Genomic DNA, 101064 nt, shown 5'->3' with positions numbered 1-101064 from the left:
ACCATATTGGCACGGTCCTGTTTATCAGATGTTGCTCCCAGTGCAGCGCCAAATGCTTCCTCTGCCGGCTTGCCCTCTTTCAGCATTTTGTTAAATACCTGCTGCGCTTTGCTTCCTTTTCCAAGGATGCCAGACCATTCCTCACTGGTCAGGCTGGCCTGGCTGACAGCATCAGACAGTGTTCCAACCACTTTTGATGAATTTACAGTTTTTGTAATACTTTCTGCAAGGTCATCCAGAGGAAGCGAATCCCCATAAGCCGTCCAGGTTGCAATGGCTCCTTCTATTACTCCGTCAAGGGTTTCGGTATTTACCTTCATACCCATCAGGTTTGTGATGGCATTGGCCGCCATCTGATCATCGCCCACATACTTATAAAATTCCTTAAACCGGTCTTTGGCCTCATCTACAGAATATCCAAATGCTTCTGCGCTGCCGGATATCTTGGACATCATCTGCCGGTACTCTTCTGTTGCTTCTGAAAGCTCAAAAATAGATGATACAAAATCTCCAACTCTGGTAATGGCATTCGTTAATATATTTTTTACAAAAGAAGATATCGCATCTCCAAAAACTGAAAATCCTCCTTTTGCTTTTTCTGATACTTCTCCTGCCGCATCCAGCGTCTGATCAAATTTATCCGCTGCTGTCTTAGCCTCACCCATTCTTGTTTTATTTTCTTTTAGCCCGCCGGAAAGCTTCTGTATTTCCTGCCCCAGTTTCTTTGCCTTTTCTGAGGTTTCTCCCTGTTCCAGTATAAGATCCTGATATTTTATTTTTAACCTGCCCACACCTGTCTCCTGCTGGCTGATCGTACCATTCAAGCGGGCAAATGATGTTTTTATTTTTTCTGTTTCACTGGCAATGCCATCAAAAAGTTTCTTAACCTCTTTCTGGCCTTCACTTATAAACTTTGCTCCGGCTCCAGACATTTCCTCTATGGCTTTCCTCATATGCTTCTCCATAGCCGTTCCTGAGGATTTTGTCTGCTTTTCCGCCATCTTTAAGCCTGTCTTTATTCCGCTGTCATCTACTTCAATTCCTATTTTTATGGTTCCATCATTTTCTGCCAAATATCTCACCGCCTTTTTCCTGCTCCCGGAAACGCCGCTCCACATAAGCGAGCATATCAGCATTCCTTCTGGCCAGTTTTACATTGCCAGCTGCAGTGCTTTCTGTCTCCTGAATGGCATACACCTTTTTCATCTTCCGGATAAAAGACGCCTCCTTTTTAGACATTCCTTTTGTATCCGCAAGACGCCAGTACATCACCTGTCTTATTTTCAGGCTGTCATCCAGACTTTCAAACATAGCCGCAAACTCCCACCAGTGCAGCTGTTCATTTCCCATTTGATTCAAATTGATATGATACTGCGTCCAGAAAGCTGCATAAATCAGAAAAGCATCCTGTTCAAAGCAATAACTTCGTTTCCCTTTATTTAAAATACTTTCCGACTTCCCTTTTCTGACACCGCAATTATAAAACCAGCTCATTTTCTCAATCGCCGCTGCTACATTCTCTGGGATAGCCCCACAGTAAAAAATGTTCAGCGCCTTCCTGATTTTTTCTTCATCAGAAAGGCCACTGAACATTACCATTTCCAGCAATATGCAGGCCCGGTATCCCCAATTAACAGGCACCTGTATTCGATCAATTTCTACTGTTTGCGGCAGCTGGTCTATCAGGATGTTAACGGATCCGTTCAGGATCAAATGGGGACAATAAGCTTTCATTCTGCCGGGCTACTTCCCGTAAAAACTGATATAAAACTTCTTTTGCCATCAACGCATCATGGCAGCCTTTTAACACATCCTGCCCGGTAAAATCCCAAAGCACTTCCCGGCAGATCTTAATAATTTCCCGCATGATTTCATCCAGCGTATACTCCTGTCCGGATTTTTTGAGTTCTTTTTCTTTTTTCTTCAGCTTTATAAGTGTTTCTTCATACCGTTTGGCATCCCTTGGATCAGTAATATTAAAACGCACTTCTTTCCCGTTCAATTTCATTTACAGTATCCTCCTGTTTTGGCTGTTTTTCTATAAAGCTAATCAAATACCTTCTTCTGCAGAATATGTATATTCCTCTGGCTCTGCACCAATTTTTGAAAGCTGAATATCAACACTGGAAGATTCGCCGGCATTTCCGCCGCCGTCGGAATTTACAATTACAGATACCTGTCCTTTTTCTCCAACTCCATTCAGGAAGCAAAAATAAACATAATTTACAACCACACCATTTCCTGTTCCATACTTAATCGAATGGGAAAGCATATAATCCTGTGCCGGATCTCCCACATATCGGTCACCGGTTACAGCAAAAGAGCGCGCTGCCCCTGTTTTCTGTGTAGACTGACCGGCACGGATATAGGTCTTTTCTGATGTTACCGGATTTAACTGTGCATCCAATCCTTCTACCCCCATCTGCACCACTTCATAATCAGATACTTTTGTTTCAGTATCTCCTCTGGCAGCAGTATCAATTGCCAGTACCCAGTCATCGGCTGTCACCCATCCTTCGTAATCCGCACTCGGTGTCTTTCCCGCCATTAATTCACTTAATTTCATGTTTTTACCTCTCTTTCTCAAAATAAACAACCCGGCACTGTAACATGTACCGGGCAAGTCCTTCTTTTGCATTGATGCCGGCCAGATTCGGCATGTTCTGCAAGTTCTCTATTTTTTTAATCTGGCAGTTATCCGGAAATTCCGGATAGCTTTTTATCTTATCCTGACTATCCAGCCAATCCATAAATGCCTGAGCAAAGTTCATGGCTTTCAGATTCAAATCATCTGTAAAAGTAGAATATTCTCTGGTAATAATAATAGAAAAACCATATTCTTTCTCTGAACCAACTCGAATATTTTTTCTCAACACTTTATCACTGTAATTTGTAACAAATGCAATACTGTCAGGAGATTCCGGGGAAAAATTAAAAGTCAGAAGATCACCGGCCAATTCTAGAACCTTCGGCTCAAAGTATGCTTTCATTGCATCATGTTTTGTCATCAGCTGCGTCCTTTCAAATAGATTTCATATACTTTCAACAAGTCTTCTTTTCGGGCTGTCAGCATGGCCTTATCCCAGCCGGAAGTGGCGAGTGGCTGGCTAAATATACTGTCCTGCAAGGCTGATATTTTAGATACCGGGAACTTCCATTCAGGCAGTTTGCTTTCATCCTCAGTTTCATAACCCAAAGGAATATCTTCACCTTTGTACTGATTACGGATATTGGGCCCAGAATAAGTAATTTTACCGCTTTTCTCAGCTACATCTATCTGAACCTCTGGCACTCCCCCTGAGTCTAGTGATGTCATGTAAGGCTTCATCAGCAGAACCGCTTCATTTGCAAGAAACAGCATCCCATCTTTACCCCCATTTTTTTTTCTGATAATAGATTCCTTAGATCTATCCCATTTTAAATTCACTTTTAAAGGCATTTTACCCTCCTGCCCGATAATGCTTTCCAAGCAGAAATTCTGTATTATCTGAAAAAGCAGTCACTTTAAAAGCATTTGGTTTATTTTGTTTTAATATCTGTGCTGCAGTATGACCATTTTCTCCAGTGATTTCTTCCAGGCATTCTCCCAAAATAATGAGATCTCCGTTAGATATTGTAAACCCCTGCATGGATTCATTCCATTCGGCATAAGACCTGTAATCTGGATTTATCGGGATACGGACTATATATGTATTATTAGGGGCTGCCTGAGACCCTAACTGTGTAACTGCCGTCTCAGATTTCCAAAAACAATTACGTAGTATTGTTCTTTTCCAATGTTCTTTTTTATCCGGACTATCTGCCGCCCTTTGACAACTATATAACGTAATTGTAAATATATAATTTGGATTCATGTTATTCCTCCATCTCATACAGTCCCTGATACAACAGTCCCGTACTTCCCAGATAACGATAAATAATTTTTCTTATTTTTTGTTCTTTCCCTGCCCCAGTATAGTCTGAATAACTCAAATCAAAAGAAGCTGATTCTCCATCATTACTATAAGATGATATTATACCCGCAGCTCCATATTCAAAGGACTGTTGAATTATAATATTAGATTGATATAATAGTTCTGAAATTTCACAAACACAATCTTTTACCCTGTTGGATATAAACTTGCTGTTCCTTACAAGAGAATCAAAAGTAATTTTATTCACTTCCGTGCATGCCTGCTGTTCCCAGTAACAGAATTCCGACTCTGGTATTAAGGGATATCTCCCCTTCAAATACCCGGATATATAATAATTGTAATCGACATAAGACATAACATCACCTCTTATCTTCTGCAGATAAGCCCATAGAAATTCTTAACGTGGCGGTCTCGCTATCTATATAATTTCCAATGCCACCCGTAGGAGCAATCGGATTATTAATTGGTTCATCTGCCCCAAACAAATATGCATTTTCCTGCCAGCAGTTCTCTATCGCAGTTTGAATATCCATAGCCCTATCCTTACTTTTCCTCAAACTATCAATATCTAAAAGTGCTTGAATCGCCTTCATATTGCGGCCACCCACTGTTTCTATTGCTGATTTAAGTTCATAATCAAACTCCATATCTTCGATTCGTTTTTCGTAATCTTCCTTCTGAGTATCAAGACTCGTTGTAAGCATATCAATTTTTGCTACTAACGCTTTTACTTCTGTACCCTCAAAACTTTTTAGCATATCTTTTGCAGATTGTAATTGACTTTTTAACTTACCATTTTCTTCCTTTAAAGTTCTAAGTTCTGACTGATTCATATAACCAGCAGAACCTGCATTTACAATACGGATTGGTCTTGACTGATTTTCCGGTTTTTCGTTCCATATTCTGACAGCCTCCTCAAAACCAGTATATTCATTACCTAATACTTCTCTTAAAAACTCCATAGTGCCCCTTTCCTGCTGTTTTTTATGTTAGCCATATAAGGACCATTACAAACTCAGCTTCTCAAAGATCCCTTTTAATTTTTTATTTCCGGTATCTGTTCCTAATTTTCTATCTATATTTACCAGGATTTTTATATCAATAATTTTACTGCTTTGTCATCTGCATAGCTGCTGCACAGCTGCCTTTGCCTGTTCTTCCGTTTCTCCATACCATTTCATTCTATATTCCCATAACAGCATCGCCCCCATAGATACATCCGACCGGTCCTGCTGGCGTTCTGTCTCTTCGTCCACAAGAATGCTGTCTTTAAAGGTACAAAGGAACTCATAGCCGCTCTTTGTCATGGCGTTATAAAAGGCCAGCGCATACACAAGGTCTTCCAGACACTCCTTTAAATTCATCTGCATTGCCTGAACCATGTTATACTTACGCTTCCTGGCAATTCTTGCTTCTGTTGCCGTCTTATCCACATCTGATACATCAGACAAATCTCCATAGCTTAATGAAACATTAAATTCAACCTGGCGCAGATAGGTATTCAATCCATTCACAATACTGACATCCCGAAATTCCGGGCTCCACTCCTGATACAGCTCCTTATCTGTTCCTGCTTCCAGATTCAATCCCCGGTATAGGCGCTCATTCAATTTCGGCAGTACAAGTCTTGTTTTCCCATTAGATATCTCTGGAACTGCCCTTAACGCAGCTGCATCCACATTGATCGCCCGCTCTCCTGATTCAAATTCCCAGTCCAGTCTGGCTCCCTGGATGTCCGCATGCTTCAGCTGTTCAATGGCACTGTCAAAAACAGAAACACCACAGGGACTTCCATCCACTTCATTTTTTATGGGATTCCTGTAATATCCAAAGTCTGGCTTTTCCAGCCCGTGATACTCTACGGCTTCTGGAAGTGCCGCCCACTCTTCTACCTCTGTCAGGGGGATTTCACGTCCGATTACAGTTTCTGAATGACTGTGAAACGCACGATTTGTTATTTTTAAAACCCCCTCTTTAAATGCATGCCTCTCCAGACGATAATAAAAGCCGTTTTCCTGAAGTCTCTTGATCTGTACAAAAACTACATCAACAAGGCGCCTCCGGGCATCATATTCGATGGGCACAAACTGGCCGGCAGTTACATATTCCACCTTGTCCCCTCCAAGGGGCTTAATAATAAAAGAGCCAAGTGCAATTCCAGACTGCAGATGCTCATTTAAGTCACGGATAGACGCCTGATATATGTTGTCCAGTGCTTCCACTGATACCCTGCTCTCCATCTCATTTAAGCATACATTGGAAAACTCTCTGCAGATACCCTGTTCTTTACGCAAAGACTTTACCGGCCCCCTGCACCACGGCGCTCTTCCCTGATACATGCAGGACCACAATTCAAGTTTCTGCTGCATAGTCTCGGACATACAAGTCTCCACCTGCAGCGCCTGTTTTATATTTTTCGCTGGGAACATATTCCTTATCACTCCCTTCACGAAGGATACTATTTGTCCAAACATTACCTGCCCCTCCGTTTCCAAATACTGTTTGTTGCATACCGGACTGCATCAATGCAATGATCGTTCCCATCCGGATAGCCACTGATTACATTTCCTTCTTTGTCTCTCTCATACTCATATTCCAGAAATTCCCGGGCTGATACCGGACATCTCACTTGGTCTATCACAATCTCTGCCAGGGACTGCAGCCATTTAAACGAATACTCACGGCTCCCCGGTCCTTTTTCCGCCGGACGTACAAAAAGTCCATAGGATTTATAATCTCCCACAGACTTCTTTTCAGCACTGTCACAAGTAATCAGGTCATTTCCGCCAATTCCAAGCTCCATCAATGCATCTGCCGTTTGCCGGTTGCTCTGCTTGTTGCAGGTAAATTCCTGCCAGATATACAGCCGCAGCCGTGCCGGATCATAATGTACCCGCACAAAGGCGAAAGGATCTGGATACCAGCCCCAGTCAATCCCGTTAAGTACATGATCAAACTCTGCGATCTCCTCATCTGTGATCTCCCGGATGGTAACATGATCAAATACGCTTCCGCCGCTCCCGTTAGCAACCCCCAGATACTCATTTTCATAAGCTTCCGGATTGATTTCTTTCAAAAATCCTGCCTCCTCCAGGAACGGTTTACCCAGCCACTTTTTGGGCACATCCAGATAGGTGCTTTCCGTAATCAGACGGTTTGCCTTAGGGACCCTGATATATTTGTTCGCCCAGTTGCTGGAACTTTTCGGTGGATTAAATGACTTAAATATATATGCGGTGTCACCGCCACGGATCACAGACTGTTCAATCTTCCTGACGGATTCCGGTCCTGCAAACTGATCCAGCTCCTCCAGCCAGAGAATCCCGATATATCCAAACGGAACCTTGATTGACTTGACCTTTCCTGGATCATCTGCTCCCCTGAAATAAATTTTCTGGCCAGTATTTTTCCGAGTAATTTCCATAGGACTGACTGTGCAGTGGAATTCATCGGTTAAATCAAGCACTTCAATAGCCCACAAAATCTGCTGGTACACAGATCCCCGCAGAGTATCAGCCACCTGACGCATAACTACAGCATGCATCTGATCATTTTCCATCAGCAGATCTATGACCTGCAGCGAAACAAACGAAGACTTTGTAGAACCACGGCCGCCAGGGAAAATATATTCCGTATGCCTGTGCTCCTGGATATCAAATACAACTGGCGCATATATTGGTGTCAACATATCCACAGGAATGCCTGCATATTTAAACAACTGATCATTCCTGCTATCCGGCATTATTATCTTTGTCTGTATTTGCATATGCTCAATTTTTGCCTGCTGCTCCTTCTCATCTGCCTCTGTCTTCTTACTCTGCCCAGCATATTCCGCAACAAAATACGCGGCCTTTACATTTCCTTCAATAGCTTTTTTGATCTGTGCCATCAGCATAGCACTTTCTAACGTTGGATCCAGCCCTAGTTCTCTAAGTGCCAGCTCCCATTTATCATTTTCTATTTTCGATGTCAGGAGCTGATTCAACGTTTTTCGAAAATTAGCTTTTTTTCTCCGTGCTTCTCCAGAAGCTTTTCCCCCCATTACAGCAATAGCCCTCTGTTCTTCTGCTGTTCGTTCATGGAATCCATATCCTTTTAAGTTTTCTACATTTGGCATTTCACCACCTTCTAATCTTCGAAAAGCCCCTCATAAGCAGCTCTTTTAATTCATAAATTAACCTTAGATCTAATGTACCATTTAGAACCACATACTCTTTGTCCTCCAAACCATTACCTAATGAAAAACACCCTGTATTCCTACAAGGTGTTCATTTATAAGTAAGAAGAAAAAACAATACATCTCATTAATATTAAAATAACATAATCATTCAGGAAATATGTGACATAAAAGTCCAATCTTTAATTTCCATTCATATATCTTTGATATTCTTTTTTTATGCTATCCTCTGTTGCACCATTTCCAATTTTTTCAGCCACCAGCTTCCAAGGTAGTCTCTGAATACACCTAAACCGAATAATTCTTTGTATGCGCACCGGTGCACAGTTAATTAATTGCTGGGCCTGCATTTTAATTTGTTCTGCGTACTCCTTACGCTGAATCAAAAGTTTCTCTTCCTCCCGGATTTTGGCATCGTCCTGGTAAGTATATTCCGTTCCTTCGATGTGGAAGCTCTGCGAAGCATACGAAAAATCCTGCATAGGCCCCTTAACAGAATCAGAAACAGCCCACCCTCTTTTTTTCTTCAACTTTGCAATATCCTCCTCAGTCTCTTTTACCAGCTCACAAGCATCCACATAATTTCTCAAAACCTGCTTGTTATCCAATAATCTCACTCCTTATCATAATATTCTATCTAGTCAATATATTTTAATTCAAAGTAAATTTACCACACTTATATTCACCGGTTACCAAGTTACCGCTGCTTTTGCCTATTATATAATTTTTCTCTTAAACATACATCTTTTTATAATATCTATATCATATTATTTCAGTTGGTAACCCGGTAACCCAAGCAGCTTTTATCTAAAGGGTATTTCCATCTGCATGATATCCACATGTTCAAATCCCTCACTATCCACTTCTGGACTTAGTTTAATGAACACACATCTCACCGAGTTCCCAGCAAACTTTTTTACTTTGTTATATCTCCCCCCCTGTGTCTGAATAACCCCCTTTTTATCCGCCCAGGACAAAAAGGATTTCTTTGAAAATCCTCCTTCTTTACAAATCTGATCAAATGCAGAATTATAAAAGATCGCATATCCATGTTCTAAAATCCCCCATTTCTCACAGCCAGATATCATATCAAATCTCTGAGGATTCATTGCAATCTTATCAAGAATAAACCGATAACAGCGCTCATTGTCCGAAAGTTCATTCCGGTCAATCAAAATTCTTTTTGCTTCCTCTAAAGCAAGATACTGTCCATCCTGAAACAGATGCTCTGTGGCAATTTTATCCGCCGTCAATACAATGGATAGAGAGATGCTCTGCTTTTGCATTTTATCTGTCTGAAACAGAGCTTTTTGTATCTCCATCTGCATTTCACGAATCCGGTCTGCCCCAAGCTCACGGATGATTTCTACAAATCGTTTTCCCGCCCATCCATAATTCCCCTTTACAATTTCTACTGTTTTCTGCGGATCCTGATATACCCTCTCCCCGCACTCTATTTCCAGAATCCGGTTTATAGCTCCGCCCTGACTGACATAGCTGCTGAGCGGACGCTCCCCATTGCAGATCATAACATTTTTCCAGCGATTTTCCCGGTTAATTCCAAGCTCTTTGTTAGAGCGGCTTTTTCCCTTTCCGGAGCACAAATCATATACAATCCCTTCAAAATTATCCCGGATCCGGGCCGAGGTTTTACTGGTATCATCCAGTAACAGCGGCAGGTGATTCAGCATATCCGCCTTTGCTTCCAGCGCCACATCCGTAGTCTTAAAATCTCCGATATATCTGCTCTCATCCGGATTAGCCCAGACAGAAGCCGCCACCATCAAAGACACTGTCTTTCCCCCTTCTGTCTCACCCCAGAGATCTACAAAAAACGGCAGACCATCAAGGACCTGCACCAGGGCACTAGCAAAGGATGCCGCCAGCAGAAATTTTACTTCCATCCGCCCGGATGTACGCAGCTGACGCATTTGTTCAAGCCAGACTTTTAGGCTCCCCCGCGGAGAAACACTCTCAAAGGTCTGCTTAAACCGGCTGTCCCCGTCAAATACAATCTCGGTATCATAGGGAATAAATTCCGTTCCATGCCATCCAAGTTTACTGGTAGAATACTGCACATCTATATAATCATCGTTGAAGTTTTCCACATCAGCCAGATATTTTACAAGCAGCTTGGCATTTTCCGAAGTTACTGCAATCCCCCGGCCGGACAGCGCCACAATCCTATTTGCAGATGTCACCATGATTTTAGGCACCACAATCTCACTCCAGCGCCCGTTTCTTTTATAAGCAATCTTTATCTGCTCCTCTCCGGTTTCCATATTTTTCAACCGTTCCACCGGAAGAATAGGATGATAACAAGCGGTAGCATCCAGTCCTCCTGAATTTTGTGCAAAAACCCCGCTATCATCGGCCACCCAGGCTCCGCAAAACATCCGGTCATAAGGGCCTGTAAAATTTGTATAATTATCAATGGTACACAAAGACCTTTTTTTCCGTTCCTGTTTTTGTATTTCCCGCTCTGCCTGACTGTACCCTCTCATCATTTCATCAAAATCCGCTTTTACTCCCAGAGCCTTAGCACGCCGTCCTAACTGAACTTTCCACCGGGAGCGCTCAATAGGATCCTCCAGCTCAAACAGTTCCAGAAATACAGTGTCCTCCAGGATTGAATCCCCATCAAATTCTCCCAAAGGCCTCACATGCCATCACCTCTTTTCATTTAATTCTTCCTGCACATACAGCTGATACTGCAGGGCATTACAGCAATCACACCATACATCACTGAAGGGTTCTGCTTTCTGCATGTAATCCCGGTAAATATCAATCAACTGACTGTTCAGCGCTTTCTTTTCCAGTACCCTTTCTTCCTGACGCTTACGCTCCCTGATCTTTTTCCCTTGCCGGTACTCCGTCAGCCGGGAAGAAAACGTCGGCTTTTTATAAGTTCCCCCAAGGGAATAAAAAGCAGTTTTAAAATCGCACTGCTCCATACGCTGCACAAAAGAAAACACATCCCCGCCGGCTCCGCAGCCAAAACAGTAATAACTATCCGGATAGATCTTCATGGACGCATGACGATCTCCTTGATGAAAGGGGCAGGATATAAATCCCGCCCGGTTTATCTGATACCCGTACCGCTGCGCTATCTCTCTCATGGAATACCTGTTTTTGATTTCATCTTTTGTCATATCCGCCACCCAGCAGCTCTAAAATCCGCTTTCCTGTATCCTTCTTTTCACAGAACTCAAACAAAACATGATACCGGTTTTTTATAGTTTCCAGCGCCCGGTACAGCTGGCAGCCATCAATTGCCTTTTCCGAAGCTGCATATGCTTCTCTTCTTCCCTTTACCACCCGCCACCGGATCTCATGCTTTCTGGGATTCTTCCAGAAATACACATCTTCCAGACACTGTATCTCCGGTCCATGTTCCACCAAAATCACCAGCTGTATTCCCGCCTGCTCTGCCCTGAGCAGCTCCCGCCGGAACCGTTCATGCTGCTGGCAGATGTTTCCGCACAGCTCCTGCAGGTTCTGCTTTCTGTCAATGATCAGCCGGGGATGATCTAAGGACATATAATCCCCCACCAGCAGCTTGCTGGTAAAATAATGAACCCCCTGTTCCTCAAAGGTTTGAGTAATCTTGCGGATAGCCCTGGCTTTCTCCCGGCTGTCAATCTGTATATCCACGTTTTTTTCTCCTTTTAAAACGGCAGTTCTTCCTGGCATCCCTCCGGCACACTGATAAAGCCATCCTTATCCTCCGGCAGACGGCTCCTGCTTCCATTGGCCAGCAGCTTCTCCTCCGGAACCGGCGCTTCCAAAACGCCTTCTGTGCTTCTAAACCAGCGTAGCTTTCTGTTTTTATGTACTTTATCGTTATATTCTTCTTCCACAATTCCAAATACACCGCCGGTCAGCTTATTTTGGAACCCTCTGGTAAATCCCTCTCCCCAGTCCACACGAAAACCGGGATTTGATTTTTCCACGGAAGTAATAAAGGTCTTAAACTGGCGGCTGCAGTTTCCATCCACATCTTCTGTTAGCAGATAGGTTGTCCCAGCCGCCGGCCATTTTTTATCCGGCCGTACATCATCCCGGAATACATTGGAAAAATAGGCCGGCTGTGCATCCCCAGACGCAAAGTCAAAGAATACTTTTATCATGTCTTTTCCTGTCCGTGACTGCATTTCCGCTACTTCTTTGATGATCAGAAGATGGCCGCCCAGCGCTACAGGGACATAGTCCCCACTGGCTGGTGTTGCTTCATAATTATTGGGTTTCTTCATTTTAATCTCCATTCCTCCTGGTATTACTATGCAGAAACTTGTTAAAATTCCTGCAGTGCTTCAATTACTTTTACGATGTCATTATCAATTACTTTTTCTTCTAAAACGCCAAGAGGGCTCTTGGCTGTACTGAAATTGGCCTGGGTTTCAAAAACATATTTCCCGTCTACACACTTTGCTAACAGCACTGTTGAAAATTTACTTTCCAGAGTGATCTTGTCCAGCTTCCGGCCGGATGTTTTGATTCTGGTAAACAGATATCCGTTATCGTCATGTTCTGTCTGGGTATGGGCTGTAAACACTATGGTCAGCCCATCACGCATCGTAAGAGAATAGTCTATCAGCTCATAGATACTCTGGGCCAGATCCTGCCATTTGTCATATCCTTTTTCTCTGCTTCTTCGCATTTCATCTGCAATCATAAGACCGTTGATCGTATCTACTACCACTACCGTAATATGGCGAAACATTTCTTCTTCGTTTACCTTCCGCAATAACTGCAGTGCCACCTGAGGGTAATCGGTTTTCACATAATTCTTATATTCCGGATGATACTGTCCCTTCCAGCCTTTCCATGAAAGTCCCTTTTTGTCACAGTCCACATACATAGTCTTTTTAGGATCCAGATGCCGCATACTGGTTGTTTTTCCGGCTCCGGACTCCCCCATAATACATATAATATCTGCCATTTTTATCCTCCCTGTTATTATCACAATCATTTCATCTTGCTTCTCTCCTGCATTTTTGCGCCCAGTCATTGACGCAATCATAATGGATTACACCTTCCGGTACCTCCAGATAATATTCGCCGTCATAATTTTTTGTCTCCCCATAGATAGGTCTGCCGCAGTGTATACAGATGCTAAAGATATGCCCAGATTCAATCATCTGTCTCACTCCTTGTCATTGCCTTTATGGCCGCCACCTTTGATTTGTCATCCAGGCTGTAATCCCCGATGATTTTTACAATAGATTCAAAAATGCCCTTTGTCTGGTACAATTCTGCCAGATCTAAAAGCTTTGCTTTATCTTTCATTCGATATTCTCCTTTTATCTGTGTTACAATTAGTTTGTAAAATATTCGCTATAAAACATTTCTCTGCCGTCCGGCAGTATGATGTTTTCTTCTTTGTTATCATAAATACTGCCCCTGCTCCTAGCAGCAGCCACGGAATCCAGATCCACTCTGATTCTGCACTGGCGGCTCCAAACAAGATAAGTAATCCCCCCATATTTTTCATTGCTTTAGTTCCTCTTTATTCTCTATCGGATAAGTTTCAATGAACCGCTCAAGATCTGTCCCTCTTATTTTTCTTGAGCCCAGCAGCAAGTACGGTAACTTTCCCTGATTCATCAAATTGTAAACGGTTCCCGGATTAACCTGCAGAACTTTAGATACCTCTTTTGCGGTATAAATCGGCTTATAGTTTTCAACCATTTTTCTCTCCTTTTCAGTTTTAATGTGCAGCACAGCCGACAGAATACAGAGGTATGTATGGAAAATGACAAGGGATTTTTGTATCTAAGCAAAAGTAAATAGTTTTCTTCTGCCGGCTGTGCTGCACATTATTTCTATTTTTGTAGCTTATAAAGTTACTCTTTGGCAAAAAAAATAGATGCCGGATCTTCTATATGTAACTCATCAATCATTATCTGTATTTCATTACTCCCAAATACTCCGCTTTTCATCTTTTCATAAAAGGTTTTTGGCGTAATACCGATCTTTTTTGCTACATCAGACTGAGACAAACCATTCTTAGCTATAACCCCTCTTAATTCATCTGTTTTTATCAATTATCTTTCTCCTTTCTGTAACTTTTTGAGTTACTCTCATCTTATCACATTTTAGTAACTTGTCAAGATATTTTTGTTGATTGTATTTCTTTTTTGTGGTATCATTAAGTTACTCAAATAAAAGGATGTGAAAATATGACAGTTGGAGAACGTCTGAAGGAAATACGGGAAAAAAACGGAATGAGTCAGGTGGAATTTGCTGATAAAATAAATGTATCGAAACAGACATTGTATAAATACGAAAATAATCTTATTACAAATATTCCATCTGATAAAATTGAAGCTGCTGCGAAACTTGGAAATGTCTCCCCCTCTTATATTATGGGCTGGGAAGTATCATCTGTTGCAAACTCAAATACGATAGCAGCTCACCTAGATAGTGATGATCTGACTGAGGCTGAATTAAAAGATGTTGCAGACTATATCGCCTTTATAAAAAGCAAAAGGAAATAGTCCGTTTTATAGGACAGTAAATTTTGTATGATTTCTATGGAGGTGATTACTATCAACTATGAAAAGCTCTTATCTGAGGCCGATGATCACTGCATTTCCGTAGACGAAAATATCCCCTTTCAAAGCAATTTGAAGGGGCTTTACATATCCGGAAATATAGCATTATCAAATAGATTAGAAACGACATCCGAAAGATCCTGTATTTTAGCGGAAGAACTTGGCCATCACTACACATCCACCGGCAATATATTAGACCAGTCCGTAACAGAAAACAGAAAGCAGGAATACCGTGCACGATTATGGGCCTATAATAAACTGATTGGACTAACAGGTATTATTACCGCATACGAACACTGCTGCCGCTCCTTTCATGAAATGGCTGATTACCTGAATGTTACAGAGAAATTTTTATTAGACACCATAAACTGCTATAAAAATAAATACGGTTTATATACGATAGTGGACAACTATATTATCTACTTTGAACCGGCGCTGTCTGTTGGAAAACTGACATCTGATTAAACTGCTGTGGAGTTTTAATAAAATACAGCGCAGATGCAGCTGCATACATCCAGTGTTTCCAGAATGGTACGGGATGTGATACCAGCCTTTTAGAAGAAAATTCTAAATTCACTGAAAATAGTGCTAAAAGCGTACAACCTGGCGCCAGCATAGATGTATATGAAGTATTTGTTTTACAGGATGAAAACGAAATTACTATAGAATCCTCAGACTGTGTTTCTTTTAGTGATGATAAGGATGTACAAAAAATCACTTTAAAATAATCACGCTCCCCTGCCCTTCACCGGGCAGGGAAAACTTTAAAACTTAATATATTTACCCGGACAGCTGGGGGACGGCTTCACCTGTTCCGAGTCTTGCGGAAGGGGTGGTAATATGGTTACATATAGTGATTTATTTACATTTATTATCATGTTATGTGCAGTTATTACACTTGCTATGAAATTAAAAAAGAAATAGCCGTCCTGCTCCCTGAGAAAGAATAGGACGACTATCTCTAGTCAAATATTTACTCTACCGGGATGGGTGGTTGCGCACCTTCCGGCTGTCTTGTTAAGTATATTATAGCAAATATACTTGGAAAGTCAAATATCTGTCTCTCCATAGATAGAGCAACTGAATATATTTACCCAGAGAGCCGATGGGGCGATATGCCAGCCGCTAGAATCCATAAAATAAAAGGGGGCTGATGCGTATGGTTACATTTTCAGATTTAATCCAATTTGTAATAATGCTTTGCGCTGTGATAACTCTTGTTGTTTACATATTACGCAAAAAGTAGCGCCCTCGGTCTGGTAAACTAAGGCGCTACTTTTGTAAAACCATTTTACCGGCGGCTAGGCTTCATCTAGTCATCGGTTCTCTTGTTAAGTATATTATAGCAAATATATCTAAAAAGTCAAACACCGCCCTCTGCTGCAAACAGAGGACGGCAACATGCAGCTCCGAAGAGATACACCTCAAAAGCAAAAATATTGTATCATCTTCCGGAGCACCCAGTCAATCAGAACAGCTGTTTTCTGATTGGGTGTTATTTTATACTCATTTTTTTTAAAGGAGGATGATCACATGGGAGAATTACGTACACGAAAACGTGGAAAGAACTGGGAATGGTCCTTTGAAGCGGCCAGAACTAATGGAAAGAGAAATTCTATTTCAAAAGGCGGATACCGGACCAAGGCAGAGGCCATTGAAGCCGGCACCAAAGCAAAAGCCGAGTACACTGGTACCGGTTATGTATTTGAACCGTCACAGATATCAGTGGCAGATTATTTTGCCTACTGGCAGGAAAATTATGTGAAAGCAGAATGCAAACCCAACACACAGCACGCATATGCAAATATGATCCGGATACATATTTTACCATATCTTGGAACATATCCGCTGTCTGCTGTTACCCCGGCTCTGCTGCAGCAGCATATTAACCGGTTGTATGCCAACAACCTCTCCTCTTCCTATCTCAAAGGGATTACCGGCGTTTTATCCAATGCCTTCACTTATGCAGTACATCCGGCAGCTTTCCTGAAAGAAAATCCCATGGCTTACGTCCGCTATCCCAGGGCGCAAAGCCAAAAATATGATACCAACCGCCGGATTATAACTCCGGAAGAGTTCTCAGCTATCTTAAACTATTTTACACCGGGAAACCATTTTCGGATCCTCTTTTTGATCTGCTATTACACCGGTCTTAGAATCGCAGAATGCACCGGTCTTACCTGGGACAGAGTAGATCTGGATGCAGGAACAATCACGGTTGACCGCATTATGGTAAAACATCCGGAAAAATACTGGTACCTTGGAACACCCAAAACAATCTCCAGCACCCGGACAATTCCTATCGGTGCCACACTGCTGCAGGAACTAAAAAAGCATAAAAAGTGGCAGTTAGAAAAGCAGATGTTTTACGGAGAATATTATAAACACTGCCTGTTAAAACTGAATACGAGACTCTGCATCTGTGACCATACAAACACATCCCTGTTATCAGAACCCAAACTTTCCTTTGTATGCACACAGGAAAACGGAACCCCTGTTACACCGGATCACGCAAGATATGCAAGCCGCATCGTCAACTACAAGCTTGGAATCACATTTAACTTCCATTCTTTGAGGCACACCCACGCCACCATATTGATCGAAAACGGCGCAAACATTAAAGATGTGCAGGAACGTCTGGGACATGCGAAAATCTCCACCACCATGGATACCTATGTCCACAATACAGATACCATGAAGCATCAAAGCGTGGAAATATTTGAACTGGCAGCCGCATTGTCAACCTCATAAAAGAAGGTTGACAAACGGTTGACAAAATCATTGTTGTCCACCAAAAAAAGCTGATATATCCGCTTATTTCCTGCAAAGAAGACAGACAGTCTCAACGTGAGTACCAAATCAAAACATATCCCCACAAAATCACGAAAATATGGACAATGTTTATACAGTACTAATACTGCTCGTACATCCCTTTTCCCACAAATACACAACAAATATAAATTCTACATCACTCTGATTCAGAATTTAATCTTCGTTCATGTCATCAATATCTTCTTCTGACTTACCAGCTTCCAATGCACAATTGCCAATTACTCTGTATTGTTTTCTTCTCTACTATTCTAACATTTCTGATAATTTTAATTGTTTTAAAAATCTATCAGCAATATAATATTGAATATCTAACTTTTCTACTGGCCGTTTTTTAGCTCTAATAGATATTTTAAGTTTTCCAGCAGACACACTCATCAAACCTATGTTTAAATCTCTAAATTGTTGCCTATCAACTTTCTGCACATATTCAGAACTTAATGCAACATATACTTCATTTGCATATTGTTTATATCTAACGGCTTGCTCTAATCCAGCTTTCCAGTCAGAAATTTTCGCTTCTACAGCAATAAAATTCTTAGTAACAGCGTCAATTTTTTTTACAGAAGTAATGTAATTACCACTAATTTTAATATAACCAAGATTTTCTAACTCACGAAGAAAATGATAAAATTTCCTGTTCACCCTTTCATCTGAAATTTTCATTTCATCTAGACTTACTTTTTTGTGATTATAAATTCCGTTAAAATAGTAATATGCATTAAAATACTCATCAAATACAATATTGCTTCTATTTATGTCCGTTGTATAAACAATATCTGCAATATTATTTCCTCCTCGTAGTTCTCTGACAATATATTGAGTCCCAAATCTTTCTTGTAAATCAAGAACCAATTTTTCCACCAATTCTTTTTCGTTTACAAACATAATTCCACCTACTCAACTTAATTAAACTATCCTTTTTAAATTCTTTAACAGCTTATAATAATCCGTATTCTTTTGGCTTCCCATAATTTCCTTTGGTATAGAATCCAAATTTTTTAGTGCGACATCAATACGTTCTCTTAAATAAGCAATACGTTCTTCTCCCTCATACTGATTAAAGTTATCCACTTCTTCTATCATCATTTGCCAGTGATGCAACTGTACTCCTTTATCTCCAGTACCTATTTCAATAGCCGTTTTACCATTACACCACTTACAGTTACATCCACCAAAATAATTATATATTTGTTCAAATGCAAACGTATCCTTTTTCGGATAAGTCAAAAAAGATAATACTTGTGGAAAATAGAATTTTGAGTATAAATTGAATGAATCTTTTTCTTCCTTTATATATTGCTCATCAAAATAATCTATACTTGCCAATCCAAGTGAAAAACCATGTATCCCCTTAGCAATCAATGTTAATCCTAAGGGTATTGGAACTTTCAAAGCAATAACAGGTTTACTTGTATATTTCTGTAAATTAACCATAAATTCAAGATAACTCCCTAATGATTGCTCATTTAACTGTTTCATATCCGAAACTTGCACAATAAAGCCATCTACTTTCGCATGAACAAAGTATGATAATATCTTATCGGCTTGAAAAACCAAATGCCCAAGCCCAATTGATATCATTGCATATTTTTCTTTTCCTTCCTCGACTACCCGTGCGCTTTCATCAATCAATTGAATATTCATTCTAATCCAATCATCAACTTTTTCTACAGGATAATCAGTATTACTTATATAATGATACGGTAAAATTAATTTCTGTCCTATCGAAACCGTCGCATACCAGTTATCAATATACTCTTTTCGTTTCTGAGGATTATGTAAGTATTCCAAGGAAATTACGCCTTTTTCTGGCGCATAGGGCAATTCTACAAGCCCTTTTGTATTGCCAAACGCAACATAAGACAATCTTTGAGTTGATGGATCAATAATTACATTCTCAAAATTGTTATTAGCAAAATGTAAATGCAGTTTTTTCATCCAATTTTGAACATGAATAGGATAAATAATATCTGCTTTATTAACTTTCTCAAATTGTTCTGTAACATCTTTTTCTCGATATACCCACGCATAATATTTTCCTACAGTTACTAATTCTTCTTGAATATTCTTTTTATCAAATGCATCTATAAATTCATCAACTGTCTGAAAGCGCACAAATGATTCCTTTGCCGTTGCCTTAAATATAATATTTTCTAACCCATCACTTATAGTTGGATTGTACTGTTTGGGCGGTATGATAGGATCATTCAGAATTTTCATCAATAACTCGGGTAATGTTGAAGCTTTATAGGGAACATTTTTAGTCAGCATTTCATATAAAATTATTCCCAAAGCATATATATCTGCTCTACAGTCAATATGTTTGCTATCCTTCAATTGTTCTGGAGACATGTATAGCGGTGAACCAATTTGAGTTCCTGTTGATGTTATCGAGGAAAAATCTATAATTTTACTCAAACCATAATCAATTATTTTTACATTTAGATTGTCATCAATCATTATATTGTCTGGTTTTAAATCTCTATGAATAATACCCGCATTTTCAATAATAGTATTATGCAAATCCCTTACGCCATACAATACGCTTACAAATATGCGAATCAACGTTTCCAGTTCAACATCGTTTCTCAAAAAACTTCTTAAAGTCTTTCCATGAAAATACTCCATTACTATGACATACTCCATTATGCCAAACTCATTTTTAAAATAAAAATCTTCCTGATATTTAATCAGATTTTCTCCTTTTACATTCTTTAAAACATCTATTTCTCTTGTGATTCGATTTTGTTCGTTCTTAAATTCATCTAAAATATAGGTTTCTGATAAAACTTTTGCAGCATATACATTATTTTCTTTTGATACTCTATATACAGCACCAAAACTCCCACTTCCAAGCGCTTCTTCAAATAAATATCCGTTAATCACTTGTCCAACAATATTCATTCACAAGACCTCCCTAATCCCTTCTCTTCCTTTAATTTAAGTAATACTTCTCTTTCAATGATTTTTATTCATTGTATCACATTGCTTCTAATTTTTCTATTGTACCACTATTTCTAATGATACACTCGTGAGTTTAGATGACTTCAAAATGCTTCAAAGCATCTTTGATTGCTTCCACCTTCTCTGCCGTCGGATGTTTCAATTCTTCCGCCGCATTGGAAGCGTCATACATCGGCAAGCCTAAATCTCTCTTTACCTCTGCGATATATGCGGTATGTACTTTGAAGCCGTATTTAGCTTCTGTGTACTCTTTTATCATTTTGTAGGTCACTCGCTCTTTGGGCTTGTACTCTTCGACTCTTTTAGCGATATTATCAAGCGGAACTTTTCCCTCACCTTCGCCAAACTCAACTTTTACGTTGATATGTCCGTCTGGCTTTTTGTGGGAAAGCAATACTACAGTCTCCACATGGCTCGTATGACAGAACTGATCCACCGGCCGCACCCGCCTTAATTCATAATCTCTGTTGCACAAAATTTTTAAATCTCTGGCCAGTGTAGCTGAATCACAGCTTACATATACAATTCGTTCTGGCTTCATAAGCAGTATCGTATCCAAAAGTGCCTTGTCGCAGCCCTTTCTGGGAGGATCTACAACAATGACATCTGCATAGGCCTGCCGGCCCCTTCTGCGCTCTTTTTCATAAAATTCCGGCAGAATCTCCTCAGCTTTTCCCGTAAAAAATTCTGCATTCTGTATGTGATTAATTTCTGCATTCCGCCTGGCATCTTCAATAGCCTGGGGAACAATCTCCACTCCAAATACCCGTTTTGCCTTCCCGGCTAAAAACAGTGAAATAGTTCCAATTCCGCAATACAGATCCCAGACAGTTTCATGCCCTTTTAAATCTGCATACTCAAGGGCCAGTCCGTACAGTTTCTCTGTCTGTACAGGATTTACCTGATAAAAGGAAAGAGGTGAAATCTGATACTTGATATCTCCAATATAATCTGTAATATATGGCAGTCCCCATAGCACTTCTATATGACTGCCCAAGATCACATTTGTATTTTTCTGATTCATATTAATAGATATGGAAGTCATGCCTTCAAGTTTACATAACTCAGAAACAAATACATCTGCATAAGGCAGTGTCTTTCCGTTGATAATCAGACATACCATAATTTCTTTTGTTGCAAATCCATAGCGGATCAGAACATGGCGCATCAGACCCTTTCCGCTTTTTTCATCATAGGCTGTCACATTATATTTCTCCATGACGCCAATTACAATATCCAGAATTTTACGGTTAACCCAAACACCAAGAGCACATTCCCGATTTGCTATAATCTGATGGGTCCTGCCGGCATAAAATCCGGTGATAATCCTTCCATTTTTATCTGTTCCTATGGGAAACTGCGCTTTATTCCGATAATAATAGGGCACCTCCATTCCCACCACCGATTCCATGGGAGGGTTTAAAAAACCACCAATGTGCTGCAAATTACTAAGGACTTTTTTTTGTTTAAACTCCAGTTGTTTTTCATAATCAAGAGCCTGAATCTGGCAGCCTCCGCACTGACGGTGAAAGGAACATTTCGCTTCTGTCCTCCAGGGAGACGGTTCTAAAATCTCCATCAGCCTGCCATAGCCATAACTTTTTTTCAGTTTTACTATTTTGGCACGTATCCTGTCGCCAATGAGAGCATCCTTTACAAACAGCGTCATTCCACCGGTTTTCCCAATTCCCTCACCAGCAGTTCCCATATCCTCTATTACCAATTCAACTTCATCATTTTTCTGCATAATGGTCCTCATATCGAAACAGCTGTCAGAAGCTTTCTTCCCACTCTGACAGCTGTTGTTGTATTATTTACTGGTTCTTCGAATGTTGGTTTCCAGCAGACGGTTATACCCCTGCCACTCCGCACTGCCTTCCGGCGCATTGGACAGTGCTTCTTTCATCGTCTCCATTTTCGCATCCGTATTATCCGCAAAACTTAAGGCAAGTGCCTCAACAAGTGCCGGTTTTTTGGGAGAGCCATATTCCAATTCTCCGTGATGCGCAAGAATACAATGTTTTAATTCAGCGGCAAGTTTTACCGGAAACCCTTCTATGGTACGGATCCGGTCACTTACCATCTCCGTTCCAATCATGATATGTCCAAGCAGCTGGCCGTCATCTGTGTAATCATTTGCCGGAAAAGTAGAAAGTTCTACCAGCTTCCCAATATCATGAAACATAGCTGCACACAACAACAGATCACGGTTTAAAATAGGATACTGGCTGCTGTAAAAATCACAAAGCTGAGTCACGCTTAGCGTATGCTCCAGCAGTCCCCCAACATACCCGTGATGAACACTTTTCGCAGCTGAATGAAACTGAAAGCGTTTTGCAAAAACAGGATCCGCAAAAAAAGATTCCGCTAGTTTTTTCAAATATGGATTTTTAAGACTCTGAACGATACCCATCAGTTCCCCATACATTTTAGGTATATCTTTTTCACTCACCGGCAGATAATCCGCTGGTTCATACTCTCCCTCTGCCATTTTCCGGACCCGCTTTACGTTCAGCTGCAAAGTCCCCTGAAAACTGGTCACATCCCCTACTACATAGATATAATCCAGAGTATCAAAATCTTCAATTCCAGAAGACCCAACATCCCATATTTTTCCATCCAGCGTTCCTGTTTTATCCTGTAAAATCAGGTTATCATACGGCTTTCCGGCTTTTGTCAATGCCGTCTGTTTATGCTTGCAAAGATAAACCTCCCCTATACGTTCACCTTCTCGTAATGTTTCAATATATCTCATCTCAATCTCCTTAATTGTAATATCTCTATCTGAAAGTCTTGCCAGATCACTATTTCATCCTGCCAATAACAGCTTCACAGGAAACACTCTGATAGGCATTTCCGCTTCCAAGCCGTTTTACTATAAGCTTAACCTCCTGATCTTCCTTTGTTTCCCACAGCGCTTTTGTAAATGCGCTCTCTGTCAAAATTTCCTGACCATTCATCTCCACCAGAATATCCCCTGCCTGCAGCCCAGCTGTCATAGCGGGAGAATCCAGATCAACAGATTTTATATAAATTCCCTCCGGCAGATCATAATCTCCTGAAATCTGCTGTGTCACCTCGCTAAAACGAATCCCAAGATAAGGGATGCTTTTCCCGTTGGAAAGTTTCTCCACCAGCTCTGTAATCTCAGAAAAAGGCAGTGCCATAAGCTGTGTTCTGCTCTCTCCCGGATTATACAAATGAGTAATCAGTCCAATCAGCTCTCCTTTTGTATTAAGCAGCACACCGCCTGCTGTAGATGGAATCTCCATATCGGTAGTCAGCACTTTAAAGTTAATATCCGATGTAGAAATCCGCTTGTTCACAGAAGTAATCCTGCCAGTCAGAACAGAACCTGCATCTCCCTGAGGACTTCCAACTGCCACAGCCAGATCTCCGGATACAAGTGCTGAGGAACTGCCGATTTTTAATGCTGTTATCTGCTTTAAAGTATCCGACTCAAGTTCCCGCTTATCTACACTTAAAACGGCAATCCCTGTATTGGCGTCAAATGCCTTTATTCTGGCAGATGCCACATGATCTCCATAAAATTGAACCTGAAGCTTTTTTGCTTCAGAAACAAGATTGCGTTCCGTTAAAATCAGATATTCATTGGCGGTATCCGCAACAATGATTCCGGCTCCCTGTCCGGAGGACTCATAATCACTGTCAAACCAGTCCTTTTCGCTGGTAACACTTACAATCTCAACCACTGACTTTCTGGCATCTTTCCCGACACTGTAAAGCTGATTTTCCAGCTGCTCATAATCTTCCAGTGTCATTTCTTTATTTTCCTGTATTACAATCTGCTCCGGCTCTTCCTCCGCTTCCTGGGACGAATCATCCAGACTAATATTATGTTTCATAATCCTGCCTTCCACCGCAGGCTTAAGAAGACTGAATACCAGGCATGCAACAGCTCCGAATACAGCGGCAAAAAAAACAACAATGCCCAGCTTTGTCCCAAACTGCTTCCAGTTGGGAGGTATCTTTTTGGTTGTTTCGTTTACAAAACGATAATCATTTGTTTTTTTATCATCCATTGAAGCGCACCTCTTTCATAATTATACGGTTTCTGTAAAACAGTTGCAATAACTAATTCCTGTTCCGGTCCCGCATAAAGTAAGTATTCCGGCTAAATTTTACTTTTCAGTCTGGAAAATTTAGAGTAAAATAAAGTGGGTTGTTTTATTCTGATGAAACATTACTTTTAAAATAATAGATAATAAAGTTTTACTTAACAGAAACATTAAAGAGGTATCCATGAATCCTAAATCATTAAAAATATTAGAATTTGATAAAATTATTCAGCAGCTTGCACAGCAGGCTACTTCTGTCTCCGGCCGGGAACTGTGTCTTCAGTTAAAACCTCTGACAGACATCCACGCAATCCGCACTGCCCAGAAAGAAACGAAAGATGCACTCTCCCGTATTTATCAGAAAGGCTCCCTTTCATTTTCAGGTCTCTTTAATCCGGAAGCATCCATGAAACGTTTAGAAATCGGAGCTGCCTTAAGCATTACAGAGCTGCTTTCCATCTGCAGACTTTTAGAGACTGCCAAACGGGCAAAATCCTACTCAAGAGAAGTGCGTACAGATCTGCCCCCAGATTCTCTAAACCAGCGTTTTTCAGCCATCGAACCGCTGACTCCCCTCCTCGAGGAAATACGGCACTGTATTGTAGATGAGGATGAAATCAGCGACGATGCAAGTCCCGCACTCCATAATATCCGCCGGATGATTCGAAATATTAATACAAAAATCCACAATGCTATGAACTCCCTGTTAAACAGTTCATCCACAAGAACTTACCTGCAGGAAGCGGTCATTACTATGCGCAATGACCGCTACTGTCTGCCTGTAAAAGCAGAATATAAAAACCAGGTTCCGGGCATGATTCATGACCAGTCATCTACAGGCTCCACGCTTTTTATCGAACCTATGTCTGTGGTCAAACTAAATAATGAATTAAAGGAGCAATTCTTAAAAGAAAAAGAAGAAATTGACATTATACTGGCTAATTTAAGCAACCTCACCGCCGATTATATTCCATATATCCGGGATAATTACCGGATACTGACAGAACTTGATTTTATCTTTGCTAAGGCTCAGCTTGCCAGAATCCATAACGGTATGGCCCCGGAATTTAATACCAGAGGGCTCATCAAGATCCGTCAGGGACGGCATCCTCTGCTGGATAAACATAAAGTCGTTCCCATAGATGTAAGGCTGGGAGATGAATTTCATCTGCTGATTGTTACCGGTCCCAACACCGGAGGAAAAACGGTATCTTTAAAAACAGTAGGACTTTTCACTCTGATGGGGCAGTCTGGGCTGCATATACCAGCCGGTGACCGATCAGAACTGGCTGTTTTCCGGGAAGTATATGCCGATATCGGAGATGAGCAGAGCATCGAACAGAGCTTAAGCACCTTTTCCTCACATATGACAAACATTGTATCCATCTTAGAACATGCAGGTTCAGACTCCCTTGTACTCTTTGATGAACTCTGTGCCGGTACAGATCCCACAGAAGGCGCTGCCCTTGCAATCTCTATACTAGACACCCTTCGTCAAAAACAGATCCGCACTATGGCCACTACCCATTACAGTGAGATTAAAATCTATGCATTGTCTACAGACGGCGTGGAAAACGCCTGCTGTGAATTTAATGTAGACACATTAAGCCCTACTTACCGGCTGCTGATTGGTATCCCCGGAAAAAGCAATGCCTTTGCCATCTCATCAAAACTTGGCCTTTCCTCTGATATTATTCAGCAGGCCCGTGAACAGATTGATAAAGAAGAGGCATCCTTTGAGGATATTATTTCTGATCTTGAGGAAAGCAGACTGACCATTGAGCAGGAGCGCCGGGAAATTAACCGTTACAAAAACGAAGCCCAGCAGCTGAAAAAAAGGCTGGAGGCAAGACAGCAAAAGCTTGACAGCAGCAGAGATAAGATTCTCCTGAAAGCAAACGAAGAAGCAGCAGCAATTTTACAGGATGCTAAAAATGTAGCAGATGAAACCATCCGGAATTTTCATAAATACGGCAAGGGTATTGTTGATATTCAGGCCATGGAAAAAGAACGTGAGAAAGTCCGTCAGAAAATGGACAAAGCCAGAAAAAAATCTGCCGGGAAAAAAGAAAACGTCGTCAATACCAACATTCCCAAAAAACTCCGTCTGGGGGATTCTGTAAAAGTGCTTAGTATGAATCTAAAAGGAACCGTTCACACTCTCCCGGATGCAAAAGGCAATCTTTTTGTACAAATGGGAATTCTTCGCTCCCAGGTTAATATCAAAGACCTTATTTTGCTGGAAGAGGAAAACCCGCTGAAAAGTGCACATCCAAAAACCGGAACAGGAAAACTGAAGATGTCAAAATCAGCTTCTATTTCACCGGAAATTAATCTGATTGGCAAAACAGTAGACGAGGCAATTTCCATCCTGGACAAATATCTGGACGATGCTTATCTGGCACATCTGCATACGGTACGGATTGTCCACGGTAAAGGCACCGGTGCCCTGAGAAAAGCTGTACACAATCATCTGAAAAGGCAGAAAATTATAAAAGATTTTCATCTGGGCGAATTTGGAGAGGGCGATGCAGGAGTAACCATCGCTGAATTTCAATAGGAGGTAACCATGGCCGGCAAGCAGAAAATACTAATTGTAGATGATGATAATAATATTGCAGAATTGATCTCACTCTATCTGCTGAAAGAATGTTTTGATACAAAAATTGTAAACGACGGGGAATCCGCCCTGAAGGAGTTTAAAAATTACCAGCCCAATTTGATTCTTCTGGATCTGATGCTTCCTGGTATAGACGGCTACCAGGTATGCCGGGAAATCCGCACAGGTTCTAATGTTCCTATTATCATGCTTTCCGCAAAAGGGGAAGTATTTGATAAAGTTCTGGGGCTTGAACTGGGCGCCGATGACTATATTATGAAACCCTTTGACTCTAAGGAACTAGTTGCCAGAGTAAAAGCAGTTCTCAGGCGCTATCAGCCGGTAAAACAGGAAACCGCGCCTGGAATTAAATGCGTAGAATACCCGGATCTTATTATCAACCAGACCAACTACTCGGTTATTTATCTGGGGCAGAATATCGAAATGCCGCCAAAGGAACTGGAGCTTTTATATTTTCTTGCTTCTTCTCCAAACCAGGTTTTCACAAGAGAACAGCTGTTAGATCACATCTGGGGATATGAATATATCGGAGATACCAGAACGGTAGATGTACACGTCAAGCGGCTCAGAGAAAAAATACGTGATAACGACCACTGGGGAATCTCAACGGTCTGGGGAATCGGCTATAAGTTTGAACTGAAATAACGGGGAGCCCTGGCAAATGAAAAAGAAACTTTTACTGCGTCTGATTATCGGTTATATTATTTTTGGAATCCTTGGTTTCACTGCTGTAGCCATTTTCACCGCTCAATATAACGAGAATTATGTGAGAGAAAACACTGCTGCTTCTCTGCACAGAGAAGCCAGTCTTATTGCTTCTAGCTATGCGTCAGGAAACTTTTCATCTCAGCTGACACTGAATGAATTTCAGCGTCAGCTGTCTGCAATCAGCACGTATCTGGATGCCGATATTTATGTGGTAGACAATACAGGAACTATTCTTGTAAGCTCTCTGGAAACTTCTTATCTGAATAACCAGAAAAAAATTTCTGATTTTGATATCCTGGATTTCAGCAGCGGCTACTATACACTGAGCGATTTTTATAACAATTATTCTGAATCTATGCTTTGCGTATACTCCCCCATCACCTACAATTACCGGGCCAGCAGCTATGTTCTGCTGTGTATGCCTGACGCTCATATTATGGAAATGAAAAGCGGACTGTTAGACGGAGCTTATCTGACACTGTTGATTGTATATGCTTTGTCACTTTTAATTTTACTGATCTGCTTTTTATCTGTTCATCTTCCCGTAAAAAAACTGATACGGGCAGCCATGCACTATAACCACGGAGATTATGATTATCCCCTTGCAATTCACCAGAACGATGAGCTGGGATACATTGCCGCATCTTTTAATTACATGCGGCATGAGCTTGGCACGCTAGAAGAAGACCAGAGAAAGTTTGTATCCAATGTATCCCATGACTTCCGTTCCCCGCTGACTTCTATTAAAGGCTACGCCCAGGCAATGGCAGACGGAACCATTCCGCCCCAAATGCAGGAGCGCTACCTTCAGGTTATTATTTTTGAAACGGAACGATTAGAAAAACTGACTCAGGAGCTTTTAGAGCTGAACCAATATGGTTCTAGAGGATATTTACTGGATATCACCTCTTTTGATCTGAATCAAACCATAAAAATGACGGTTCAAACCTTTGAGCAGATCAGTCTGGAAAAACAAATACGATTTGATCTGATTCTCACAGGTAATGAATTATATGTTGATGCAGATATATCCAAAATCCAGCTGGTTTTACAGAATCTGATTGATAATGCCATTAAATTCAGCCACACCAGTTCCGCAATTAAAATAGAAACCACCGTAAAAAACGATAAAGTATTTATTTCTGTAAAGGACCATGGCATTGGTATTCCCAAGGAATCTATTGGAAAGATTTGGGAACGTTTTTACAAAACAGATATTTCCCGGGGAAAAGATAAAAAAGGTACCGGCCTGGGACTTGCAATTGTAAAAGAAATTCTCAATGCCCATCATGAAAATATTAACGTCATCAGTACAATAGAGGTAGGTACAGAATTTATTTTTACGCTTCCATTGTCAAAAAGCAGGTAAGTTTTACGCAATCTGTATAGCTATTCTAATAAAAATATTGCAGACAGGGACGTAATACATTTTTAGTTTACATAATATATAATCAGGTGTTTATACATGAATAAAACAGAAACGTTAGAATTATTACAACAAATAAAAGATGGGTCCGTTTCTCCTGAAGAGGCATTAAACCGGCTGACCCTGGCTCCTTTTACTCAGGTAGGAGATTATGCCACCCTTGATATGCACAGAGAACTGCGTCAGGGACAAAAAGAAGTGATTTATGGAGAGGGTAAAACAAAGGAACAGATTCTTGGGATTGTAAAAGCCATGAGAAAAGAAGGCTGGCAGAATATATTAATTACAAGATTAAGCCCCCAAAAAGCAGATTACCTCAAACAGTACACTGCTCTGTTTTACGACGATTTATCACGCATCGGAATAGCCGCCAAAACAGAGCTTCCTCAAGTGGGAAATATCACCATTGTAACAGCAGGGACCAGTGATCTTCCGGCCGCTAAAGAAGCTTACTATACCGCTTGTGCCCTTGGAAACCGCACAACTCTTATCAGCGATGTTGGAGTTGCCGGTATTCACAGGCTTTTAAATCATCTGCCCAAGCTGCAAAAAGCCAATGTTATCATTGCTGCAGCAGGTATGGAAGGCGCCCTGGCCAGCGCTGTTGGAGGACTTGTGGACTGCCCGGTTATTGCACTTCCTACCAGTGTCGGATACGGGGCCAGCTTCCAGGGCCTGGCTGCTTTACTGGCAATGTTAAATTCCTGTGCCAGCGGTGTCAGTGTCGTAAATATTGACAACGGCTTTGGCGCAGGCTATCTTGCCGGAATGATCAACCAGGCAATTGAAAAAGGACATCCTGCAGACTAAAATAGCTTTTTATCCTTCTGTACCTCCTGTATTACCTCGTGGTATGCCGCACCTGTGCTTTTTGCGGCTCTCACTACATCTTCATACTCCGGTTTCATTTTCCGAATGCCATATCCGGAGCTGATTTTAAGGCGGATATCCCCATACCTGGTATTCACCGTTTCAAACTCCGTTTTCAGCTTTTTTCGATTCCACTTTTGAAACCGGATTCCCTGTGTAGTGGTATGTTTTAGCAAAAATAGCTGCAGCGTTTCCGCATCCTGAAGCCTACACAATACGCAAAACATCCACCCGCTCCTGCTTTTTTTCATGCCCAGAGGAATTGTATACACATCCAAAGCCCCCAGTTCAAACAGCGGTTCATACAAGGCTCCCATTGCTTCCGGCGTCATATCATCCAGATTACAGCATATTTCTAAAACCTCATCCTCATATTCCGTATCTGAAGACTGGCCCAGCAGCATCCTGACACAGTTAGCCATCTCATATTCCCGGCTTCCAAGTCCATAGCCTGTCTTTTCAATAATAAACTGCGGGCATTCACCAAATGCATCTGCAAAATGTTTCAGCAGCGCCGCACCGGTAGGCGTCAGCAGCTCTCCGTCAAAGCTGCTAAAATACATTGGCATCCCTTTTAAAATTTCTGCCGTGGCAGGGGCCGGAACCGGCAGAATACCATGGGCGCATCTGACATGACCGTTTCCCACACAGACAGGAGAAACTATCACCTTATCCACATTTAACATATCCATCAAAATACAGCAGCCGGCTACATCGGCCAAAGCATCCAAAGTTCCAACCTCATGAAAATGAATATGAAAAAGATCTGACTTGTGTACCTTACTCTCCGCTTCTCCGATCAGCCGATACACCGCTTCCATATCCTGCTTTACAGAATCTTTCAATGGAAGGTCCCTGATTTTACCCAGAACTTCACCATAGCTGTTATGCATATGATGAGTCCCGTTATGATGATGTTCATGGCCCACACCATGATGGTGCTCATGTTCCGCACCATGGTGATGCTCTTCCTCTCCACCATGGTGATGGTGATGCTCATGATCTGCACCGTGGTGATGTTCTTCCTCTCCACCATGGACCAGTACCCTCATTTTCTTTCCGGATATCCCGCACACTTTTTTATCTTCTGCCCGGACACAGATACCCGGAAGCTTCAGATTATTAATTATTTCCAGAAAATGTAATTGATCCGCCGGGGGCAGCAGGTCATACAGGGCTCCCATCAGCATGTCTCCGGCAGCTCCCATTTTACATTCTATATATAAAATTCTCATTTCAATCGCTCTCCTTCCTGGGCTTTAAATCCAGCCATACTTCCTGAAAATACATGGAAAACTGTTCTGTAATTTTATCATAATACCGAAACATTTCTTCCATCTGTTCCTGCCGTATCTGGATTTTAGCCGCAAGTCCATCTGCAGCCTCCACAATCCGGACACGCAGATCGAAAAATCCGAACTGTTCCAAAATCTTTTCACACTGCTCCACTCTCTGAAGCAGAGGATATGTAATCTCCATTTCCACAGGAACCCTTGTAGCAAGACAGGAATTTGAAGGCTTGTCAGCAGTAAACAGTCCCAGTTTTTTTGACTCTCTCCGTATCTCTTCCTTGGTCAGTCCGCATTCTCGCAGCGGGGATAAAATTCCAAGCTCCTGCAATGCCCGGTACCCCGGTCTTCCCTCTGGCTGATCCGACGCATTGGTTCCCTCCAGGACAATCTCATATCCGGCGGCATATGCCTCCTGTTTTAAACGTTTAAACATATAATATTTACAGTAATAACACCTCTGCAGGTCATTCCTTACCACCTCCGGATACCGGAGTATATTTTCTTTTATAATGTGAAGTCTGATTCCCAGCTGGCTGCACAGTTTTTTTGTATCCTCGCTCTCACTTAACATTTGAAACGGCGTCATAAAATACCAGGCAGAAACCTCTTTCGCATATTTTTTCGCCATATATAAAAGAAAAGCCGAATCTGTTCCACCAGATACCGCTACAGCCGCCCTGGGGCAGCCTTCAAAAAAACTTTTCAGTTCCATTTGATTCTCCTTTTCATACTCTTTCATTTACTAAAACCCCAAAAATCAGATGTTCACAAATGGTGCTTTTCGTGTATATTATATCAGCTTTCTAAAAAAACAAAAACCCCGGGACGGGGTATTTGTTTTTTGTTCAGCTCAGCATATGGCCTAAACACGTTATTATATTTTACGGAAAAATCCAGGCATTCTCAATCACCTTCATCAATATACCCGTCACCCTTACAAAGCTTACAGCGCCTCTGCCCCGCCACACAGGACGGGCAGACTCTTCTAGTGTAATATGTACTTCCTGTCGAGCCTCCATCATAGTACTCCGAATGCCCCAGCGTTCCTGTTCCGTTGCAGCTAAAACAATCACCGTACAAGCCGCTTCCATGACACCTGTGGCACATTTTGCTTTTAGAAGTTCTGGTTGATGAACTGCCATCTGAATCCTTTGATGACGAAGATTGAGTTGGGGGATAGAAACAATTTTTGCATATAATTCCATCTCCTCCACAGCGTTTACAAGTACCGTTATCCCCGCTTCCAAAGCAATATCCGCAGGAAATATTCAGCTGTTCATAGCCACAGTCCGGGCATATATTTTCAGCTGTCCCATCATCCGACTGCGTATCATAACTGTCAGTCTCTATTCCTTCTGTGCTGTCCCCTCCAGATGCTTCAGGATCTTGTGTCACCACTTTTTTCTTTTCCTCTTCTGCCGCTTGAATTTCCTGCTGCTCTTCTTTTGCCGCCTGAATTTTCTTCTGCGCATCTGCCTGCTGCTCTTCTATCAGACGCTTCTCTTCTTCAGCACTTAAACGAGCCTTCTCCTCTTCTGACAGTGCCGCCTGAGAATGATGATCTTCTCCGCTGTCATTACACCCCGTCAGCCCTATACACATAAAAACACATATCAATACCGCAATCTTCTTTTTCATTCTGTCACCCCGTTTTAACTAATTCTGTATGATAGTTCCCTTGCTATATTGCTATCCTTTTAAATGGTAATCAAATGTTCTCCGTTTTTAATAATTTCTGTCAGAGGCGGTCCCCATTTTCTAAGTGTTATGCCAAGGGCCTCTGTTTCCTCAACTAGGTCTAATTCCTGAGCACAGGCAATACATCCTTCAAATTCTACACCCATCTTTCTGCATTCCTCAAACTCAGCCCGGATCTCTTCATCCTCTGCCAGAAGCTTCACTGTAGCTCCCCAGACAATAACAGTCACTTCTTTCCACCAGCCATTTTTCAGAGAATTTTTCGCATACATCATTACCATTAATTTTGCAGTAACAGGATCTGCGTTTGTCCATAAAATATAAAGTTTATCCTGATTCATCTTCCACTCCTCCTTTTTGCACTGCTGATCTGGGCTTTGAATAAATCTTAGCTCCTGTCTTTCTGCTGACAGTATACCATACTCTGTTTTGATTTAGAACAATATAACCAATATCAGGAAAAAATTGTAATAAAAATCAGTGTTCGCATAGAAATCTTTCACGGCAGATGTTAGACTATACACAGAATGTGATTCAATATGCTTATAAAAAGGAGATTTTGCTATGTCTATTTCCAGACAGGAACTATTAAAATTACAAAATGGAAGCGATATCCGCGGCATTGCCTGTGAGGGAATTGCAGACGAACATGTAAACCTGACACAGGAAGCTGCCTATATCATCGGTCAGGCTTTTGCCATCTGGCTTATGGAAAAGAAAGGAATAGATGCCGGACAATGTATTATTGGCGTGGGAACGGATTCTAGAATCACCGGGCCCTCCCTGAAAAAGCAGCTGATTCAGGGCATGTTATCCCAAAAAGTCTTTGTTTCAGACTGCGGTATGGCATCCACACCAGCTATGTTTATGTCCATCGTTTACCCGGAAACCCGGTATGACGGAGCGGTTATGATTACCGCCAGCCACCTTCCTTTTAACCGAAACGGTTTTAAATTCTTTGATCAGGACGGAGGCCTCGAACATGATGATATAACCAGAATACTGGAAATTGCAGCTGACCGTGCCAAGGCTGTGACAGCAGATGAAATCAACCGTACAGAAATAGAGAACCCAAATCTGGTCTGCGAGTTTGATATTATCTCTCTGTACAGCGCCAAACTCTGTATGAAAATCTGCGAAGCAGTCAATGCTCCTGATTACGAAGAACCCTTAAAAGGACTTAAGATTGTTGTGGATGCCGGCAATGGAGCTGGAGGCTTTTTCGCCGCTCAGGTTTTAGAGCCGCTGGGCGCTGATATAACAGGAAGCGCATTTTTAAACCCGGACGGAAGCTTTCCAAATCATGTGCCAAACCCCGAAAACAAAGAAGCCATGGCCGCTATTTGTCATGCCACTGTAGAAAACAATGCGGACCTTGGATTAATTTTCGACACAGATGTTGACCGAATGTCGGCAGTTTTATCAGATGGCACCCCCATCAACCGTGATTCTATTATTGCAATGATTTCTGCCATCCTCGCCCCTGACTATCCCGGAAGTACCATTATCACAGATTCCGTAACCTCAGACCGGCTTACAGACTTTCTGGAAAATGAACTGGGATTAAAGCATTTGTGCTATATGCGCGGTTATAAAAATGTCATAAACAAATGTAAAGAACTAAATGCTGACGGTACTGTCAGCCCACTGGCTATGGAAACCTCCGGCCATGGATGTCTGAAGGAAAACTATTATCTGGATGACGGAGCCTTTCTGGCAGTGAAACTGGTGATTGCCGTGGCAAATGCAGCAAAAAAAGGTCATACCATTAACCGTCTCATTGAAAAATTATCCCTGAAATATACTGCCCGGGAAGTCCGGTTTAAAATTCTTGCCGATGACTTTAAAGAATATGGACAGACCGTACTGTCAACGTTTAAAAAACGCGCACAGAAAGCCGGATATACGCTTCCCCCTTCTTTTGAAGGTATCCGAATCCGTTTTTCTGATATCTGCACAGGGTGGATGCTCCTGCGGGCCTCTCTCCACGATCCGGTTATGGTACTAAATCTTGAGGGAGAAACACAGCGGGACCTTGACCTGATTACAGGCATTGCTGAAAGCTTACTGGAAGGAGCAGATCAGCTTGACACTTCTAATCTTTAAGTTATGCTGAAATGAGAGCAGCCGTCTGCATCAAATATTTTGAATTCATACAGTAAAAATCCGGAAGAATCCTTTGATAACAGGACTTCTTCCGGATTTTTCCGTAATTCAATATTTTTATCTAAGAACAACGATATTTCTTCTAACAGGTTGCTCCTCCTTTTAAATGCTTTTGGGCGGCAAGATTTTCATCTTTGTGCAAAAGGAGCTCATCTGATAAAATAATTTCCTGGGCTTTCTCAAACCCAATCCTTGCAATGGTATCCGCAAACCGTTCACCGGTAATACCCTGATCTCTGAAAAACAGGATACATTTTTCCACTGTCTCCATAACCTCTTCACGATCCGTAAATATTTTATCAAGGGTTCTGCCATGAGCCGTCTTTTTGCCCCAGCGGCCGCCAATATAAATTTTATAACCATTCTCCTCCATGGCAACTGCATCAAACGGACATTTTTCAAGACAGCGCCCGCAATGATTGCACTGATCTGTTTGGATAGCTATTTTCCCTTCTGACATTTCCGCCACCTTAATAGGACAGGATTCCACAACATGACAAACTGCACAGTTTCTGCACTTATCTTTATCTACCGCCGGAACACGCTGACCGATAATGCCAAGATCATTCAAATCAGGTTTTACGCAGTTATTGGGACACCCGCCCACTGCTATTTTAAATTTGTGGGGCAGCTTCACCTGACTGTATCCATGATAAAAACGTTCATGAATTTCTTCTGACAGAGAAAAAGTATCAATCAGGCCATACTGACAGGTTGTTCCTTTACAGGAAACTACCGGGCGCACCTTTGAACCAGTCCCTCCGGTCTCAAGCCCAGAATCTTCCAGAAATGCCCTCAAAGGCTCAATATTTTCATATGGAACAGACTGGATTTCAATGGTCAGTCTGGAGGTCATTGCAATTTCACCGCTTCCAAAACGTTCTGCCGCCTCTGCGATAATCTTGCTTTCCTCTGCTGTAATCTTTCCGTTTCTTGTAATAACACGTCCATTAAAGCAATTGGCAGTTTGTTTGTCCTGCAAAAATCCAAGGGCTTTTACCCGTGTGATATCCTCAGGTGATACCGTAAATTTAATGCCTTCCACCTTTACCTCATTAAAAAATCTCGCGCCTTCCAGCACAACTGTATTAGTGTAACCATAATGTTTCAGACGGTTTTGCAGAAAATAACTCCGTTTTCCCTTCAGACAGACAAGAAGTATCTTATCATCTTTTCCAAGCCCCTCCACAGGTCCGTTCACTTTTGCTAAATCCACATAAAGTGCTCCGGGAATGCCCGGTTCAGGACTCACATCTACAATCTTATAGCCTTTCGCTCTGCCTGCGGCATATTCTGCCGGAGTCATACTTACCATATCCTGATTCAATTTATTCAGAAGCATATATACGGTCTGCACAAATGGATGAATAGCAGTAGAAAACGGCGGAGCATATGCCAGATCCAGGTTCTCTAGATCTTCCAGCTTCGCATTCATAGCAATGGACACAGCTGCAATATCCGTCATCTTATCCACCGCTCCGGCTCCAATCACCTGAACCCCCAAAAGCTTATGTGAATCTCGATCAGCTATCATTTTTACAGCAAAAGCATCTGCATCCGGATAATAGTGGGCCTTATCATCTGTAACTCCAAGAACTGTCTCCACCTGATATCCCTGTTCTTTTGCCTGTATCTCCGTCAGTCCGGTTCGTCCGCAGTTTAAGTCTGGCAGCTTTACCACCCCGGTTCCCAAAACACCGGGATAACTTTTCGAACTTCCTCCTATGATCTGCGCCAGTGTTCTTCCTTCATAATTCGCCGAGGAACCCATAGCCGACCATTGCGGTTTTCCTGTGATTCTGTTTCTTACCATAACACAGTCTCCCGCCGCATAAACATCATTGAGGCTGGTGCGCATCTGCTCGTCCACAACAATGGTTCCCTTTACCATCTCAATACCGCTGTCAGCTAAAAATCCTGTATTTGGCCGGATACCTACAGACATCACAACAAGATCCGCCGGGATTATTCCATTATCAGTCTGTACTCCTTCTGCCCGCTCTGTTCCCACTACAGCTTCCAGCTTTGTGCTGGTTAAAATGCGAACCCCCATTTTCTGAAGACGGCGTTTTATATATGCCGCCATTTCCGGATCAAATACATTTGGAAGAATCTGTGATGCCAGATCCACAACCGTTACCTTGATTCCCTGCTTCATAAGGTTTTCAGCAATTTCCAGGCCGATAAAACCGCCGCCGGCCACTACCGCGCGTTTTACCTGCTGCTCGTTAATATACGCCCGCATAGTTACCGCATCATTAGGCGTACGCATTTTAAATACCCCCGGAAGTCCTGCCCCCAAAAGCTTCGGAATCACGGCCGACGCCCCCACAGAAATAACACAGATATCATAATCCAATACTTCTTCCTGATTGTCAGAAAGATTTCTCACAGTTACTTTTTTTGCCTGTCCATCCAGCGCTGCGGCCTCCACACCGGTTCTGACAGCCACACCTGTCAGCGCTGCAAATTTCTCCGGCGTATTTACAATCAGCTGTTCTTTCTCCTTGATATCTCCGCCAACGTAATAAGGAAGACCGCAGCCAGCATACGAAATTTCACTGTCCTTTGTGATAATCATAATATCCGCATCACGATTCACTCGTTTTAATTTTGCAGCTGCCTTGGTACCTGCCGCAACCCCGCCAATAATCAATACTTTCATATTTTTTCCACCCTCCCATTTTATATTTTAAATATAGAATCCAGATACCTTGAGAATCTGAATCTTTTTATATCACTTCCTGGTTCATTATATCAGCCATTCCTGTGTATTTTCTATAGAATTTATTGCCAAAATATATTATTATAGTTAGATAAATAAAAATAATGGAGGAATCAAAATGAAAGCAGAATTTACAGATAATCTCATTACCGGCAACGAAATGATTGACAGCCAGCATAAAGAACTGATTGATAAAATCAACCAGCTTTTAAAAAGCATTGAAACAAGCGGTGAGAAGCTTGCTGCCGTAAAAATGCTGAATTATTTAAGCGATTATGTGGACTATCATTTTTCCGCAGAAGAAAAGCTCCAGGAGGAAATTAACTATCCGGGCATTGCCGATCACAAAAAGCAGCATGAAATTTTGAAAAATACAGTTACAGATCTTTTCCATATGCTGGAGGAAGAGGAAGGTCCATCCCCTGCATTTGTGGAACAGTTAAACAACAAAGTAATCGAATGGCTGTATACTCATATCCAGGGCTTTGACCGCTCTGTAGCCGAGTATCGTTTTATTGTAGATAATCCTTCCAGACTATAAATGCAAAGGGACAGCCGGCGCTAAACCAGTTGTCCCCTTTTTGTTTTATTCCTCTCTGTTTAAAATCACCTGTCTTTTTATTCTCCGTTTCATATCCATAATAAAAAGCGATAATGACAATCTTTTCATTCAGAAGCTTTCTTAATGCCCAACGGCTTTCCCGGAAATAATCCAGGGTGCAGGCTGATGAACAAATGAATTTTTACTGTTCAGTTTTGAGACCGCGATCTGAATTACCTCCACATCTTTTATTCCATATCCTTCAAATATTTTCGACAGATTTGCCGCAACCTGAAAATCCAGAGTATATACCACAATTTCAATTTGAGGATTCAGTCTCATCAGACACTCAATCTCCTGCTCCATACTGGCTGACGCCACCAAAAATGCAAGAGACGGCACCGGATGTCCTTTTACAGTCTCATCATCCACATGATCTACAATAGAAATATTCTGAAGCCCGAAATGTTCTATATTCCCCTCCAGTGTGTTGCGGTCATCCTGGCGGTACTCCACTGCAACAATACTGCCCTCACTGGCAATAATAGCAGCTTCTATCGCAATACTTTCTCCTCCAATGACCCATATATCATCCTGAAGCCCTACATGCATTTTATTTAAAATTACAGCACGTATCTCACTGCCCACATACTGGATGGAACCACGGGTAAAATTATGATTGTCCATACCGATTTTATATGTATTGCGGGCCTGGGGATTTATAATCAGCATTCCCGCCGAGGCGTTAATGCCGTGATTAATCATATCGGATACTTTATCATGCTTCATCTCCCCTTCCGGCTCTGAGCCTTCATTGTACCAGACTTCACATTCACCAAGCCCCGCATTCCACATACGGTAAAAAATATCCGGCACACCGGCCTCTGTAAATACCAGTACTGTTTTATGAGACTCTACCGTTGGAATCAAATTCTTATTCTTGCGGGTAATATCAAGAATTTTCACCTTTTCAAGGTCAATAGCCGTATGTTTCGCAAAATACTGAAGCCAGGATAAAATATGTTCATTGGTAAAAATCTGCTGTTCCATAAAAAACCTCCCGTCATTGTTTATATGTCTTATTATAACCAACGTCCGGATATCCTGCCATAAAAATTTTTACTTTCCGGGCAGTCATGTTTCTGCCTGCTCATCCGTATTTTCTATTCTCCCACAATGCAATTTTTCCACCAAGTACTTTTATCTGCCAGAAAAACCAGAGGAGTTTCCTGGCAAATAAAAAAGAATCCTGTCAGCAGGATTCTTGGCGCGCCAGCGTTGCGTGAAACGCTAAATTCCTCTCCGCGAACTGCGCATCATCACACGAAGTTTGTTTTTATAAATTCACCGGTATGTGCTTTTCTCTTAGGAAATATCATCTTCTAGGATCCTGGGAAGGTGTATCGTCACCATTGCTCCGCCTGTCTTATCCGAATTTTGCAGTGTCAGGTATCCGCCATGATAGATAACAATATGATTGGCAATATACATCCCCATTCCGTAATGGGCTGTACCAAAATATTCTCTTTCCTCTGTAAAAAACTTTTCAACAGCCGATTTCAGTGCTTTCTCAGAAAATCCTCTGCCGCTGTCAGTAATACAGATTTCCAACTCTTCTCCCCGGCTTTTAGCTGAGATAAATAGCTTTCCATGGACCGGCGTATAATCCGCACCATTTGAAACTATATTCATACAGGCCCGCAGAAGCCTCTCCATATCACAATCCACATATCCAAGCTCATGCTCTGTCTCAAAGACCAGCTCTAACTCTTTTGCCATACAAAGTCCCTGGGCATCTTCTCTTAGCTGATCCAAAAAGTCTTCTGCTTCCAGGATCTCTTTCTGAAGTGTATACTGATTCTGAGATTTGGAAACATCAATCAGCTGACGGATATAATCTCCAATCTGTTCTGTACACTTTTCAATAAACTGCACATGCTGAATCTGATCTTCATTTAACGGGGTGTCCTCTAGTAATTCCGCATTACCGCCAACTACTGTCAGCGGTGTCTTAATATCATGGGCCAGCGCTGATATCTGCTCTCTTCTAGCCTGCTCAATCTCCCACTGCTGCTGCTTTGAATGCTTTATTATATCGCACATTCTGCCTGCCGCATTCATAACAGAATCTATCTCACGGATCTGACTATGTTCCAGATGAACATTCAGATCTTCACCCGCCGCCTGCTCCAGCACCCCTGCTAAAACTCTCAGCTTTCGCGACAATACTTTTGAAAGTTTTAAGATCAGTGTAAAAGCCAGCCCGCCAAAAGCAGCTGAACCGGCAATAATAAGCGCATGATTAGGATTGAACTCTGTCCATTCCCGATTTTCCAATTGAAAATCGGATACAGATTGATAACGAAGTACGCAGATCTCTTCATTTTTTCTCTGAATCGTAATATAGTGGTAATCTCCTTCTTTATGCAGATTACCTAATACCGCGTTCCAGGCCACAGAAATTTCACTATCCGGAATATTGCCGTCCACGGTTTTGCCATTTCGGTCAAACACCACATATTGACAAGCATCAGGAATAACAGAACCATTCACATCATCGGCTTCCTGTATAGCTTCATACTGCCTTTCAATCTGCTGCGTATGGTAAGCAGCAGTACCAATCATTTCTGATTTCCCCATAACACTAAATAATGTAAAGCAGAACCCAACAATAATTACCGCCCCCAGCACAAGATAAAAGTAATATCTTATAAACAGCAGACGGATTGTTTTTTCTTTCCCTCTCATTTTAAAATTCCCTTCTACAACTTTCCTTTGTGCTGCTTTCACCCGTAACATATCATTTATTTTGCAAAAAATTGACCTTATTACCGTTAAAGTGCCTTAAAAACCCTCCTCTCCTTTAGCTTTTACCGGCTCAAGCGTAAGATGACAATAGAATACCTTTTTCGTGTCAAGATTGCACAAATTCCTACCATAATAATAGAATAAGAATGATTTGTTTGTCGGTTTTTGTAGATAAAACCCACATATATAACCTTATATCTACATATGCCTTCCTTTTTCAGGAATAATAATACTGATTACCGCACATATAAAAAGTGCAAAAATATAATATAAATGCGGAATGACATCAAAAGCCGTAACTCCAAAGCCCGATACCAGTCCTATGGCAATCAGCATCTGTGCCCCATAGGGAATAATTCCCTGCCAGATACAGGTAAAAATATCTAATAAAGACGCCGTTTTCTGAGGTGTAATCCCGTATTCCAGACTAATTTCTTTTGCTATAGGTGCTGCCATAACAATGGCCACCGTATTATTGCCGGTTGCAACATCCATAGCTGATGACAGCACAGCAATCCCAGCCTGTCCGCCGCTTTTCCCTCGGAAACGCCGCTTTATCACAGCCAGAACATAGGCAAAACCTCCGTTTTCTTTTATCAATGCTCCCAAAGCCGCTACTAAGACAGCTACTATGATTGTTTCAAACATTCCTTTGGTTCCTTCACCCATACTGGTAAAAATCAGTGGAATATCAAATCCCGGCTGAGTAATCAGACCAATCAGAGAAAACAAAATAATGCCTATTCCTAGAACCAGCAGAACATTCATACCGATTAAAGCCATAACCAATACTACAAAATAAGGTATTGCCTGCAGAATCTGAAACTCATGCTGCTGTACTGTACCTGCACCACCACTTAAAAATAGCAGAATCGCACCTGTAACTACTGCGGCCGGAAACGCAATTTTAAAATTTGCCCGGAACTTATCTTTCATTTCACAGCCCTGCGTTTTGGTAGCCGCAATGGTGGTATCTGAAATAAAAGACATATTGTCCCCAAACATCGCGCCTCCGATAATTGTCCCCAATACCAGTGGAAGATTCAAATCCGCCGCTCCTGCCGCCGCCACTGCAATGGGAACAAGAACCGTTATCGTTCCGGTTGACGTCCCCATTGCCATAGACAAAATACAAGAAATCAGAAAAAAACCAAATACCATCTGTTTTGCCGGAATAAAACTTAACAACAAATAAGCGATACTTTCAGAACCTCCTGCCGCTGTAGCAATGCTGCTGAAAGCTCCTGCCAGAAGAAAGATCAATATCATAATCATAATATTTTCATCTCCCATTCCTCTCGCCATAATCTTTAGTTTTGCATCAAAATCCTTTCCCGGATTCTGTATTAGAGCAACAATAATGGCTATAGTAAATGCTACCACCACCGACATTACATAAAATCCCTGATCCTGACCTTTTACATATTGAAAATAAATGCCGCTGCCAACATACAGAACAAGAAATACAATAATAGGTATTAATGCAAAACCGTTTGCCCTCTCCTTTTCCAAAATATACCCCTCCTTTTATCATTCCTCTAATCTGTAAAATAAGTAATCTGTTCTGTTGGTTTCTTATGATTTTCTCTTTTCTTAACCACATCCTTTGGATATCCAATATTGCAGGCATCAAACGCATAATGTTCTTGAGAATCCAGTCCCAATAGTTTCTGCAGAGAAACTTTATCCTTTATATCACTGACAATAGAACAGGGTTTAAAGGCAATTTGAAGCTCAGTTGCCTTCAGCCACATGTTTTCCATAACATACCCAAGGCAAACCTCTTCTCTGGCCGGATAAGCCCCTCTCTCCGCTATTACAATCAGCCAGGGACTGGAAAAAACATCTCCTGCCCCTCCATCCTTGAAATGTTCAGCCATAAAAGCTGCCGGCTGATATTTTTGATCCAGTCCTTCTTCATAAATACGTTTTGACTCTAAAATTCTTTGTCTGCTGCAAAGCTGCTCTAGTTCTCTGGCGGTCCGGCTTCCTCTTTTTATAACAAAAAAATGCCTGAAAGTATCCGTATTTTTCTGAGCCAGACCCGCATAGGGAGCTAGACGGCCTGCTTCAATAACCGTCTCCAGCTTTTCTCGTTCCAATGGTTTATCAGAAATTACGGCAATTTTCTGTCTCTGCATCAATAAACTATCCAAATATGTCATAACATGCTCCTCTTCCTCCCATTTCTATCTACAAGCCATGCAGGTCCAAACCTTCGGTTTCTCCCTGAAGGCTGGCGCCTTATGATAAAACAGAAGCCGGAAATCAATTCAGCTAGTAAAAACTTTCTGCTTGATTTCCTCTTCCCTCCTTTTCCACCTACAAGCCATGCAGGTCCAAACCTTCGGTTTCTCCCTGAGGGCTGGCGCCTTATGATAAAACAGAAGCCGGAAATCAACTCAGCTAGTAAAAACTTTCTGCTTGATTTCCTCTTCCCTCCTTTTCCACCTACAAGCCATGCAGGTCCAAACCTTCGGTTTCTCCCTGAGGGCTGGCGCCTTATGATAAAACAGAAGCCGGAAATCAACTCAGCTAGTAAAAACTTTCTGCTTGATTTCCTCTTCCTCCCATTTCTATCTACAAGCCATGCAGGTCGAAACCTTCGGTTTCTCCCTGAAGGCTGGCGCCTTATGATAAAACAGAAGCCGGAAATCAACTCAGCTAGTAAAAACTTTCTGCTTGATTTCCGGCTTCTGTTTTATCGCATGGCTTGTAGATTATACAAGTTCTAATACTACTTCCATTGCTCCGTCACCTTTACGAGGTCCGATTTTAACGATTCTTGTGTAACCGCCGTTACGGTCAACGTATTTCGGTGCAACTTCTGTAAATAATTTATTTACCAGATCTACTTCTTTTGTGTTTTTCTTTCTTCCTGCATTTTTAGCCGGAACTTCTTTTACAGGGTAAAGAACTTTCAGCATTTCTCTTCTTGCATGAAGACGGGATGGCATGTCTTTCTGAATAGTTTTGTCAACTTCATCATAAACAGTAACTTTTTTACCGTCTACAACTTCTTTCACTCTTTTGCCATCTTTATCTTTACGGGCAACTTTTGCTTTTACTGTTACTTCTTCGAAATTATCTTTTTCTTTTACTGCAGATGCAATTAATTTCTCAGCAACTTTACGAACTTCTTTTGCTCTTGCTTCTGTTGTGATAATTCTTCCGTTGTACAGTAATGCTGTTACCTGACTTCTGATTAAAGCTTTTCTCTGATCAGATGTTCTTCCTAATTTACGATATTTAGCCATTTTAATTTCCTCCATTTTGTGGAACATCCGGCATCGCTTCTTTGGACTTATATACCGAATGCCATTTATTGTTTCATCCACTCATGAGCTGACTAGAACATGCACTTTGGACTTACTCTTCCGGCCATCTGTATGAGTTATGTTAAAAAAATCAAAACCACTGCCCCCTACCAAGGTGAAGAATCCTATTCTTCACCCAATACGGGTCTCTTCTTAAATCTGTGATTTAAGAAGTATCACCAAGGTGAAGAACTTTATTCTTCACCTTGGTTCAGCTGCAGTCCTAATTCTTTTAATTTTCCTAAAACTTCTTCTAAAGACTTACGTCCAAGATTACGAACTTTCATCATATCATCCGGTGTTCTGTTTGTTAACTCTTCTACTGTATTAATTCCAGCTCTCTTTAAGCAGTTATAAGAACGGACGGATAATTCAAGTTCATCAATGTTCATTTCCAGAACTTTTTCTTTTGCATTATCTTCTTTTTCGATCATGACTTCTGCTGTTTTTGCATTTTCAGAAAGATCAATGAACAGATTCAAATGCTCGCTCAGCACTTTTGCTGCCAGACTTACTGCCTCGTCCGGTTCTAAAGTTCCATTGGTATAAACATCTAATGTAAGTTTATCAAAATCAGTAATCTGGCCTACACGTGTATTCTCAATTGTCAGATTAACACGTTCTACAGGTGTGTAGATTGAATCAATTGCAATGACGCCGATAGGCACATCTTCACTCTTATTCTTATCCGCACTTACGTAACCTCTGCCTTTTGTGATGGTCAGTTCCATATATAATTTGGAATCAACTCCACCATTTAAAGTAGCGATCACCAAATCCGGATTCAGAATCTGAATATCTGGATCTACCTGGATATCAGCTGCTGTTACAACACCCTCACCTTCAAACTCAATGTAAGCAACTTTGGACTCATTTGTTGGACTGGTATTCTTTAACGCCAAATTTTTGATGTTCATAATAATTTCAGTTACATCCTCTTTTACACCAGGGATAGAACTGAACTCATGCAGTACACCATCAATTTTGACCTGACTAACTGCTGCGCCCGGTAAGGAAGAAAGCATAATTCTTCTTAAGGAATTGCCAAGAGTTGTGCCGTATCCTCTTTCCAGCGGTTCTACGACAAATCTTCCGTACTTTTTGTCTTCTGAAATTTCAGCAATCTCAATTTTCGGTTTTTCAAAATCGAACACTACAAAGTCCCTCCTTAATTTATTCTGCAATACCCTCATAAACAATGTGTTTTTGAGCCCCCGGACATTTTCCGGGGAAAAGTATTAGAAACAAAAACACATGCGGATACACATGATTATTTTTGTTTCTAAACTTCCGGCATCGCTCATCGCTTACATGATTATTTTGAATATAACTCGACGATAAGCATTTCATCTACAGGAACATCAATTACTTCTCTTGTAGGAAGCTCTTTTACTTCGCCTTTCAGATTTTCCTGATCTGCGTCCAGCCATTCCGGTACTAAACGTCCGGCTGTTACTTCAAGAATATCTTTGTATCTCTGAGAACCTTTGCATTTTTCTTTGATTTCGATTGTGTCACCAGCTTTAACTAAATAAGAAGGAATATTAACCTGTTTTCCGTTTACTAAAACGTGTTTATGGTCAACAATCTGTCTTGCTTCTTTTCTTGTTCTGGCTAAACCTAATCTGAATACAACATTATCAAGTCTGCTTTCCAGAATTGTCATCAGGTTCGCACCTGTCATACCTTTCATTCTGTCAGCTTTATTGTAATAGTTATGGAATGGTTTTTCTAACACACCATAAATAAATTTAGCTTTCTGTTTTTCTCTTAACTGAAGACCATACTCTGAAATCTTCTTATTGCCTCTTTTAGACTGTCTGTTTGATTTTTTATCTATTCCTAAATAAACTGGATCTAAGCCAAGTGATCTACATCTTTTAAGAACAGGAACTCTATTTACTGCCATCTTAGACTATACCTCCTGATTAGACTCTTCTGCGTTTTGGTGGACGACATCCATTATGAGGTACCGGAGTAACATCTGTAATACTGATTACTTCAAGACCACATGCTGAAAGCGCACGGATTGCTGCTTCTCTTCCTGAACCCGGTCCCTTTACAAAAACGTCTACTGTTTTTAAACCATGAATAAGAGCTGCTTTTGTAGCAGTCTCTGCTGCCATCTGAGCTGCATAAGGAGTAGATTTTCTTGAACCTCTGAAGCCAAGACCACCAGCACTTGCCCATGATAATGCATTTCCTTCAGCATCTGTAAGTGTTACAATTGTATTATTGAAAGATGACTGAATATGTGCCTGTCCGCGTTCAACGTTTTTCTTAACACGCTTTTTTGTCACTTTTTTTGTAACTTTTTTAGCCATATCTAAACTAACCTACTTTCTTCTTTTCCGAATTATTTCTTCTTATTAGCTACTGTTCTCTTAGGACCTTTTCTTGTTCTTGCGTTTGTTTTTGTTTTCTGTCCGCGAACCGGAAGTCCTTTTCTGTGGCGAATACCACGGTAGCATCCAATTTCCTGTAATCTCTTGATATTAAGTGCGATCTCTCTTCTTAAATCACCTTCTACCAGCTGAGATTCGTCGATAACTGCACTGATCTTTTTGATCTCTTCGTCTGTTAAATCTTTTACACGAGTATTTGGATCAACGTCTGCTTCTGCTAAGATACGGTTTGAGCTAACTCTGCCAATACCATAAATATATGTTAATCCGATTTCAACACGTTTTTCTCTTGGTAAATCTACACCTGCGATACGAGCCATGTGTGTTTACACCTCCATAATTATTTCCGGACCCAGTTGGTCCTCTTCTAGTCACATCAGAAACCTGCATTATACAGCTCCGGTTTCCCGGCCTGAAATGTGTGTACAATCTCAGTTCCTTCTAATAATAGGTGTTTTCTCTTTCCTCGGTATCAAGAAGTCGAAAACCTGTAATGTTTTATCTTCTATCATGAACAGCAAAATTACAGGAATTTTGCTGCAGCCGCACATGATAAAGATCCCGGCTACATTACAAAGCCCCTTTTGATTCAAACAGATCCTGTTCCAATGTTGGTGTTCTGTGGCAGAACCTTCCAGTGAGGAACGGAATTAGCAGTCAAAGCATTGTCTCCAACCTGCCTTCATCATCTATATACTAAATGATATTATCCCTGTCTCTGTTTGTGTTTTGGATTTTCACAGATAATTCTGATGGATCCTTTTCTTTTAATTACTTTGCATTTCTCGCAAATAGGTTTAACTGATGATCTTACCTTCACAGCAAATCCTCCTTTCCTACCTATGCTCCACGGGGAAATAAGCATAATATCCCCTTGGGTATTTCCAAAAACGTCCATTTGACATTCTATCATATATACTGAATGAATGCAAGCCGTTTTTTCTCTATTTATCTCTCCAGATAATTCTTCCTTTTGTCAAATCATATGGAGACAATTCAATGGTTACTTTGTCACCCGGAAGGATACGAATAAAATTCATACGCAGCTTTCCGCTGATATGCGCCAGGACCTGATGTCCGTTTTCTAGTTCTACCTGAAACATTGCGTTTGGTAATTTCTCCACAACCGTTCCTTCTACTTCAATTACATCTGCTTTTGACATTAATTTTCCTCCTGCTTTTTCATATACAGTTTAATCGCTCTTTTTATATTCAAATCTGAGAACTTTGTTCCCTCTAAAAGCTGTATAACCTCATTGGGAAGCCGTTTTATAATTTGAATATGTTTTTTATTTTTTTTCTTTGGATGCTCCACCAGTTTTATTTTACCATCTGACAGATAAACCAGATCATGTTCTTCTTTCACGATCACATAAATCCGTCCTCTGTCATGGCCGGAGGTGGATACGGCTAATTTTCCTGTCATAAATACCTCCTTAACAGAGTTCTTTTTCTTCTTCTGTTAATGTAAGTATTTCCGGCTCGCCATCTGTAATCAGCACAGTATTTTCATAGTGGGCGGAAAGACTTCCATCCTGGGTTACAACGGTCCAGTCGTCGTCCATCCATTCTACGTCATATCTTCCTGCGTTCACCATAGGCTCAATTGCCAGCGTCATACCCGGGCGAAGCTTAATGCCTCTGCTTTTCTGTCTGAAATTCGGAATCTGCGGATCCTCATGGAGGCTAGCACCAACTCCATGACCTACCAAATCCCTGACTACTCCATAACCAAAACTTTCACAGTAATCACTAATTGCATTTGAAATCTCATGGAGATGATTTCCTGCCTTTGCATATTTCATGCCTTCAAAAAAACTCTGCCGCGTACGTTCAATTAGCAACTGCGCTTCTTTTGAAATCTCACCGATGCCATGAGTTCTTGCCGCATCTGAATGATACCCTTTATAGATACATCCCATATCCAGACTTACAATATCACCCTCCTGGATCACTCTTGTCTGACTTGGAATACCATGCACTACTTCCTCATTGACAGACACGCATACAGAGGCAGGAAATCCTCCATAACCTTTAAAATTCGGAATACATCCGCAGCTTCTGATCATTTCTTCCGCAAGTCTGTCTACATCTAGTGTTGTCATCCCCGGTTTTAATTCTTTCCCAAGATCCTGGTGTATTTTTGCAATAATCCTGCAAGCTTCCCGCATCAGTTCAATTTCACGGGCAGATTTTATTGTTACTGACATAATTTTATGCTCCTAATATGTTTACGATTACCTGAAATACCGTATCCATTGGCTGAGTGCCATCTATAGATTTCAGGATATTCTGGTTCTTGTAATAATCAATTAATGGTTTTGTCTGTGCATGATAAACTTCCAGTCTCTTCTTAACAGTCTCCGGTTTATCATCATCCCTTAATACAATTTCATGTCCGCATCTGTCACAGATTCCTTCTTCTTTTGGAGGAATATTCACAACATGATACGTAGCACCGCAGTTTACGCATGCTCTTCTTCCAGACATTCTATCAATAATATTTTCATCCGGAACATCAATATCCAGTGCAAAGTCGATATTACTGCCGATTTTCTCCAGGGCAGCAGTCAAAGCTTCCGCCTGTGGAATGGTTCTTGGAAATCCATCTAACACAAATCCATCTTTGCAGTCATCATGCTGAATTCTGTCTACTACAAGTTCGCAAACAAGTTCATCCGGAACAAGAAGTCCCTGGTCCATGAAAGTTTTTGCTTTTTTACCTAATTCAGTACCTTCTTTGATGTTTGCTCTGAAAATATCTCCGGTAGAAATATGAGGAATCCCATATTTATCCGCGATCTGCTTTGCCTGTGTCCCTTTTCCCGCTCCGGGTGCCCCTAACATAATAATCTTCATTATTTTCCCTCCGTATATAAATCTGTATAAACAAATTTAATGCACGATTGGAGATACCTGTTTTCAGATATCTCCAATAATACAGCACTATATATTCAAAAATCCTTTGTAATTTCTCTCAAGCATCTTAGATTCCACCTGTTTAATGGTTTCAATTACAACACCTACCACGATAATGAGAGAGGTTCCTCCAAATGATACATTTGCATTGAATACACCATTAAAGAAAATCGGGATTACAGCAATAATAATCAATCCTACCGCTCCCATAAAAATTACATAGCTTAGAATTTTTGTAAGATATTCGCTGGTTGGCTTTCCAGGTCTGATACCCGGAATAAAACCGCCCTGCTTTTTCATATTATCCGCAATCTCAAGAGGGTTAAAGGTAATAGTTGTATAAAAATATGCAAACGCAATTACCAACGCCATATAAACAGCCAAACCAATGCTGTATACAGGCTGTGACGGGTCACACCAATTGGACTGAGATAACATTTTCAAAATCTTTGCTCCGATACCGTCGCCGCTTCCTAGATCAAAGAAGGTAGCTATCATAATCGGAATCTGCATCAAAGACTGGGCAAAGATAATTGGAATAACACCTGCAGTATTAATTTTCAGTGGTATATGAGTCATCTGACCGCCTACCTGTTTTCTCCCCTGTACCTTCCGAGAATACTGAACAGGTATCTTGCGGATTCCTCCCTGAAGCAATACTACTAATATGATGACTACAACAATAATCGCAATAATAATTGCAGCATTCAATACCTGATTCGCAATTTCTTTGCCAAAAACAAACTGCTCAAACAATGATGATAAGTCTGACGGGATTCTGGATATGATATTAATTGTAAGTACAATCGAAATACCATTTCCAATTCCTTTTTCTGTAATCCGTTCACCAATCCACATAAGAACTGCAGAACCGGCTACTAAAGCAGCAACTACCATAATAGCATTTAACGCATTAAATTCTACCAGATATCCCTGTCTGCCAAATCCGATTACCATGGCAATTGACTGTACAAGAGCCAGCACAATCGTTAAATAACGAGTGATCTTTGTAATCTTCTTTCTTCCCTCTTCACCATCTTTATGCATCTCCTCCAATTTCGGAATTGCAATTGTAAGAAGCTGCATAATGATGGATGAGGTAATGTACGGAGTAATATTCAGTGCAAATACTGACATGTTCTCGAAAGAACCGCCAGTAATTGCGCTGAAAAATCCCAGTGAGTCACCCACATTGTTTTCCAGCCAGTTAGAAAAGAATTCGCCATTTACGCCCGGAACCGGAAGCTCAGTACCTATTCGTATGACAACGAGCATCAATAAAGTAAAAATGATTCGGTCTCTGATTTCCTTCACTTTAAACGCGTTACGGACTGTCTTTAGCATTAGATCACCTCTGCTTTTCCGCCAATAGCTTCAATCTTTTCTTTAGCAGATGCACTGAACGCATTTGCCTGAACTGTAAGTTTCTTTGTTAATTCACCGTTTCCAAGGATTTTAACACCATCTCTTGGGTTTTTAACAATACCTGCTTCGATTAAAGTTTCAACAGAAACAACGGCTTCGTTGTCAAATGCTTCCAGTACGGAAAGATTAATTGCAACAATGTCTTTGGAATTTCTGTTTGTGAATCCTCTTTTTGGGATTCGTCTGTATAATGGCATCTGGCCACCTTCAAAGCCTGGTCTTGGAGCTCCGGAACGAGCTTTCTGTCCTTTATGGCCTTTACCTGCTGTCTTACCATTTCCTGAACCGTGTCCACGGCCTCTTCTGAAATTATCACTCTGTTTTGAGCCTTCTGCTGGTCTTAAGTTCGATAAGTCCATCATGACACCTCCTTATCCTAAATGATTAGATTTCTTCCACTTTTACTAAATGTCTAACCTGCTGAACCATTCCTCTTGTTGCTGCATTATCCGGCAGTTCAACAGTTTTGTTCAGTTTTCTTAAACCTAATGCTTCTACTGTTTTTACATGTTTTGGAACAGCACCAATTGTTGATTTCACAAGTGTGATTTTTAATTTATCTGCCATTGATCTTACCTCCTTAACCAAGGATCTCTTCTACAGATTTACCACGGAGTTTTGCTACTTCTTCCGGAGATTTTAACTGTCCTAAAGCATTGATTGTAGCAAGAACAACGTTCTGTTTGTTATTAGATCCCAGAGATTTTGTACGGATGTTTTTAATACCTGCCAGCTCGCACACACTACGTGCAGGACCGCCGGCGATTACACCGGTACCTTCCGGAGCTCTTTTTAACAGTACAGAAGCGCCTGTATGTTTTCCTGTAGTATCATGTGTAATACTGTTGTTTGGATCTAACTTAACTTCAATAAGTTTTTTCATTGCATCTTCTTTTCCTTTGCGGATTGCCTCCGGAATTTCAGTTGCTTTTCCAAGACCTGCTCCCACATGTCCATTGCCGTCGCCAACAACAACTAAAGCTGTAAAACGGAAGTTACGACCACCTTTAACAACTTTTGTTACACGTTTAATTGATACTACTTTTTCATTTAATTCTAACTGACCAGCATCAATAATTGTACGTTTCATGAATTCGTTTCCTCCTTGTTAAAAGTCTAATCCAGCTTCTCTTGCTGCATCGGCTAACGCCTGAACTTTACCCTGATAAATAAATCCGCCTCTGTCAAAGACAACAGTTGTAATACCTTTTTCTAACGCTTTTTTTGCGATTGCAGTACCTACTAATGCTGCTGCTGCTACGTTATTAGTCTTTTCGCATGCTTCTTTTACTTCTTTGTCTAAAGTAGAAGCTGCCGCTAATGTATTTCCAACTGTATCGTCAATAATCTGAGCGTACATATGATTATTACTTCTGAATACTGCTAAACGTGGTCTAGCTGCAGTACCTGATAAATGATTACGAACTCTTCTGTGTTTTTTTACACGAGTTTCTGTTCTAGATTTTTTATTAACCATTCCTGTCACACTCCTTTAATTATTTCTTACCAGTCTTACCAACTTTACGTCTAATAACTTCATCAGCATATTTGATACCTTTTCCTTTGTAAGGTTCAGGTCTTCTCTTATCTCTGATTTCAGCTGCGTACTGGCCTACTTTTTCTTTATCAATACCTTTTACAACGATTTTATTTCCATCAACAACTGCTTCTAGACCTTCCGGATCAGTCATTTCTACCGGATGAGAATATCCCAGGTTTAATGTTAATTTTTTACCGGATTTGGATGCTCTGTAACCAACACCGTTTACTTCCAGTGTTTTTTCATAACCAGCTGTTACACCGATTACCATGTTGTTGATTAATGTTCTTGTTAAACCATGTAAAGATTTCATTTTCTTTAAATCATTTGGTCTGCTAACGATGATCTCAGAACCCTCAACTTTGATATCCATCTCTGTTGGAAGCACTCTTTCTAGTGTTCCTTTAGGACCTTTTACAGTCACCTGATTATTTTCTGCGATTGTTACGGTTACTCCGTCTGGAATCGCGATTGGCATTCTTCCTATACGTGACATGCCCGTACCTCCTGTTTTTTTGTATTGGTCAGCTTCTGCTGACGTGCATCTGGTTACTATTTGTATGTTCCACCTTACAGTGGAGTTATACTCTTCGATAATTCATATTTCTTCGCCCTACAGCATCGTCTGTAACGCGACCTTCGATTCTACTGATAAGAATCAAGGAAATAATTCAATATTTTAATATGAATAAATTTTCAATCTGCGCCTTCGGCTTGATTTCATTAAGTTGCACACGGGTTGGTTCTCTCAACTATGCTCAACTTCGTTTCGCTAAGGTTCGAGAACGGCCTCGCACTAAATTCAATCTGCGCCTTCGGCTTGATTTCATTAAGTTGCACACGGGTTGGTTCTCTCAACTATGCTCAACTTCGTTTCGCTAAGGTTCGAGAACGGCCTCGCACTAAATTCAATCTGCGTCTTCGACTTGATTTCATTAAGTTGCTTTCGGCCTACCAAACGAATGCTAATACTTCTCCGCCTACCTGAAGTCTTCTTGCATCTTTATCTGTTACGATGCCCTGGTTTGTGGAAAGGATTGCAATTCCTAAACCGCCAAGTACTTTTGGAATTTCATTTTTGCCTGCATATACACGAAGACCTGGTTTTGAAATTCTTTTCAGACCTGTAATAATTTTTTCGTTTTTATCAGCGCCGTATTTTAATGTAACACGGATTGTGTTAAAGCTTCCTTCTTCAATGATATCGTATTTTTCGATATAGCCTTCTTTGAAAAGAATTTCAGCAATTGCGTTTTTCATTTTAGAAGCAGGAATATCTACTGTATCATGTTTAGCAGTATTTGCATTACGGATTCTTGTAAGCATATCTGCGATTGGATCACTCATTGTCATAGTGTGTTTCCTCCTTTACAAATTGTATGTGTCAAGTAAATTCAACTAATTTCAAACTTCGCTTTCTGCTCGTTTTCGGTAAGTTGCCTGGGGGGTGGTTCCCTCAACTAAATTCGTGCTCTGCACTCATTAAGGTTCGCGAACGGCCTCGCACTAACCTCAAACTTCGCTTTCTGCTCGTTTTCGGTAAGTTGCCTGGGGGATGGTTCCCTCAACTAAATTCGTGCTCCGCACTCATTAAGGTTCGCAAACGGCCTCGCACTAACCTCAAACTTCGCTTTCTGCTCGTTTTCGGTAAGTTGCTTTCGGCCTACCAGCTGGATTTCTTAACGCCTGGGATTTCACCTTTATATGCTAATTCACGGAAACATACTCTGCAGATTCCGTATTTTCTAAGGTATGCATGTGGACGGCCACAAATTCTGCAACGATTATACTCTCTTGAGGAGAATTTCTGTTTACGCTGCTGTTTTACCTTCATAGATGTCTTTGCCATTAAAGTTCCCTCCTGTTCTTATTTAGCGAATGGCATGTTGAATAAAGTTAATAACTCACGTGCTTCTTCATCAGTTTTAGCTGTTGTTACGAAGATAACATCCATACCTCTAACTTTATCCACTTTATCATACTCGATTTCAGGGAAAATTAACTGTTCTTTAATACCAAGTGCATAGTTACCTCTTCCGTCAAATGCATTAGGGTTTACACCTCTGAAGTCACGTACACGAGGTAAAGCCAGATTGATGAGACGATCTACGAATTCGTACATTTTCTCACCTCTTAATGTTACTTTACAACCGATAGGCATACCTTCTCTGATTTTAAAGTTAGCCACAGAATTTTTTGCTTTCGTTGTAACAGCTTTCTGTCCTGCAATTGCTTCCATGTCTTTCATTGCTGATTCCAGAATTTTAGCATTTTCTTTTGCTTCGCCAACGCCCATGTTGATAACAACTTTATCAATCTTTGGCACCTGCATCACATTTTTATATCCAAATTTTTTGATCATAGCATCTACGATCTCATTCTGATAAATTTCTCTCAGTCTACTCAACTTGATGGACCTCCTCTCCTAATTAATCAATTACGTCGCCTGTTGATTTTGCGTAACGTACTTTTTTGTCTCCATCCATTTTGAAACCAACTCTTGTAGCAGTTCCTTTATGAACGTACATTACGTTAGACATATCAATTGGTCCTTCCTGCTGAACAATACCACCATTCTGATTTGCCATACTTGGTTTCGTATGCTTTGTAATCATGTTGATACCCTCAACAAGTACAGTACTTTTCTTCGCATTTACAGCGATTACTTTACCTTCTTTACCTTTATCTTTACCGGCAATGACTTTAACTGTATCACCTTTTTTAATTTTTAACATCGTCAGGTTCCTCCTATAATACTTCCGGAGCCAGAGAAACGATTTTCATGAACTGTTTCTCACGAAGCTCTCTTGCTACTGGTCCAAAAATACGGGTTCCTCTTGGAGTTTTATCATCTCTAATAATTACAGCAGCGTTTTCATCGAATTTGATATAAGAACCATCTTTACGACGAGCGCCTTTTTTAGTACGAACAACTACAGCTTTTACGACATCGCCTTTTTTAACAACACCGCCTGGTGTTGCATCTTTAACTGTAGCAACAATTACATCACCAATGCTTGCATATCTTCTTGTAGAACCACCCATAACACGAATGCACAGTAATTCTTTTGCACCTGTGTTATCAGCAACTCTAAGTCTGCTTTCCTGTTGTATCATGCTGGCAGCCTCCTTTTATCTTGCTTTCTCCATAATTTCAACAAGTCTCCATCTTTTATCTTTAGATAAAGGTCTTGTTTCCATAACTCTGACTTTATCGCCAACGCCGCATTCGTTGTTTTCGTCATGAGCTTTTAATTTATAAGTTCTTTTAACGATTTTGTTGTAAAGCGGATGTCTTACGTTGTCTTCTACTGCAACAACGATTGTTTTATCCATCTTGTCACTTACAACTTTACCTACACGTGTTTTTCTAAGATTTCTTTCTTCCACGATTGGATCTCCTTTCCGTCAGGATTGATTATGCATTTGCCTTTTCAGTGATAACGGTCTGAATTCTGGCAATATTTTTTCTTACTTCTTTGATTCTTCCAGTGTTGTCTAACTGATTTGTAGCATTCTGGAATCTTAAATTAAAAAGTTCTTTTTTCGCAGCAACTAACTGATTGTTCAGTTCCTCTGCGCTCTGTGTTCTTAATTCTTCTAAATATTTACTAGATTTCATTTTATTCACCGCCTTCTAAGTCTGCACGTGAAACGATTTTGCATTTGCATGGCAATTTGTGTGTAGCCAGACGTAATGCTTCACGGGCGATTTCTTCGGACACACCAGAGATTTCGAATAATACGCGACCTGGTTTAACAACTGCTACCCAGTATTCCAATGCACCTTTACCGGAACCCATACGAGTTTCAGCAGGCTTAGCTGTAACCGGTTTATCCGGGAAAATTTTGATCCAGACTTTACCACCACGTTTGATATAACGGGTCATAGCAACACGGGCTGCCTCGATCTGGTTTGATTTGATCCAACATGGTTCTGTAGCAACAATACCATATTCACCATTTGTGATTTTATTTCCTCTTAACGCCTTACCAGCCATAGAACCACGGAACTGTTTACGACGTTTCACTCTTTTTGGCATTAACATTATTTATCGCTCCCTTCCGCTGCTTTTTTTGGAAGAACTTCGCCTTTGTAAATCCAAACCTTAACACCTACTTTACCGTAAGTTGTGTCTGCTTCTGCAAAGCCGTAGTCAATGTCAGCTCTCAAAGTCTGAAGTGGAATAGTTCCTTCGCTGTAAAATTCTGTACGAGCCATATCAGCACCGCCAAGACGGCCGGAAACAGAAGTCTTGATACCAAGTACTCCGGCTTTCATACTTCTGCTCATGCAGGATTTCATTGCACGACGGAAGGATACACGGTTTTCAAGCTGTGCTGCAATGTTTTCAGCAACAAGCTGTGCATCTTTGTCCGGTCTTTTTACTTCTTTGATATCTACAATTAATTTTTTATCTGTATATTTCTGAAGTTCAGCTTTTACTTTTTCGATTTCAGCGCCGCCTTTACCGATAACAACACCCGGTTTTGCTGTATAAATGATAACTTTTACACGATCAGATGCTCTTTCGATTTCAATTTTAGCGATACCAGCACTGTATAATTTCTTTTTAAGGAATTTTCTGATGTTGTAATCTTCTACTAACAGATCTGCAAAATCAGCTTCCGCATACCATTTGGAGTCCCAGTCTTTAATAACACCGACTCTTAAGCCATGAGGATTTACTTTCTGTCCCATTTTTTACCTCCTATTTTTCATCGAGCACGATTGTAATGTGGCTCATTCTCTTTTCGATTCTATAAGCTCTACCCTGTGCTCTTGGTCTGATTCGTTTCATTGTCGGTCCTTTGTTTGCATAACATTCTGCAATATAAAGGTCTTCCACTTTCATACCATTGTTGTTTTCAGCGTTTGCGATAGCTGATTTTAATAATTTTTCAATTACGCCGGAAGCGTATCTTGGATTGTAAGCAACGATTGCTAAAGCTGTTGTAACGTCTTTTCCACGGATTGCGTCTAAAACGAAGCAGGCTTTCTGTACTGACATTCTAGCAAAAGATAATTTTGCTGAAGGTCTGGTATCTTTCTGAGCGTTTCTTTCTCTTTTAATTTGGGATCTATGTCCTTTTGCCATGGATAAAACCTCCTTTCAAAACTATCTTACTTTGGATTTCTTTTCGTCTTTTCCATGTCCTCTGTATGTTCTTGTAGCAACAAACTCACCGAGCTTGTGTCCTACCATATCTTCTGTCACATATACAGGAACATGTTTTCTTCCATCATGAACTGCAATTGTATGTCCAACCATCTGCGGGAAGATTGTAGAACGGCGGGACCAGGTTTTGATTACCTGTTTGTCGCCAGCAGCGTTCATAGCGTCTACTTTTTTCAGTAAGCTTTCATCTGCAAATGGTCCTTTTTTTAATGAACGAGCCATATTTTACCTCCTGATTTTCACCCGTGCGGCGGGCTGTTAAAAGCCTGCCGGGTGTCCTTATTTAATTGCTTTACCGTCTCTTCTTCTTACGATAAGTTTGTTAGACTGTTTGTGTTTCTTTCTTGTCTTCAGGCCGAGAGCAGGTTTACCCCAGGGAGTACATGGACCTGGACGTCCGATACCTGTCTTACCTTCACCACCGCCGTGTGGATGATCATTGGGGTTCATAACCGAACCACGTACTGTGGGGCGGATACCCATATGACGTTTACGGCCGGCTTTACCAATATTGATCAGGCTGTGATCTCCGTTTCCAACAACACCAACAGTCGCTCTGCAATTAAGAGGTACCATTCTCATTTCTCCAGATGGTAATCTTAATGTTGCATATTTTCCTTCTTTCGCCATCAGCTGCGCGCTCATGCCTGCGGAACGAACTAACTGTCCGCCTTTTCCGGCATACAGCTCAATGTTGTGTACCTGTGTACCTACCGGGATATTTACCAGCGGGAGACAGTTTCCAACACGAACTTCTGCTTCCGGTCCATTCATAACTTTCATTCCGTCTTTCAGGCCTTCCGGAGCAATGATATATGCTTTTTCACCATCTGCATAACAGATCAACGCAATATTTGCGGTTCTGTTCGGATCATATTCAATGCCTACTACTGTAGCAGGAATACCATCTTTTCTTCTTTTGAAGTCGATGATTCTGTATTTCTTTCTTGCACCGCCGCCGCGATGTCTAACTGTAATTTTACCCTGATTATTTCTTCCAGAATGTTTCTCCAGTGATACCACCAGTGATTTTTCAGGAGTTTTCTTTGTGATTTCAGAGAAATCAGAACCTGTCATATTTCTTCTGGAAGGTGTATATGGGTTATATGTCTTGATTCCCATAATGAATCTCCTTTCGTCTCTAATAAGGAAGTTCTTTTCGCTAAGCTCAAGCCTCGCTTTTGCAAATCTCAAAGAACGGCTTCGCACTAAATTCAAACTTCGTTTTCATTAAGTTGCTCTCAGCCCGCACTTTACTGTGCCTAGTTCCAGCGTGGATTATAATCCTGCAAAGATTTCAATCTCTGCGCTTTCTTCTGTCAGCTGAACGATTGCTTTTTTTGTTTTAGCAGTTTTTCCAACTGTCATTCCACGTCTTTTTTTCTTGCCTTCGCAGTTCATCGTTTTCACATCTGCAACTTTTACGCCGTCAAACATTTTCTCAACTGCTTCTTTAATCATTGTTTTATTTGCTTCCGGATGAACAAGAAATGTATATTTCTTTTCTGCCATGATATTCATGCTTTTTTCTGTAACAACCGGTTTGAGGATTACATCATAATACTGAACGTTTGCCATTATGCATACACCTCCTGGATAGATTCAACAGCAGCCTTTGTTGTAACCACTGTGTCATATTTCATAATATCATACACATTTAATGTGTTTGTTACTGTAGTTTTGATACCAGGAACGTTTGATGCAGATTTTACTACATTCACGTCATTGTCATTCATAACTACTAAAGCTTTGGATACGTTTAAGTTGTTCATAACTTTTACGAAATCCTTTGTTTTGATTGCATCGAATTTCAGTTCATCTAATACGATAAATTTGTTATCTGCAACTCTGGATGTTAAAGCAGATCTTAATGCTGCTCTTTTTTCTTTTTTATTGATCTTAAAAGAATAATCTCTTGGTGTCGGAGCAAATACAACTCCGCCGCCTGTCCACTGAGGAGCTCTTGTTGAACCCTGTCTTGCATGACCGGTTCCTTTCTGTCTCCAAGGTTTTCTTCCGCCGCCGCGAACTTCAGAACGTGTTTTTGCCTTCTGTGTTCCCTGACGATTATTTGCAAGCTGCTGAACTACTGCCATGTGTACTAAATGCTCATTTACTTCTACGCCGAAGACTGCGTCATTCAGTTCCATGCTGCCAACTTCATTGCCTTCCATATTATAAACAGATACGTTAGCCATCTGTGTGTCCTCCTTTCCTAATCAAGAATCCTATGCTTTTACAGTTTCCTTGATTGTCACTAAAGATTTCTTAGGTCCTGGTACAGCACCTTTGATTAAAAGTAAATTGTTCTCAGCATCAACGCGAACTACTTCTAAGTTCTGAACAGTGATTTTTTTGCTTCCCATATGTCCAGGCATTCCTTTGCCCTTAAATACTTTACTCGGGGAAGAGCAGGCACCGTTTGAACCCTGATGACGATGGAATTTAGAACCATGAGCCATAGGTCCTCTGTGCTGACCAAATCTCTTAATGGCACCCTGGAAACCTTTTCCTTTGGAAATAGCAGTTGCATCAATTTTATCGCCTGCAGCGAAAATATCTGCTTTGATTTCATCAGCCAGTTTATAATCAGCTGCATTCTCGAATTTGAATTCGCGAACGTATCTCTTACCGGATACACCAGCCTTGTCAAAGTGGCCTTTTTCTGCTTTGTTCACACCATGTCTGTTTCTTACTTCTTTTTTTCCTGTTGCATCTTTGCTGACAACTTTTTCTTTTTTGTCAACAAAACCAACCTGTACTGCGCTGTAACCGTCGTTTTCAACTGTTTTGATCTGTGTTACATAGCAAGGTCCTGCCTGCAATACAGTTACCGGAATTAAAACTCCGTCCTCGTTGAAGATCTGAGTCATTCCGACTTTTGTCGCTAAAATAGCTTTCTTCATTCTTATTTACCTCCTGTTTTCTCTACAGCGGAACGCATATGCGTTCATCCTAGAACAGTCGTATATAAGTGGAACACTATAAATTCTTTCGAACATGTTGATTCCTTCAAGAATGTGTTGCTTCTATATATAACCCTTCAGGATTTTACCTTATTTGATGTTTGCCTGTCGGCTTGCCAATCGCTAAGTGTTTTTCGGCTTGCCAATCGCTAAGTGTTCTATTTCATCTTGATGTCGATGTAAACACCAGCCGGCATTTCTAATCTTGACAGTGCATCAACTGTTTTCTGAGTTGGTGCTACAATGTCGATGAGTCTCTTATGAGTTCTCTGTTCGAACTGTTCTCTGGAATCTTTATATTTGTGAACAGCTCTTAAGATGGTTACTACTTCTTTCTTTGTAGGAAGTGGTACCGGTCCGCTCACCTGTGATCCATTTTTCTTTACAGTTTCGATGATTTTCTTTGCAGATGCATCAACTAATACGTGATCATATGCTTTCAATGTGATTCTCATTTTTTGACTTGCCATAAAAAAAGTCGCCTCCTTTTCGCACTTTTAAATTCAGTACGACAAGCGGTGACTGTACACTCTCCCGTGTGTATCCTAATGGTTCTCACACGTCGTTTCTGCTTTACACAGACGATATTTACGAAGTACAGTGACTTGCCGTCAGTTTCCTAACTTGACATTCGCTCCACAGAAAAACCTGCCCCATGGGCAGCAACCTCATGCTTCATCGCTATCATGCCACAGCAAAATCTAGTATAATAGATATATCTTTCCATTTCAAGCATTTTTTTACCAATTCCAAAAATAAAATTGTATTTTTTTTAATACAATTTATTTTTAGCATTTTATACGAATCTGACTTGTGTTTTTTAGATGGTATGCTGATTTTTAGTTGACGCTCCATCCGTTCCCCAATATAATAAAAAAGTCAGAATGGCATCCTGCTATTTTGTACAATCATTTTTCGATTATATTCGTTTTATTTTTACTACTATATTATATAGAAGAAACACATCTCAGGAAGGAAATAAAAAAATGTGGATTGCAGACCAATGGAATGATTATGAAGTAATAGACTGTTCAAAAGGCGAAAAGCTGGAACGCTGGGGCAGCTATCTGCTTGTCCGCCCGGATCCCCAGGTTATCTGGGATACTCCCAAAACACAGAAAGGCTGGAAGAAAATGAATGCCCATTATCACCGAAGCAAAAAGGGCGGGGGAGAATGGGAGTTTTTTGACCTGCCAGAGCAATGGGCGATCCATTACAAGCATCTGACCTTTCAACTAAAACCCTTTAGCTTTAAGCACACAGGGCTGTTTCCGGAACAGGCGGCAAACTGGGACTGGTGTTCTAATCTGATCCAAAATGCAGGACGCCCTATAAAAGTATTGAACCTATTTGCCTACACAGGAGGCGCAACATTAGCTGCGGCAGCTGCAGGAGCCAGCGTTACCCATGTGGATGCTTCCAAGGGTATGGTTGCCTGGGCAAAAGAAAATGCTGCTGCATCCGGTCTTTCCGATGCCCCCATCCGCTGGCTGGTAGACGACTGTGTGAAATTTGTAGAACGTGAAATCCGCCGGGGAAATCATTACGATGCTATTATTATGGATCCTCCTTCTTATGGAAGAGGGCCTAAAGGTGAAATCTGGAAAATTGAAGACGCTATTCATCCACTGGTAAAATTATGTACCCAGATCTTATCTGATCATCCGCTGTTTTTCCTAATTAATTCCTATACAACAGGACTTCAGCCTGCCGTTCTTGCCTATATGCTTGGAACAGAAATGAAGCGGTTTTGCGGAACAGTAGATGCACAGGAAGTGGGACTTCCCGTCTCCTCTAACGGTCTTGTACTCCCCTGCGGTGCCTCCGGACGCTGGCAGTCAGATACAACCGTTCATAATTAAAACAGCTGCATTTTTCTTCCAAAACCGGATATCTATAGTTGAAACCCGAATCTGCACCCCATACAGCCAGTCAACGAATCATTGATTAGTTGGCCGGCTTTTTTTATCCCCGTATTCTCCACAGTATATCTGCAGCTGATATTTCCACTGTAAAATTCCATTGATCATTACCATCTGCAGGACATATTCAGGCTTTTTCCCGGTTTGCATTTCCACCTTTTCCAGCATTTTTTCTAATACCTGCTCCCGGTCTGCTTCTGTACATTCCCCACACAGATATGTCCCCGCCGGCAGTTCCTGCAGCCTTGCATCCTCAGGATACTGGCTGCACACCGCAAACATTCTTGTTTTTCCTTTTGCCAGAAAGATTCCCGCCAGATCTTCAAACTGATACGGTTTTCTATCCTGCTCCGGTATCTGTCCATAGAAATGCCGGAGGTAACTCCACAACACATCCAGACTTGGATATTTAAGTGTATCGGATATCATAATGATTCTCTTTTCAAACTGCTGCAGAAAATATGCGTTTACCGGCCCTTCGTTATGTTCTGCCGCCTGCTCATATTGTTGTCTTGCAAGATGTATTTTTTCTTTTGCATGCAAAAGTTTTTCCATTTTTTTATCCGCCTGGGCCTCGGCCTGCTTTAAAAATGCACTTACCTGTTTAAGATTGTCATATTCCAAACAGGTTTTGATTTCTTTTAGAGATAAATCCATACACCTAAGAGCCTGAATGGTATTCAGACGGATAATATCATCCTTCGAATAATACCGATATCCGGTCCAGGGATCCTTCTTAGCTGGTTTCACCAGCAAAATCCGGTCATAATGTCTCAAGGTTTCAATAGTCAATCCCGTTTTTGCAGACGCCTCTCCTATAGAATAATAATTCTCCATACAATACCTCTTGACTCTTGTGTTACACAAGACTTTATAGTTACTATCGTAAATCATTTGAAAATAAATTTCAATTTAAAGGAGGAAGACCCCATGAAAAAATTACCACTGCTTTTTGCAGGTTCCTTATTCTGTCTGATTTTACTTGCCGGATGCAGCCCCCAGCAGTCAGACTTTAAAGAAAAAACATACTCTGCAGACACAGCCGGGATTTCTGCGGTAAACATTGATGTCAAAGACCGAAAGATAAATATTTCGCCATCTTCGGATGATCAGATTCATATCACATATCATGAAAACGAAAAAGAATTTTACGATATCACAACAAAAGACAGCACGTTATCCATGCAGACAGAGACTGATAAAGAAGCCAAAGATTTCTTCGGCAAAAATGCATCTTTAGAAGATCGCACTATAGATCTGTCCATTCCCGACAGCCTGATCTCTTCTCTAAAGATAAGTACAACAAACGAAAATATAAATCTTCCATCCCTCTCCATCACTGATTCGGTCTCAGCCTATGCTAACAATGGCAGTATTACGTTTGAATCCTTAGCGGTGGGCAAAAGCATTCAGCTGGAGACAAAAAACGGCTCCATCTCAGGCACTGTCGTTGGGGGATATGATGATTTTCTTATTACAAGCAATATCAAAAAAGGGGAAAGCACCCTCCCAGAACAGGCCGGAAATGGTACGAAAACATTAAACGTCAAAGTCAATAACGGAGATATTCAAATTGATTTTCAAAAATCAAGATAAAACCGGCACCTTTATATTTTTTATTATCCTTACCGTTATACCTGGTAAGACCACAGATTCCGCACCTGCCCCATAATCCTTTGTAAATCCCAGGTTTTCCCGCTCCGGATTTTACTGTTAGGATCATTTACGTTTACCGTTCCGTCATTATTTATACCCGTTAATACAATAAAATGCCCCGAACTTGTAAAGTCCCCAGGCCCCAGAACACAAATAATAGGGTGACCTGCATGTAACTCTCTGCGGATAACGCTCTCATCCAGCGAAATTTCATTTGCAGTCAATCCAAGTTTTTGCGCTCCCTCTGACATCAGACTCCAGCTAGAACCGCTCCCTTCCACATAGAATCCTTTCTGTTCTGCAAATTGGGCAGCTTTCAGCGGACTAAAGGACGCATCCTGTGTCAGCCCGGCCACAACCATGGAAAGGCATGTGGGACCGCAGCCATCCACTGCAATCATGTCGTTCCCGTAATATTCATAGCCCCAGCGCTGGTCCCACTGCAGAAACAGAGGAATTTCTCCTTGTTTTACTTCCTTAGTAAGATCTATCTTATGATGTTTTCCGGCTTCGTTTCCATAATTTTTCACAAAGTCCGCTGTTTCCGGATTATTTTCCAGCAAAGTTTCCAGGGATTTGGGATAATCTGAATGTTTTCTTAATTCCTGTCTTGCCTGGGCAACGTTTCTGCCGCTCCCAAAGCTTCCGCCTTCCTGATATTTTAAGGCAGTAGTAAAAAGAACCGCCGCCGCAATGGCTGCTATCACCAGACCCATTCTTCTTTTTTTACGTTTTCTATATCTTCTTCCCATCTTATTGTACCTCCAACTGTTTTGTGTATGCCGGCTGCATATCAACCGTATGTTAAAATTATTATTACACAAAAAAATCTTAAAAGTATATAGAAAACCTTAAGGCTTCGTGAAGCTGCACTTAAACCCCCAGGGAATTTCTTCCATTCTCATAAGTAATTCATCTTACGGCTCCTGAAACAGTGGTGTAGAATAATACCGGTCACCACTGTCCGGCAAAATAACAACTACCGTTTTTCCCTGATTCTCCGGCCGTCTTGCCACCTGGACAGCTGCATACACAGCGGCCCCAGATGAAATGCCTGCCACAATCCCTTCCTTTTGAGCCAGTTCTCTGCCCATGCAAAAACAGCTTTCATTATCAACCGGAAATACTTCATCATAAGCTTCCGTGTTCAACAGCTCCGGGACAAACCCGGCCCCGATTCCCTGTATTACATGTTTTCCTGCAGCCTTGCCGGACAATACTGCTGATGTTTCAGGTTCCACTGCCACAATATGAACGTCAGGAAACATAGATTTTAAATATTCTCCTACTCCCGTTATGGTTCCTCCGGTTCCTACTCCGCCCACAAAAATATCCATGCGGCCGTCTGTATCCATCCACACCTCCGGCCCGGTAGTTTTCAGATGTATAGCTGCATTGGCCGGGTTTTCGAACTGGGACGGCATAAAGCTTCCCTTTGTTTCCTTCACCAGTTCTTTTGCTTTTTCAATAGCTCCGGACATCCCCTGATCTCCCGGAGTTAATACAATCTCTGCTCCATATATTTTCAACAGATTGCGGCGCTCTTCACTCATAGTCTCAGGCATAGTCAGAATTAAATGATATCCTTTAATAGCCGAAACAAGAGCCAGACCAATCCCTGTATTCCCGGAAGTTGGTTCTATAATCGTTGCTCCCGGTTTCAGCAGACCTTTTCGCTCCGCATCTTCAATCATAGCTTTTGCGGTCCGGTCTTTAATACTCCCCGCCGGATTCATGTACTCAAGCTTAGCCAGCAGCCGCCCCTCAATCTGATAATCCTTTTCTATTTTTGAAAGCTCTACTAAAGGTGTTTTTCCAATGAGTTCCATAACATTTTTGTGTATTTTAACCATTTTTATTACTCCATTTCTATTAACTATATCCCAAATAGTTTCTGCAGGCATATCATATGATACAGGCCATTTTTAGTGTTTCTTATTAATATAACCAAAAATGCATTCATTTTCCACACCATTTCAGGATTTCTGTTTAAAATACACTATTTCTTTTTATAATATACTATAATAGTATGTAAACCCAAATGACAAACAGCATTTACTATACTATAAAGGAGATATACAATGCACAGAATATTAATTGTAGAGGACGACCTTGTGATCGCCCGGGCAATCAGCGATCATCTGGCGGTCTGGAATCACGAAGTCCGTCTGGTAACTGATTTTCAGAAGGTACTAACTGACTTCGTTTCTTTTGATCCCCATCTTGTTCTGCTTGATATTTCTCTTCCTTTTTTTAATGGCTATTACTGGTGCGAAGAGATCCGTAAGCTTTCCAAAATTCCTGTTATTTTTATCTCTTCGGCGTCAGATAATATGAATATTGTCATGGCCATCAATATGGGGGGAGACGATTTTATTTCCAAACCCTTTGATTTAGACGTGCTGACCGCCAAAGTCCTGGCGCTGCTGCGCAGGGCCTATGATTTCGGACAGCACACCTCTTTTCTGGAACACCGGGGCGCCATCCTGAATATGAGTGATACCACTTTAACTTATCAGGATCAAAAAATTTCCCTGACAAAAAATGATTATAAAATCCTCCAGACACTTATGGAAAACAAGGGGAAAATTGTCAGCAGAGACACTCTGATGACAAAACTGTGGGAAACAGATTGTTACGTTGATGAAAACACGCTCACCATCAACATCTCCCGTCTCAGAAAGAAACTAGAGCAGGCGGGTTTATCCGATTTTATTACTACAAAAAAGGGACTTGGTTACATAATTGAAGAATCAAGTCCGGGCAGTGGAGATTTTTAAGCTATGAAAGAAGAACATAAACTTAAGATTTTTTTATCATACCTTGCACAGCATAAATTTACATGGAGCTTTTTTCTGCTGTGCGTCGGACTGTTCCTCTGTGTTTTTTCTCTGTACAGTCTGGAGCTTGAGGCTGTGCTTTATGCTGCCGTACTTTGTCTGATTCTTGGTATCATACTGGCACTGCTGCGCTTTCCCGGCTGGTACAAGCTCCACAGACAGCTTCAGATTGCCAGGAACAGTATTATTCTGATGACAAACCAGCTGCCACAGCCCGGATCCCTGATTGAAAAGGATTATCAAACCCTGGTCCATTCCCTGAACCGCCTTTATTCACAAAAAATTACAGCGGAACAGATGCAGAAAAATAACCTGATTGAATATTACACAACCTGGTGTCATCAAATTAAGACTCCCATTGCCGCAATGAGCCTTTTACTTCAGGAAGAAGATACTCAAAAAAACCGTCAGCTGAAATCCGAACTGTTCCGCATAGAACAATATGTGGAAATGGTTCTGTGCTATTTCAGAATTGACAGTCCCTCATCTGACTTTATTTTAAAGCCTTGTGACTTAGATACGGTGATCCGCATGGCTGTCCGCAAATATGCTGGACAGTTTGTTCAAAAAAAGCTCCGCCTGATCTATGAACCGACACATCAAAGTGTACTCACCGATGAAAAATGGCTGTCCTTTATTCTTGAGCAGCTGCTGTCTAACGCAGTAAAATACACAAAGGAGGGCAGCATCACCATTGCAGTAGATCAAAATCAGGTTCTTTCCGTTTCCGACACCGGCATTGGAATTGCAAAGGAAGATCTTCCCAGAATTTTTGAAAACAGCTTCACCGGCTATAACGGACGCACAGATAGAAAGTCCACCGGTCTGGGGCTGTATCTGTGTCAGCAGATTGCCCGGAAGCTGTCTCATACATTGTCTGTTAAATCCCAGATCGGATGCGGTACTACTTTCTATCTGGACTTAAAAACCCGCCCCCTTAAGGTGGAATAACGCACCTTTCATTTTTGCAAGGTTTTTCCCTGAATTGTTAGATACAGTTATGGCAGCAGATTTCTCCTCTTTGCTATACTAAACCCAGCAAAACAAAAGGAGGTCATACAAATGGCAATATTAGAAGTTCACAGCCTGAAAAAAATATACACTACTCGATTTGCCGGCAATCAGATTCAGGCATTGTCGGATGTTTCTTTTTCCGTAAAGCAGGGAGAATATATCGCAATTATGGGCGAGTCCGGTTCCGGTAAAACTACACTGCTGAATATCCTGGCAGCTCTGGATAAACCCACAAGCGGTATGGTTCTCTTAAACGGAAAAGACATCACAGGCATTCCCGACCGGGAAATGTCAGCATTCCGCCGGGATAACCTTGGCTTTGTCTTTCAGGACTTTAATCTTCTGGACACTTTTAATCTCATGGACAATATTCTGCTGCCTTTAGTTCTTTCAGGAACTCCTTATCAGGAAATGCGTACCCGGCTTTTGCCCATCGCCGCAAAACTTGGGATTAACGATCTTTTAAACAAATTCCCATACGAAGTTTCCGGCGGGCAGAAACAAAGAGCAGCCGTGGCAAGAGCCCTGATCACAAAACCTCAGCTGATCCTGGCAGATGAGCCTACCGGCGCACTGGATTCCCGTTCTACAGATGAACTGCTTTCCCTGTTTAATGAAATTAACCAAGGGGGACAGACAATTCTGATGGTGACACATTCCACCAAAGCCGCCAGTCATGCCGGGCGCGTTCTCTTTATCAAGGACGGAACCGTCTTTCATCAGTTATATAAGGGCGAAAGTACAACAGAAGAAATGTACCAGAAAATCTCAAATGCCCTGACGATACTTACCACAGGCGGTGCAAAAAAATGAAAAAAGGTTTTTATCGCAAATTCGCTGTAGACTGTATCCGAAAAAACAGGAAAATGTACATTCCTTACCTTTTGACCTGTATCATAATGGTTACTCTGTTTTATATCATCCAGTCTCTTTCCACAAATACAGGGCTTGATGATGTATATGGCGCTACCGGTATTATTTATATGTTAAATCTCGGCACCCGGCTGCTTGTCATATTTTCCGCAATCTTTCTGTTTTATACAAATAATTTTCTTACCAAACAGCGCCGGCATGAATTTGGTATCTATAATGTGCTGGGACTGGAAAAACGGCACATTGCAAAAATTATTTTCCACGAGACAGTGATCATTGCAGGAGGCAGTATCATATGCGGTATTCTGGCGGGTATACTTTTATATAAACTGGCCTTCGCCGGGCTGATGAAACTTTTAAATACAGCAGTTCCTCTTGGATTTGAAATATCCGCTGATGCGGTAATCCACACTGTTATATTATTTGCAGTAATCCACCTGATCCTGTTTTTAAATGCTTTCCGTCAAATCCGATTCTCCAATACCATTGCTCTCCTTGGCAGCAGCAATATAGGCGAAAAAGAACCGAAAAGCAAATGGCTGCTGGCTGTTATCGGCGTTATTTCCCTGGTACTTGGCTATGGAATCTCCATCCGCATGACAAACCCTCTTGGAGCATTTTCTTTATTTTTCCTGGCAGTGCTTCTGGTGATAATCGGTACTTACTGTCTGTTCACAGCAGGAAGCATTATCTGGCTGAAGTCCATGCGGAAAAAGAAAAGCTTCTATTACAGAGCTGACCATTTTATTTCCATATCAGGTATGATCTATCGGATGAAGCAGAATGCCGCCAGCCTTGCCAGTATCTGTATTTTATCCACCATGGTAATCGTAGCCATTTCCACTACCTTATCCATGTACTCCGGATGTGATAATATTTTAAAGGCAATGTATCCCCGGGAAGTAAATACCAGCGTTACCTATAACAGTGACAATTATTCAGATCGCTATTTTACCAGTACCCGTACTATACTGCAGGATATTATTGATCAGGAACAAATCTCTGTGTCCGATACGTTCTATATTACTTATCTGGGACTTGGAGCCCTGCAGGAGCAGGACAGTTTTCTGACAAACAGCAGATCTCAGGTATCCTTCAATGATCTGTGCGTTCTGGATTTTATTACCCTGGACGATTATAACCGGATTACCGGGGAGCAGCAGACACTTGACAAAAATGAAATCCTGCTTTACCAGGAATCCGACGCAGGTTATCCTTATGACACCTTAAAAATTATGGACAGAACTTATAAGGTAAAGCAGCAGCTGGATCATTTCCCTGACACAGATGTATTAGCCTCAAATAATGCTGCGGTAGAAACTTATTATATTGTTACAGACAGCCAGAATACTCTGCTGGATTTATACTATAAAAATCGTGAAATATACGGGGAAAATGCTTCTGATCTGGATTTCTATTATGGTTTTGATCTGCAGGATGATTCTAAGGCACAGCAGATAGCGGATAAGTTTAATCAGGCATTCCAGGCAGAAAAACAGGCATTTCTTGCAGAGCACAAAACTGCCCAGGATACAGATAATTCTGATCTGTTTGCAAGACTTACGATTAGAGACCAGCAGCGAGGCAGCTTTTACTCCCTGTACGGCGGCATGTTTTTCATCGGAATTTTCTTAAGTATGATTTTCCTAATCGCTACCATTTTGATTATCTATTATAAGCAGATATCCGAAGGGCTTGAGGATGCCCGGAGATTTGAAATTATGCAGAAGGTTGGCCTTACCAAAGCAGAAATCAAAAAGAGTATACGCTCTCAGGTTTTGATGGTATTTTTCCTTCCTCTTGTTATGGCCGGTATCCATTCCGCTTTCGCATTTCCCATTATTTCAAGAATGCTGAGAGTTCTTGCCATGACAAATGTTACTTCCTTTATTTTCTGTCTCATAGGTACCTTTGCAATCTTTGCTGTTATTTATATCATAATTTATATGATAACCGCCAAAAGCTACTATAAAATCGTAAGCAAATAAGACAGTAAGAGGGACTAAAAAACACCCGTTGTTTTTTAGTCCCTCTTTTTTTAACAATATTGATATTTTTTTCGTTTCCATACAAGAAATAAAAATGTCACAATAATTCCACAGGCCTCTGCAGCCGGCACGGACAGCCAGACACCGTTTTCACCCAGAAGATTTGGCAGCAATAAAATAGCTCCCACCAGAAATACAAAGGTTCTGGCAAATGAAATTACCGCTGAACTAAAACCGTCTGAAAGTGCAGTAAACAGCGCCGAAGCAAAAATACTGATTCCCATTAACAAAAATCCAATGGAGAATACAGAAATCCCGCCCAGTGTCAGCTGATAAACCGGACTTTGTTCCGGGGTAAAAACTTTAATTACAAGCCCCGACAGTATCCTGGAAAATATAAAGGCCAAAACTGACCCGCAGGAGACAATCCATACACTGTTTTTGAATACCTGTTTTAGCTGGCCGGTATCCCCCTGTCCATATTTAAAGCTGATTACAGGGGCAATCCCATTGGAGTATCCAAAATAAAGCGCTGTAAAAATATATTGAAAATATAAAATAATTGTAATGGAAGCTACTCCGTTTTCCCCAAAAAACTTCATAAATGTATAGTTAAATAAAAAAGTTGTAACCGCGTTTGATAAATTTGTAACCATCTCCGAAGAGCCATTGGCACAGGTTTTCAGCAATACCCTCCCGTCAAATTCAGGTTTTACAAAATACAGCGTCTTTCCGCCTTTTCGCAAAAAGAACAAAATTCCCGAAAGAGCCGGTATACAGGTACCAATACCGGTTCCCAATGCCGCTCCTAAAATACCCATCTGAAGAGGTACAATGAAAACATAATCCAGAACAATATTAGTAATACCTGCCACCACTACTACAGACAAGCCTATGGTCGGCTTTCCCGCAGTTACGAAAAATGTTTCGAATCCTGTCTGAAGTGCAAAGCAGGGAGCAAACAAAAAAATAATCCTTGCGTACACCCGGCACATTTCAAACTGGGCGGCGCTAGCTCCAAGCAGTGTAACAATCTGATCTAAAAACAAATTTCCGAAAATCATTACCAAAATTCCGAAACAAATTTCCACCAGCACAAGAAATGACAGGTTTGTCCTGGCTTCCTGTTCTTTTCCTTCTCCCATCCGCCGGGCAATAATAGCACTTCCACCAGTGGCAATCATAATAGCCACAGCAAGAATAATACTCAGCGCCGGAAAGACCATATTTACAGCGGAAAGCGCTGTTGTTCCCACAAATCTCGAAATAAAGATACCGTCCACAATCACATACATGGACAAAAAAACCATCATTATGGTATTCGGCAGTGCAAATTTTATCAAAGAAAATAAATCAAATTTTTTTGCTAATGTATTACTCATGTTCCACCTCATATTTGAATGCATTCATAAATGCAAAACTTAACTCCACATAGCGCCCGCAGGCCTCCGCTCCAAGCCGCCTCATAGCCCGTTCCTCCGCATTGCGCAGCCCCTCCAGCAAAGCACCCGCATATGTTTCTCCGGCCTCTGTAAAGGCGAGAATTTTTTCTTTCCGATTCATTTTCGCTGGTGTTACCGTTACATATCCTTTTTCTTTTAAATCATTTAGTATACTGTTTACCGTCTGCTTTGGAATCAGCCACAAATCACTGATTTTTTTCTGGGTACAGTCTTTTACTTCATCAATGGAATAAAGCACCATCAAAGAGTTATAATTAAGCCCTTTTTGTTTTGCCCACAGCCCGTATAGTGCATTTGTTTTCCCCACTGCCTCATTCAGCTTCACAATCTGCTCCCGAATCATCCGGTTCATCAGACCACCTCCAAATTTACTAGTCCGTAATCGGACTACATGAGATTTTAGTACGATATCAGACTATTGTCAAGTACTTTTTCCCTAGTTTCGTTTCGTTGACAATCCTGTTCTCAAAATGATACTATTCTAACGTAAAATATTAACTGATTGCAAAGGAGATTCCTATGGATGAAATTCTGAAAATTAGTAACTTTTCAAAAATATATGCCGGAGGCAAAAAAGCAGCCAATCATATCAACCTTACTGTTCTGGCAGGTGAAATCCACGGTTTTATCGGACACAACGGCGCCGGAAAGACAACTACAATCCGGGCAGTTGCCGGTGTTATGGACTTTGAAGAAGGCGAAATCCTCATTGACGGCCGCTCCGTGAAAAAGGAACCTGTGGCCTGCAAAAAAAAGCTGGCCTATATCCCTGATAACCCCGATCTTTATGATTACATTACCGGATTTCAATATTTAAACTATATGGCCGATATGTTCGAGGTTTCTGCCCATGACCGGTCTGAGCGCATCCACAGGTACGCACAGCTTTTTGAAATCAGTGACAGTCTGGGGAATCTGATCAGCTCTTATTCCCACGGGATGAAGCAGAAGACAGCATTAATCGGTGCTCTTTTGCACGAACCAAAACTTCTGATTCTGGATGAACCATTTGTAGGCCTTGATCCGGAAGCCTCCTTCCACTTAAAAAAAATTATGAGGGAACTTTGCCAAAGGGGCAGCGCCATCTTTTTTTCCACTCACGTGCTGGATGTCGCCGAAAAATTATGTGATAAAATTTCTATCATCAAAAACGGCGAATTAATTTCCAGCGGAACTATGGAAGAGGTAAAGGGTTCCAGCAGCCTAGAAGACGTCTTCATGGAGGTAGTAGAGCATGAACAGTAAATATTTTATTTTACTTAGAATACAGATGTACGGACTGTTTAGCTTAAACCGCGCCCGCTTCTCAAAGGACCCAAAAGAAAAACGACGCAGCCAGGGAGCTGTTGCCGTAGGCTGTCTTCTTGCGTTTCTGCTGTTTTTTTACAGCGGACTCTACAGTGCGGGCATGGCCAGCCTGGGCCTTGCTGCAAGCCTTCCGGTGACAGCTGTATTAATCTGTTCTGTTATTATTTTAATTTTAACCTTCCTGAAAAGCTCCGGCGTCCTGATCGGACTGAAGGATTATGATATGGTGATGTCCCTTCCGGTGAAAAACTCAGATGTCATTCTAAGCCGTCTGACTGTAGTTTACCTTCTAAACCTGGGCATCTGTCTGCTTGTGTCGCTTCCTCCTGCCATTACATATGCCCTCAGCGTTCCCGGGGGTAAGGCAGGGGCAGTTATTTTTATTTTATGTACGCTGTTTATCCCGGTAATCCCTATGATTATTTCCCTTACTCTGGGCGTTTTGATCAGCGCAGTTACTTCCCGCTCCAGGAAAAAAAATATTTTTTCACTGTTTCTCAGCACAGCAGTTATTGTATTAATTGTTGTTGGAAGTATGCAGCTCCAAAATATTTCCGCAGACCAATTTAAAAATTTCGGAACCTGGCTTTCAGATATTGCCAGCCGCTTTTATCCTCCTGCAAACCTGGCCGCCCTTGCAGTAACCGGCACCAGCCCGGGATATTTCCTCTTATATGCCCTGCTCTCTGTTCTGATTACATTTTTGTTTGTAATAGTTGTATCCCGCTTTTACAGACGTATGAATACTTCATTTTTATCAACCCGTACCGGACGCGCAAAAAATATCCGGCTGAAAAGCTCCTCCCAGGCTATTGCCATGTACAAACGGGAAATCAGCCGTTATTTTTCCTGCACCGTTTATGCGCTGAATTCCTCCATTGGTATGGTTTTGCTGCTGGTGCTGGCTATCGCTTTGATCTTCGTCTCTCCTGACTCTCTGGAAAACCAGACAGGCATCCCCGGTTTTCAGCTTATGCTAAAACACGCTCTGCCCATGATTGCCTCCGTTTTAGTCAGCTTAAGCTCCACAACTTCCGCTGCCTTATCCATAGAAGGCAGACACCGCTGGATGATGTATATGCTTCCGGTAAGAGCCATAGATATTTTCCGGGCAAAAATAGCCATGAACCTCACCGTCATCCTTCCTCTGCTGATCATCAGTATTATTCTTTTAGGCATCCGGATGGATGTAACCACTGTGGGAGCAGTATTTTTAATTATTGTACCAGTTATTTATGCACTGTATATCTCGGTACTGGGCATGTACCTTAACACAGCCTTCCCAAAATATGACTGGAAAAATGAGCAGGAGGCGGTAAAAAATTCTGCCGCTGTGCTTATAACCATTGTTTTAGGAGGACTCAGCAGCGTTATTCCATGTATTCTCTGCTTTATCATTCCCAAAAGCAGTTATATAATTATGAGCATTGCCACCGGAATCGTACTGATTATTACGTTTCTGCTCTATAAAAAGTTATATTCCGTAAAACTATTGGACAAATAAAAAAGAATCCTGCCACGACAGGAATTTCCTGGAATCAAAAAAGATCATTGCCGCCTTCACAGCAATGGTCTTTTTTACATCATTTTTTTCTTCTTCATAACTATCAGCGCCACAATACATATAATCAGAATAATTCCGCAGATAATGGCAAATCCATTGGGGGCATTGGCCAGAGGCATCCCCTTACTGTTTACATTCATACCGTAAATACCGGAAATAATTGTAGGAATAGCCATTACAAGAGTGATGCAGGTCAGATACTTCATAACATTATTCAGTCTGTTGTCAATCACAGAAGACATCAGCTCTCTAGTACCCTTTATAATGTCTCGATAAATAGCCGTCATCTCTATCGCCTGCTGATTCTCAACGATGACATCCCCCAGAAGCTCTTTATCCTCCGGATACTGTTCTAAACGTTTGTATCGGGACAGGCGCTCTAGCACCACACCATTTGCCCGCAGGGAAGTGGCGAAATAAACCAGTGTCGACTCCAGCTCATGGAGTTCAATTAAATCTACATCCTCTGTATTATCACCCACACGTTCCTCAATCTCTGTTCTCTTTTTATCTATAATTCTCAGGTTACTCTGATACAGCGCCGCTGTGCGGAAAAGTATCTGATATACAAAACGCATCTTTTTCTTTGTGCTGAATTCCCTTACCCTCCGCTGAATGAAATGCTGAAGAATGGGAGTCTCCTCTGTACATACTGTAATCAAATTTTCAGGTGTCAGAATAATACCCAGAGGAATTGTTGTATATGTCTTTGACTCATGTCTGATTTCTGTTGTGGGAATATCCACAAGAATCAGTGTATAGCCGTCTTCCAGATCAATACGGGAGCTTTCTTCCTCATCCAGGGCAGCCCGTATATCTGTAATATCAATGTCAAACGCCTCTGCAACTTCCTGGCTCTCTTCCATTGTAGGGTTTACCAGACTGACCCATGCTCCCTCCTGAAACTCTTCCATTTCATGAATCACACAATCATCTGTTCTGTAAATTGCCAGCATACACGCCACACCTGCCTTTCTTAACATTCGATTCCGGAAATTTTTCTCCAGAATACATATCAGTTTTTATTATAACAAGAATTTCTGTATTTTTATAGTTATTTTGTAAGCAAATTCAAAAAGATTACAACAAAGAAAAAGGGACTGCTTGATGATTCTTACAGTCCCCTGTTACATTTAGGTTATACCAGATTATTCATTTATATGCAGCTGAGATAAGTGCACGGTACAATGGTGCTCAATGGGCTTCCACTCAACCTTTTTAGCCAGCGCTACAAAAGCAATGGGCGCGAATGTGAACATAAATGCCGGAAAAGTAATAATAGAAAGCATCTTTTTTCCTGCTCCGGCCCGGATACGTTTCCACTCGGTAAATACGGTGTATGCCCCTAAAAGAGCCATAAGTCCATAGGTTTTCAGGAAATTCAGTCCGGCATTATACAGCACAAAGGAAATATCCTGATCGGCCAGTATTCCAATTATAATCAATGCAAGACTTGCCGCAATGGTAAATGCAGTTACAAAGAATGCCGGCCAGATGGACATGGTCATATCAAAACAGGAAAAATTCTTTTCTTTAAAAATTCCTTTTGCAATCTGTTTTCCATATTTCTGAAACACCTGCTGATAGCCTTTCACCCAGCGCTCCCGCTGATGCCAGGACTGTACAAATTTCTCAGGCTGTTCATCATAAAATACTGCATTTTTATTGTAACCAATCTTTTCTCCCTGCAAGATCTGAGAAACAGTAAACTCAATATCTTCTGTTAACAGATAGCAGTTCCATTCTCCCATCCGCTCAAGGATTTCTCTGGAGAAAAAGAAACCGGTTCCGGATACCGCACAGCTGCTCCCGCAAAGCATTCTGGCACGGTTCAGCCACTGCGCTTCATGCAGAAACCATAAGCCGTATCCTGAAGTCAGCCAGTTAGAACCAAAGTTTTTTGTATTTCTGTAACTTGTAATCACTCGATAACCGTCACAAAACGTTTGATTCATCTCCTTAATGTAATTCTTTTCAAGCAGATTATCAGCATCAAAAACAAAATAACCGTCGTAATCATTCAGACCATCTTCTTCCATATTGTTAAGCAGATAGTTAAGAGCATATCCTTTCCCAACCTTCACTTTGTTAAACCGTTCATAAACAACGGCCCCTTTTGACCTCGCAACCTCAGCTGTACTATCGTCACAGTTATCCGCCACTATATATGTATCAATCAGTTCTGCCGGATACTTCTGCATTTTAATGCTTTCAATCAGCTGGCCAATCACTGCCTCCTCATTTCTTGCCGCTATTAAAACAGCAAAGCGATGTTCCTTTACTTCTTTATGAGGTTTATCTTTCTTTATATAAAGAAAGAGCCAGTATATTGCCTGATACGCAAAGCATATCACCAAAACTCCTAATATAATCCAGTTTGTTATCTGCGTAGCTAATGTCATAAACAAATCCCCCGCTATTCTTAAGTATCTTTTTTCATCTTGACACCAAGTATAGCAGGGGTTTCTTATCATTTTCTTATTCTGTTTATTAAGAATTTATTATGATGGTCTTATGGAATTTAAAAGTATATTACTTTCCGTATTTCTCATCACGGGCACGCTGGATTTCTTTAATTTCTTCCTGACGCTCATTCCAGAGTTTATCTGCTGTTGGCTTCCAGTTCTCAGCATACGGAATGGTTTTTGCAATCAGATCATCTACTGGTTCCGGCACCTGCATATCTGTAGATTTTGCACCGGAAGCTTCCACCATCTTCTTAATCATTTCCGGATTCTCAAGCATCGGGCATGGACGCAGCTGATTGTCATTAAACGGCATATTGTCGTGATACTGCATAAACAATGGCTGCTGTAAACATTCAAGCAGAGAATGCTCTTTAATATTAACGTTAGAGTAATGAATAAATACGCATGGCTCTACATCACCGTTTGGATTAATGTGCAAGTAGTTCTTACCGCCTGCGATACATCCTCCAACAAATTCTGCATCATTCTGGAAATCCAGAGTAAATAATTTAATGGGGCATTTTCTGCTTCTGACAAAACGAACACGTTTTACCATATACTCTCTTTGTTCCGGAGAAAGCAAAAGATCTGTAGATGCGTCTTTTCCTACCGGCATGTAATGGAAGAACCATGCAAGAATCGCACCTTTGTCAACCAGCATCTGTAAAAACTCATCAGATGTTACTACCTGATAGTTTTTGCTTGTATAGCAGATAGAAACGCCGTATAACAGACCGTACTCTTTCATAAGCTCCAGTGCATTCATAACTTTCTGATATACACCAGGACCACGTCTGTCATCATTTGTCTCCTCATATCCTTCTACAGACACTGCAAAGGAAAGATTTCCAAGTCTTTGTACCTCTTTACAGAATGGTTCATCAATAAGTGTACCATTTGTAAAGATATGGAATGCACAGTCATTATGTTTTTCTGCAAGCATCAGAATATCTTTTTTACGAACCATTGGTTCTCCGCCTGTTAAAACAAAGAAATGAATACCAAGCTCTTTTGCTTCTGTAATAATTCTATCCAGCTCTTCATTGGTAAGCTGAAGCTGATGTCCGTATTCTGCGGCCCAGCATCCGGTACATTTCAGATTACATGCGCTGGTAGGATCCATCAGAATAACCCATGGTACATTACAGCCATATTTTTCGCGGTTTTCTCTAACCTTTTTAAATCCTGTAAGTCCTGCTTCATATCCCATATTTAACACATGCTGTTTTATTACATTTGGATGAAGTCTCTCTAATGCATTGTAAATCATCTGTGTCCATTTTTCTTCCGGGTTTCCAAGAATTTCATCCGCATTATCCCAGAAATAATCAGGAAAGTTCTTGCCGGCAACTTTACGTGCCAGGTTCATCAGCTTTACAAGATTTTTTTCGCGATCTTTATTAATAAATTTATATACTCCGTTAAAAGCTACTTCAAAAGCTTTTCTTCCTGCCGCATGTTTTGCGTTCATACTATCTCTCCTTTTATCAATTGTATTTTGAACTTCCATATTTTACACAGTTCAAAGCAAATATACAGTTGCAATTACCACATTCCAGTTTTTTCCGTACTTCATTATCCATAGCTGGACCTTCTTTAGCAACCCACTGCTTCCAATAATAATATAAAGAATCCAAAAATTCAAGGAAATATCGTATTTTTCCCGACTACATTTGCACCGGATTGTATTATTACCGGGCAGAATATATCCGTTCTTCGCATTTTTATTTCACTTTACCGGCATTTTCCTGCTTCCCTGAAAGCCCCAGGCTATTCTATTGCATCCTCTCCCGTCTGCCTCTCTAAAGCCGGAATGACAATCTCCTGCTCCCCGGAACCATCCATGCGAACCTCAAATCTGTAAACCGGCTGTGCATAGCCTTTAGAATCCATTGCCAGCTCCATATCCACACCCAAAACTGTAATCCGCAAAACTTCCCCCGGATCATTAAAGTATCCCTGCTGCAGTTTTTCATATGCCTGCTGCTCCGACACAATCCCGCAGGAACGGTACGGCGTATATGTAATTAAGTGGTTATTAATACTTTTTACTTTTCCGTCTTTCGTCAGTTCACAGCGAAATTCCCCTCCAAAGGTGCTGCTTCCGTCTGCTGACGGCCGGGCTTTTATCCGGTAACTGTCTGTTCCGTCCGCTTCTAAGGCTGCCCCTGCCGGTAAATTCACAGAATAACTGCCAAGCAGCTGCGCAGCTTCCTCACCAGAAAGCTCTGTGGCACTCTCGGTTTCCAGCAGATCAAAATCTGTAAACTCCCAGGTCATTCCCGCATAGTGAACCCAAAAGCTGTACTTTCCATCTGCCGACCAGTACAACACGCTTTCATCGTAAGGGTCTGTCCTGGTCTCATCAATCTCTGTATTCAAAGCTGTAAAAAATGACTCCGCCATCTGATCTGCATCCTGACGGCTCCCGGTCTTGGTCCGGTAAATCCAGGTATTCTGAGTCTGATCTGAAAATGTAATTTTACTTTCAACTGTGACGCCTTCCATATTAACAGGAAGTATCTGCCTGTAAGCCAGATTTCCCAGTTCTTTCTGATTATAGATTGTAAATATTAAGAGAAAAGCTGCAGCTGTAAAAATCAAAGGAAGTTGGAGACAAATCCCGTTTCTAATAGTTTTCATGGGCTTTTGCTGATTATTTTTCTTCCCTGCAGATGCAATCCCCAAAAGGACCAGCATAACCAGCCCATAGCCAATCATGGTTCCCACTGTATTATTCAGAATATCATCTGCTTCCATCACGCCTCTTCCGCTGATTTTCTGAAATAATTCAATAAAAACAGTTACCAAAAATCCGGTCAAATATACTTTAAAAAACCTTCTCATTCCAGGAAAAACCAGCGGCAGCAAAATCCCCATGGGGATAAACAGGCAGATGTTTAAAATCAGATTTCTCCATTCCACTGTTGAGAAATGCTGCCATGCATCCAGATAAGAACGAAACAGCCCCTGTCCGGACAGCCCTCCATATCCGATTCCCGCTCGTCCCAGAAAAGTTGCACCGGCAAGCACAACCAGGTAAATTAAAAACAACGCTGCAAACAAAAGCTGTACTTTTGAAAAAGTCCTGGTTCCCTTCATAGCTTTCCGGTAAACCAGGCCATACCCCAGCCCCAGTATCAACGCCGCAGCTACTACAGCACCTATACCTAATACTACATAATCTCCCGCCATATGTACAATGTCTGATAGTCTCATCGTGTCCCTCCATATATAGATTGTCTATATATATCTTATGTAGATTATCTATATATGTCAACCACATTTATACAATTTGTTTCAGCCACTGATCCCAGAGCCGCCACTGGGGCAGAAAACGATCCATATATCCGTAAAACCGCTTATTATGCCCTGCCTCCAGCAAGTGCACCATCTCGTGCACAACCACTTCCTCCAGACACTCTTTTGGCTTCTGCGCCAGCATTAAACTCAGCCAGATGCGCTTCTTGGCGATATTGCAGCTGCCCCATCTGGTTTTCATCTTTTTTACATTCCACTGATAAACCTGCACACCCATTGCAGGCTCCCACTTGCTTATCAGACCAGGTATCCTCTTTTTCAGCTCCGCTCGGCAAAAGTCCTGCCAGATTTTTTCCCGTTCTTCAAATGTACTGTCTACAGGGGCTTTTAAAATAACTTGTTCTCCCTGAACACAAACCTTACTGCCGGAGATCTTTGGCTGGACCACAAGGCTGTATTTTTGTCCCCACAGCTTCACCGTATCTCCCGTCAGATAATTAATTTCCTTAGGTATTTCCTTTTCTTTTCCAGATGCCAGATGCTGACGAATCCAGGGCAGCTTACTGTAAATAAAACGGACAATCCGGTCCCTGTTCATAGATAAAGGCGCAGAGATCTTTACCTCTCCCCTTTCAGCCTTTACCCGAAGATACATATTTTTAATATTTTTTCTCTGAACAGAGACTTTAATATCTTCTATTTCAATAACTTCCAATCTGCTATTTTTCATATGACCTATCCCCGGTACCGGTCAAGCATCATGTAAATATCCTGAATCCGCGGTTTTGCATAACCACAGACGAGATCATGTCCAAGAAATGAAGCAAACCCGTCCTTTTCCAGAGCATCCCATGCCCCTTTCACAATAGTATGAATGGAAGCAGTTCCGGGATTTTTTACGATATTTTTTAAAATTCCCGCCAAAGATGCTACCTGTTCTGTGTTTATCAGCTGCTCTACATACCGCAGATCTACCTGCTCAAACCCTACAGAAAAACCGTCAGTTCCCTGAACTCGTATTTTAATACGCGATGACTCCCGGTTACGTCCCCGGCCTTCAGGGGTTTTTATCTGAAAGCATCGGTCTGTATCCGGCAGCTTAAAATCATCTGCGCCAAAATCCGGCAGAGGATAGCAATCCAGCAGCTGATTTACTCTGGTGGTAACATCCTCCGGCCGGTAGGCATCCATCTGAATGACAAGATCTGCCATATGGAAAAACGCTCCGGAGCTTCCGGCTACAAGCACAGTAGAAATCCCCGCCTGTTCATACAGTTCACGTACTCTTGCAAGAAATGGTGTAATTGGCTCTTTTTTCGGATTTACAATCCGCTGCATAAACTCATCCCGCACCAGAAAGTTAGTGGCAGAAGTATCTTCATCTATCAGAAATGTACGGCAGCCCGCCTCTGCACCTTCTATGACTGCTGCAGCCTGAGAAGTGCTTCCGCTGGCATCCTCTGTTGAAAAGCATGAGGGATCCCTGCCATTGGGCAGATCATGAATAAACAAGGATAAGTCAAGGCTTCTGACAGATCTGCCGTCCTCCGCCCGTATTTTTACAGCTGTGTCATCTGTAATTACAAACTCTCTGCCGTCATCATTTATATGATTATAAATTCCAAGCTCAAGGGCCTTTAATAATGTAGATTTTCCATGATAGCCGCCCCCTGCAATCAGAGTCACTCCTCTGGGAATGCCCATACCTGATATCTCTCCATAATATGGCAGCTGCAGAGTAATCCGGCAGCTTTCGGGAGACGCAAATTTTACGGCATCCTTCATTGGCTTTTGTGAAACTCCGCTTTCTCTGGGCAGAACAGAACCATCTGCTATAAAAGCGGTGAGATTCCTTTGTTTTAACTCTTCTCTGACTGCTTTCTGATCCTGGGAAAGCTCATAAACTTCCCTTAACTTCTGCGGCTTCCAGTTTCTATAATAAAGTGTCCTCTCCACTGCCGGCGGAAGATCCCGGAATAAGATTTTTTCCAGCTCAAAAGCATTAATAGTGCGGCCGTTTGCAGGGAATCCAACCTCAAACCGGACAGTCACTCTGCCTTTATCAATCTCCATTGCAGATCTTTCAAGTATCTCCTGTCCGCATCTTGTGACAGAAACCAGACCGCTTTTCCCGGAACCTTTTGCCTGAAAACTGATTTTTGATACTTCTGCATAAAATCTGCGCAGCAGCGCATCCTCAAGAGCCGTCCTGGCCATCCTGTCATGGTAATACTCCTCAGGAAATCCCGTTGCTTTTAATGGAACTGATACACTTACATTGGACGGTGAAGCAAAGGGATCCCCCTGCACATGATCCACAGACAATTGAAATTTTCCAAAATCATAGGCTCCCCGCAGAGATTTATAGGCGGGGTAACTTTTTTTATGTATCTGCTGTAGTTTTAACTTTAACTCTGTACTGCTCTGCATATCCTAGCCTTTCCTTTCCTCCTGCTTTTTCCTTAAAATCACATGTTCCAGTATCACTGTAATAATCAGTCCCATAATCAATCCATTAGATACAATATAACGCAGCATCTGAGGCAGGTCCATAAATGCAGCTGTATCCAAAAACATAATACCGGCTCCAATCATAAAGGATATTCCTACAATAAATCCCTCCCGATTAGTAAATTCCACTTTTCTGAACTCTTTGATTCCCTGCTCCAGCATCAGTGCAAAAACAATCATCATAGCCGAATATCCCACAGCCGGCGGAATCGCCGCAAAAAAGGTGCATACCGGAGCCACCAGCCCCAGAATCATCATGAAAACTCCTCCAAGAATAAACGGTGATCTGGCCGCCACTCTTGTAAGCTTTGTAGTACTTGGAGCTGATGCAAAAGGTACAAATCCCGGCACCGGAAATATCCCGCACAATGCTGCGGTAATCCCAAACCACACGGTACTTTTTCTGACAATTCCGGGGGTATTAGGTCTTTTCAACAATTCCGACATACCGTTGATACTGGTGGCAAAATTAGAAAACAATGCAAATTCCCCGATCAGGCAGGTAATAATAACACTTGGGTCTACAGTGGGAGTTCCCCAGGCAAATGGCTGAGGTACTGCTAAAAGGCCGCCGCCGTCTGATATAAACTCCGGAGATACCCCCAGTGCATATGCCAGAATCCATCCGCAGACAACTCCAATCAGTGTGGCAATAGACTGAATAAATCCTCTCGTTTTTAAGTTAATGATAACGATAATTGCTGTAGTCACCAGAAATATAACTACAAATTCAGGCTGAATCGTACTATAGCCAGATGAAATACCGGTGGCTCCCTTAATAACAGTAGCACTCATCTGCAGTACCATCAAAATTAAAAACGTTCCATTTACAATGGGATTAAATATCTTTAAGATCTTCTGCATAAACCCGGTAAGTCCTACAATGATAACCATTACCCCCGCACAGATCATTCCCAGCTCCATATCCGTACGCAGGGTTGATAAATCCTTACCAAAGGCGGCAGCCGCTCCGGCAAGAATAATCAACAGCCCCATCCAGAGCCCTGCAGGCCCGTCTATAATCGGAAAACGATGCCCAAATAACGCCTGCAATATGGAAATTCCGCCGCTTAACAGAAAGGTTCTTTGCAGCATCTGCGCAATCTCAGCCTGGTCCAGTCCCAGATATACTCCGATAATGGTGGGCATAATGGCACTTCCCGCCAAAAAATATACTAGATATTGAATCCCGTAAATACTGCATTTCCCGGCCGGAACCTTCTCTTCCAGCCCGTACAGCATTTCTCCTGAAGTTTTCTCAGAATCGTGATTTATCTGACTCATAATTTTCCTCCCGCAATTTTACAAATCTTTTTTTATAATACCATATCCCGGTCAGATCAGCCAGAAGCCATCCTATGGGAACTGCCGCCCAGATGCCAGTTACACCCACACAGGGAATACCGGACAATAAATATGCCAGCGCAACCCTTGTGCCCAGCGAAATTATTGTAAGAATTAAAGACATTCCCGGCCTCTTTAATGCACGATACAGCCCGTAAAGCAAAAACAGGCAGCCAATACCAAAATAGCAGGCTCCTTCAATCCTTAAATAATGAACTCCCTCCGCTATAATCTCTGTCTCCCCGGGCTGAACAAAAATCAGCATTAACGGTCTGGCAAACAGGCATACAATCACTGTAATAACCGAACAAAAAACAAATACTGCCCCAAAGGCACTTTTTATCCCCTTTTGAATCCGCCGGTTCTTTTTAGCCCCGTAATTTTGTGCAATAAAAGTAGAAAAAGCGTTTCCAAAATCCTGGACCGGCATATAAGCAAAAGAATCTATTTTTACAGCCGCCGCAAAAGCAGCCATAATAACCGGGCCAAAACTGTTCACCAGCCCCTGAACCATCAGAATGCCAAAATTCATCACAGACTGCTGAAGGCAGGTCATAAAAGAGAACTGCGCAATTTCCCTGACCTCTTTTTTTACAAAATATAAATGCTTTCTTTCAGGGCGCAGATTCGGACATTTAAATAATGTATAAACACATATTCCAATTCCTGATACATACTGTGCAATTACAGTAGCTGCCGCCGCCCCGGCCACTCCGGAATGAAATTCCAATACGAACAAAAGATCCAGCACAACATTCAGCACTGCTGAGATTCCAAGAAATACAAGGGGTACAACAGAATTTCCTACAGCTCGCAGCACACATGCAAAGAAATTATATAAAAATGTGGCTATAATACCTGCAAAAACCACCTGCAGATAGCTTCTCATAAGCGGACTCACTGTTTCCGGAACCTGCAGAAGCCGGATAATCAGATCCAGTCCCCCAAACACGATAAATGTCAGTATCAAAGTCACAACCGCAATCAGTACAAAAGATAAAAACAAATTATTTTTCAGCCGGTCCATAGCTTTTTCCCCATACCGAATAGAAAAAACCACGCCGCTTCCCATACAGAGCCCCAGTATAATGGACGTTATAAATGTCATCAATGTATACGCCGAACCAACTGCTGCCAGTGCATCGGCCCCCAAAAACCGTCCCACAACCAAGGTATCCGCCACATTATAAAACTGCTGCAGCAGATTTCCAAGCATCATGGGAAATGCAAATGCAAGCAGTGTCTTTGTAATTCTGCCTTCTGTTAAATCACGCTGCATAAATCAGACTCCTTTAGTAATTACTGGTTTTTGTTAAAATCAAACACAAGAATGTATTATAACATAAAATGCATCTCCCGGACACTCCCTAACCAGTATTGAGAAGCATTCTGACAGCATTGCCAAAGGGGAATATTTAACGTAAAATAATAATATTGGAAACAAACTGCCTGGAGGAGCGATATGTATAAGATTTTAGTTGTGGATGATGAAAAACTAATCCGGACGGCCATCTGTGAATTTGCAGAATTTCTCGGATATTCCGTAACGGAAGCTTCCAACGGAATTGAAGCTGTCAATATTTGTAAAACAGAAAATTTTGATGTTATTATTATGGATATTATGATGCCGGTTTTAGACGGTTTTTCTGCCTTTCAGAAAATAAAAGAAATCCGTGACATTCCAGTTTTAATGTTGTCTGCCAAGGGACAGGAATATGATAAACTGTATGGTTTTGAACTGGGTATTGAAGATTACGTCACCAAACCTTTTTCCATGAAGGAATTAATGGCCCGGGTAAATGTCATTATCAAACGCCGTGAACGCATCCTCTCACAAAGCAGCCGGCCAAAACAGATGATTACTATAGGCGGTCTCATGTTGGATCCCGCAGCCAGAGAAGTCTCTTTAAACGGCACCCCGCTGGATCTCCGTCCGAAAGAATACGACCTTTTATTTTTTCTGATACAAAATAAAAACATTGTCTTTTCCAGAGACAGCCTTTTAGAAAAGGTATGGGGATATGATTACCAGGGGGATGACCGTACCGTGGATTCCCAGATTAAACTTCTTCGTCAGGCTCTTGGAGAATACCGGTCTCACATTGTTACCTGTCGTGGAATCGGCTATAAATTTTCAACGGATGAAAAAGAATGAAATACAACTACCTGAAAAATTTTTACAACCGGATACAAAAAAAACGGGAAACCTGGCGAAACCCTACTTTTAAAAACCCCTGGCAGATGCGCAATGGCCTGTGGGTTGGATTTCTCTTTTTTTCGGCAATCGCAGCTTTGCTGTTCTGGGTCGTCCTCTATATGTATTTTGAAGTCCATTACCGCAGGCAGGTGACGGACAACCTCACCAATATTGCCTGGGAAATTACAGAACAATACGGCAGCTCCAATTTTGAACAGTCCATTGCAATTCTGGCTAAAACGAATCATTATTTTGCGCAGATTATCTCTGAAAAAGATCATAAAGTACTTTTAAGCTACACAAATGAGGGGACACCGGGAGAACCTCAAAGCAGCCAGATCGCAGATGAAACATTGTTTTCACGTCTGGATGAAACTGACGGCTACTGTTTTTACTACACCGGCGATTCTTCCAGCCGCTCCCAATGGGCTGTACAGGCAATCGTTATAGCCAATGAAGGCGGATACCGGCATGTCCTGGTCTTAAGCTGTTCCACTGCCGAAATTGATATGGTAAAGCATATGCTGTTTAACCGGGGGGGAATTTCACTGGCCATTGTACTTGCCCTTTCTGCAGTCTTCGCATTCTTCTTTTCTAACTTTTATGCCCGGCCATTTCGCCACCTGAATGACGCCGCAGTTTTAATGGCGGCAGGAAAATTTGATACAGACTTTATACAGGAAGGCCCCCAGGAAGCCGTACAGCTTGCAAAAACCTTAAATCAGGCAGAAAAAGAATTCCGGGCAACAGAAGCACTGCGCCGTGATTTTATCGCAAATATCAGCCATGATATGAAAACGCCCCTTACTGTAATCCGTGCCTATGCAGAAATGATTGACGCCTTTTCCGGGGAAATTCCGGAAAAAAGAACGGAACATGTAGAAAAGATTATCGGAGAAACAGACCGCTTAACAGATTTAATTAATGAATTGATGGATTTGTCCAGACTTCAGTCAGGAACCCTTCAGCTTCATTATGAAACCTTCTCCATAAACGGCCTGATCCAAACAGTAATCAGCAGAATACGGATTAAGGACATGGCGGAAGGTTTTCATATCTATCTGTGCGCTCAGCGGGATTATACGGTCCGTGCTGACCGCCAGCTGCTTTTGCGGGCGGTTTATAACCTGCTGCACAATGCCGTTAAATACTCCGGCAGCAGCAAAAAAATAGAAATTAATCTGATACCCCAGGGACATGAGCTTCTTGTTCAGATAACTGACCATGGAATCGGCATCAGTACCGCAGAAGCCCCTCACATATGGGATCGTTTCTATCGTTCTCCCAAACTTGGCAGCCAGATTCACGGCAATGGCATCGGCCTGAATATTGTAAGCGAGATCTTTAAAAACCACCATATTCCTTATGGGGTGGAAAGCAAGACGGGAAGGGGAAGTACATTTTGGTTTATCATATAAAACGAAAGTTATTACAGATTTTAATATTGGCGGTCTTTGCCGGCCTGCTGCTGTTACCGGCAGTCCGGGATAATTCTACTGCCAACCGCTTTCAGCAGGAACTAAGGGAACAGACCAAGGATACCATTCCTATTGTCTTTTTATGTCCCACAACCGGATACTACTCCTTTGTAGGTGAGGATGCGGCCTGGACCGCCCGGTATGCAGTTGAACAGATCAATGCCTCCGGCGGCATCAACGGAAAAAAGGTGCAGTTATTTCTGAAGGATACACGTTCCTCCAAAAATCTGGCTGTCAGCTATTTTCTTGGAGCTTCCCGGGAAACTCCGGCGGTAATCGGTCCGGTAGAAGCCCCTTCCTCTTCCAGCATCGCACCTCTGCTGGAAGATTCAAAAACTACCAGTATTGCCAGCTACTCTTACAAAGATATCAGAAACACATATCAGCCTTATACCATTGCATATATGAACGATTCTGAAACAGGCGAATATCTGGCTGTAAAAAAATGGTCCCAGCATAATCCTGATATTAAAAAGGTTGTCATTTTTACTGATACTACTGATGAAGCTAAAAACGATTCCGTTACTTTATTAAAGAAAATGCTGCCCGAACTTAACCTTCAGCTTTTAGACGTCATTGATCTTTCCGGTACAAGAGATCAACGCCATTTTGAACAGTGCGCAATCCAGGCATTAAACAAGAAAGCAGACGGTTATATTTCTCTTTTGAGCGCCGATGACTATACCAACATTCTACATGAGTTAAAAAAACGCGGTATCAGTGAAGGGCGGCGGATTACCGCCTCTTTTTCTTCCATGTCCTCACAGCTTCTTACATCCGCCAAAGATAACCTGGACCAGACTTTTATCTGGAATAAATTTGACCTCAACTATAATGAACAGCAATGGAGAGCGCTGAAAACTGCTTATCAACGTTCTCATAACGGAGAGCAGCCTGTAAACACTATAATTCCTGATATCTATAATGCCATCCTGGCACTCTGCCAGTGCTACGATGAGCTAGACCTTTCCGGCACAGAAACAGACGATGCAAGCCGGCAGAAGGTAAATGAATGGTTTCAGAATCCACCGGTAATTCAGGGCATTCAGGGTGATTTCACCTGGGAAAACGGACGTAAGATTGCCGATTACTACTTTTTTAAATTTGAAGGCCAGAATTTAACTCCTCTATCCTAACTGCCCGGCATTATAGCTCGGGTCCTCTCTGCCGCCTGCTTTCAATACCAATTTTAATTAGCCGGTATTGAAGACAGACGCATATTGCAGACCATGCTCCATAGTCATACATTTTTCCTTAAATTCCACACTCCTTCCACAAAACTATCATTCCGCTTCCATAAAAAAATGATAAAAATAAGTCAGAAAAAATACGAAAAGGAAAAAGGAGGATGTATCATGGTTTTAAGCATGATCGGTATTATTATCGGTATTTTATTTCTGATATTTTTTGTCATGAAAGGCTGGCCCCTTCTGATTATCGGCGCCTGTGCCGCAATGATTGTTGCCGTATTCAGCGGGCTGAATGTAACAGAAGCCTACCTGACCACCTACATGAGTGGTGTTGGAGACTTCTTAATCGGCCAGATTCCGATCTTTTTATGGGGTGCGGTCTTTGGAGAATGTTATGGTGTTACCGGAGGTGCTAAATCTCTCGCCAAATTTATCTCTAAAATATTCCGTGGAAAAAACGAAAAGTTAAGCCCTCTGGTTGCGATTATTATTGTATTTCTAGCAGGTATCCTGCTCTCTTACGGCGGTGTCAGCGCAATTGTTTTAATGTTTGTTATGGCTCCTCTCAGCATGGAACTGTGCCGTGAGGCCGGCATTCCCCGCTATATGGTACCTGGGATGATCCTGGGATGTATCGCAACATCAGCATTATCCATGCCCGGTTCTCCTCAAATCCAAAATGTTATGTCAACTTCAACTGTTGGCGTATCTTCAACGGCAGCCGCTATTCCGGGAATTATCGCCGGCATTATTATCTTAATTTTAAATATTATATACTTAAATTTTGCGGCAAAAAAGGAAATCGCAAAAGGCGCTGTATTTGAGGACGCAGCAGGGGATTCTGTTTCTGTTACAGATGAAAAGCTTCCTCACCCGCTAATAGCGCTTCTTCCAATGGTACTGGTTTTTGTTTTATACAATGGCTTTCAAGTAGATGTTAACTTTTCATTAATGGCCGGAATTATCCTTGCGATTATTCTCATGCATAAAAACTTTAAATCAATGGATTCTTTCTTAAAATCCCTTGGAAACGCTGCTATGAATGCTGCTGTTGTATCCTGCGGTGCGGCTGCTGTTTCAGGCTTCGGAAGTGTTGTGGCTCAGACTCCTGCATTTGCCGGACTGACTGAAAAACTGGCTGCATTTAACGGACACCCGCTGGTAGTTGCTATGCTGGCAATGATGATTATGACATTAATCGGCGGCTCAGGCCCCGCAGGTCTTGGCGTTGGACTTCCGGTATTTACTCCCCTTGCACAATCCATGGGAGTTAACATGAATGCATTCGCCCGTGTTTCTGCCTTCTGTGCAACAACCTTTGACACACTTCCCACCAATGCAGGATTTATTGCCGCAAATGAAATCTGTAAAACCCAGGCAAAAAAGTCCTATAAATACGTTGGTGTATGCACCGTTATTAATACAACAATAGGAACTGTCATTTTATGTCTGATCTGTATCTTAGCACCGGGTCTGTGTTAAATTAATAAAATTAGAAAATAACGAAAATATTATACTATCTGCCAAAAGGAGAAGCAGACCTTGAGATACAAAGGTATACTTCTCCTTTTTTCTTGCTCAAATTTTCTCTTTATAATAATATAGTAATCTCTAATTTACCTTTTCTGCAGTACGCAGAAATTCTGCCTTTATGGCCTTCTACAATAGCCTTCACCACAGACAGACCGATTCCAGAGCCACCGGTTTTAGAATTTCTGGAACTGTCCAGACGGTAAAAGCGCTCAAATAGAATATCCAGGTTTCCCTCTGACAGCTCAGGTGCATCATTTAAAACAGAAATCATACACTTTTTGCCCTTCTGCAAAACCCTCAGCTCTATATTCCCTGTTCCGGATGAATATTTCACCGCATTATCCAAAAGCTGCACAATCAGCTGCCGTATAGCCTTCTCATCTCCATGACAGGTTATACCGCTCTTAATTTGAAGATTCAGACTTTTTTTCTTTGTCTCTGCCATAACCTGAAACGGAAGCGCACTCTCCTCAACAGCATCTGACAGAGAAAAATCTGTCATCTGCTGTTTTGTACGTTCTTCATCCATCCTTGCAAGTATAATCAACTGCTGGGTAAGGTTGACCAGTCTATGAATCTGATTTTTTGTACTCTGGGTCCACTGGCTTTCTCCGTATTCCATCTCAACAACTTCTGTGTTTGCGTCAATAATAGCTAGTGGTGTTTTTATTTCATGGCTTGCATCCGTAATAAACTGCTTTTGCTTTTCAAAACTTTCCGCCACTGGCCGCAACACAATTCTCGAGAAGAAAACAACTAACAGGAAAACCGCCAGAAGTCCAAACCCGGATACAAAAATACTGGTCAGCGCAAAGATCCTGATGGTATCAAGCTCCTGGCGGCAGTCAACAAAAATCAAAAGCGTTCCTTCATCTTCTGTTACCATCTTATACCGGTATACACTTAAAAATCCCGACTTCTTATTTTTCTCAACCACATCAGCCGCATACATTTCAGCCTGTTTATCTGTAACTGCCGCAATGTTTCTTGTATTAATCTGAACCACATTCTGATATTTATCCAGATTTACAGTAAAAAAACGAGTCTCATAAGGCGTTTCCGGTGAAAATGTATCCTTCGGATTCTCCTCCGGTCTCTGCCCCTTTATTGACTCCGGAAACTGACCATCGTGATCTGCCAGCATTTCCAACAGACCGTCAGTCCTCTCCAATACTTTTTGATAATTTGTTACATTTATTGTGCATATAACAGCTGTTAAAACCGCCAGCAGAGAACACATAGCCACAAGAATAAAACGTCTGCGCAGCGCTGCTATCATTTCTTTTCCTCCAGAAAATATCCCTGATTTCTTACTGCCTTAATAGCTACATCCGCTTTCAACACCAGCAGCTTCTTTCTCAGATAGGACAGGTAAACCCAGACAACTCCAAGATCCGCATCACTATCATATCCCCAGATCTTTTCCATAAAACGCTGAGTAGAAATCAGCTGTCCCGGATGAGCCATCAACATTTCCAGCATCTGAAACTCTTTATTTCCCAGTCGGAAGCTCCCATTCTCTGACATCAGTTCAAAGGTCGAACGGTTCAAGCTGATATTGCCAAAAGCAACAACGGTACTATTAATATCCGTCTGCCTGCGGGTAACTGCCCGAATTCTGGCCAGAAGTTCTTTCACAGCAAATGGTTTCCCCAGATAATCATCTGCGCCAAAGTCCAGTCCCTTTACTCTATCATCCACTTCCGCTTTTGCCGTCAGCATTAACACCGGAACATGATTTCCCTGATCCCGAATCTTCTTTAATACACTGATCCCATCCAATCCCGGCATCATAATATCCAGAATCACTCCGTCATAATTTTTACCGCTCTCCAGATATGCAAGCGCATCCAGGCCATTATAAACAGTATCCACCGAATAGTTATTATTTTTTAATATGACCTTTAGTGCATCTGCCAATTCTGTTTCATCTTCCGCCAATAAAAGACGCATTTTACCTTCCCTCTTTCTTTCTGCCAGAGTCAGCTGCGCAGCATTACAAATTCTGTTATCCAGAATACCTCAATGCATCAATTGGTTTTTTCTTTGCGGCCTTATTTGCCGGATAAAGACCAAATACTATTCCAATTATACCTGAAAACAAAACGGAAATCCAGATAACTCCTGGCGATATTGAAAACTCCATGGAAGCTCCCATAAATATTCCGGCAATCTTCAAAATTCCAAAAGAAACCACAATTCCCAGCAGACACCCTGCCATACTGACAATAAACGCCTCCAGCAGAAACTGCATCATAATCATCTGTCTTCCTGCTCCAATGGCCTTTCGTATGCCAATTTCTTTTGTTCTCTCTGTAACTGATACCAGCATAATATTCATAATTCCTATCCCGCCCACAAGCAGAGATATCGCTGCAATGCCTCCAATCATAAGTGTCATTGTTTCATTTACTTCAGCCATAGTCTCCATAATCTCAGACTGACTTTGAATGGAAAACGCTTCCTCATCATCTTCAAACCGTTCCAGCATAATCTGCTGGACCGCCATCTGGGTCTGATCCATAGAGTCCCCGCCGGCCGAAGATACATAAAATTGTGTAATATCCAGCATATTATCAGCCATTCTGCTCAATGTGGAGTAAGGAATATAACCTTCCAAAGTTACCGCAGAAGCAGAATCAGATGAATCCGTTTCCTCCTGACTGCTCCCGGTCACAACAGTTGATGCCGATGTAAGAGATGAGTCATCTGCAAGTACTCCTGCCACAAGAAAGGCTTTTCCATCCAGTGAAACCATTTCCCCGGCAGCATTTGTATTTCCGAACAATTCCACTGCCGTATCGGCAGTAATAACTATTACATATGACGCATTGTCCGTATCTGTTTTTTTCAGACTCCGTCCGCTGCTTATATCAAGCCCCATTATTTCAAAATAACTGCTTGTAGTTCCTGTAATCGTCATTCCGGCGCTGGTATATCCGCTTTTTGCAGTAACGCTGGTTCGTCCCGCCGGAGCTGCGGCTCCTATAAACTCATCCTGAAACAGCTCTGAAAACTCTGACAGCCGCAGAGGATTCTCTTTATCGTCTGTAATCTGTACTGTCAGATAATCCGATCCCATATCTGAAATCTGACTGGAAACAGACGAAGAAGCTCCACCGGCAATAGATACAAGTACAATGAGAGCGGCTACACCTATCACAATCCCAAGCATTGTAAGAAATGTCCTGAATTTATTAGCACAGACAGCTGACCACGCCATTTTCCAAGTCTGCATTACCATGAAACCACCTCTCTTGCCTTTCCATCCCTCATTGCTATTTTTCGTTCAGCCTCATCCGCAATCTTCGGATCATGAGTAATCAATACAATTGTATTTCCCGCTAAATGAAGTTCATGAAACAACTTCATAATTTCTTCCCCTGTTTTGGAGTCAAGATTTCCTGTTGGTTCATCAGCCAGGAACAAAGACGGCTTTGTTACAAGCGCCCTGGCAATTGCCACACGCTGCTGCTGCCCTCCTGACAGTTCCGCCGGCTTATGTCTTATTCTATGAGAAAGCTCTACCTGCTCTAAAGCTTCTTTTACTCTCCTTTTTCGTTCTGCCGCTTTTACCCGCTGGTAAATCAGCGGCAGTTCCACATTCTCTTCAGCTGTTAACTTATACAGTAAATTGAAATTCTGAAAAATAAATCCTATTTTATGATTCCGGATACGGGCCAGATCATTCTCGCTATATTCCTCAATGGAGATTCCATCCAGAATATAACTTCCGGTATCCGCTGTATCCAGGCATCCTATAATATTCATAATTGTTGATTTTCCGCTTCCGGAAGGCCCTGTAATACTAACATATTCGCCTTCCGCAATGCACATATCCACATGATCCAGGGCTCTTACTTTCTCCTGGCCCATCTTATAAATTTTAGACACTTCCTTCAGCTGTATCATTGTCCGCCTCCCTGTTTTGGGGTTCCTGATGGCATGCTGTCCATATTACCGCCTCTGTCTTCTCCAAAGTCCCCCGGCATTTCACCGTTCATACCATTGCTAGGACCTCCCTGACCACCGCTTTCCGCAGTATTTCCGGTTTTCTGATAATAGACAGTATCCCCTTCTGCAAGGCCATCTGTAATTTCCACCGTTTCTCCGTCTGACAAACCGGTAGTTACTTCCTGTTCTCCAGACAGATTTCCTTCTGAATCTTTCTTGGTATATACAAATACCTTATCTCCCCGTTCCTGCAGCGCATTTACCGGAATGGTAATTACGTTTTCCCTGCTCTCTATTTCTATAGTGGCAGAAGCGTTCATGCCGGTTTTCATTTGATCGTCCCTGGGAATTGTAATTTCCACACTGTATTTCGCCACGCCGCCGCTGGCACTGGCACTGCTGCTCACTTTGGTAACTGTGCCGGTGAAGGTTTCTGATTCAATTGCATCCAGGGTAACCTCCGCCTCCTGATCCACTGACACAGAATTTATATCCAATTCGTCAACATCTACAGAAACAGCCATATTCTCATTGGAGGCTATCGTAAAAGCGGTAATATCCGTACTATATTCAGAACTAGCCTCCCCGTCACTTTCTGTCGTTTCCGCTAACAGTGACGACGTTGAATTCACAGAAGTTCCCACAGCCTCATCCGATGTTTTATCAGAAGATGCCACAGATGCATTGTTTTGTTTTTCTGTACTGTTTTCCTTTTGTGTACTTTCAGAAGATGTTTCGGTCTTGGCAGAATCTTTTATAACCGTTGTCTCATCACTTTCCGTTTCTGGAAATGTCAGCCGGAGTGTCAGCGTCTTTTTATCCTGTGAGACGCTAAGACCGGAAATCAACCCCTTTTGCACACCGCTTATGCTATCGCTGGAAAAATAGTACCCCTCATTTGCTGTTAAAGTTATATCTGCCTGATATACTGTCCCTCCCTTAAATATGCGGTCTGACGTATTCCATGAAATTGTTCCTGAATAATAACTGCCTCCGCTTACAGAAGTCTGGGGCTTTCCCCCTTTTTCCGGAGCTTCAATTATCAGCGTCTTACCATCGTTAGAAGAATCTGCAATCTTAAATTGAATCTTCTCCGCTTCCTCATCTGACTCTTTCTGATCCTCTGATTCAGAATTATCTGTATCTTCATTCACAGTCTGGACTGCCGACACCTGCAGACTGGTGAATCCTGACAGGGTTTCCTGAGTATCTGCTGACATATTCATCCCCTGAGCGGTACTCACTGTATCTGAATCGCCGCTTTCTGAGTCACCGGATACATTTACAGATTCGATGATACCGTCCGTGTCAGCTGTAATAGTACCCTCTCTGGACATAGCCACCAGGGACCTCATGGACTCCGTCAGTGCTTCACGATAAGCCACCTGTTCCTGATACTCTGCGGAAACTTTATCGCTTAAATGAAATAACGCACTCCCGGCGGAAACTTTATCATTTTCCGACACATAGATTTCATCCACAGTTCCGCTTGCAGCGGTAACTGCCAGCTGCTGATGAATATAAGTATTTCCGCTTCCCAGTTCTGTTCCTTCTTCTGTTTTTACAGTTACCTCATCATCTGCAGACACTCCGTTATCTGTCATTGTTACGATACATGAATTTGTATTTACACTTTCTATACTTCCGTCTGTCTGACTTCCGTCTGATAAAACAACGATAACTGATTCTCCTGCGGAAACATCCGTTACATTCTGTAACTTTACTGCCATTTTTCCGTCAATAGACAGCAGCAGCACTGCGCCGTTTTCTTCCATACAAGCCGCTGCATCATCACCTTCCTCCGCATAGATTTGCTTCACCCGGCCGCTGACATTGGTTTTTACCGTCTCCTGGTCCGTATCATTTTTAGAAGAATTAATTTTCTTATCTGTACTCTCAATCTCATCCTGTACAGACTGAAGTGTATTCAATACTGAAACCTGATCTACCCTGGCCAGTACATCCCCTGAAGACACCGTGTCCCCGCTTTCTACACAAACCTCCTCTATCACAATCCCGGAAGGAATTTTAACAGCCGATGCTTCAGCGTTTTCCAGATTCCCTGTCCCTACAATAGTATCTGAAATAGAACCATTTTCTGCAGATGCCTCCTGTATCGAACCTGCACCTGCATTTTGGGAAATTTTCTTTCCATAAACTACATAAAAAACACTTCCGGCAGCTACACATCCTGCCAGAGCCACCCCGGTCACGCATAACACCTTTTTTCTTCCGGATATTTTTTTTAATTCCGTCAAAAACTGTACTTTTTTCATTCTAACAATCCCTCCTAAACATTCTCCGATACTGAACCGCTTAATTCTTCACTTACCGCTTTTGCAGCATCAGCAGCCGCTTTTGCGATAGTTAACGAATCTGCATCTGTTGTATCTGATGCAGCCGATTCATCATCGTTCTTCGTACCGGGCTGTGAAATAACCTGAATCTCTGCCGCCGTCCCATCATCATTTAAAGTTATGGCCACAGAATCTCCTGCCGCAAGATCCTGAAATGTAATTTTCTCGGTTTCCGGTTTTGGCTGTTCATCTGCCGGTTCGGCATCTGAATCACTCATTGTATTGTCATCCGCTCCCTCCTTTTCAGGCGAAGGCAGCTCCTTTTTATCATCTTCAGATTTGTCAGGTTCTCCCGGAAAACCCGTCTCATATTCGGTATCTTCTGTTACAGTTACTACTTTTTCCTCACCGGTTAGCTCCAGAACAGAAGGCTGTTTCTTTTCGTCTGATCCACTCTCAACCTGATCATCCTGCTGATCATCAGCACTGTCGGAATCACTTTGTTCCTGATTCTCTGCTTCTTTTGGCTTCTCCATTTTTTGTCTTGTTCCTACATTTATCGTAACAGAGTCTTCTCCAATCTCCGTTATTTCTCCATAAATGGTATTCTCCTCTGTCTGCTGTATACTGCTCCCGGAACCTGTATCAGAACTGCCCTCACCGCATCCGGCCAGTATGCCTGCTGCCAGAACCGCCGCTAATATAATTACCAGATATTTTAATTTCATATTTTTGTTTCCTTTCCTCTTCTATTTTTAAACTTAATTTGATTTACCCACAGTATAAACACCCAACTTTAAAAGAACCTTAAAGTACAGGCTGTAAAACTGTGATTTTTCTGTTAATTCTTCACGTACCAAGCCAGCCAGTCCATGGAAATCATTCAAGTCTCGCTCTTGCGTTCTTCCATGCGTCCGCCATCCTGCAGTGCAAATAAAAAGAACATTCCCAAAGCAGTCAGAGATTTTTACATCTGCTTACTTACGAAAATGTTCTTTTATTGTTAGATCTCATAAATGAAGAAACTTCCAGTATTTTTCAGAGAAGAGATATGACTGCTCAATGCAGGCTGCGAAATACATAATTTTACGTAATATTTAATTACTCAATAATTGCAGCAACACTATAACAGAGCAGCTTCTACCTGCTTTATCGCCTGTTTTCTGCTGTATTTTAACTATTTTCTTCTACACGATGCATAATATTTATATTCTGTATGAGTTTTTAGTATCAAATTAGTATCACACTTCCAGCCACAACGCCGCCCGCTCCGTACTGCTGGTCCATGTCCTGTTAAATGTACCCACGCCGCTGCCATAATACGCCATACTTCCTATTTCTTCCGGAAGAAACTCTATCAGCACTTCTCTTCTGCCTGGCATCCTTAATTCCCTCAGCGCCTTTTGTTCCAGACGGCGGGCCTTTTCAGCCTTTAAACCGATTTTCTGACCGGATTCTTTCAGAGACTTTCCTTCCATGTACCGCATTCGGATAACAGCCGCTTGCATATCAGGCAGGCCATCCACCAATGACCACACAGCAGATTTTAACTCTTCCGCTTCCATTCGATTTAGAACCTGTATTTCTATATTTTCATCATTGGCCAGATTATCCCCCAGACAGCAGATCTCCCCTTCATCTTTGCTGTTTATTTCCCGGTTTAGGCTATCCACATACTTCATATTCAATCCGTGCTGTATACTTTTTAGCTGCTCACAGCTGATATTCAAAAGATTCTGTATTTCCCGGTCATCAGGTATTCTGCCATAATACTGCCGATATAAGGCCTGTATCCGCTTATACTCCTTTATTTTACTATTCATATGAGAGGGAATACGCACACAGGAACCACAATTCTCTATATAGCGAACCATTGCCTGCCTGATCCAGAATGCCGCATAATTTAGAAAGGGGATTCCCGCATCGGCCCGATACCCATCTACAGCATTGCACAACCCGATAAAACCTTCCTGCTCTAAGTCCTCTATTTCTTCGTAAGCAGCATATTTTAGTGCCAGCAGATGGATAAAGGCTTTATTCTGCTGCCATAACTGGTTCATATTTTCCGCTGTATCTTCACGGTTCTTTATTCGGATCACAAGTTCTTCATTTCCCATAAAATCCTCCTGAAATCTTATCTGAATCATACAAAATACCCCGTCCAATCAAGATAGAAAGTCCGGGGCAAATATAAACCGGCAGTGTCACAGTATACGAAACTCTGCTGCCTTTACCTTACTGCGCTTTATTCGCCTGATAGTAGATGGCTTTGCTTTTATTATCCAAAACAAAAGCATCATACACAATACGGCCTTCCACCAGTTCACCGCTTATTCCCGGCGGATCCTGATGGACTTTATAATCTTCCAGCTTTGTAGGTGCTACTGTCGCCACCGGGTGGGCAATCATAAACCCAAAATCGTCCGGTAATCTTACAGACGGTACCTTGATTACAGTAAGACCGTCAATCATAGCAATTACGCCCTTCATACGCATTTCATTACTGATATCCGTTTCCATAACAATATCTTTGCACTGTTTCATAAGAAGATAAGTATCTGGTGTCACCACCAACACACGGCCAGTTTCCTCAACCTCCGCATTATCAAGGATATTGTTTCCTTTTATAATCTCTGTATAAATATTTTCATCTGTCAAGGTTATGGCCTCAGGCTTTGTTCCAGCTCCGCTGCACATTTTGCCATATACAAAAGTATCTACTTCCGGAATAATAACTTCTCTCTGCTGTCTAGCCAGCGCTGAAGCTCCGGCAAGTACTCCGTCGGTTTCATCATTATCCATTTTATCAATTACAAATGTAAAAGAACGATCTTTTGTAAGGGTAAACTCTTCCAGAGTATTACCGACATTTCCCAGTACACCATATCTTGACCAGACAACAGCTCCGGTATCTTCACCTGCCATACCTGTTCCATTTCTGTCATAATCGGTCATTGGAACCGTATTGACTTTATGAACTTTTACTGTATGTGCTCCAGTCCAGGAAAAATCCTGGTTCGTAAGAAGCGATTTTTTGCTTTCTGTTGTAAAGATTTCATCCACATAAGGAAGAA

Annotated in this window: 111 protein-coding genes (1 of these 111 running past the window's edge); 23 read left to right on the top strand and 88 right to left on the bottom strand. The window is 41.6% G+C overall.

What is annotated here, in order from left to right; all coding sequences use genetic code 11:
* The 21 genes from OCV88_RS08000 to OCV88_RS07900 all read right to left on the bottom strand — a co-directional run.
* Window positions 1-1073 (bottom strand): hypothetical protein (locus tag OCV88_RS08000; RefSeq protein ID WP_158424972.1); only part of this gene is annotated, 1073 nt, incomplete at its 3' end.
* On the bottom strand, window positions 1060-1734 hold the full coding sequence (locus OCV88_RS07995; RefSeq protein ID WP_158424971.1) for a bacteriophage Gp15 family protein: 675 nt from the start codon (window positions 1732-1734) through the stop codon (window positions 1060-1062). The genes OCV88_RS08000 and OCV88_RS07995, both read right to left, overlap by 14 nt.
* Entirely contained in the window at window positions 1691-2008 is a 318-nt protein-coding gene (locus OCV88_RS07990) for a hypothetical protein (protein ID WP_158424970.1), read from the bottom strand. Before OCV88_RS07990 ends, OCV88_RS07995 begins: the two co-directional genes overlap by 44 nt.
* 42 nt (window positions 2009-2050) lie before the next feature.
* Entirely contained in the window at window positions 2051-2566 is a 516-nt protein-coding gene (locus OCV88_RS07985) for a phage tail tube protein (RefSeq protein WP_158424969.1), read from the bottom strand.
* Window positions 2567-2570: 4 nt separating this feature from the next.
* A complete protein-coding gene (locus OCV88_RS07980; RefSeq protein ID WP_158424968.1) occupies window positions 2571-3008 on the bottom strand; it encodes a hypothetical protein in 438 nt (145 codons plus the stop codon).
* Window positions 3008-3439 (bottom strand): hypothetical protein, encoded by a 432-nt coding sequence (locus tag OCV88_RS07975; RefSeq protein ID WP_158424967.1) that lies wholly within the window; start codon window positions 3437-3439, stop codon window positions 3008-3010. Before OCV88_RS07975 ends, OCV88_RS07980 begins: the two co-directional genes overlap by 1 nt.
* A 1-nt stretch (window position 3440) precedes the next feature.
* Window positions 3441-3854 (bottom strand): DUF6751 family protein, encoded by a 414-nt coding sequence (locus OCV88_RS07970; RefSeq protein WP_158424966.1) that lies wholly within the window; start codon window positions 3852-3854, stop codon window positions 3441-3443.
* Between the two features lies 1 nt (window position 3855).
* Window positions 3856-4161, bottom strand: a complete 306-nt coding sequence (locus OCV88_RS07965) for a head-tail connector protein (RefSeq protein WP_158424965.1) — start codon at window positions 4159-4161, stop codon at window positions 3856-3858.
* 112 nt (window positions 4162-4273) lie between these two features.
* Window positions 4274-4876: a phage scaffolding protein gene (locus OCV88_RS07960; RefSeq protein WP_158424964.1), complete on the bottom strand. Its 603-nt coding sequence runs from the start codon at window positions 4874-4876 to the stop codon at window positions 4274-4276.
* A gap of 156 nt (window positions 4877-5032) precedes the next feature.
* Window positions 5033-6343 carry a phage capsid protein gene (locus OCV88_RS07955; RefSeq protein WP_262590973.1) on the bottom strand — a complete coding sequence of 437 codons (1311 nt, stop codon included), beginning with the start codon at window positions 6341-6343 and terminating at the stop codon, window positions 5033-5035.
* 44 nt (window positions 6344-6387) lie between these two features.
* The gene (locus OCV88_RS07950; protein ID WP_158424962.1) at window positions 6388-8031 is read right to left on the bottom strand and encodes a PBSX family phage terminase large subunit; all 1644 of its coding nucleotides are present in this window, start codon (window positions 8029-8031) and stop codon (window positions 6388-6390) included.
* Window positions 8032-8273: 242 nt separating this feature from the next.
* Window positions 8274-8699 (bottom strand): RNA polymerase subunit sigma-70, encoded by a 426-nt coding sequence (locus tag OCV88_RS07945; protein WP_158424961.1) that lies wholly within the window; start codon window positions 8697-8699, stop codon window positions 8274-8276.
* A 195-nt stretch (window positions 8700-8894) separates the two neighbouring features.
* Window positions 8895-10754 carry a DUF927 domain-containing protein gene (locus OCV88_RS07940; protein ID WP_158424960.1) on the bottom strand — a complete coding sequence of 620 codons (1860 nt, stop codon included), beginning with the start codon at window positions 10752-10754 and terminating at the stop codon, window positions 8895-8897.
* A 6-nt stretch (window positions 10755-10760) separates the two neighbouring features.
* Entirely contained in the window at window positions 10761-11243 is a 483-nt protein-coding gene (locus OCV88_RS07935; protein WP_158424959.1) for a CHC2 zinc finger domain-containing protein, read from the bottom strand.
* Window positions 11230-11745 carry an ERCC4 domain-containing protein gene (locus tag OCV88_RS07930; RefSeq protein ID WP_158424958.1) on the bottom strand — a complete coding sequence of 172 codons (516 nt, stop codon included), beginning with the start codon at window positions 11743-11745 and terminating at the stop codon, window positions 11230-11232. Before OCV88_RS07930 ends, OCV88_RS07935 begins: the two co-directional genes overlap by 14 nt.
* Window positions 11746-11759: 14 nt before the next feature.
* Window positions 11760-12356 carry a hypothetical protein gene (locus OCV88_RS07925; protein WP_262590970.1) on the bottom strand — a complete coding sequence of 199 codons (597 nt, stop codon included), beginning with the start codon at window positions 12354-12356 and terminating at the stop codon, window positions 11760-11762.
* Between the two features lie 29 nt (window positions 12357-12385).
* On the bottom strand, window positions 12386-13033 hold the full coding sequence (locus OCV88_RS07920; protein ID WP_158424957.1) for an AAA family ATPase: 648 nt from the start codon (window positions 13031-13033) through the stop codon (window positions 12386-12388).
* Between the two features lie 31 nt (window positions 13034-13064).
* On the bottom strand, window positions 13065-13232 hold the full coding sequence (locus tag OCV88_RS07915; protein WP_262590968.1) for a hypothetical protein: 168 nt from the start codon (window positions 13230-13232) through the stop codon (window positions 13065-13067).
* Window positions 13225-13380, bottom strand: a complete 156-nt coding sequence (locus OCV88_RS07910) for a hypothetical protein (RefSeq protein WP_262590966.1) — start codon at window positions 13378-13380, stop codon at window positions 13225-13227. The genes OCV88_RS07915 and OCV88_RS07910 overlap by 8 nt, the downstream gene beginning before the upstream one ends.
* Window positions 13381-13581: 201 nt before the next feature.
* Entirely contained in the window at window positions 13582-13782 is a 201-nt protein-coding gene (locus OCV88_RS07905; protein WP_158424956.1) for a helix-turn-helix domain-containing protein, read from the bottom strand.
* Between the two features lie 155 nt (window positions 13783-13937).
* Entirely contained in the window at window positions 13938-14138 is a 201-nt protein-coding gene (locus OCV88_RS07900) for a helix-turn-helix domain-containing protein (RefSeq protein WP_158424955.1), read from the bottom strand.
* Window positions 14139-14273: 135 nt separating this feature from the next.
* Between OCV88_RS07900 and OCV88_RS07895 the strand changes: the two genes are divergently transcribed.
* From OCV88_RS07895 to OCV88_RS07885, 4 genes are all read left to right on the top strand, one after another.
* Complete coding sequence (locus OCV88_RS07895) at window positions 14274-14591, top strand: helix-turn-helix domain-containing protein (RefSeq protein WP_158424954.1); 318 nt, start codon at window positions 14274-14276, stop codon at window positions 14589-14591.
* A 27-nt stretch (window positions 14592-14618) separates the two neighbouring features.
* Window positions 14619-15113, top strand: coding sequence for an ImmA/IrrE family metallo-endopeptidase (locus tag OCV88_RS07890; protein WP_262590964.1), 495 nt, complete (start codon window positions 14619-14621; stop codon window positions 15111-15113).
* A gap of 17 nt (window positions 15114-15130) precedes the next feature.
* A complete protein-coding gene (locus tag OCV88_RS16135) occupies window positions 15131-15376 on the top strand; it encodes a DUF5067 domain-containing protein (RefSeq protein ID WP_158425002.1) in 246 nt (81 codons plus the stop codon).
* A gap of 805 nt (window positions 15377-16181) precedes the next feature.
* A complete protein-coding gene (locus tag OCV88_RS07885) occupies window positions 16182-17399 on the top strand; it encodes a tyrosine-type recombinase/integrase (protein WP_158424953.1) in 1218 nt (405 codons plus the stop codon).
* Between the two features lie 324 nt (window positions 17400-17723).
* On the opposite strand, the gene OCV88_RS07880 is transcribed toward OCV88_RS07885, so the two are convergent.
* The 5 genes from OCV88_RS07880 to OCV88_RS07860 all read right to left on the bottom strand — a co-directional run bounded on the left by OCV88_RS07880 (window position 17724) and on the right by OCV88_RS07860 (window position 24487).
* Window positions 17724-18365: a hypothetical protein gene (locus OCV88_RS07880; protein WP_158424952.1), complete on the bottom strand. Its 642-nt coding sequence runs from the start codon at window positions 18363-18365 to the stop codon at window positions 17724-17726.
* Between the two features lie 21 nt (window positions 18366-18386).
* Window positions 18387-20384: a serine/threonine-protein kinase gene (locus OCV88_RS07875; protein ID WP_158424951.1), complete on the bottom strand. Its 1998-nt coding sequence runs from the start codon at window positions 20382-20384 to the stop codon at window positions 18387-18389.
* A gap of 133 nt (window positions 20385-20517) precedes the next feature.
* Window positions 20518-22191 (bottom strand): 23S rRNA (uracil(1939)-C(5))-methyltransferase RlmD, encoded by a 1674-nt coding sequence (rlmD, locus tag OCV88_RS07870; RefSeq protein WP_158424950.1) that lies wholly within the window; start codon window positions 22189-22191, stop codon window positions 20518-20520.
* Between the two features lie 63 nt (window positions 22192-22254).
* Window positions 22255-23199 carry a 3'-5' exoribonuclease YhaM family protein gene (locus OCV88_RS07865; RefSeq protein WP_158424949.1) on the bottom strand — a complete coding sequence of 315 codons (945 nt, stop codon included), beginning with the start codon at window positions 23197-23199 and terminating at the stop codon, window positions 22255-22257.
* A 49-nt stretch (window positions 23200-23248) separates the two neighbouring features.
* Window positions 23249-24487, bottom strand: a complete 1239-nt coding sequence (locus tag OCV88_RS07860; RefSeq protein WP_158424948.1) for a S1C family serine protease — start codon at window positions 24485-24487, stop codon at window positions 23249-23251.
* A 220-nt stretch (window positions 24488-24707) separates the two neighbouring features.
* On the opposite strand from OCV88_RS07860, the gene OCV88_RS07855 reads away from it, so the two are divergent.
* The 4 genes from OCV88_RS07855 (at window position 24708) to larB (ending at window position 30087) form a co-directional block, all read left to right on the top strand.
* Window positions 24708-27083, top strand: coding sequence for an endonuclease MutS2 (locus OCV88_RS07855; RefSeq protein WP_158424947.1), 2376 nt, complete (start codon window positions 24708-24710; stop codon window positions 27081-27083).
* A gap of 9 nt (window positions 27084-27092) precedes the next feature.
* A complete protein-coding gene (locus OCV88_RS07850; RefSeq protein WP_158424946.1) occupies window positions 27093-27788 on the top strand; it encodes a response regulator transcription factor in 696 nt (231 codons plus the stop codon).
* Window positions 27789-27804: 16 nt separating this feature from the next.
* Window positions 27805-29220, top strand: a complete 1416-nt coding sequence (locus OCV88_RS07845) for a sensor histidine kinase (RefSeq protein WP_158424945.1) — start codon at window positions 27805-27807, stop codon at window positions 29218-29220.
* Between the two features lie 96 nt (window positions 29221-29316).
* Window positions 29317-30087 carry a nickel pincer cofactor biosynthesis protein LarB gene (gene larB / locus OCV88_RS07840; protein ID WP_158424944.1) on the top strand — a complete coding sequence of 257 codons (771 nt, stop codon included), beginning with the start codon at window positions 29317-29319 and terminating at the stop codon, window positions 30085-30087.
* Here the strand turns inward: larB and larC are convergent.
* From larC to OCV88_RS07820, 4 genes are all read right to left on the bottom strand, one after another.
* Entirely contained in the window at window positions 30084-31382 is a 1299-nt protein-coding gene (larC, locus tag OCV88_RS07835; protein WP_158424943.1) for a nickel pincer cofactor biosynthesis protein LarC, read from the bottom strand. The genes larB and larC overlap by 4 nt on opposite strands.
* Before the next feature lies 1 nt (window position 31383).
* A complete protein-coding gene (larE, locus tag OCV88_RS07830; protein WP_262590960.1) occupies window positions 31384-32151 on the bottom strand; it encodes an ATP-dependent sacrificial sulfur transferase LarE in 768 nt (255 codons plus the stop codon).
* A gap of 191 nt (window positions 32152-32342) precedes the next feature.
* On the bottom strand, window positions 32343-33077 hold the full coding sequence (locus OCV88_RS07825; RefSeq protein WP_158424941.1) for a cell envelope integrity TolA family protein: 735 nt from the start codon (window positions 33075-33077) through the stop codon (window positions 32343-32345).
* A 59-nt stretch (window positions 33078-33136) separates the two neighbouring features.
* Window positions 33137-33478: a DsrE family protein gene (locus tag OCV88_RS07820; RefSeq protein WP_158424940.1), complete on the bottom strand. Its 342-nt coding sequence runs from the start codon at window positions 33476-33478 to the stop codon at window positions 33137-33139.
* A gap of 223 nt (window positions 33479-33701) precedes the next feature.
* Between OCV88_RS07820 and OCV88_RS07815 the strand changes: the two genes are divergently transcribed.
* A complete protein-coding gene (locus OCV88_RS07815; protein ID WP_262590958.1) occupies window positions 33702-35243 on the top strand; it encodes a phosphohexomutase domain-containing protein in 1542 nt (513 codons plus the stop codon).
* 142 nt (window positions 35244-35385) lie between these two features.
* On the opposite strand, the gene OCV88_RS07810 is transcribed toward OCV88_RS07815, so the two are convergent.
* Window positions 35386-37968, bottom strand: a complete 2583-nt coding sequence (locus tag OCV88_RS07810; RefSeq protein WP_158424939.1) for an FAD-dependent oxidoreductase — start codon at window positions 37966-37968, stop codon at window positions 35386-35388.
* Window positions 37969-38146: 178 nt separating this feature from the next.
* On the opposite strand from OCV88_RS07810, the gene OCV88_RS07805 reads away from it, so the two are divergent.
* Window positions 38147-38569 carry a bacteriohemerythrin gene (locus OCV88_RS07805; protein WP_158424938.1) on the top strand — a complete coding sequence of 141 codons (423 nt, stop codon included), beginning with the start codon at window positions 38147-38149 and terminating at the stop codon, window positions 38567-38569.
* A gap of 141 nt (window positions 38570-38710) precedes the next feature.
* Here the strand turns inward: OCV88_RS07805 and OCV88_RS07800 are convergent, their stop codons facing one another.
* The 4 genes from OCV88_RS07800 to OCV88_RS07785 all read right to left on the bottom strand — a co-directional run bounded on the left by OCV88_RS07800 (window position 38711) and on the right by OCV88_RS07785 (window position 43542).
* Window positions 38711-39619: a precorrin-6B methylase gene (locus OCV88_RS07800; RefSeq protein WP_158424937.1), complete on the bottom strand. Its 909-nt coding sequence runs from the start codon at window positions 39617-39619 to the stop codon at window positions 38711-38713.
* Window positions 39620-39934: 315 nt separating this feature from the next.
* Window positions 39935-41317 (bottom strand): sensor histidine kinase, encoded by a 1383-nt coding sequence (locus tag OCV88_RS07795; RefSeq protein WP_262590956.1) that lies wholly within the window; start codon window positions 41315-41317, stop codon window positions 39935-39937.
* Window positions 41318-41575: 258 nt separating this feature from the next.
* Complete coding sequence (locus tag OCV88_RS07790) at window positions 41576-42889, bottom strand: Na+/H+ antiporter NhaC family protein (RefSeq protein WP_158424935.1); 1314 nt, start codon at window positions 42887-42889, stop codon at window positions 41576-41578.
* A 26-nt stretch (window positions 42890-42915) separates the two neighbouring features.
* Complete coding sequence (locus tag OCV88_RS07785; RefSeq protein ID WP_158424934.1) at window positions 42916-43542, bottom strand: nitroreductase family protein; 627 nt, start codon at window positions 43540-43542, stop codon at window positions 42916-42918.
* An 81-nt stretch (window positions 43543-43623) separates the two neighbouring features.
* Here OCV88_RS07785 and OCV88_RS07780 point away from each other — a divergent pair, with 81 nt between their 5' ends.
* Window positions 43624-44112 carry a hypothetical protein gene (locus OCV88_RS07780; protein ID WP_158424933.1) on the top strand — a complete coding sequence of 163 codons (489 nt, stop codon included), beginning with the start codon at window positions 43624-43626 and terminating at the stop codon, window positions 44110-44112.
* On the opposite strand, the gene rplQ is transcribed toward OCV88_RS07780, so the two are convergent.
* From rplQ to rpsJ, 32 genes are all read right to left on the bottom strand, one after another.
* A complete protein-coding gene (rplQ, locus tag OCV88_RS07775) occupies window positions 44098-44634 on the bottom strand; it encodes a 50S ribosomal protein L17 (protein WP_158424932.1) in 537 nt (178 codons plus the stop codon). The two genes, OCV88_RS07780 and rplQ, sit on opposite strands and share 15 nt — an antisense overlap.
* A 254-nt stretch (window positions 44635-44888) precedes the next feature.
* On the bottom strand, window positions 44889-45848 hold the full coding sequence (locus tag OCV88_RS07770; RefSeq protein ID WP_158424931.1) for a DNA-directed RNA polymerase subunit alpha: 960 nt from the start codon (window positions 45846-45848) through the stop codon (window positions 44889-44891).
* A 161-nt stretch (window positions 45849-46009) separates the two neighbouring features.
* Window positions 46010-46603: a 30S ribosomal protein S4 gene (rpsD, locus tag OCV88_RS07765; RefSeq protein WP_158424930.1), complete on the bottom strand. Its 594-nt coding sequence runs from the start codon at window positions 46601-46603 to the stop codon at window positions 46010-46012.
* 19 nt (window positions 46604-46622) lie between these two features.
* The gene (gene rpsK, locus OCV88_RS07760; RefSeq protein WP_158424929.1) at window positions 46623-47018 is read right to left on the bottom strand and encodes a 30S ribosomal protein S11; all 396 of its coding nucleotides are present in this window, start codon (window positions 47016-47018) and stop codon (window positions 46623-46625) included.
* Between the two features lie 32 nt (window positions 47019-47050).
* Window positions 47051-47419 (bottom strand): 30S ribosomal protein S13, encoded by a 369-nt coding sequence (gene rpsM / locus OCV88_RS07755; protein ID WP_158424928.1) that lies wholly within the window; start codon window positions 47417-47419, stop codon window positions 47051-47053.
* A gap of 386 nt (window positions 47420-47805) precedes the next feature.
* The gene (gene rpmJ, locus OCV88_RS07750; protein ID WP_003022746.1) at window positions 47806-47919 is read right to left on the bottom strand and encodes a 50S ribosomal protein L36; all 114 of its coding nucleotides are present in this window, start codon (window positions 47917-47919) and stop codon (window positions 47806-47808) included.
* A gap of 124 nt (window positions 47920-48043) precedes the next feature.
* The gene (gene infA / locus OCV88_RS07745) at window positions 48044-48262 is read right to left on the bottom strand and encodes a translation initiation factor IF-1 (RefSeq protein ID WP_158424927.1); all 219 of its coding nucleotides are present in this window, start codon (window positions 48260-48262) and stop codon (window positions 48044-48046) included.
* Window positions 48262-48525, bottom strand: coding sequence for a KOW domain-containing RNA-binding protein (locus tag OCV88_RS07740; RefSeq protein WP_158424926.1), 264 nt, complete (start codon window positions 48523-48525; stop codon window positions 48262-48264). Before OCV88_RS07740 ends, infA begins: the two co-directional genes overlap by 1 nt.
* 10 nt (window positions 48526-48535) lie before the next feature.
* On the bottom strand, window positions 48536-49309 hold the full coding sequence (map, locus tag OCV88_RS07735; protein WP_158424925.1) for a type I methionyl aminopeptidase: 774 nt from the start codon (window positions 49307-49309) through the stop codon (window positions 48536-48538).
* Window positions 49310-49313: 4 nt separating this feature from the next.
* A complete protein-coding gene (locus OCV88_RS07730) occupies window positions 49314-49958 on the bottom strand; it encodes an adenylate kinase (RefSeq protein WP_158424924.1) in 645 nt (214 codons plus the stop codon).
* Between the two features lie 87 nt (window positions 49959-50045).
* Window positions 50046-51362, bottom strand: coding sequence for a preprotein translocase subunit SecY (gene secY / locus OCV88_RS07725; RefSeq protein ID WP_158424923.1), 1317 nt, complete (start codon window positions 51360-51362; stop codon window positions 50046-50048).
* Window positions 51362-51802: a 50S ribosomal protein L15 gene (gene rplO, locus OCV88_RS07720; RefSeq protein ID WP_158425000.1), complete on the bottom strand. Its 441-nt coding sequence runs from the start codon at window positions 51800-51802 to the stop codon at window positions 51362-51364. Before rplO ends, secY begins: the two co-directional genes overlap by 1 nt.
* A gap of 25 nt (window positions 51803-51827) precedes the next feature.
* Complete coding sequence (gene rpmD / locus OCV88_RS07715; RefSeq protein WP_158424922.1) at window positions 51828-52010, bottom strand: 50S ribosomal protein L30; 183 nt, start codon at window positions 52008-52010, stop codon at window positions 51828-51830.
* Between the two features lie 13 nt (window positions 52011-52023).
* On the bottom strand, window positions 52024-52533 hold the full coding sequence (gene rpsE, locus OCV88_RS07710; protein ID WP_158424921.1) for a 30S ribosomal protein S5: 510 nt from the start codon (window positions 52531-52533) through the stop codon (window positions 52024-52026).
* Window positions 52534-52551: 18 nt separating this feature from the next.
* Entirely contained in the window at window positions 52552-52920 is a 369-nt protein-coding gene (rplR, locus tag OCV88_RS07705) for a 50S ribosomal protein L18 (RefSeq protein ID WP_158424920.1), read from the bottom strand.
* 19 nt (window positions 52921-52939) lie between these two features.
* Entirely contained in the window at window positions 52940-53479 is a 540-nt protein-coding gene (rplF, locus tag OCV88_RS07700; protein WP_158424919.1) for a 50S ribosomal protein L6, read from the bottom strand.
* 455 nt (window positions 53480-53934) lie between these two features.
* Window positions 53935-54336, bottom strand: coding sequence for a 30S ribosomal protein S8 (gene rpsH / locus OCV88_RS07695; RefSeq protein ID WP_158424918.1), 402 nt, complete (start codon window positions 54334-54336; stop codon window positions 53935-53937).
* Window positions 54337-54646: 310 nt separating this feature from the next.
* Window positions 54647-54832 carry a type Z 30S ribosomal protein S14 gene (locus OCV88_RS07690; RefSeq protein ID WP_158424917.1) on the bottom strand — a complete coding sequence of 62 codons (186 nt, stop codon included), beginning with the start codon at window positions 54830-54832 and terminating at the stop codon, window positions 54647-54649.
* A gap of 18 nt (window positions 54833-54850) precedes the next feature.
* Window positions 54851-55390, bottom strand: coding sequence for a 50S ribosomal protein L5 (gene rplE, locus OCV88_RS07685; protein WP_158424916.1), 540 nt, complete (start codon window positions 55388-55390; stop codon window positions 54851-54853).
* A gap of 22 nt (window positions 55391-55412) precedes the next feature.
* Window positions 55413-55724, bottom strand: coding sequence for a 50S ribosomal protein L24 (rplX, locus tag OCV88_RS07680; RefSeq protein WP_158424915.1), 312 nt, complete (start codon window positions 55722-55724; stop codon window positions 55413-55415).
* A gap of 7 nt (window positions 55725-55731) precedes the next feature.
* Window positions 55732-56100, bottom strand: a complete 369-nt coding sequence (rplN, locus tag OCV88_RS07675) for a 50S ribosomal protein L14 (RefSeq protein ID WP_158424914.1) — start codon at window positions 56098-56100, stop codon at window positions 55732-55734.
* A gap of 15 nt (window positions 56101-56115) precedes the next feature.
* Window positions 56116-56373: a 30S ribosomal protein S17 gene (gene rpsQ, locus OCV88_RS07670; RefSeq protein WP_158424913.1), complete on the bottom strand. Its 258-nt coding sequence runs from the start codon at window positions 56371-56373 to the stop codon at window positions 56116-56118.
* A 28-nt stretch (window positions 56374-56401) separates the two neighbouring features.
* On the bottom strand, window positions 56402-56605 hold the full coding sequence (rpmC, locus tag OCV88_RS07665; protein ID WP_158424912.1) for a 50S ribosomal protein L29: 204 nt from the start codon (window positions 56603-56605) through the stop codon (window positions 56402-56404).
* Between the two features lies 1 nt (window position 56606).
* Window positions 56607-57032 (bottom strand): 50S ribosomal protein L16, encoded by a 426-nt coding sequence (gene rplP, locus OCV88_RS07660; RefSeq protein ID WP_158424911.1) that lies wholly within the window; start codon window positions 57030-57032, stop codon window positions 56607-56609.
* On the bottom strand, window positions 57032-57685 hold the full coding sequence (rpsC, locus tag OCV88_RS07655; RefSeq protein ID WP_158424910.1) for a 30S ribosomal protein S3: 654 nt from the start codon (window positions 57683-57685) through the stop codon (window positions 57032-57034). The genes rplP and rpsC overlap by 1 nt, the downstream gene beginning before the upstream one ends.
* 10 nt (window positions 57686-57695) lie before the next feature.
* A complete protein-coding gene (gene rplV / locus OCV88_RS07650; protein WP_158424909.1) occupies window positions 57696-58082 on the bottom strand; it encodes a 50S ribosomal protein L22 in 387 nt (128 codons plus the stop codon).
* A gap of 21 nt (window positions 58083-58103) precedes the next feature.
* Complete coding sequence (gene rpsS / locus OCV88_RS07645; protein ID WP_158424908.1) at window positions 58104-58385, bottom strand: 30S ribosomal protein S19; 282 nt, start codon at window positions 58383-58385, stop codon at window positions 58104-58106.
* A gap of 57 nt (window positions 58386-58442) precedes the next feature.
* Window positions 58443-59285, bottom strand: coding sequence for a 50S ribosomal protein L2 (gene rplB / locus OCV88_RS07640; protein ID WP_158424907.1), 843 nt, complete (start codon window positions 59283-59285; stop codon window positions 58443-58445).
* Window positions 59286-59441: 156 nt separating this feature from the next.
* Window positions 59442-59741, bottom strand: a complete 300-nt coding sequence (rplW, locus tag OCV88_RS07635; RefSeq protein WP_158424906.1) for a 50S ribosomal protein L23 — start codon at window positions 59739-59741, stop codon at window positions 59442-59444.
* Window positions 59741-60361, bottom strand: coding sequence for a 50S ribosomal protein L4 (rplD, locus tag OCV88_RS07630; RefSeq protein ID WP_158424905.1), 621 nt, complete (start codon window positions 60359-60361; stop codon window positions 59741-59743). Before rplD ends, rplW begins: the two co-directional genes overlap by 1 nt.
* A 30-nt stretch (window positions 60362-60391) precedes the next feature.
* Complete coding sequence (gene rplC / locus OCV88_RS07625; RefSeq protein ID WP_158424904.1) at window positions 60392-61069, bottom strand: 50S ribosomal protein L3; 678 nt, start codon at window positions 61067-61069, stop codon at window positions 60392-60394.
* Window positions 61070-61287: 218 nt separating this feature from the next.
* Entirely contained in the window at window positions 61288-61599 is a 312-nt protein-coding gene (gene rpsJ, locus OCV88_RS07620; RefSeq protein WP_158424903.1) for a 30S ribosomal protein S10, read from the bottom strand.
* 516 nt (window positions 61600-62115) lie between these two features.
* Here rpsJ and OCV88_RS07615 point away from each other — a divergent pair.
* Window positions 62116-62991: a class I SAM-dependent methyltransferase gene (locus OCV88_RS07615; protein ID WP_158424902.1), complete on the top strand. Its 876-nt coding sequence runs from the start codon at window positions 62116-62118 to the stop codon at window positions 62989-62991.
* 78 nt (window positions 62992-63069) lie between these two features.
* On the opposite strand, the gene OCV88_RS07610 is transcribed toward OCV88_RS07615, so the two are convergent.
* Window positions 63070-63888: a MerR family transcriptional regulator gene (locus OCV88_RS07610; RefSeq protein ID WP_262590945.1), complete on the bottom strand. Its 819-nt coding sequence runs from the start codon at window positions 63886-63888 to the stop codon at window positions 63070-63072.
* Between the two features lie 93 nt (window positions 63889-63981).
* On the opposite strand from OCV88_RS07610, the gene OCV88_RS07605 reads away from it, so the two are divergent.
* Window positions 63982-64647 (top strand): DUF4097 domain-containing protein, encoded by a 666-nt coding sequence (locus OCV88_RS07605; RefSeq protein ID WP_262590944.1) that lies wholly within the window; start codon window positions 63982-63984, stop codon window positions 64645-64647.
* Window positions 64648-64682: 35 nt separating this feature from the next.
* Here OCV88_RS07605 and OCV88_RS07600 read toward each other — a convergent pair whose 3' ends face one another.
* Both OCV88_RS07600 and cysK read right to left on the bottom strand, forming a co-directional pair.
* Window positions 64683-65459 carry a C39 family peptidase gene (locus OCV88_RS07600; RefSeq protein WP_158424899.1) on the bottom strand — a complete coding sequence of 259 codons (777 nt, stop codon included), beginning with the start codon at window positions 65457-65459 and terminating at the stop codon, window positions 64683-64685.
* Between the two features lie 165 nt (window positions 65460-65624).
* On the bottom strand, window positions 65625-66560 hold the full coding sequence (cysK, locus tag OCV88_RS07595) for a cysteine synthase A (protein WP_158424898.1): 936 nt from the start codon (window positions 66558-66560) through the stop codon (window positions 65625-65627).
* A 228-nt stretch (window positions 66561-66788) separates the two neighbouring features.
* Here cysK and OCV88_RS07590 point away from each other — a divergent pair, with 228 nt between their 5' ends.
* The 4 genes from OCV88_RS07590 (at window position 66789) to OCV88_RS07575 (ending at window position 71422) form a co-directional block, all read left to right on the top strand.
* On the top strand, window positions 66789-67487 hold the full coding sequence (locus tag OCV88_RS07590; protein ID WP_158424897.1) for a response regulator transcription factor: 699 nt from the start codon (window positions 66789-66791) through the stop codon (window positions 67485-67487).
* A 3-nt stretch (window positions 67488-67490) separates the two neighbouring features.
* Complete coding sequence (locus OCV88_RS07585) at window positions 67491-68498, top strand: sensor histidine kinase (protein ID WP_158424896.1); 1008 nt, start codon at window positions 67491-67493, stop codon at window positions 68496-68498.
* Between the two features lie 111 nt (window positions 68499-68609).
* Complete coding sequence (locus OCV88_RS07580) at window positions 68610-69374, top strand: ABC transporter ATP-binding protein (protein ID WP_158424895.1); 765 nt, start codon at window positions 68610-68612, stop codon at window positions 69372-69374.
* A complete protein-coding gene (locus tag OCV88_RS07575) occupies window positions 69371-71422 on the top strand; it encodes an ABC transporter permease (RefSeq protein WP_158424894.1) in 2052 nt (683 codons plus the stop codon). Before OCV88_RS07580 ends, OCV88_RS07575 begins: the two co-directional genes overlap by 4 nt.
* A gap of 50 nt (window positions 71423-71472) precedes the next feature.
* On the opposite strand, the gene OCV88_RS07570 is transcribed toward OCV88_RS07575, so the two are convergent.
* Window positions 71473-72804 carry an MATE family efflux transporter gene (locus tag OCV88_RS07570; protein WP_158424893.1) on the bottom strand — a complete coding sequence of 444 codons (1332 nt, stop codon included), beginning with the start codon at window positions 72802-72804 and terminating at the stop codon, window positions 71473-71475.
* Window positions 72797-73237 carry a MarR family winged helix-turn-helix transcriptional regulator gene (locus tag OCV88_RS07565; protein ID WP_158424892.1) on the bottom strand — a complete coding sequence of 147 codons (441 nt, stop codon included), beginning with the start codon at window positions 73235-73237 and terminating at the stop codon, window positions 72797-72799. Before OCV88_RS07565 ends, OCV88_RS07570 begins: the two co-directional genes overlap by 8 nt.
* Before the next feature lie 176 nt (window positions 73238-73413).
* Here OCV88_RS07565 and OCV88_RS07560 point away from each other — a divergent pair, with 176 nt between their 5' ends.
* Together OCV88_RS07560 and OCV88_RS07555 are read left to right on the top strand one after the other, a co-directional pair.
* Window positions 73414-74130, top strand: a complete 717-nt coding sequence (locus OCV88_RS07560) for an ABC transporter ATP-binding protein (RefSeq protein WP_158424999.1) — start codon at window positions 73414-73416, stop codon at window positions 74128-74130.
* Window positions 74120-75697, top strand: coding sequence for a hypothetical protein (locus OCV88_RS07555; RefSeq protein ID WP_158424891.1), 1578 nt, complete (start codon window positions 74120-74122; stop codon window positions 75695-75697). The genes OCV88_RS07560 and OCV88_RS07555 overlap by 11 nt, the downstream gene beginning before the upstream one ends.
* A 74-nt stretch (window positions 75698-75771) precedes the next feature.
* Here the strand turns inward: OCV88_RS07555 and OCV88_RS07550 are convergent, their stop codons facing one another.
* The 8 genes from OCV88_RS07550 to OCV88_RS07515 all read right to left on the bottom strand — a co-directional run bounded on the left by OCV88_RS07550 (window position 75772) and on the right by OCV88_RS07515 (window position 86620).
* Window positions 75772-76713 (bottom strand): magnesium transporter CorA family protein, encoded by a 942-nt coding sequence (locus OCV88_RS07550; protein WP_158424998.1) that lies wholly within the window; start codon window positions 76711-76713, stop codon window positions 75772-75774.
* Between the two features lie 192 nt (window positions 76714-76905).
* Window positions 76906-78159 (bottom strand): glycosyltransferase family 2 protein, encoded by a 1254-nt coding sequence (locus OCV88_RS07545; protein WP_158424890.1) that lies wholly within the window; start codon window positions 78157-78159, stop codon window positions 76906-76908.
* A gap of 130 nt (window positions 78160-78289) precedes the next feature.
* Window positions 78290-79696 carry a radical SAM/SPASM domain-containing protein gene (locus OCV88_RS07540; protein ID WP_158424889.1) on the bottom strand — a complete coding sequence of 469 codons (1407 nt, stop codon included), beginning with the start codon at window positions 79694-79696 and terminating at the stop codon, window positions 78290-78292.
* Between the two features lie 299 nt (window positions 79697-79995).
* Window positions 79996-81444: a VanZ family protein gene (locus OCV88_RS07535; RefSeq protein ID WP_158424888.1), complete on the bottom strand. Its 1449-nt coding sequence runs from the start codon at window positions 81442-81444 to the stop codon at window positions 79996-79998.
* A gap of 67 nt (window positions 81445-81511) precedes the next feature.
* Complete coding sequence (locus tag OCV88_RS07530) at window positions 81512-82216, bottom strand: M48 family metallopeptidase (protein ID WP_158424887.1); 705 nt, start codon at window positions 82214-82216, stop codon at window positions 81512-81514.
* A 5-nt stretch (window positions 82217-82221) separates the two neighbouring features.
* On the bottom strand, window positions 82222-83916 hold the full coding sequence (locus OCV88_RS07525) for an ABC-ATPase domain-containing protein (RefSeq protein WP_158424886.1): 1695 nt from the start codon (window positions 83914-83916) through the stop codon (window positions 82222-82224).
* 3 nt (window positions 83917-83919) lie between these two features.
* On the bottom strand, window positions 83920-85281 hold the full coding sequence (locus OCV88_RS07520; RefSeq protein ID WP_158424885.1) for a uracil-xanthine permease family protein: 1362 nt from the start codon (window positions 85279-85281) through the stop codon (window positions 83920-83922).
* Window positions 85256-86620 carry an MATE family efflux transporter gene (locus tag OCV88_RS07515; protein ID WP_158424884.1) on the bottom strand — a complete coding sequence of 455 codons (1365 nt, stop codon included), beginning with the start codon at window positions 86618-86620 and terminating at the stop codon, window positions 85256-85258. The genes OCV88_RS07520 and OCV88_RS07515 overlap by 26 nt, the downstream gene beginning before the upstream one ends.
* A gap of 183 nt (window positions 86621-86803) precedes the next feature.
* Between OCV88_RS07515 and OCV88_RS07510 the strand changes: the two genes are divergently transcribed.
* The 4 genes from OCV88_RS07510 to OCV88_RS07495 all read left to right on the top strand — a co-directional run bounded on the left by OCV88_RS07510 (window position 86804) and on the right by OCV88_RS07495 (window position 91688).
* The gene (locus OCV88_RS07510) at window positions 86804-87496 is read left to right on the top strand and encodes a response regulator transcription factor (RefSeq protein WP_158424883.1); all 693 of its coding nucleotides are present in this window, start codon (window positions 86804-86806) and stop codon (window positions 87494-87496) included.
* Window positions 87493-88956: a sensor histidine kinase gene (locus tag OCV88_RS07505; RefSeq protein WP_158424882.1), complete on the top strand. Its 1464-nt coding sequence runs from the start codon at window positions 87493-87495 to the stop codon at window positions 88954-88956. The genes OCV88_RS07510 and OCV88_RS07505 overlap by 4 nt, the downstream gene beginning before the upstream one ends.
* Window positions 88941-90152, top strand: coding sequence for an ABC transporter substrate-binding protein (locus OCV88_RS07500; protein WP_262590939.1), 1212 nt, complete (start codon window positions 88941-88943; stop codon window positions 90150-90152). Before OCV88_RS07505 ends, OCV88_RS07500 begins: the two co-directional genes overlap by 16 nt.
* 219 nt (window positions 90153-90371) lie before the next feature.
* Window positions 90372-91688, top strand: a complete 1317-nt coding sequence (locus OCV88_RS07495) for a GntP family permease (RefSeq protein ID WP_262590938.1) — start codon at window positions 90372-90374, stop codon at window positions 91686-91688.
* A 109-nt stretch (window positions 91689-91797) separates the two neighbouring features.
* Here the strand turns inward: OCV88_RS07495 and OCV88_RS07490 are convergent, their stop codons facing one another.
* The 8 genes from OCV88_RS07490 to OCV88_RS07455 all read right to left on the bottom strand — a co-directional run.
* A complete protein-coding gene (locus OCV88_RS07490; RefSeq protein WP_158424879.1) occupies window positions 91798-93018 on the bottom strand; it encodes a sensor histidine kinase in 1221 nt (406 codons plus the stop codon).
* Complete coding sequence (locus OCV88_RS07485; RefSeq protein WP_158424878.1) at window positions 93015-93692, bottom strand: response regulator transcription factor; 678 nt, start codon at window positions 93690-93692, stop codon at window positions 93015-93017. The genes OCV88_RS07490 and OCV88_RS07485 overlap by 4 nt, the downstream gene beginning before the upstream one ends.
* Window positions 93693-93747: 55 nt before the next feature.
* On the bottom strand, window positions 93748-94983 hold the full coding sequence (locus tag OCV88_RS07480) for an ABC transporter permease (protein WP_158424877.1): 1236 nt from the start codon (window positions 94981-94983) through the stop codon (window positions 93748-93750).
* Window positions 94977-95651, bottom strand: coding sequence for an ABC transporter ATP-binding protein (locus OCV88_RS07475; RefSeq protein ID WP_158424876.1), 675 nt, complete (start codon window positions 95649-95651; stop codon window positions 94977-94979). The genes OCV88_RS07480 and OCV88_RS07475 overlap by 7 nt, the downstream gene beginning before the upstream one ends.
* Window positions 95648-97969, bottom strand: coding sequence for a beta-barrel domain-containing protein (locus tag OCV88_RS07470; protein WP_158424875.1), 2322 nt, complete (start codon window positions 97967-97969; stop codon window positions 95648-95650). The genes OCV88_RS07475 and OCV88_RS07470 overlap by 4 nt, the downstream gene beginning before the upstream one ends.
* 14 nt (window positions 97970-97983) lie before the next feature.
* A complete protein-coding gene (locus OCV88_RS07465; RefSeq protein WP_158424874.1) occupies window positions 97984-98718 on the bottom strand; it encodes a hypothetical protein in 735 nt (244 codons plus the stop codon).
* Between the two features lie 513 nt (window positions 98719-99231).
* The gene (locus OCV88_RS07460) at window positions 99232-100107 is read right to left on the bottom strand and encodes a sigma-70 family RNA polymerase sigma factor (RefSeq protein ID WP_262590935.1); all 876 of its coding nucleotides are present in this window, start codon (window positions 100105-100107) and stop codon (window positions 99232-99234) included.
* A 118-nt stretch (window positions 100108-100225) separates the two neighbouring features.
* Window positions 100226-101064 carry the 3' portion of a hypothetical protein gene (locus OCV88_RS07455; RefSeq protein ID WP_158424872.1) on the bottom strand. 25 nt of this gene lie beyond the right edge of the window, so only the last 839 of its 864 coding nucleotides appear in the window; the start codon falls outside the window, past its right edge; it ends in the stop codon at window positions 100226-100228.

The organism is Brotonthovivens ammoniilytica (assembly GCF_025566885.1).
In the GTDB taxonomy this organism is placed as follows: domain Bacteria; phylum Bacillota; class Clostridia; order Lachnospirales; family Lachnospiraceae; genus Brotonthovivens; species Brotonthovivens ammoniilytica.
This window is presented reverse-complemented; position numbering and strand designations above follow the sequence as displayed.

What these genes read in the sequence shown, in the direction of transcription:
- OCV88_RS07995 (WP_158424971.1), bottom strand. Translation starts at nt 1,734, where the DNA reads ATGAAAGCTTATTGTCCCCATTTGATCCTGAACGGATCCGTTAACATC.
- OCV88_RS07990 (WP_158424970.1), bottom strand. Translation starts at nt 2,008, where the DNA reads ATGAAATTGAACGGGAAAGAAGTGCGTTTTAATATTACTGATCCAAGG.
- OCV88_RS07985 (WP_158424969.1), bottom strand. Translation starts at nt 2,566, where the DNA reads ATGAAATTAAGTGAATTAATGGCGGGAAAGACACCGAGTGCGGATTAC.
- OCV88_RS07980 (WP_158424968.1), bottom strand. Translation starts at nt 3,008, where the DNA reads ATGACAAAACATGATGCAATGAAAGCATACTTTGAGCCGAAGGTTCTA.
- OCV88_RS07975 (WP_158424967.1), bottom strand. Translation starts at nt 3,439, where the DNA reads ATGCCTTTAAAAGTGAATTTAAAATGGGATAGATCTAAGGAATCTATT.
- OCV88_RS07970 (WP_158424966.1), bottom strand. Translation starts at nt 3,854, where the DNA reads ATGAATCCAAATTATATATTTACAATTACGTTATATAGTTGTCAAAGG.
- OCV88_RS07960 (WP_158424964.1), bottom strand. Translation starts at nt 4,876, where the DNA reads ATGGAGTTTTTAAGAGAAGTATTAGGTAATGAATATACTGGTTTTGAG.
- OCV88_RS07955 (WP_262590973.1), bottom strand. Translation starts at nt 6,343, where the DNA reads ATGTTCCCAGCGAAAAATATAAAACAGGCGCTGCAGGTGGAGACTTGT.
- OCV88_RS07950 (WP_158424962.1), bottom strand. Translation starts at nt 8,031, where the DNA reads ATGCCAAATGTAGAAAACTTAAAAGGATATGGATTCCATGAACGAACA.
- OCV88_RS07935 (WP_158424959.1), bottom strand. Translation starts at nt 11,243, where the DNA reads ATGACAAAAGATGAAATCAAAAACAGGTATTCCATGAGAGAGATAGCG.
- OCV88_RS07925 (WP_262590970.1), bottom strand. Translation starts at nt 12,356, where the DNA reads ATGGAGATTAAAATGAAGAAACCCAATAATTATGAAGCAACACCAGCC.
- OCV88_RS07920 (WP_158424957.1), bottom strand. Translation starts at nt 13,033, where the DNA reads ATGGCAGATATTATATGTATTATGGGGGAGTCCGGAGCCGGAAAAACA.
- OCV88_RS07915 (WP_262590968.1), bottom strand. Translation starts at nt 13,232, where the DNA reads ATGATTGAATCTGGGCATATCTTTAGCATCTGTATACACTGCGGCAGA.
- OCV88_RS07910 (WP_262590966.1), bottom strand. Translation starts at nt 13,380, where the DNA reads ATGAAAGATAAAGCAAAGCTTTTAGATCTGGCAGAATTGTACCAGACA.
- OCV88_RS07905 (WP_158424956.1), bottom strand. Translation starts at nt 13,782, where the DNA reads ATGGTTGAAAACTATAAGCCGATTTATACCGCAAAAGAGGTATCTAAA.
- OCV88_RS07895 (WP_158424954.1), top strand. Translation starts at nt 14,274, where the DNA reads ATGACAGTTGGAGAACGTCTGAAGGAAATACGGGAAAAAAACGGAATG.
- OCV88_RS07890 (WP_262590964.1), top strand. Translation starts at nt 14,619, where the DNA reads ATGATTTCTATGGAGGTGATTACTATCAACTATGAAAAGCTCTTATCT.
- OCV88_RS07885 (WP_158424953.1), top strand. Translation starts at nt 16,182, where the DNA reads ATGGGAGAATTACGTACACGAAAACGTGGAAAGAACTGGGAATGGTCC.
- OCV88_RS07880 (WP_158424952.1), bottom strand. Translation starts at nt 18,365, where the DNA reads ATGTTTGTAAACGAAAAAGAATTGGTGGAAAAATTGGTTCTTGATTTA.
- OCV88_RS07875 (WP_158424951.1), bottom strand. Translation starts at nt 20,384, where the DNA reads ATGAATATTGTTGGACAAGTGATTAACGGATATTTATTTGAAGAAGCG.
- rlmD (WP_158424950.1), bottom strand. Translation starts at nt 22,191, where the DNA reads ATGCAGAAAAATGATGAAGTTGAATTGGTAATAGAGGATATGGGAACT.
- OCV88_RS07865 (WP_158424949.1), bottom strand. Translation starts at nt 23,199, where the DNA reads ATGAGATATATTGAAACATTACGAGAAGGTGAACGTATAGGGGAGGTT.
- OCV88_RS07860 (WP_158424948.1), bottom strand. Translation starts at nt 24,487, where the DNA reads ATGGATGATAAAAAAACAAATGATTATCGTTTTGTAAACGAAACAACC.
- OCV88_RS07855 (WP_158424947.1), top strand. Translation starts at nt 24,708, where the DNA reads ATGAATCCTAAATCATTAAAAATATTAGAATTTGATAAAATTATTCAG.
- OCV88_RS07850 (WP_158424946.1), top strand. Translation starts at nt 27,093, where the DNA reads ATGGCCGGCAAGCAGAAAATACTAATTGTAGATGATGATAATAATATT.
- OCV88_RS07845 (WP_158424945.1), top strand. Translation starts at nt 27,805, where the DNA reads ATGAAAAAGAAACTTTTACTGCGTCTGATTATCGGTTATATTATTTTT.
- larB (WP_158424944.1), top strand. Translation starts at nt 29,317, where the DNA reads ATGAATAAAACAGAAACGTTAGAATTATTACAACAAATAAAAGATGGG.
- larC (WP_158424943.1), bottom strand. Translation starts at nt 31,382, where the DNA reads ATGAGAATTTTATATATAGAATGTAAAATGGGAGCTGCCGGAGACATG.
- larE (WP_262590960.1), bottom strand. Translation starts at nt 32,151, where the DNA reads ATGGAACTGAAAAGTTTTTTTGAAGGCTGCCCCAGGGCGGCTGTAGCG.
- OCV88_RS07825 (WP_158424941.1), bottom strand. Translation starts at nt 33,077, where the DNA reads ATGAAAAAGAAGATTGCGGTATTGATATGTGTTTTTATGTGTATAGGG.
- OCV88_RS07820 (WP_158424940.1), bottom strand. Translation starts at nt 33,478, where the DNA reads ATGAATCAGGATAAACTTTATATTTTATGGACAAACGCAGATCCTGTT.
- OCV88_RS07815 (WP_262590958.1), top strand. Translation starts at nt 33,702, where the DNA reads ATGTCTATTTCCAGACAGGAACTATTAAAATTACAAAATGGAAGCGAT.
- OCV88_RS07810 (WP_158424939.1), bottom strand. Translation starts at nt 37,968, where the DNA reads ATGAAAGTATTGATTATTGGCGGGGTTGCGGCAGGTACCAAGGCAGCT.
- OCV88_RS07805 (WP_158424938.1), top strand. Translation starts at nt 38,147, where the DNA reads ATGAAAGCAGAATTTACAGATAATCTCATTACCGGCAACGAAATGATT.
- OCV88_RS07800 (WP_158424937.1), bottom strand. Translation starts at nt 39,619, where the DNA reads ATGGAACAGCAGATTTTTACCAATGAACATATTTTATCCTGGCTTCAG.
- OCV88_RS07795 (WP_262590956.1), bottom strand. Translation starts at nt 41,317, where the DNA reads ATGAGAGGGAAAGAAAAAACAATCCGTCTGCTGTTTATAAGATATTAC.
- OCV88_RS07785 (WP_158424934.1), bottom strand. Translation starts at nt 43,542, where the DNA reads ATGACATATTTGGATAGTTTATTGATGCAGAGACAGAAAATTGCCGTA.
- OCV88_RS07780 (WP_158424933.1), top strand. Translation starts at nt 43,624, where the DNA reads ATGATAAAACAGAAGCCGGAAATCAATTCAGCTAGTAAAAACTTTCTG.
- rplQ (WP_158424932.1), bottom strand. Translation starts at nt 44,634, where the DNA reads ATGGCTAAATATCGTAAATTAGGAAGAACATCTGATCAGAGAAAAGCT.
- rpsD (WP_158424930.1), bottom strand. Translation starts at nt 46,603, where the DNA reads ATGGCAGTAAATAGAGTTCCTGTTCTTAAAAGATGTAGATCACTTGGC.
- rpsK (WP_158424929.1), bottom strand. Translation starts at nt 47,018, where the DNA reads ATGGCTAAAAAAGTTACAAAAAAAGTGACAAAAAAGCGTGTTAAGAAA.
- rpsM (WP_158424928.1), bottom strand. Translation starts at nt 47,419, where the DNA reads ATGGCTCGTATCGCAGGTGTAGATTTACCAAGAGAAAAACGTGTTGAA.
- infA (WP_158424927.1), bottom strand. Translation starts at nt 48,262, where the DNA reads ATGTCAAAAGCAGATGTAATTGAAGTAGAAGGAACGGTTGTGGAGAAA.
- OCV88_RS07740 (WP_158424926.1), bottom strand. Translation starts at nt 48,525, where the DNA reads ATGACAGGAAAATTAGCCGTATCCACCTCCGGCCATGACAGAGGACGG.
- map (WP_158424925.1), bottom strand. Translation starts at nt 49,309, where the DNA reads ATGTCAGTAACAATAAAATCTGCCCGTGAAATTGAACTGATGCGGGAA.
- OCV88_RS07730 (WP_158424924.1), bottom strand. Translation starts at nt 49,958, where the DNA reads ATGAAGATTATTATGTTAGGGGCACCCGGAGCGGGAAAAGGGACACAG.
- secY (WP_158424923.1), bottom strand. Translation starts at nt 51,362, where the DNA reads ATGCTAAAGACAGTCCGTAACGCGTTTAAAGTGAAGGAAATCAGAGAC.
- rplO (WP_158425000.1), bottom strand. Translation starts at nt 51,802, where the DNA reads ATGGACTTATCGAACTTAAGACCAGCAGAAGGCTCAAAACAGAGTGAT.
- rpmD (WP_158424922.1), bottom strand. Translation starts at nt 52,010, where the DNA reads ATGGCAGATAAATTAAAAATCACACTTGTGAAATCAACAATTGGTGCT.
- rpsE (WP_158424921.1), bottom strand. Translation starts at nt 52,533, where the DNA reads ATGAAACGTACAATTATTGATGCTGGTCAGTTAGAATTAAATGAAAAA.
- rplR (WP_158424920.1), bottom strand. Translation starts at nt 52,920, where the DNA reads ATGGTTAATAAAAAATCTAGAACAGAAACTCGTGTAAAAAAACACAGA.
- rplF (WP_158424919.1), bottom strand. Translation starts at nt 53,479, where the DNA reads ATGTCACGTATAGGAAGAATGCCAATCGCGATTCCAGACGGAGTAACC.
- rpsH (WP_158424918.1), bottom strand. Translation starts at nt 54,336, where the DNA reads ATGACAATGAGTGATCCAATCGCAGATATGCTTACAAGAATCCGTAAT.
- OCV88_RS07690 (WP_158424917.1), bottom strand. Translation starts at nt 54,832, where the DNA reads ATGGCAAAGACATCTATGAAGGTAAAACAGCAGCGTAAACAGAAATTC.
- rplN (WP_158424914.1), bottom strand. Translation starts at nt 56,100, where the DNA reads ATGATACAACAGGAAAGCAGACTTAGAGTTGCTGATAACACAGGTGCA.
- rpmC (WP_158424912.1), bottom strand. Translation starts at nt 56,605, where the DNA reads ATGAAATCTAGTAAATATTTAGAAGAATTAAGAACACAGAGCGCAGAG.
- rplP (WP_158424911.1), bottom strand. Translation starts at nt 57,032, where the DNA reads ATGTTAATGCCAAAAAGAGTGAAACGTCGTAAACAGTTCCGTGGTTCT.
- rpsC (WP_158424910.1), bottom strand. Translation starts at nt 57,685, where the DNA reads ATGGGACAGAAAGTAAATCCTCATGGCTTAAGAGTCGGTGTTATTAAA.
- rplV (WP_158424909.1), bottom strand. Translation starts at nt 58,082, where the DNA reads ATGGCAAAAGGACATAGATCCCAAATTAAAAGAGAAAGAAACGCTCAG.
- rpsS (WP_158424908.1), bottom strand. Translation starts at nt 58,385, where the DNA reads ATGGCTCGTTCATTAAAAAAAGGACCATTTGCAGATGAAAGCTTACTG.
- rplB (WP_158424907.1), bottom strand. Translation starts at nt 59,285, where the DNA reads ATGGGAATCAAGACATATAACCCATATACACCTTCCAGAAGAAATATG.
- rplW (WP_158424906.1), bottom strand. Translation starts at nt 59,741, where the DNA reads ATGGCAAACGTTCAGTATTATGATGTAATCCTCAAACCGGTTGTTACA.
- rplD (WP_158424905.1), bottom strand. Translation starts at nt 60,361, where the DNA reads ATGGCTAACGTATCTGTTTATAATATGGAAGGCAATGAAGTTGGCAGC.
- rplC (WP_158424904.1), bottom strand. Translation starts at nt 61,069, where the DNA reads ATGAAGAAAGCTATTTTAGCGACAAAAGTCGGAATGACTCAGATCTTC.
- rpsJ (WP_158424903.1), bottom strand. Translation starts at nt 61,599, where the DNA reads ATGGCAAGTCAAAAAATGAGAATCACATTGAAAGCATATGATCACGTA.
- OCV88_RS07615 (WP_158424902.1), top strand. Translation starts at nt 62,116, where the DNA reads ATGTGGATTGCAGACCAATGGAATGATTATGAAGTAATAGACTGTTCA.
- OCV88_RS07610 (WP_262590945.1), bottom strand. Translation starts at nt 63,888, where the DNA reads ATGGAGAATTATTATTCTATAGGAGAGGCGTCTGCAAAAACGGGATTG.
- OCV88_RS07605 (WP_262590944.1), top strand. Translation starts at nt 63,982, where the DNA reads ATGAAAAAATTACCACTGCTTTTTGCAGGTTCCTTATTCTGTCTGATT.
- OCV88_RS07600 (WP_158424899.1), bottom strand. Translation starts at nt 65,459, where the DNA reads ATGGGAAGAAGATATAGAAAACGTAAAAAAAGAAGAATGGGTCTGGTG.
- cysK (WP_158424898.1), bottom strand. Translation starts at nt 66,560, where the DNA reads ATGGTTAAAATACACAAAAATGTTATGGAACTCATTGGAAAAACACCT.
- OCV88_RS07590 (WP_158424897.1), top strand. Translation starts at nt 66,789, where the DNA reads ATGCACAGAATATTAATTGTAGAGGACGACCTTGTGATCGCCCGGGCA.
- OCV88_RS07585 (WP_158424896.1), top strand. Translation starts at nt 67,491, where the DNA reads ATGAAAGAAGAACATAAACTTAAGATTTTTTTATCATACCTTGCACAG.
- OCV88_RS07580 (WP_158424895.1), top strand. Translation starts at nt 68,610, where the DNA reads ATGGCAATATTAGAAGTTCACAGCCTGAAAAAAATATACACTACTCGA.
- OCV88_RS07575 (WP_158424894.1), top strand. Translation starts at nt 69,371, where the DNA reads ATGAAAAAAGGTTTTTATCGCAAATTCGCTGTAGACTGTATCCGAAAA.
- OCV88_RS07570 (WP_158424893.1), bottom strand. Translation starts at nt 72,804, where the DNA reads ATGAGTAATACATTAGCAAAAAAATTTGATTTATTTTCTTTGATAAAA.
- OCV88_RS07565 (WP_158424892.1), bottom strand. Translation starts at nt 73,237, where the DNA reads ATGAACCGGATGATTCGGGAGCAGATTGTGAAGCTGAATGAGGCAGTG.
- OCV88_RS07555 (WP_158424891.1), top strand. Translation starts at nt 74,120, where the DNA reads ATGAACAGTAAATATTTTATTTTACTTAGAATACAGATGTACGGACTG.
- OCV88_RS07550 (WP_158424998.1), bottom strand. Translation starts at nt 76,713, where the DNA reads ATGCTGGCAATTTACAGAACAGATGATTGTGTGATTCATGAAATGGAA.
- OCV88_RS07545 (WP_158424890.1), bottom strand. Translation starts at nt 78,159, where the DNA reads ATGACATTAGCTACGCAGATAACAAACTGGATTATATTAGGAGTTTTG.
- OCV88_RS07540 (WP_158424889.1), bottom strand. Translation starts at nt 79,696, where the DNA reads ATGAACGCAAAACATGCGGCAGGAAGAAAAGCTTTTGAAGTAGCTTTT.
- OCV88_RS07535 (WP_158424888.1), bottom strand. Translation starts at nt 81,444, where the DNA reads ATGAGACTATCAGACATTGTACATATGGCGGGAGATTATGTAGTATTA.
- OCV88_RS07530 (WP_158424887.1), bottom strand. Translation starts at nt 82,216, where the DNA reads ATGAAAAATAGCAGATTGGAAGTTATTGAAATAGAAGATATTAAAGTC.
- OCV88_RS07525 (WP_158424886.1), bottom strand. Translation starts at nt 83,916, where the DNA reads ATGCAGAGCAGTACAGAGTTAAAGTTAAAACTACAGCAGATACATAAA.
- OCV88_RS07520 (WP_158424885.1), bottom strand. Translation starts at nt 85,281, where the DNA reads ATGAGTCAGATAAATCACGATTCTGAGAAAACTTCAGGAGAAATGCTG.
- OCV88_RS07515 (WP_158424884.1), bottom strand. Translation starts at nt 86,620, where the DNA reads ATGCAGCGTGATTTAACAGAAGGCAGAATTACAAAGACACTGCTTGCA.
- OCV88_RS07510 (WP_158424883.1), top strand. Translation starts at nt 86,804, where the DNA reads ATGTATAAGATTTTAGTTGTGGATGATGAAAAACTAATCCGGACGGCC.
- OCV88_RS07505 (WP_158424882.1), top strand. Translation starts at nt 87,493, where the DNA reads ATGAAATACAACTACCTGAAAAATTTTTACAACCGGATACAAAAAAAA.
- OCV88_RS07495 (WP_262590938.1), top strand. Translation starts at nt 90,372, where the DNA reads ATGGTTTTAAGCATGATCGGTATTATTATCGGTATTTTATTTCTGATA.
- OCV88_RS07490 (WP_158424879.1), bottom strand. Translation starts at nt 93,018, where the DNA reads ATGATAGCAGCGCTGCGCAGACGTTTTATTCTTGTGGCTATGTGTTCT.
- OCV88_RS07485 (WP_158424878.1), bottom strand. Translation starts at nt 93,692, where the DNA reads ATGCGTCTTTTATTGGCGGAAGATGAAACAGAATTGGCAGATGCACTA.
- OCV88_RS07480 (WP_158424877.1), bottom strand. Translation starts at nt 94,983, where the DNA reads ATGGTAATGCAGACTTGGAAAATGGCGTGGTCAGCTGTCTGTGCTAAT.
- OCV88_RS07475 (WP_158424876.1), bottom strand. Translation starts at nt 95,651, where the DNA reads ATGATACAGCTGAAGGAAGTGTCTAAAATTTATAAGATGGGCCAGGAG.
- OCV88_RS07470 (WP_158424875.1), bottom strand. Translation starts at nt 97,969, where the DNA reads ATGAAAAAAGTACAGTTTTTGACGGAATTAAAAAAAATATCCGGAAGA.
- OCV88_RS07465 (WP_158424874.1), bottom strand. Translation starts at nt 98,718, where the DNA reads ATGAAATTAAAATATCTGGTAATTATATTAGCGGCGGTTCTGGCAGCA.
- OCV88_RS07460 (WP_262590935.1), bottom strand. Translation starts at nt 100,107, where the DNA reads ATGGGAAATGAAGAACTTGTGATCCGAATAAAGAACCGTGAAGATACA.